This is a genomic window from Streptomyces tibetensis (assembly GCF_007655005.1).
In the GTDB taxonomy this organism is placed as follows: Bacteria; Actinomycetota; Actinomycetes; order Streptomycetales; family Streptomycetaceae; genus Streptomyces; species Streptomyces tibetensis.
Genome location: NZ_SZVW01000015.1, coordinates 1 through 115343, shown reverse-complemented (window position 1 = coordinate 115343; position 115343 = coordinate 1). Strand labels below are relative to the sequence as shown.

At 69.8% G+C, this 115343-nt stretch carries 98 protein-coding genes and 5 pseudogenes (1 of these 103 running past the window's edge); 55 read left to right on the top strand and 48 right to left on the bottom strand.

Annotation, left to right across the window (positions count from 1 at the left end; translation table 11 throughout):
• The 3 genes in view from paaC to paaA are tightly spaced (at most 10 nt apart) and all read right to left on the bottom strand, a layout consistent with a single transcriptional unit that may run on beyond the window.
• Positions 1-242, bottom strand: partial view of a 1,2-phenylacetyl-CoA epoxidase subunit PaaC gene (gene paaC / locus FDO69_RS25485; protein ID WP_104782183.1) — the start only. Its footprint begins 586 nt before the window's first position; the window shows 242 of its 828 coding nt (coding positions 1-242); it begins with the start codon at positions 240-242; its stop codon lies off the left edge, out of view.
• 10 nt (positions 243-252) lie between these two features.
• The gene (gene paaB / locus FDO69_RS25480; RefSeq protein ID WP_104782182.1) at positions 253-546 is read right to left on the bottom strand and encodes a 1,2-phenylacetyl-CoA epoxidase subunit PaaB; all 294 of its coding nucleotides are present in this window, start codon (positions 544-546) and stop codon (positions 253-255) included.
• Entirely contained in the window at positions 543-1529 is a 987-nt protein-coding gene (gene paaA / locus FDO69_RS25475; protein WP_104782181.1) for a 1,2-phenylacetyl-CoA epoxidase subunit PaaA, read from the bottom strand. Before paaA ends, paaB begins: the two co-directional genes overlap by 4 nt.
• Before the next feature lie 214 nt (positions 1530-1743).
• Here paaA and paaI point away from each other — a divergent pair, with 214 nt between their 5' ends.
• A complete protein-coding gene (gene paaI, locus FDO69_RS25470) occupies positions 1744-2130 on the top strand; it encodes a hydroxyphenylacetyl-CoA thioesterase PaaI (protein ID WP_104782180.1) in 387 nt (128 codons plus the stop codon).
• Positions 2131-3486, top strand: a complete 1356-nt coding sequence (gene paaK, locus FDO69_RS25465) for a phenylacetate--CoA ligase PaaK (protein ID WP_104782179.1) — start codon at positions 2131-2133, stop codon at positions 3484-3486.
• 89 nt (positions 3487-3575) lie between these two features.
• Here paaK and FDO69_RS25460 read toward each other — a convergent pair whose 3' ends face one another.
• The 3 genes from FDO69_RS25460 to FDO69_RS25450 all read right to left on the bottom strand — a co-directional run bounded on the left by FDO69_RS25460 (position 3576) and on the right by FDO69_RS25450 (position 6799).
• A complete protein-coding gene (locus tag FDO69_RS25460; RefSeq protein ID WP_104782178.1) occupies positions 3576-4799 on the bottom strand; it encodes a PP2C family protein-serine/threonine phosphatase in 1224 nt (407 codons plus the stop codon).
• 101 nt (positions 4800-4900) lie between these two features.
• On the bottom strand, positions 4901-5659 hold the full coding sequence (locus tag FDO69_RS25455) for an IclR family transcriptional regulator (RefSeq protein WP_104782177.1): 759 nt from the start codon (positions 5657-5659) through the stop codon (positions 4901-4903).
• A gap of 51 nt (positions 5660-5710) precedes the next feature.
• The gene (locus tag FDO69_RS25450; protein ID WP_104782176.1) at positions 5711-6799 is read right to left on the bottom strand and encodes a LacI family DNA-binding transcriptional regulator; all 1089 of its coding nucleotides are present in this window, start codon (positions 6797-6799) and stop codon (positions 5711-5713) included.
• A gap of 275 nt (positions 6800-7074) precedes the next feature.
• Between FDO69_RS25450 and FDO69_RS25445 the strand changes: the two genes are divergently transcribed.
• From FDO69_RS25445 to hypE, 7 genes are all read left to right on the top strand, one after another.
• Positions 7075-8820, top strand: coding sequence for an enoyl-CoA hydratase-related protein (locus FDO69_RS25445; RefSeq protein WP_104782175.1), 1746 nt, complete (start codon positions 7075-7077; stop codon positions 8818-8820).
• Complete coding sequence (locus tag FDO69_RS25440) at positions 8817-9404, top strand: hydrogenase maturation protease (protein WP_104782174.1); 588 nt, start codon at positions 8817-8819, stop codon at positions 9402-9404. The genes FDO69_RS25445 and FDO69_RS25440 overlap by 4 nt, the downstream gene beginning before the upstream one ends.
• Before the next feature lie 39 nt (positions 9405-9443).
• Positions 9444-10187 (top strand): hydrogenase nickel incorporation protein HypB, encoded by a 744-nt coding sequence (gene hypB, locus FDO69_RS25435; protein ID WP_104782173.1) that lies wholly within the window; start codon positions 9444-9446, stop codon positions 10185-10187.
• Positions 10184-12496, top strand: coding sequence for a carbamoyltransferase HypF (gene hypF, locus FDO69_RS25430; RefSeq protein WP_104782172.1), 2313 nt, complete (start codon positions 10184-10186; stop codon positions 12494-12496). Before hypB ends, hypF begins: the two co-directional genes overlap by 4 nt.
• Before the next feature lie 3 nt (positions 12497-12499).
• A complete protein-coding gene (locus FDO69_RS25425) occupies positions 12500-12820 on the top strand; it encodes a HypC/HybG/HupF family hydrogenase formation chaperone (protein ID WP_104782171.1) in 321 nt (106 codons plus the stop codon).
• Complete coding sequence (hypD, locus tag FDO69_RS25420) at positions 12817-13962, top strand: hydrogenase formation protein HypD (RefSeq protein ID WP_104782170.1); 1146 nt, start codon at positions 12817-12819, stop codon at positions 13960-13962. Before FDO69_RS25425 ends, hypD begins: the two co-directional genes overlap by 4 nt.
• Before the next feature lie 73 nt (positions 13963-14035).
• Entirely contained in the window at positions 14036-15025 is a 990-nt protein-coding gene (hypE, locus tag FDO69_RS25415; protein WP_234388106.1) for a hydrogenase expression/formation protein HypE, read from the top strand.
• 57 nt (positions 15026-15082) lie between these two features.
• Here hypE and hypA read toward each other — a convergent pair whose 3' ends face one another.
• The 8 genes from hypA to FDO69_RS25375 form a co-directional block, all read right to left on the bottom strand.
• Positions 15083-15433 (bottom strand): hydrogenase maturation nickel metallochaperone HypA, encoded by a 351-nt coding sequence (gene hypA, locus FDO69_RS25410; protein ID WP_104782168.1) that lies wholly within the window; start codon positions 15431-15433, stop codon positions 15083-15085.
• Positions 15434-15440: 7 nt separating this feature from the next.
• Positions 15441-15632 carry a hypothetical protein gene (locus FDO69_RS25405; protein WP_138430170.1) on the bottom strand — a complete coding sequence of 64 codons (192 nt, stop codon included), beginning with the start codon at positions 15630-15632 and terminating at the stop codon, positions 15441-15443.
• Between the two features lie 34 nt (positions 15633-15666).
• Positions 15667-15873, bottom strand: a complete 207-nt coding sequence (locus FDO69_RS25400) for a hypothetical protein (protein WP_104782167.1) — start codon at positions 15871-15873, stop codon at positions 15667-15669.
• A gap of 41 nt (positions 15874-15914) precedes the next feature.
• Positions 15915-16511: a DUF5947 family protein gene (locus FDO69_RS25395; RefSeq protein ID WP_104782166.1), complete on the bottom strand. Its 597-nt coding sequence runs from the start codon at positions 16509-16511 to the stop codon at positions 15915-15917.
• Positions 16508-17059: a NifU family protein gene (locus FDO69_RS25390; RefSeq protein ID WP_104782165.1), complete on the bottom strand. Its 552-nt coding sequence runs from the start codon at positions 17057-17059 to the stop codon at positions 16508-16510. The genes FDO69_RS25395 and FDO69_RS25390 overlap by 4 nt, the downstream gene beginning before the upstream one ends.
• Positions 17052-18845 carry a nickel-dependent hydrogenase large subunit gene (locus tag FDO69_RS25385; protein WP_104782164.1) on the bottom strand — a complete coding sequence of 598 codons (1794 nt, stop codon included), beginning with the start codon at positions 18843-18845 and terminating at the stop codon, positions 17052-17054. The genes FDO69_RS25390 and FDO69_RS25385 overlap by 8 nt, the downstream gene beginning before the upstream one ends.
• 64 nt (positions 18846-18909) lie before the next feature.
• Positions 18910-19998: an NADH-quinone oxidoreductase subunit B family protein gene (locus FDO69_RS25380; RefSeq protein ID WP_104782163.1), complete on the bottom strand. Its 1089-nt coding sequence runs from the start codon at positions 19996-19998 to the stop codon at positions 18910-18912.
• 1 nt (position 19999) lies between these two features.
• Positions 20000-21628: a hypothetical protein gene (locus FDO69_RS25375; protein ID WP_104782162.1), complete on the bottom strand. Its 1629-nt coding sequence runs from the start codon at positions 21626-21628 to the stop codon at positions 20000-20002.
• A gap of 251 nt (positions 21629-21879) precedes the next feature.
• Here FDO69_RS25375 and FDO69_RS25370 point away from each other — a divergent pair, with 251 nt between their 5' ends.
• Both FDO69_RS25370 and FDO69_RS25360 read left to right on the top strand, forming a co-directional pair.
• Positions 21880-23556: an NAD-dependent malic enzyme gene (locus tag FDO69_RS25370; protein ID WP_104782321.1), complete on the top strand. Its 1677-nt coding sequence runs from the start codon at positions 21880-21882 to the stop codon at positions 23554-23556.
• Positions 23557-24252: 696 nt separating this feature from the next.
• Positions 24253-24705: an MrpF/PhaF family protein gene (locus FDO69_RS25360; protein WP_234388092.1), complete on the top strand. Its 453-nt coding sequence runs from the start codon at positions 24253-24255 to the stop codon at positions 24703-24705.
• Between the two features lie 49 nt (positions 24706-24754).
• Here FDO69_RS25360 and FDO69_RS25355 read toward each other — a convergent pair whose 3' ends face one another.
• The 3 genes from FDO69_RS25355 to FDO69_RS25345 all read right to left on the bottom strand — a co-directional run bounded on the left by FDO69_RS25355 (position 24755) and on the right by FDO69_RS25345 (position 32640).
• Complete coding sequence (locus tag FDO69_RS25355; RefSeq protein ID WP_420878539.1) at positions 24755-27322, bottom strand: SpoIIE family protein phosphatase; 2568 nt, start codon at positions 27320-27322, stop codon at positions 24755-24757.
• A gap of 97 nt (positions 27323-27419) precedes the next feature.
• Positions 27420-31967 carry a HAMP domain-containing protein gene (locus tag FDO69_RS25350; protein WP_104782160.1) on the bottom strand — a complete coding sequence of 1516 codons (4548 nt, stop codon included), beginning with the start codon at positions 31965-31967 and terminating at the stop codon, positions 27420-27422.
• Positions 31968-32235: 268 nt separating this feature from the next.
• A complete protein-coding gene (locus FDO69_RS25345; protein ID WP_104782159.1) occupies positions 32236-32640 on the bottom strand; it encodes an STAS domain-containing protein in 405 nt (134 codons plus the stop codon).
• Positions 32641-32746: 106 nt separating this feature from the next.
• On the opposite strand from FDO69_RS25345, the gene FDO69_RS25340 reads away from it, so the two are divergent.
• On the top strand, positions 32747-33076 hold the full coding sequence (locus tag FDO69_RS25340) for a helix-turn-helix transcriptional regulator (RefSeq protein WP_104782319.1): 330 nt from the start codon (positions 32747-32749) through the stop codon (positions 33074-33076).
• Between the two features lie 118 nt (positions 33077-33194).
• Here FDO69_RS25340 and FDO69_RS25335 read toward each other — a convergent pair whose 3' ends face one another.
• The 4 genes from FDO69_RS25335 to FDO69_RS25320 all read right to left on the bottom strand — a co-directional run bounded on the left by FDO69_RS25335 (position 33195) and on the right by FDO69_RS25320 (position 37033).
• Positions 33195-33572, bottom strand: coding sequence for a peptidase inhibitor family I36 protein (locus tag FDO69_RS25335; RefSeq protein ID WP_104782158.1), 378 nt, complete (start codon positions 33570-33572; stop codon positions 33195-33197).
• Positions 33569-34216: a hypothetical protein gene (locus FDO69_RS25330; RefSeq protein ID WP_104782157.1), complete on the bottom strand. Its 648-nt coding sequence runs from the start codon at positions 34214-34216 to the stop codon at positions 33569-33571. The genes FDO69_RS25335 and FDO69_RS25330 overlap by 4 nt, the downstream gene beginning before the upstream one ends.
• A gap of 338 nt (positions 34217-34554) precedes the next feature.
• Positions 34555-35790 carry a glucuronoarabinoxylan endo-1,4-beta-xylanase XynC gene (gene xynC / locus FDO69_RS25325; RefSeq protein ID WP_234388091.1) on the bottom strand — a complete coding sequence of 412 codons (1236 nt, stop codon included), beginning with the start codon at positions 35788-35790 and terminating at the stop codon, positions 34555-34557.
• A 289-nt stretch (positions 35791-36079) separates the two neighbouring features.
• Positions 36080-37033, bottom strand: a complete 954-nt coding sequence (locus FDO69_RS25320; protein ID WP_104782155.1) for a LysR family transcriptional regulator — start codon at positions 37031-37033, stop codon at positions 36080-36082.
• 168 nt (positions 37034-37201) lie between these two features.
• On the opposite strand from FDO69_RS25320, the gene FDO69_RS25315 reads away from it, so the two are divergent.
• From FDO69_RS25315 to FDO69_RS25305, 3 genes are all read left to right on the top strand, one after another.
• Complete coding sequence (locus FDO69_RS25315) at positions 37202-38350, top strand: PrpF domain-containing protein (RefSeq protein WP_104782154.1); 1149 nt, start codon at positions 37202-37204, stop codon at positions 38348-38350.
• Between the two features lie 103 nt (positions 38351-38453).
• Positions 38454-39707, top strand: a complete 1254-nt coding sequence (locus FDO69_RS25310; RefSeq protein ID WP_234388090.1) for an SLC13 family permease — start codon at positions 38454-38456, stop codon at positions 39705-39707.
• A 187-nt stretch (positions 39708-39894) separates the two neighbouring features.
• Positions 39895-42348, top strand: coding sequence for a SpoIIE family protein phosphatase (locus FDO69_RS25305; protein ID WP_104782318.1), 2454 nt, complete (start codon positions 39895-39897; stop codon positions 42346-42348).
• A 132-nt stretch (positions 42349-42480) separates the two neighbouring features.
• On the opposite strand, the gene FDO69_RS25300 is transcribed toward FDO69_RS25305, so the two are convergent.
• Positions 42481-44238, bottom strand: a complete 1758-nt coding sequence (locus tag FDO69_RS25300) for a lysyl oxidase family protein (RefSeq protein ID WP_104782152.1) — start codon at positions 44236-44238, stop codon at positions 42481-42483.
• A gap of 445 nt (positions 44239-44683) precedes the next feature.
• Here FDO69_RS25300 and FDO69_RS25295 point away from each other — a divergent pair, with 445 nt between their 5' ends.
• From FDO69_RS25295 to FDO69_RS25285, 3 genes and pseudogenes are all read left to right on the top strand, one after another.
• Positions 44684-45256 carry a PadR family transcriptional regulator gene (locus tag FDO69_RS25295; protein WP_104782151.1) on the top strand — a complete coding sequence of 191 codons (573 nt, stop codon included), beginning with the start codon at positions 44684-44686 and terminating at the stop codon, positions 45254-45256.
• A gap of 94 nt (positions 45257-45350) precedes the next feature.
• Positions 45351-47075, top strand: a complete 1725-nt coding sequence (locus FDO69_RS25290; RefSeq protein WP_104782150.1) for an acyl-CoA dehydrogenase family protein — start codon at positions 45351-45353, stop codon at positions 47073-47075.
• Between the two features lie 119 nt (positions 47076-47194).
• Positions 47195-47518 (top strand): annotated as a pseudogene (locus FDO69_RS25285) (substrate-binding domain-containing protein); the annotation flags it as partial.
• Between the two features lie 115 nt (positions 47519-47633).
• Here the strand turns inward: FDO69_RS25285 and FDO69_RS25280 are convergent.
• On the bottom strand, positions 47634-48014 hold the full coding sequence (locus FDO69_RS25280) for a winged helix-turn-helix transcriptional regulator (RefSeq protein WP_104782148.1): 381 nt from the start codon (positions 48012-48014) through the stop codon (positions 47634-47636).
• A 73-nt stretch (positions 48015-48087) separates the two neighbouring features.
• Between FDO69_RS25280 and FDO69_RS25275 the strand changes: the two genes are divergently transcribed.
• The 3 genes and pseudogenes from FDO69_RS25275 (at position 48088) to FDO69_RS25265 (ending at position 50957) form a co-directional block, all read left to right on the top strand.
• Positions 48088-48771 (top strand): NADPH-dependent F420 reductase, encoded by a 684-nt coding sequence (locus FDO69_RS25275; protein ID WP_170320939.1) that lies wholly within the window; start codon positions 48088-48090, stop codon positions 48769-48771.
• 264 nt (positions 48772-49035) lie between these two features.
• Positions 49036-49178: pseudogene (locus tag FDO69_RS42910) on the top strand (NF041680 family putative transposase); the annotation flags it as partial.
• 225 nt (positions 49179-49403) lie between these two features.
• Entirely contained in the window at positions 49404-50957 is a 1554-nt protein-coding gene (locus FDO69_RS25265) for a serine/threonine-protein kinase (protein ID WP_159030648.1), read from the top strand.
• Between the two features lie 105 nt (positions 50958-51062).
• Here the strand turns inward: FDO69_RS25265 and FDO69_RS25260 are convergent, their stop codons facing one another.
• Positions 51063-51998, bottom strand: a complete 936-nt coding sequence (locus tag FDO69_RS25260; RefSeq protein ID WP_104782144.1) for a LysR family transcriptional regulator — start codon at positions 51996-51998, stop codon at positions 51063-51065.
• A gap of 128 nt (positions 51999-52126) precedes the next feature.
• On the opposite strand from FDO69_RS25260, the gene FDO69_RS25255 reads away from it, so the two are divergent.
• The 7 genes from FDO69_RS25255 (at position 52127) to FDO69_RS25225 (ending at position 59759) form a co-directional block, all read left to right on the top strand.
• Entirely contained in the window at positions 52127-53131 is a 1005-nt protein-coding gene (locus tag FDO69_RS25255; protein ID WP_104782143.1) for a fumarylacetoacetate hydrolase family protein, read from the top strand.
• A gap of 5 nt (positions 53132-53136) precedes the next feature.
• The gene (locus tag FDO69_RS25250) at positions 53137-54108 is read left to right on the top strand and encodes a cyclase family protein (RefSeq protein WP_104782317.1); all 972 of its coding nucleotides are present in this window, start codon (positions 53137-53139) and stop codon (positions 54106-54108) included.
• 114 nt (positions 54109-54222) lie between these two features.
• The gene (locus FDO69_RS25245; RefSeq protein ID WP_104782142.1) at positions 54223-55362 is read left to right on the top strand and encodes an FAD-dependent oxidoreductase; all 1140 of its coding nucleotides are present in this window, start codon (positions 54223-54225) and stop codon (positions 55360-55362) included.
• Positions 55359-56387, top strand: a complete 1029-nt coding sequence (locus FDO69_RS25240) for an amidohydrolase family protein (protein ID WP_420878538.1) — start codon at positions 55359-55361, stop codon at positions 56385-56387. Before FDO69_RS25245 ends, FDO69_RS25240 begins: the two co-directional genes overlap by 4 nt.
• Positions 56388-56397: 10 nt before the next feature.
• Positions 56398-57336: a VOC family protein gene (locus FDO69_RS25235; RefSeq protein ID WP_104782141.1), complete on the top strand. Its 939-nt coding sequence runs from the start codon at positions 56398-56400 to the stop codon at positions 57334-57336.
• A gap of 92 nt (positions 57337-57428) precedes the next feature.
• Entirely contained in the window at positions 57429-58394 is a 966-nt protein-coding gene (locus FDO69_RS25230) for a fumarylacetoacetate hydrolase family protein (RefSeq protein WP_104782140.1), read from the top strand.
• Positions 58395-58499: 105 nt separating this feature from the next.
• On the top strand, positions 58500-59759 hold the full coding sequence (locus FDO69_RS25225) for an FAD-dependent oxidoreductase (RefSeq protein ID WP_104782139.1): 1260 nt from the start codon (positions 58500-58502) through the stop codon (positions 59757-59759).
• 204 nt (positions 59760-59963) lie between these two features.
• Here FDO69_RS25225 and FDO69_RS25220 read toward each other — a convergent pair whose 3' ends face one another.
• Both FDO69_RS25220 and FDO69_RS25215 read right to left on the bottom strand, forming a co-directional pair.
• The gene (locus FDO69_RS25220) at positions 59964-60587 is read right to left on the bottom strand and encodes a TetR/AcrR family transcriptional regulator (RefSeq protein ID WP_234388089.1); all 624 of its coding nucleotides are present in this window, start codon (positions 60585-60587) and stop codon (positions 59964-59966) included.
• Positions 60588-61054: 467 nt separating this feature from the next.
• Positions 61055-61879, bottom strand: a complete 825-nt coding sequence (locus FDO69_RS25215) for an SDR family oxidoreductase (protein ID WP_104782138.1) — start codon at positions 61877-61879, stop codon at positions 61055-61057.
• A gap of 603 nt (positions 61880-62482) precedes the next feature.
• Between FDO69_RS25215 and FDO69_RS42235 the strand changes: the two genes are divergently transcribed.
• On the top strand, positions 62483-62728 hold the full coding sequence (locus FDO69_RS42235; protein ID WP_234388088.1) for a hypothetical protein: 246 nt from the start codon (positions 62483-62485) through the stop codon (positions 62726-62728).
• A gap of 153 nt (positions 62729-62881) precedes the next feature.
• Here the strand turns inward: FDO69_RS42235 and FDO69_RS25205 are convergent, their stop codons facing one another.
• Positions 62882-63889: a LacI family DNA-binding transcriptional regulator gene (locus FDO69_RS25205; RefSeq protein ID WP_199838311.1), complete on the bottom strand. Its 1008-nt coding sequence runs from the start codon at positions 63887-63889 to the stop codon at positions 62882-62884.
• Between the two features lie 321 nt (positions 63890-64210).
• Between FDO69_RS25205 and FDO69_RS25200 the strand changes: the two genes are divergently transcribed.
• From FDO69_RS25200 to FDO69_RS25190, 3 genes are all read left to right on the top strand, one after another.
• Positions 64211-65245, top strand: a complete 1035-nt coding sequence (locus FDO69_RS25200; protein WP_159030647.1) for a LacI family DNA-binding transcriptional regulator — start codon at positions 64211-64213, stop codon at positions 65243-65245.
• Positions 65246-65512: 267 nt separating this feature from the next.
• Entirely contained in the window at positions 65513-67990 is a 2478-nt protein-coding gene (locus FDO69_RS25195; protein ID WP_234388087.1) for an RICIN domain-containing protein, read from the top strand.
• Between the two features lie 335 nt (positions 67991-68325).
• Complete coding sequence (locus FDO69_RS25190) at positions 68326-70599, top strand: right-handed parallel beta-helix repeat-containing protein (protein ID WP_104782136.1); 2274 nt, start codon at positions 68326-68328, stop codon at positions 70597-70599.
• A 64-nt stretch (positions 70600-70663) separates the two neighbouring features.
• Here the strand turns inward: FDO69_RS25190 and FDO69_RS25185 are convergent, their stop codons facing one another.
• Complete coding sequence (locus FDO69_RS25185; protein WP_159030646.1) at positions 70664-71305, bottom strand: SGNH/GDSL hydrolase family protein; 642 nt, start codon at positions 71303-71305, stop codon at positions 70664-70666.
• 127 nt (positions 71306-71432) lie between these two features.
• On the opposite strand from FDO69_RS25185, the gene FDO69_RS25180 reads away from it, so the two are divergent.
• A complete protein-coding gene (locus FDO69_RS25180; protein WP_104782134.1) occupies positions 71433-72143 on the top strand; it encodes a cupin domain-containing protein in 711 nt (236 codons plus the stop codon).
• A gap of 142 nt (positions 72144-72285) precedes the next feature.
• Here the strand turns inward: FDO69_RS25180 and FDO69_RS25175 are convergent, their stop codons facing one another.
• Complete coding sequence (locus FDO69_RS25175; protein WP_104782133.1) at positions 72286-73320, bottom strand: LacI family DNA-binding transcriptional regulator; 1035 nt, start codon at positions 73318-73320, stop codon at positions 72286-72288.
• Positions 73321-73502: 182 nt separating this feature from the next.
• Here FDO69_RS25175 and FDO69_RS25170 point away from each other — a divergent pair, with 182 nt between their 5' ends.
• The 16 genes from FDO69_RS25170 to FDO69_RS43105 all read left to right on the top strand — a co-directional run bounded on the left by FDO69_RS25170 (position 73503) and on the right by FDO69_RS43105 (position 95133).
• Positions 73503-74423: a carbohydrate ABC transporter permease gene (locus tag FDO69_RS25170; RefSeq protein ID WP_167526677.1), complete on the top strand. Its 921-nt coding sequence runs from the start codon at positions 73503-73505 to the stop codon at positions 74421-74423.
• Positions 74416-75312: a carbohydrate ABC transporter permease gene (locus tag FDO69_RS25165; RefSeq protein ID WP_104782132.1), complete on the top strand. Its 897-nt coding sequence runs from the start codon at positions 74416-74418 to the stop codon at positions 75310-75312. The genes FDO69_RS25170 and FDO69_RS25165 overlap by 8 nt, the downstream gene beginning before the upstream one ends.
• 98 nt (positions 75313-75410) lie before the next feature.
• Positions 75411-76715 carry an ABC transporter substrate-binding protein gene (locus FDO69_RS25160; RefSeq protein ID WP_159030645.1) on the top strand — a complete coding sequence of 435 codons (1305 nt, stop codon included), beginning with the start codon at positions 75411-75413 and terminating at the stop codon, positions 76713-76715.
• An 88-nt stretch (positions 76716-76803) separates the two neighbouring features.
• Positions 76804-77919, top strand: coding sequence for a Gfo/Idh/MocA family protein (locus FDO69_RS25155; protein WP_104782130.1), 1116 nt, complete (start codon positions 76804-76806; stop codon positions 77917-77919).
• Positions 77916-78878 (top strand): DUF6807 domain-containing protein, encoded by a 963-nt coding sequence (locus FDO69_RS25150; RefSeq protein WP_104782129.1) that lies wholly within the window; start codon positions 77916-77918, stop codon positions 78876-78878. The genes FDO69_RS25155 and FDO69_RS25150 overlap by 4 nt, the downstream gene beginning before the upstream one ends.
• A 544-nt stretch (positions 78879-79422) precedes the next feature.
• Positions 79423-80424: a PaaX family transcriptional regulator gene (locus tag FDO69_RS25140; protein ID WP_104782128.1), complete on the top strand. Its 1002-nt coding sequence runs from the start codon at positions 79423-79425 to the stop codon at positions 80422-80424.
• A gap of 520 nt (positions 80425-80944) precedes the next feature.
• Entirely contained in the window at positions 80945-81823 is an 879-nt protein-coding gene (locus tag FDO69_RS25135; protein WP_234388086.1) for an alpha/beta hydrolase, read from the top strand.
• A gap of 141 nt (positions 81824-81964) precedes the next feature.
• Positions 81965-83203 carry a glycoside hydrolase family 5 protein gene (locus FDO69_RS25130; RefSeq protein ID WP_104782127.1) on the top strand — a complete coding sequence of 413 codons (1239 nt, stop codon included), beginning with the start codon at positions 81965-81967 and terminating at the stop codon, positions 83201-83203.
• Positions 83204-83937: 734 nt separating this feature from the next.
• Positions 83938-84996, top strand: a complete 1059-nt coding sequence (locus FDO69_RS25125) for a glycosyl hydrolase 53 family protein (RefSeq protein WP_104782126.1) — start codon at positions 83938-83940, stop codon at positions 84994-84996.
• 69 nt (positions 84997-85065) lie between these two features.
• The gene (locus FDO69_RS25120) at positions 85066-86136 is read left to right on the top strand and encodes a rhamnogalacturonan acetylesterase (protein ID WP_234388085.1); all 1071 of its coding nucleotides are present in this window, start codon (positions 85066-85068) and stop codon (positions 86134-86136) included.
• A gap of 34 nt (positions 86137-86170) precedes the next feature.
• Entirely contained in the window at positions 86171-87040 is an 870-nt protein-coding gene (locus tag FDO69_RS25115) for a GDSL-type esterase/lipase family protein (RefSeq protein ID WP_104782124.1), read from the top strand.
• 502 nt (positions 87041-87542) lie between these two features.
• Positions 87543-88892, top strand: coding sequence for a right-handed parallel beta-helix repeat-containing protein (locus FDO69_RS25110; RefSeq protein WP_104782123.1), 1350 nt, complete (start codon positions 87543-87545; stop codon positions 88890-88892).
• Positions 88893-88896: 4 nt separating this feature from the next.
• A complete protein-coding gene (locus FDO69_RS25105; protein WP_234388084.1) occupies positions 88897-91089 on the top strand; it encodes a family 43 glycosylhydrolase in 2193 nt (730 codons plus the stop codon).
• Between the two features lie 86 nt (positions 91090-91175).
• Positions 91176-93107 (top strand): glycosyl hydrolase 53 family protein, encoded by a 1932-nt coding sequence (locus tag FDO69_RS25100; protein ID WP_104782121.1) that lies wholly within the window; start codon positions 91176-91178, stop codon positions 93105-93107.
• Between the two features lie 240 nt (positions 93108-93347).
• Complete coding sequence (locus tag FDO69_RS25095) at positions 93348-94661, top strand: RICIN domain-containing protein (RefSeq protein WP_104782120.1); 1314 nt, start codon at positions 93348-93350, stop codon at positions 94659-94661.
• 232 nt (positions 94662-94893) lie between these two features.
• Positions 94894-95133 carry a CGNR zinc finger domain-containing protein gene (locus FDO69_RS43105; RefSeq protein WP_199838310.1) on the top strand — a complete coding sequence of 80 codons (240 nt, stop codon included), beginning with the start codon at positions 94894-94896 and terminating at the stop codon, positions 95131-95133.
• Positions 95134-95159: 26 nt separating this feature from the next.
• On the opposite strand, the gene FDO69_RS25085 is transcribed toward FDO69_RS43105, so the two are convergent.
• The 3 genes and pseudogenes from FDO69_RS25085 to FDO69_RS25075 all read right to left on the bottom strand — a co-directional run bounded on the left by FDO69_RS25085 (position 95160) and on the right by FDO69_RS25075 (position 96831).
• Positions 95160-95816, bottom strand: coding sequence for an AEC family transporter (locus tag FDO69_RS25085; RefSeq protein ID WP_104782119.1), 657 nt, complete (start codon positions 95814-95816; stop codon positions 95160-95162).
• Between the two features lie 18 nt (positions 95817-95834).
• A pseudogene (locus FDO69_RS25080) lies at positions 95835-96227 on the bottom strand (2-keto-4-pentenoate hydratase); the annotation flags it as partial.
• A gap of 34 nt (positions 96228-96261) precedes the next feature.
• Positions 96262-96831 (bottom strand): PadR family transcriptional regulator, encoded by a 570-nt coding sequence (locus FDO69_RS25075; RefSeq protein ID WP_104782118.1) that lies wholly within the window; start codon positions 96829-96831, stop codon positions 96262-96264.
• Positions 96832-97045: 214 nt separating this feature from the next.
• Here FDO69_RS25075 and FDO69_RS25070 point away from each other — a divergent pair, with 214 nt between their 5' ends.
• Positions 97046-98419: a carotenoid oxygenase family protein gene (locus tag FDO69_RS25070; protein WP_104782117.1), complete on the top strand. Its 1374-nt coding sequence runs from the start codon at positions 97046-97048 to the stop codon at positions 98417-98419.
• Positions 98420-98562: 143 nt separating this feature from the next.
• Entirely contained in the window at positions 98563-98847 is a 285-nt protein-coding gene (locus FDO69_RS25065) for a hypothetical protein (RefSeq protein ID WP_138430164.1), read from the top strand.
• Positions 98848-98920: 73 nt separating this feature from the next.
• Here the strand turns inward: FDO69_RS25065 and FDO69_RS25060 are convergent, their stop codons facing one another.
• Genes FDO69_RS25060 through FDO69_RS25045 form a run of 4 tightly spaced genes read right to left on the bottom strand, consistent with a single transcriptional unit; the run spans position 98921 to position 101672 of the window.
• Positions 98921-99721: an SGNH/GDSL hydrolase family protein gene (locus tag FDO69_RS25060; RefSeq protein ID WP_104782115.1), complete on the bottom strand. Its 801-nt coding sequence runs from the start codon at positions 99719-99721 to the stop codon at positions 98921-98923.
• 48 nt (positions 99722-99769) lie between these two features.
• The gene (locus FDO69_RS25055; RefSeq protein ID WP_104782114.1) at positions 99770-100708 is read right to left on the bottom strand and encodes an ACP S-malonyltransferase; all 939 of its coding nucleotides are present in this window, start codon (positions 100706-100708) and stop codon (positions 99770-99772) included.
• Positions 100705-101337: a malonate decarboxylase holo-ACP synthase gene (locus FDO69_RS25050; protein WP_138430162.1), complete on the bottom strand. Its 633-nt coding sequence runs from the start codon at positions 101335-101337 to the stop codon at positions 100705-100707. The genes FDO69_RS25055 and FDO69_RS25050 overlap by 4 nt, the downstream gene beginning before the upstream one ends.
• Positions 101334-101672 (bottom strand): biotin-independent malonate decarboxylase subunit gamma, encoded by a 339-nt coding sequence (locus FDO69_RS25045; RefSeq protein ID WP_234388083.1) that lies wholly within the window; start codon positions 101670-101672, stop codon positions 101334-101336. Before FDO69_RS25045 ends, FDO69_RS25050 begins: the two co-directional genes overlap by 4 nt.
• On the opposite strand from FDO69_RS25045, the gene FDO69_RS25040 reads away from it, so the two are divergent.
• Positions 101661-102563 (top strand): LysR family transcriptional regulator, encoded by a 903-nt coding sequence (locus FDO69_RS25040; protein WP_234388082.1) that lies wholly within the window; start codon positions 101661-101663, stop codon positions 102561-102563. The two genes, FDO69_RS25045 and FDO69_RS25040, sit on opposite strands and share 12 nt — an antisense overlap.
• Positions 102564-102738: 175 nt before the next feature.
• Here FDO69_RS25040 and FDO69_RS42220 read toward each other — a convergent pair.
• The 3 genes and pseudogenes from FDO69_RS42220 to FDO69_RS25025 all read right to left on the bottom strand — a co-directional run.
• A pseudogene (locus FDO69_RS42220) lies at positions 102739-102879 on the bottom strand (fumarylacetoacetate hydrolase family protein); the annotation flags it as partial.
• 29 nt (positions 102880-102908) lie between these two features.
• A pseudogene (locus FDO69_RS42215) lies at positions 102909-103221 on the bottom strand (VOC family protein); the annotation flags it as partial.
• 84 nt (positions 103222-103305) lie between these two features.
• Positions 103306-104145 carry a helix-turn-helix transcriptional regulator gene (locus FDO69_RS25025; protein ID WP_104782311.1) on the bottom strand — a complete coding sequence of 280 codons (840 nt, stop codon included), beginning with the start codon at positions 104143-104145 and terminating at the stop codon, positions 103306-103308.
• Positions 104146-104247: 102 nt separating this feature from the next.
• Between FDO69_RS25025 and FDO69_RS25020 the strand changes: the two genes are divergently transcribed.
• Positions 104248-104955: an SDR family oxidoreductase gene (locus FDO69_RS25020; RefSeq protein WP_104782110.1), complete on the top strand. Its 708-nt coding sequence runs from the start codon at positions 104248-104250 to the stop codon at positions 104953-104955.
• Between the two features lie 346 nt (positions 104956-105301).
• On the opposite strand, the gene FDO69_RS25010 is transcribed toward FDO69_RS25020, so the two are convergent.
• The 7 genes from FDO69_RS25010 to FDO69_RS24980 all read right to left on the bottom strand — a co-directional run bounded on the left by FDO69_RS25010 (position 105302) and on the right by FDO69_RS24980 (position 109880).
• On the bottom strand, positions 105302-105688 hold the full coding sequence (locus tag FDO69_RS25010) for a nuclear transport factor 2 family protein (RefSeq protein WP_104782109.1): 387 nt from the start codon (positions 105686-105688) through the stop codon (positions 105302-105304).
• 184 nt (positions 105689-105872) lie between these two features.
• Complete coding sequence (locus tag FDO69_RS25005; RefSeq protein ID WP_104782108.1) at positions 105873-106307, bottom strand: VOC family protein; 435 nt, start codon at positions 106305-106307, stop codon at positions 105873-105875.
• Between the two features lie 41 nt (positions 106308-106348).
• Positions 106349-107092, bottom strand: coding sequence for an SDR family oxidoreductase (locus FDO69_RS25000; protein WP_104782107.1), 744 nt, complete (start codon positions 107090-107092; stop codon positions 106349-106351).
• A 78-nt stretch (positions 107093-107170) separates the two neighbouring features.
• Positions 107171-108280: an NADH:flavin oxidoreductase/NADH oxidase gene (locus tag FDO69_RS24995; protein WP_104782106.1), complete on the bottom strand. Its 1110-nt coding sequence runs from the start codon at positions 108278-108280 to the stop codon at positions 107171-107173.
• A gap of 64 nt (positions 108281-108344) precedes the next feature.
• A complete protein-coding gene (locus FDO69_RS24990) occupies positions 108345-108779 on the bottom strand; it encodes an SRPBCC family protein (protein WP_104782105.1) in 435 nt (144 codons plus the stop codon).
• Positions 108779-109180 carry a RidA family protein gene (locus tag FDO69_RS24985; protein WP_104782104.1) on the bottom strand — a complete coding sequence of 134 codons (402 nt, stop codon included), beginning with the start codon at positions 109178-109180 and terminating at the stop codon, positions 108779-108781. Before FDO69_RS24985 ends, FDO69_RS24990 begins: the two co-directional genes overlap by 1 nt.
• Before the next feature lie 52 nt (positions 109181-109232).
• Positions 109233-109880 (bottom strand): NAD(P)H-binding protein, encoded by a 648-nt coding sequence (locus FDO69_RS24980; RefSeq protein ID WP_104782103.1) that lies wholly within the window; start codon positions 109878-109880, stop codon positions 109233-109235.
• 90 nt (positions 109881-109970) lie between these two features.
• Between FDO69_RS24980 and FDO69_RS24975 the strand changes: the two genes are divergently transcribed.
• A complete protein-coding gene (locus FDO69_RS24975; protein ID WP_104782102.1) occupies positions 109971-110657 on the top strand; it encodes a GntR family transcriptional regulator in 687 nt (228 codons plus the stop codon).
• A gap of 347 nt (positions 110658-111004) precedes the next feature.
• Here FDO69_RS24975 and FDO69_RS24970 read toward each other — a convergent pair whose 3' ends face one another.
• Positions 111005-111436, bottom strand: coding sequence for a MerR family transcriptional regulator (locus FDO69_RS24970; RefSeq protein ID WP_104782310.1), 432 nt, complete (start codon positions 111434-111436; stop codon positions 111005-111007).
• On the opposite strand from FDO69_RS24970, the gene FDO69_RS24965 reads away from it, so the two are divergent.
• Positions 111435-113093, top strand: coding sequence for an FAD-dependent oxidoreductase (locus tag FDO69_RS24965; RefSeq protein ID WP_234388081.1), 1659 nt, complete (start codon positions 111435-111437; stop codon positions 113091-113093). The genes FDO69_RS24970 and FDO69_RS24965 overlap by 2 nt on opposite strands.
• A 155-nt stretch (positions 113094-113248) precedes the next feature.
• Here FDO69_RS24965 and FDO69_RS24960 read toward each other — a convergent pair whose 3' ends face one another.
• Positions 113249-113827: a transposase family protein gene (locus FDO69_RS24960; protein WP_234388104.1), complete on the bottom strand. Its 579-nt coding sequence runs from the start codon at positions 113825-113827 to the stop codon at positions 113249-113251.
• Positions 113828-115343 lie beyond the last annotated feature (1516 nt).

Genomic DNA, 115343 nt, shown 5'->3' with positions numbered 1-115343 from the left:
GCCAGCGCCACCTCCTCCTCCAGCTCGGGGGCGCGGGTGGTCCACTCGGCCAGCCGCTGGGCGCAGACCAGGGCGTCGTCGGCCAGGGTGACGCACAGGGCGGCGAGTTCACCGGCGTCCACGTCGTCGGGCACGGCGGTGTCCACGCCGTGCAGGGGGTCCTCGAAGCCGGTGCCGTAGGCCCAGCGGGTGTCGTCCTCGTGTCCCTCGGCGAGGGTCAGGTAGACGTGGTCGTCGCTCATGCCCTCTCCTTCAGATGTGCGGGACGTCTTCGGGGATGTCGTAGAACGTCGGGTGCCGGTAGACCTTGTCGGCGCTGGGATCGAAGAAGGGGTCCTTCTCGTCGCGGGTGGAGGCGGCGATGTGCTCGGAGCGCACGACCCAGATGGACACGCCCTCGTTGCGCCGGGTGTACAGGTCGCGGGCGTGGGTGAGGGCCATGCGATCGTCGGCGGCGTGCAGCGATCCCACGTGGACGTGGTTCAGGCCGCGCTTGCCCCGTACGAACACCTCGTACAGCGGCCAGTCCTGCCGGTCGGCGGTCATGCCACCGCTCCCTTCTCCGCGCGGGCGGCCTGTTTGGCGGCGTGGGCGGTGGCCGCCTCGCGCACCCAGGCGCCCTCCTCGTGGGCCGTGCGGCGCCGTTCCATCCGCTGGTCGTTGCACGGGCCGTCGCCCTTGATGACCCGCATCAGCTCGTCCCAGTCGGGCGTGCCGAAGTCGTGGTGTCCCCGCTCCTCGTTCCAGCGCAGCTCCGGGTCGGGGAGCGTCACGCCGAGCTTCTCGGCCTGGGGGACGGTCATGTCGACGAAGCGTTGGCGCAGTTCGTCGTTGCTGTGCCGCTTGATCTTCCAGGCCATGGACTGCGCGGAGTTGGGTGAGGCGTCGTCGGGCGGGCCGAACATCATCAGCGACGGCCACCACCAGCGGTTCACCGCGTCCTGCACCATCTCGCGCTGCTCCGGGGTGCCGCGCATCATCGTCATCAGCAGCTCGTAGCCCTGCCGCTGGTGGAAGGACTCCTCCTTGCAGATCCGCACCATGGCGCGCGCGTAGGGCCCGTAGGAGGAGCGGCACAGCGGCACCTGGTTGCAGATCGCGGCGCCGTCCACGAACCAGCCGATCACCCCGACGTCCGCGAAGCTCAGCGTCGGGTAGTTGAAGATCGACGAGTACTTCTGGCGGCCCTCGATCAGCCGCTCGGTGAGGTCCGCGCGGTCGGCGCCCAGCGTCTCCGCCGCGGAGTACAGATACAGCCCGTGCCCGGCCTCGTCCTGGACCTTGGCGAACAGAATGGCCTTGCGGCGCAGCGACGGCGCGCGGGTGATCCACTCGCCCTCCGGCTGCATGCCGATGATCTCCGAGTGCGCGTGCTGCGCGATCTGCCGGATCAGTGTCTTCCGGTACCCCTCCGGCATCCAGTCGCGCGGCTCGATCCGCTGGTCCCGCGCGATCGTGGCGTCGAAGTGCTGCTGGAGAGCCGGCTCGGCGCCGTCCGCCCCCGGGGGGCTGGAGTGTGTCGTGTCCATCCGTCCCACTTCCCAACCGACCATTCGTTCGGTCCATCGTAGGACAAGCCGGCGCGCCTTGGTAAGACCCCTTGAGCAAGTCCTGGACCCTTGACAGGCGTCGAGACGGCTGGATTACATGACAACGCCAGGCTAACCGAATGTTCGGTCGGGCTACGAGGTGGTGCGAAGAGTGACCCATACCGCTGACGCGACGACGCCACCCGCGGAGGCGATGTTCGCCGCGGACGAGGCCTCCCGCGGGCTCGGGATCGAGCTGCTGGAGCAGGGCGAGGGGACCGCCGTGCTGCGCATGACCGTGACCGCGGCGATGGTGAACGGGCACGGGATCGCCCACGGCGGCTACGTCTTCCTGCTCGCCGACAGCGCCTTCGCCTGCGCCTGCAACAGCCACGGCCCGGTGACCGTCGCGGCCGGCGCGGACATCACCTTCGTCGCCCCGGCGCACCAGGACGACGAGCTCGTGGCGCGGGCCGAGGAACGCACCCGGTACGGGCGCAGCGGCCTCTACGACGTGACGGTCCGGCGGGGCGACGAGGTGATCGCGGAGTTCCGGGGCCGCAGCCGTAGCATCAGGAGCACGAGGCCGGAGGAATCCTGAATGACCAGCGAGACGACGGCCCCCAGGGCCTCGGAGCCGACGGGACGGCGACGCGGCGAGCCCCTCCCCCACGACCTGCTCGACGACGGGGAGCGGCTGACCCGAGAGCAGCTGCGCGAGCTTCAGCTCGACCGTCTGCGCAGGAGCCTGCGGCACGCCTACGACAACGTGGAGGCGTACCGCAAGAAGTTCGACGCGGCCGGGGTCTCCCCCGACGACTGCCGCTCACTGGCGGACCTGTCCCGCTTCCCCTTCACCACCAAGGCCGACCTGCGGGACACCTACCCGTTCGGGATGTTCGCCGTCCCCATGGACCGGGTGCGGCGGGTGCACGCCTCCAGCGGCACCACCGGCCGCCCCACGGTGGTCGGCTACACGGAGAACGACCTGTCGATGTGGGCGGATCTCGTCGCCCGCTCGATCCGCGCCGCGGGCGGGCGTCCGGGCCACAAGGTGCACGTCTCCTACGGCTACGGGCTGTTCACCGGCGGTCTCGGCGCGCACTACGGCGCGGAGCGCGCCGGCTGTCTGGTGATTCCGGCCTCCGGGGGCATGACCGCGCGCCAGGTGCAGATCATCCAGGACTTCCGGCCCGAGATCATCATGGTCACGCCGTCCTACATGCTCACGCTGCTCGACGAGTTCGAACGGCAGGGCATCGATCCGCGCACGAGCAGTCTGCGGGTGGGCATCTTCGGCGCCGAGCCGTGGACGGAGGAGATGCGCCGAGAGATCGAGGAGCGGACGGACATCCACGCCGTCGACATATACGGCCTGTCCGAGGTGATCGGGCCGGGTGTCGCCCAGGAGTGCGTGGAGACCAAGGACGGACTGCACGTATGGGAGGACCACTTCTACCCCGAGGTCGTCGACCCGGTCACGGGTGAGGTGCTGCCCGAGGGCGAGGAGGGCGAGCTGGTCTTCACGTCCCTGACCAAGGAGGCCCTGCCGGTCGTCCGCTACCGCACCCGCGATCTGACGCGGCTGCTGCCCGGCACGGCCCGGCCCGCGTTCCGCCGCATCCAGAAGATCACCGGCCGCTGCGACGACATGATCATCCTGCGTGGGGTGAACGTCTTCCCCAGCCAGATCGAGGAGATCGTGCTGCGCACGCCCGGCGTCGCCCCGCACTTCCAGATCCGGCTGACCCGGCGCGGCCGCCTGGACCACATGACCGTCCGTGTCGAGGCCCGCCCCGGCACCGGCCCCGAGCAGCGCGAGGCCGCGGCCGGAACGATCGCCCGGGCCGTCAAGGACGGCATCGGCATCACCGCCGACGTGACGATCGTCGAACCGGAGACCCTGGAGCGCTCCGTCGGCAAGATCCGCCGGGTGAAGGATCTGCGCGAGGCGTGAGCCACTGCGGCCGCGGCGACCGCTCATGAGCGGCACTCCGCCCCGGGCGCCAGGGCAGGAGGTCCCGGCCCGTGTGACCGCCGCGGCCCTCAGGACCGGCACTCCGCCTCGGGCACCGGGGCAGGAGCGTGCGGGCCGGGGCCGCTCGCGACGTGAGCCTCTGCTTCTGTCGCGCGCACGGCCGGCTTACGGATGAGGAGCAGGGCCGCGTCGTCGTGCAGCCTGCCGCCCACATGGGCCAGCAGTTCCTCGTGGAGCGCGCCGAGGGTCTGCGCGGGCTCCTGGGAGACGTGCCGCTTCAGGCCCTCGGCCAGGGGGTAGAAGGCGCGGCCGCCGTCGCGGGCCTCGGTGACCCCGTCGGTATAGAGCAGCAGCTGGTCGCCGTCGCTGAAGGGGAGCGTGTGGAGTCCCGGGGTGTGCCCCGCGAGGTCGCGCAGTCCGAGGGGCGGCGCCGGGAGCTCGGGCTCCACGGGACTGATGGCCCCGGAGGCGCGCACCAGGAGCGGGGGCGCGTGTCCGCAGTTCACCACCTCCAGATGCCCCTCCCGCGGGTACCCGGCGACCACGGCGGTCACGAAGTCGTCGCGGCCGAGGTTGCGTGCGAGGCTCCGCTCGATCCGGTCGACGACGGCGAGGAGATCGGGTTCGTCATGGGCGGCCTCCCGGAAGACGCCGAGCACCAGCGCGGCGGTCCCGACGGCGGGCAGCCCCTTGCCGCGCACGTCGCCGACGATCAGCCGCACCCCGTGCGGGGTGGGTATCAGGGCGTAGAGGTCACCGCCGATACGGGCCTCGGCCGCCGCGGCGCTGTAGCGGACGGCCACCTGGAACGGCCCGACGGTCGACGGCACGGGTTTGAGCAGGGCGTGCTGGGCGGTCTCCGCGACCGATCGGACGGCGGCGAGCACCCGCTCCCGGCGTCCGCGCAGCACGCCGGCCAGGCCGCTCGCGAGCGTGACGGCGACCAGGGCCGACAGCACGGCGGCCAGTTCGCGGCCCGGCACTGCGTCCCGGATCCCGAGCGTCGCACCGACCATCACGGCGAGGACGCCGACACAGAGGACCCCGCGCGGTCCGTTGGTCGTGGCCGCCAGGGCCGGCCCGGCCGCGAGCAGGGGCAGCCAGACCATCCCCGCCCCGCCCACGACGTCGGCGGACACGACGGCGGCGACGACCAGGACGGGCAGGACAGGTGCACCGACGCCCAGCCGCGCGACGGCGCGCCTGCGGGCCGAGGCCCCGGCACCGGCCACCCGGTTGCGGAACGGCCGTACGGGCGGGTGGTCGTCGCCATGGTTGCGGGCTTGGCTCATGTCTGTGTCCGCAGTCCTCACCTGTGCACGGGGCACGTCCCGGAAATGTCTGACTTATCCAGAAAACGGGGTGGAGGCGACCCCCGGCAAGAAGCGGATTTTCAGATAGTGAGCGAGAGGCTCCTGGTCACGCGGCTCGCGGTCGGAAGCAGCCGCTCCCGGATCTCCGGCAGCCGGGAGAGCCGGTTCGACGGCAGTGACACGCCGAGGGAACCGAGCGTGTCCCCGCTGTAGACCGGGACGGCGACGCAGACCGTGCCGAGGGAGTACTCCTCCAGGTCCGTGATGGCCGGGGCCATGGGCGGGGTCTCGAGCCTCCGCAGGAGTTCGGGGAGGCTGGTGATCGTCCGCGGGGTGAGGTCGGCGAGATGATGCCGGGAGAGGTAGTCCTGGCGGGCCTCCTCGTCCATCTCGCGCAGGACGGACTTGCCCAGTGCGGTGGCGTGCCCGGCGTCCTCGAAGCCCACCCACAGATCGACGCGGGGTGTCCCGGGGCCGTCGACGATCTCGGCGACCCGGATCTCGCCGTCCTCGTAGAAGGTGAGATAGGCGGCCGTGGCGAGCTCGTCCCGCAGCGCGGCGAGGGTGGGCCGGACGCGGCTGAGCAGCGCCTGTGCACGGCCCGTGGACTGCAGCGTCTGCAGTTTGTCGCCGAGGACGAAGCCGCCGTCGTCCAGCTTCCGCACGTACCCGTCGTGGACCAGGGTCCGCAGCAGGTGATAGGCGGTGGCCAGGGGCAGGCCCGTCTCACGCGCCAGCTGCTTGGCCGGCGCGCCGTTCTCGTGCGCGCTCACCGCCTCCAGCAGACGCATGGCCCGCTGGACGGAGTTGATGAGCGTAGGGCCGTCTTGCCCACCCATACGAACAGCGTGCGGCAGGCCCGGGCCGCGGGCAAGGGGAAGGCTGGTGGATCAGTCGGCTGCCGTCTCCCCTCGCGGCTGCGCGAGGGGAGGCGCCGGCGGGCGGGCGCCCCGGGGCGGCGGTGCCGTGGACGCGCGGACGACGAGGTCGACCGGCGGGTCGTACGCGGGCGGCAGGTCCGCCTCCGGGTCCTCGATCGCCCGCACCAGGAGCCGGAGCCCCTCCCGCGCCACGGCGTCGAACGGCTGCCGCACGGTGGTCAGCGGCGGGGTCACGTAGGCGGCCACGGGGATGTCGTCGAAGCCCACCACGCTGATGTCGTCCGGCACGCGCAGCCCGGCCTCCGTCAGGGCGCGGACGACGCCGATGGCCATGTCGTCGTTGGCGGCGAACACGGCGGTGCAGTCACGGTGCGCGGCGAGCTCGCGGCCCACCGCGTATCCGGACGCGGCCGACCAGTCGCCGTGCAGCACGGCGGGCGGTGCGATGCCGCGTGCGGCGAGGGCACCGCGCCAGCCTTCCAGCCGGTCCCGGGCGGCGAACCACCGTTGCGGGCCGGCGAGATGGTGGACCGTCGCGTGGCCGAGGTCCAGCAGGTGCTCGGTGGCCGTCCGGGCGAGGCGTTCGGCGCCGACTCCCCTGGTCATGGTGCGGGCACCGCCGAACGCCGCCGGTGCGCCGAGCACGAGGACCGGCACGTCGACGCTGAGGGAGACCGGCCCTTCGTCGATCGGCTCGGAGACGACGATGCCGTCCACGCCCTGCTCCAGCAGCGACTCCACGGCGCCGGCCACCCCTCCCGGGTCGCCTTCGAGGGTGTTGACGACGCGGAGCGCGTAGCCGGCGTCCCGCGCGGCCCGCTCGATGCCGATCAGCAGCGAGGCGGGGCCGTAGAGGGCGGTTCCGAGGGTGATCACGCCGATGGAGCGGGTCCGCCCGGAGGCCAGGGCCCGGGCCGCGCTGTTCAGCCGGTAGCCGAGCTCCCCGGCCGCCTCGAGCACTCTTCGGCGTACGTCCTCGGAGACATAGCGCTCCCCGTTGAGGACCCGCGACACCGTCTTCTGCGAGACCCCGGCCAGCCGGGCCACGTCCACCCCGCGCGGCGCGCCGCCACCGGCCCGTCCTCCCACTCGCGTCATCGCTCACTCCCCCGTGTCCGGCGGCCGCACCACGGCCCCTCACGCCCAGCGTTCCACACCCCCGAACGCCCCGGACCCGTGCCTGGTGCCCGCTCGGTGTGCCACGTCCTCGACGTCGGCGTGGACGCTCCCGGCGGCACACCGGTCGGAGTGACCGCAGGCCCGGGACCACGGCGGCGGCCGCCGCGTATCCGTTCCGCCGGAAGCGGATGAGCACCGCGAAACGCCGCCGTGGTCCTTCGCGGCCCTCCCGAGACGGGCGACCATGCCGTGTCATGGACATCTTGCTCGTCGCCAGCGCGTTCAACAGCCTGTCCCAGCGTGTGTTCGCCGAACTGTCGGACGAGGGGCACCACGTGGACGTCGTGCTCGCCTCGCACGGCCCCGACGCCGTCCGGGACGCCGTACGCGAGACAAGCCCGGAGCTGATCGTCGCCCCGATGCTGAAGTCGGCCCTGCCGGAGGACGTGTGGCGGGACCACACCTGCCTGATCGTGCACCCCGGACCGCCCGGCGACCGGGGCCCGTCGGCGCTGGACTGGGCGATCGCCCAGGAAGCGTCGGAGTGGGGCGTCACGGTGCTGCAGGCCGAGGCGGCCATGGACGCGGGGGACGTGTGGGCGGACGGCTCCTTCCCCGTGCCGCCGGCGGGCAAGAGCGACGTGTACCGCAACGAGCTGGCGGACGCCGCCACGGCCGCCGTGCTGCTGGCCGTGCGGCGCTACGCCGACGGATCGTACAAACCGCGTCCGCAGAGCGAACCCGGGATCCACGTGGTGTGGCGGGACTTCTTCCGCCAGGAGCAACGGCGGATCGACTGGGAGAACGACGACAGGGCGACGGTGCTGCGCAAGCTCCGCGGGGCCGACTCGCAGCCCGGCGTGCGGGACGAGATCTGCGGCCGGGAGGTGTTCCTGCACGGCGGGTACCCCGAGGACCGGCTGCGCGGGGAGCCCGGTGAGCTGCTTGCGACCCGGGCCGGTGCGGTCTGCCGGGCCACCCGGGACGGCGCGGTGTGGATCCCTGAACTGCGCCCCCGCAAGAGCTCCGGTGACCCGGCGCCGTTCCGTCGCCCCGCGGCCTCGGTGCTCTCCGGCTTCCCGGCCCCGCCCGGCAGCGGCCCGGGCATGCCGGGTGCGTACGACCGCCCGTACTGGCTGCCCGAGATCGCGGCCCCGCTCGAACTGCCGCCGGACCGCACCACCTGGACCGACATCCGCTACCGGCAGCGCGGTCCCATCGGCTTTCTGACCTTCTCGTTCCCCGGCGGGGCCATGAGCACCACCCACTGCCGCAGGCTGCTCGCCGCCTGGCGCTACGCCCTCACCCGCCCCACCTCGGTGCTGGTGCTCGGCGGCGCCCGGGACTTCTTCTCCAACGGCATCCACCTCAACGTCATCGAGGCGGCGGGCGACCCGGCGGCAGAGTCCTGGTCCAACCTCAACGCCATGAACGACCTGGTCGAGGCGGTGCTGCGCACCACCGACCGGCTGGTGGTGGCGGCCCTCTCAGGCAACGCGGCGGCCGGCGGGGTCATGCTCGCCCTGGCCGCCGACGAAGTCTGGTGTCGCGCGGGCGCCGTCCTCAATCCGCACTACCGGAACATGGGCCTGTACGGGTCGGAGTTCTGGACGTACTCGCTGCCCCGCCGGGCGGGCGTCGAGACGGCCGAGCGGCTGACGAGCGAGGCGCTGCCGGTGAGCGCCGCGACCGCCGAGCGGATCGGACTGGTGGACCGTCTGGTGCCGGTCGCGGCCCAGGACTTCGCCGCCGAGGTCGAGCGGCTGGCCGCCGACCTGGCCGGCGATCCGGATCTCCCCGGCCGGATCACCGCCAAGGCCACGGCACGTCACGCGGACGAGCTCCAGCGCCCCCTCGCCGAATACCGGAGGGACGAACTCGCCCGGATGCGCGCCGTCTTCTTCGACCCCGAGGCGCCGTACCACGCGCTGCGGTCCGCGTTCGTCCGCAAGCTCCCGGGCGGCTCCGCCCGGCCGCTTGCCACCTCAGGCGCGCAGTGAGCGCCCGGCTGCTCGTGGCGGGCGTCGGCAACATCTTCCTCGCGGACGACGCCTTCGGCCCCGAGGTGATCCGCGCCCTGGACCTGCGCCCGCTGCCGCCGGAGGTCCGGGTGCGGGACTTCGGCATCCGCGGCATGGACCTGGCGTACGAGCTGCTCGACGGCTACGACACGGCCGTGCTGGTCGACGCGGCCGTGCGGGGGCACGAGCCGGGCACGCTGTCGCTGATCGAGCCGGACCTGCCCGGCCGATCCACCGCGGGCGCCCCGCCCGAGGCGCACGGCATGGACCCGGCGACGGTTCTCGCCCTGGCCGCCCACCTGGGCGACGAGCCGCTCCCCCGCGTCCTGGTGCTGGCCTGTGAGCCGGAGCTGCGGGCGCCGGCCGACGAGGACATCGCCCCGGGCATCAGCGCGACGGTGCGGGAGGCGGTGGGGCGGGCCGTCGCGGCACTGCACGCGATGGTGCCGGTACTGCTCGCCGACCCCGGGGCCACGCCCCCGTTGAGCCGCCCGGACGAATCCGCCGCCCTGTCGTCGGCCGGGCTGCCGGGCACGGTGAGCGGTGGCGCGGAGGATCGGTAGCGGAACGATTTCCCTACCGACCCGCGAGGAGCGGCGCCCATGTGCGATTCCGTGGACGAGGTCACCCAGGCCGTCCTGGCGAAGAACGACTCTCTGGCCGCGGGCCTGCGTGAGGAGCTGGCCCGGCGCGGAGTGAGCGTGGTCAACCTGCTGTCCAGCCCGGGCAGCGGCAAGACGGAGCTGCTCGGCCGGGTGCTGGCCAGAGCGGTGGAGCGGGGCCTTCCGGTGGCCGCGCTCACCGCCGACCTGGCGACCGAGAACGACGCCGACCGGCTGGCCCGCTCGGGAGCCCCGGTGAAGCAGCTCCTGACGGACGGGCTGTGCCATCTGGAGGCGCGGCAACTGCGCGGCCACGTCGAGAGCTGGCTGCCCGAGGGGGCCTCGCTGCTGTTCGTGGAGAACGTCGGCAACCTCGTCTGCCCCGCGTCCTACGACCTCGGCGAGAGTCTGCGGATCGTGCTCATGGCGGTGACGGAGGGCGAGGACAAGCCCCTGAAGTACCCCACCGCCTTCGGGTCCGCCCAGCTGGTGGTGCTGACGAAGACCGACCTGTCCGGGCCGGCCGGGTTCGACGAGGGCGCCTTCGAGGAGAACGTCCGGCGGGTCAACCCGGGGGTGGAGGTGGTGCGGTCCTGCGCCCGCACCGGCGCCGGCGTCGACACCCTGCTGGAGCGGGTGCTCGCCGTCCGGGACGGGGGCCCTGTCCACCGGCCGCCCCTGGCGCCCCGCCCGCACACCCACACCCACACCCACGAGGGCACCGAAGCCGGCCTCGTCTCGTGACAGCGCCCGTCACCCGGGCGGTACGCCGTCGCGTCACCGTGCGCGGCACCGTGCAGGGCGTGGGTTTCCGCCCGTTCGTGCACCGCCTCGCCTCCGAGCTCGCGCTGGCGGGCTTCGTGAGCAACACGGCGAGCGGCGTCCTGATCGAGGTGGAGGGCCCGCCGGAGGGTGTCGCCGACTTCTGCGACCGGCTGGCGAAGGAGCCTCCGCCGCTCGCCACCGTCACGGGCGTGGGGTTCGAGGACCTGCCCGCGACGGGCGCCGACGGCACCTTCGACATCCGCTCCACCGACCGCTCCCCCGGCAGCACCCTCCTCCCGCCCGACACGGCGACCTGCCGGGACTGCCTGCGGGAGCTGGGCGATCCGGCCGACCGCCGGCACCGGCACCCGTTCGTCACCTGCACCCACTGCGGCCCCCGCTTCACCATCGCCACCGGCATGCCGTACGACCGGGCGGTCACGACCATGGCCGGCTTCCCGATGTGCGCCGCGTGCGCCCGCGAGTACGGCGATCCGCTCGACCGCCGCTTCCACGCCCAGCCCGTGGCCTGCCCCGACTGCGGTCCCCGGCTGCGCCTGGTGCCCGCCCCCGGGAGCGGGGTCCGCCCGGCCCGGGACGCCGGGGCCCTGGCATCGGCACGCGCGCTGCTGGCGGCGGGGCGGATCGTCGCCGTCAAGGGGCTCGGCGGCTACCACCTGGCCTGCGACGCCGGCGACGCACGCGCCGTCGACGCCCTGCGCACCCGCAAGGCACGCGGCGGCAAGCCGTTCGCGGTGATGTGCGCGGACCTCGACGAGGTACGGCGCCTCGCCGCACTCTCCCCCTCCGAGCTGGCCGCGCTGACCGGCCCTCGCCGCCCCATCGTCCTGCTGCGCCGGCGCCCGGAGGCCAACGGTCTCGCACCCGGCGTCTGCCCCGGCAGCCCGCACCTCGGCGTGATGCTGCCCTACACGCCCGTGCACACCCTGCTGTTCGGCCTGCTCGGTGATCCGCCCGGCCCACGCGTGCTGGTCATGACCAGCGGCAACCGCTCCGGAGAGCCGATCGTCACGGACGACGACGAGGCACTGACCCGGCTCGCCGGGCTGGCCGACGCCTGGCTCGCCCACGACCGGCCCATCGCCTCCCCCTGCGACGACTCCCTGCTGCGCGTACGCCCCGACGGCACCGAGCAGGTGCTGCGCCGCTCCCGCGGGTACGTGCCCCGGCCGCTGCGGCTGCCGGTGCCCGTGCGGCCCGCTCTCGCCGTGGGGGGTGACCTGAAGAACGCCCTGTGCCTCGGTGCGGGCGACCAGGCCTGGTTCGGCCCGCACATCGGCGACATGGGCGACCTGACCACCCTGGAGGCGGCCCGGCGGGCGGACGCGCACCTGCGGGCCCTCACCGGCGTGAGCCCCGAGCTGGTCGCCGCCGACCGGCACCCCGGGTACCACTCCACACGGTGGGCCGCCCGGCTGGCCGGGCACGCCCCCGTGCCGGTCCAGCACCACCACGCACACATCGCCTCCGCCATGGCCGGGCACGGCCTGGACGGCACCAGCCCCGTGATCGGCGTCGCCTTCGACGGCACCGGCTACGGCGACGACGGCACCGTCTGGGGCGGCGAGATCCTGCTCGCCGACTACACCGGCTTCCGCCGCTACGCCCGCCTCTCCCCCGCCCCGCTGCCCGGCGGTGACGCCGGCGTCGCGAACCCGTGCCGTCTGGCCCTGGCCCGGCTGTGGGCGGCGGGACTGCCGTGGGACGCGGACCTGCCGTGCGTGACCGCCTGCGCACCTCAGGAACTGGCCGTGCTCCAGAGGCAGTTGCCCGGCGGTCTGGCCTGTGTGCCGACCTCCAGCATGGGCCGCCTCTTCGACGCCGTGTCGTCGCTGGTGGGCGTGTGTCACCGCGCGGGGTACGAGGCGCAGGCCGCGCTGGAGCTGGAGGCCGCCGCCGCTTCGGCGTGGGACGCGGAAGCGGCGGCGTACGCCTTCGCCGGGGGTCTCGACCCGGCGCCCGTGCTCGGCGGGCTGATCGCCGATCTGCGGCGCGGCACCCCGGCCGCCGTGCTCGCGGCCCGTTTCCACCGGGCCGTGGCGCGCGCGGTGGCGGGGATCTGCCGGCGGGCGCGTCAGGACACCGGCCTGGCCACCGTCGCGCTCAGCGGCGGGGTGTTCGCCAACGCGCTGCTGGAGGAGGAGTGCGCGCGACTGCTGTCCGAGGACGGCTTCGCGGTGCTCCGCCACGGCGAAGTCCCGCCGAACGACGGCGGGCTGGCCCTCGGCCAGCTGGTGGTCGCGGCGCACCTACGACAAGAGGAGTGACCCATGTGTTTGGCAGTGCCCGGAAAGGTCGTGTCCATCGACGACAGTGCCGACCCGCTCACCGGGCTGGTCGACTTCGGCGGCGTGCAGAAACAGGCGTGCCTGGAGTACGTGTCCGACGTGAAGGTCGGTGAGTACGTCATCGTGCACGTCGGTTTCGCGCTCCAGCGTCTGGACGAGGAGTCGGCCCTGGCCTCCCTGAAGCTGTTCGAGGAACTGGGGCTGCTGGAGGAGGAGTTCGGGGACGCCTGGGAGCAGGCGGCCAAGGAGGCGGGCGCCGCCGCGGTGACGGAGCCCCAGGACAGCGGGAGTGAGGCCCGGTGAAGTACATCGACGAGTTCAACGACCCCCAGCTGGCCCGGCGCCTGCTGGACGAGATCCGCGCCACCGCCACCCGGCCCTGGGCCCTGATGGAGGTGTGCGGCGGCCAGACCCACTCGATCATCCGGCACGGCATCGACCAACTGCTGCCCGAGCAGGTCGAGTTGATCCACGGGCCCGGCTGCCCGGTCTGTGTCACGCCGCTGGAGGTCATCGACAAGGCACTGGAGATCGCCGCGCGGCCCGGGGTGATCTTCTGCTCCTTCGGCGACATGCTGCGGGTGCCGGGCACCGACCGCGACCTGTTCCGGGTCAAGGGCGAGGGCGGCGACGTGCGCGTGGTGTACTCGCCGCTCGACGCCCTGGAGCTGGCCCGCACCAACCCCGACCGTGAGGTGGTGTTCTTCGCGATCGGCTTCGAGACCACCGCCCCGGCCAACGCGATGGCCGTGCACCAGGCGCGCCGGCTGGGCCTGGCCAACTTCAGCCTGCTGGTGTCGCATGTGCGGGTGCCCCCGGCCGTCGAGGCGATCATGACGGCACCGGAGTGCCGGGTGCAGGGCTTCCTCGCCGCCGGGCACGTGTGCAGCGTGATGGGGATGGCCGAGTACCCGCAGCTGGCCGAGCGGTTCAAGGTACCCATGGTGGTGACCGGCTTCGAGCCGCTGGACATCCTGGAGGGCATCCGCCGAGCGGTACGCCAGCTGGAGCGCGGCGAGCACCGGGTGGAGAACGCCTACCCGCGCGCGGTGCGCGAGGACGGCAACCCGGCCGCCGTGCGCATGATCGAGGAGGTGTTCGAGGTCACCGACCGGAACTGGCGCGGCATCGGGCGGATCCCGGCCAGCGGCTGGCGGCTGACCGACGCCTTCCGTGATTACGACGCGGAGCACCGCTTCGACGTCAGTGGGATCCGTACCGAGGAACCCGCCGAGTGCCGGGCCGGCGAGGTGCTCCAGGGCCTGATCAAGCCGACCGAGTGCGCCGCGTTCGGCACCACCTGCACCCCGCGCACCCCGCTCGGCGCCACCATGGTCTCCAGCGAGGGCGCCTGCGCGGCCTACTACCTCTACCGCCGCATGACCGCCCCGGCCCCGCAGGCCGCCGGAGCCGCTCCGCAGCAGGAGGTGACTCCCGTTGCCTGAGCACGTCACCGAGGTGGTCGACCCGGCCAACTGGACCTGCCCCGCCCCGCTGCGTGACCAGGGGGTCGTGGTCATGGGGCACGGCGGCGGCGGTGCGCTGTCGGCGGAGCTGATGGAGCAGATCTTCACCCCTGCCTACGGCAACGCCACCCTGTCCGCTCTGGCCGACTCCGCGGTCCTCGAACTGGGCGGCGCGCGGCTTGCCTTCTCCACCGACTCCTACGTGGTCCGGCCGCTGTTCTTCCCCGGCGGCTGCCTCGGCGACCTCGCGGTCAACGGCACCGTCAACGACCTCGCGATGAGCGGTGCGCGGCCCGCCTGTCTCTCCGCCGCCTTCGTCCTGGAGGAGGGTGTGGAGCTGACGGTCGTCGAGCGGATCGCGCGCTCGATGGGGTCGGCCGCCGAGGCCGCCGGGGTCACGATCGTCACGGGTGACACCAAGGTGGTGGAGTCCGGGCACGGCGACGGGGTGTACGTCACCACCGCCGGGGTGGGTCTCGTGCCCGACGGGGTGGACATCCGGCCCCAGCGTGCCCGGCCCGGGGACGCAGTCGTCGTCAGCGGGCCGATCGGGCTGCACGGCGTGGCGATCATGAGCGTGCGGGAGGGCCTGGAGTTCGGGGTGGAGGTCGCCAGCGACACCGCACCACTGGGGGATCTGGTGGCGGCCATGCTGGCCGTCACGCCGGACATCCATGTGCTGCGCGACCCCACCCGGGGCGGCCTGGGCGCGTCCCTCAACGAGATCGCCCGCGCCTCGGGGACCGGGGTCCGGTTGCGGGAGCGGGCGATCCCGGTGCCGGACGCCGTGGCGAACGCCTGCGGGTTCCTCGGGCTCGATCCGCTGTACGTCGCCAACGAGGGCCGGCTGGTCGCGTTCGTGCCCCCGTCGCGGGCGGAGGAGGTGCTGGCGGCCATGCGGGCCCATCCGCAGGGAACCGGGGCGACACTGATCGGCGAGTGCGTCGCCGAGCATCCCGGGATGGTGGTGGTCGCCACCGGGCTCGGCGGGACACGGGTGCTCGACCTGCCCCTCGGGGAGCAGCTGCCGCGCATCTGCTGAGCACAGGAGCGGACCGAGGGCCCCGCCGACGCGTCGGCGGGGCCCTCGGTCCGTTCGCTAGGCCGGTGCCGGCTCGATCCCGGCGATCTCCAGCTCACGGCCGCTGCGCAGGTCGCTGGAGGGCTGGTCGCAGCGCGGGCACCAGAAGAACGGGGGCATGCCCACCGCGAACTCCTCGGCGCACGCGCCGCACCAGGCCTGCGCGGGGATCTGCTCGACGACGAGCCGTGCTCCCGCGAGGGACGTGCCGTCGCGGGCCACCTCGAAGGCGAAGTCCAGGGCGTCGGGGACGACGCCCGCCAGCTCGCCCACCCGGACGGTCACCTTCGAGACGGTCTCCGTCCCGTCCGCCCGGGCCAGCTCGTCGGCCCGCTCGATGATCGCGGTCGCGATCGACAGTTCGTGCACGGCCCGCTCACGGGTAGCGGTGGCCGGCGCGGAACCCGCCCGCCATCCGCCAGATCCGCGCCTCGCGCCTCAGGCTGGGCCACTCCCAGCACAGCAGGGCCAGGGCCGCGCCGCCCACCAGGACGGCCTCGGTCTTCAGCACCCGCTGCCCGCTCATCCCGCCACGCCTGCGCATGACGGTTCTGCGTACTCGTTTCATCGCGGTGACTCCCTGCTCGTTCGCGTCACGGTGTTCATCCCGGCGAGATGTTCGGCATGGTCTCGGCGAGGGTGTCATGCCGCTTCCAGTGGATTCCGGTGGAGCGGCGCGCGTCGGCGGTGCCGTCCGCGTGGTGCCCCTTCTGCTGCTGGCGCGGTCCCTTGTTGCCCTGGTGCATACCTGCGACGTGCCGGGGCGTGTCGGGCTTCGCCTGGGCCCGGCCCACTCTGATGCTGCCCATGGGTGCTCTCCTTCCTCGCCTCCGACCTGCGGAGTGCGTGGCTATGGCCGCTCGGTGAGGTCCTCGAAGAACTGCCGGACGGCCGGCCAGACCCGGCCGCCGCCGGACAGACCTCGCCACTCCCGGCGTACGACGGCGACCATCCGGTAGCAGTCGTCGATCGGCACGATCCAGTGGTGGTCGAGGCCGTGGACGGTGTTCACCAGCAGGGCCTCCACATCGGGTTCCACGGTCGCGAGCGGTGGACACGTGCCGGACGCTTTCCGCCAGGCCGCCGCGTCCACCTCCCAGCGCATGGCTCCCGCGGGGCTCGGGCCCTCGGCGGTGACGGTGCCGTCGGCCCGGGGCACGAAGAAGACCAGGCCGACGGGTACGCCCAGCGCGGCCGTGTCGACCTCGGGCAGCCGGACCCGGCGCCGGGGCACGAGACGGTAGTGGCCGTCCCCCGCCGCCGCGTCGGCGAACAGCACCGAGCAGGGGCCGCAGGCGCAGCGCACCTCCTCCTGTCCGGTGTCGTACAGGTGGGCGTGCTCGTCGGCGACCGGCGCGGCGCACAGGTCGCACACCTCCTTCTCGGCCGCCGCCGTGCGGTCGGCCGAGGAGCGGATGAGGCGGGCCAGTGCCCCGTCGGTGGTCACGGTGCGCCCCGGTGCGTCAGCGTGGTCAGCGGGACGAAGGCGGGGGCCGTCTCGGTCAGGGGTTCCACCGCCGTCAGCTCGGGAGCCGCGGCGAGCACCGCCGCGCGGACCGCGTCGGTGACCTCCGATCCTCCGCCGCCGCAGCCGGACCCGCATCCGCCGCCGCCCTTCGTCAGACGGACCCGGCCGACCTGCCCTTCGACCCCGGCCCACTCCACGTCGCCGCCCCGCTCCTGTACGGCGGGCCGCAGCCGTTCGACCGCACGGGCCGCCCGGCGTTCGGCGGGCTCGGGGTGGATGTCGTGGAGCACCATGAGGTGCCCGAGCAGCTCGTCGTCGGCCAGGCGCTCGGCCAGTTGCTCGTCCGCGGCGTCCAGGACGCGGGCCAGGGCCTCCCCGTAGACCTCGGTCAGCAGGGCCACCGCCTCGGTCGCGGAGCGGGTCGTGGGCCCGGGGGCGGACTCGAGAGTTTCGAGCGCCTGGTCGAGCCGGGCGAGCCGGGCCTCGACGTCCGGGTCGGCCAGCCGTGCGCCGGCGGCCTCAGCCATGGTTCGCCCCGTACGTCGGCGAGTGCAGGGTGGTCAGCGTCTTGCCCTTGCCGACGTACATGTGCACACCGCACGGCAGACAGGGGTCGAAGCTGCGGACCGTGCGCATGATGTCGACGCCCTTGAAGTCGTCCGGCCCGTTCTCCTCGAAGATGGGCTGGCCCTGGACGGCGTCCTCGTACGGGCCGGGGGTGCCGTACATGTCGCGGGGGCTGGCGTTCCACGGGGTGGGCGGGTACGGGTGGTAGTTGGCGATCTTCTTGTCCTTGATCACCAGGTGGTGGGAGAGGACGCCGCGCACCGCCTCGTGGAAGCCGCAGCCGATCGCCTCGTCGGGCACCTCGTAGTTCTCGAACACCTTCGTCTCGCCCGCGCGCACCATCCCCATGGCCTCTTCGAGGAACTGCAGGGCCATGGCGGCCGCGTAGGCGATGAAGTAGGGCCGGGCGCGGTCGCGTTCGATGGTGTTGCTCCACTGCGGGATGCGCCATTCCAGGGTGGTCTCCGGCAGCGACTCGCCCTTGGGCAGGGAGATGCGCACGCTGTGGCCGGTGGCCTTGACGTACGGGGTGTCGACCAGGCCGCTCAGCGCCGTCGACCACAGGCGCGCCAGGGGGCCGCCGCCGGTGTCGAGGGCGAGGTGGTCGCCGGTGCGCTGGTCGAACCAGCGGGGGCTCATCACCCAGCTGTACTTGTCGTCGAAGTTGCGCTTCTGCGGCACCGGGACGGTGGTCTGGTTCCACGGGTGGCGCATGTCGACGGGGTTGCCGAGCGGGTCGTGGGTGACGAACGGCTGCTCGTTGACCCAGTCCTCGTAGTAGGAGCTGCCCAGCATGATGCGCAGGCCGAGGTTGATGTCGACGAGGTTGTTGGTGACCAGCTCGCCGTCGACGATGATGCCCGGGGTGACGTACATGTCCTTGCCCCAGGAGTTCATGTTCTCGTAGCGGTAGTCGACGGTCTGGGGGTTCTGGAAGGCGCCCCAGCAGCCCAGCAGGACGCGGCGGCGGCCGACCTCCTCGTAGCCGGGCAGCGCCTCGTAGAAGAAGTCGAAGACGTCGTCGTTCATGGCGACGGCCTTCTTCACGAAGTCGATGACCCGCATGAGGCGCGCGAGGTAGTCGGTGAAGACGGTGGGCTGCGGCATCGTGCCGACGCCGCCCGGGTACAGCGTGGAGGGGTGGACGTGCCGTCCCTCCATCAGGCAGAACATCTCGCGGGTGACCCGGCTGACCTTCAGGGCCTCCTTGTAGACCTCGCCCTCGAAGGGGTTGAAGGCCTTCATGATGTCGGCGATCGTCCGGTAGCCGTGGATCTCGCCGCGGGGGGCCTCGGTGCGTTCGGCGCGGGCCAGGACACCGGGGTTGGTGGCCTTGACCATCGCCTCGCAGAAGTCCACGAAGACCAGGTTGTCCTGGAAGATCGTGTGGTCGAACATGTACTCGGCGGCCTCGCCGAGGTTGACGATGTGCTCGGCCAGCGGGGGCGGCTTGACGCCGTAGGCCATCTGCTGGGCGTAGTCGGAGCAGGTGGTGTGGTTGTCGCCGCAGATGCCGCAGATCCGGGACGTGATGAAGCCCGCGTCGCGCGGGTCCTTGCCCTTCATGAACACCGAGTAGCCGCGGAACAGCGACGAGGTGCTGTGGCATTCGACGACTTCCCGGTTGGCGAAGTCGATCTTCGTGTAGATGCCCAGGTTCCCGATGATCCGTGTGATCGGATCCCAGGACATGTCCACGAGCTGGGGTGGCTTGCGGTCCGTGGGCCTGGCCTCGGTGGTGGTCATCTGCGGTACTGCCCCTCGCTGTCGGTGGTGTGTGGGGTGGTGGGCTTGCTGCGGGGATGCCTCATCAGGCGCGCCAGTGGGGGTCGTAACCGCTGGTCAGCTTGCGCTTGTTGTGGCGCCATCTGGGCTCGTGGTTGACCAGCTCGTTGGTCATGCCGCGCAGCCGGCGGACGACGGCCCCGTACGGCTTGATGACCAGCGACGACAGGGTGCTGCCCGGGGGCTCGTCCATGAACGGCATGAACGCGTCGGGGAAGCCGGGCATCGTGCAGCCGATGCAGATGCCGCCGACGTTGGGGCAGCCTCCGATGCCGCCCATCCAGCCGCGCTTGGGCACGTTGCAGTTGACGACCGGACCCCAGCAGCCCGTCTTCACGAGGCACTTGGGTGAGTTGTAGTCGGCGGCGAAGTTGGCCTGCTCGTAGTACGAGCCGCGGTCGCAGCCCTCGTGGACCGTCTTCCCGAACAGCCACTGCGGGCGCAGCATGTGGTCCAGCGGCGGCGGGGGCGCGGAGCCGGCCGCGTGGTAGAGGACCCAGAGCAGGGTCTCCATGAAGTTCTCGGGCTGGATCGGGCAGCCGGGCACGTTGACGACGGGCAGGCCGGCCTGGGAGGTGTAGTCCCAGCCCAGGTAGTCGGCGAGGCCCATGCAGCCCGTCGGGTTGCCGGCCATGGCGTGGATGCCGCCGAAGGTGGCGCAGGTGCCGGCGGCGACCACCGCCCAGGCCTTGGGGGCCAGTTGGTCGATCCACCAGTTGAGGGTCTGCGGCTCGCCGGTCTCCGGGTCGTTGCCGAAGGACGTCCAGTAGCCGTCGCCCTCGATGATGTTCTGGTTGGGGATCGAGCCCTCGATGACGAGGATGAACGGTCCCAGCTCGCCGCGTACGGCCGCCCGGTAGGGCGCGAGGAAGTCCTCGCCGCCCAGGCTGGGCGAGAGCACCTTGTTGATCAGGTTCACCTTCGGCAGGCCAGGGATCAGCCCGAGCACCAGGTCCTCGATGGAGGGCTGGTCGGCGGCGGTGAGCGAGACGGTGTCGCCGTCACAGCTCATGCCCTCGGAGATCCAGAGGATGTGGATCTCGTCGATGCCCTGCCGGACCTCGGACCGTTCGGGTTCCTTGCTGACTTCTTCGGTGCTGCTGTGGATGGTCATGTCACTCGGCCTCCGCTGCGGGGGTCTCGGAGTCGGACGTGTGCCGCGCAGGAGCTGCGGCGGGAGCCGGTGCCGACGGCTCGTCCGGGGATCCGGCGGGCTCGAGGGGTTCGAGCTCGTCGGGCCGGAAGTAGTGGAAGCGGCCGTACCAGTTGTTCAGTTCGGCGGCCGGGTCGTCGTCGAGGGTGACGGCGAGGTGCACGCTGCCGTCCACGTCGTGGAAGACGGCGGCGACCTCGGCGGTCCGCCCGGCCAGGAACATGTCCTGGGCGTCGGCGCCGCGTCCCCGGGGGCGCAGCCGTACCCGGCTGCCGCCGCCGAGCCGGACGCCGTCGACGAGCACGGTGTCGGTGGTCGGGGACAGACCGTCGTCGGCCCCCTCCTGCCACCAGGCGGGGCGGCCGGCGGACGCCGTGGGGGTGAGGGGTGTCAGGGGCTGACCGGCGGACGCCGTCGGAGTGACGGGCGTCAGAGGGTGGTCGGCCGGCGCCGTAGAGGTGACGGGCGTCAGCAGGTGGCCGGCCGGCGCCGTGGGGGCGGCCGGTGTCAGGGAGCGGACGGCGCCGTGCAGCCGTTCGAAGACCTCCTGCGGCATGGTGTCGACACGGTCGAGGATCGCCGCCGCCCGCGGGTCGGTGGCTCGCGCCTCGCGCTTCTCCTCGTCGGTCAGCAGCATCGTGCGCAACGTGAGGATCTCGTCGATCTCCGCGGCGTCGTGCAGGTCACCCGGGCTTTCGGGGGCGACCTGGGGGTGGTCGGGCAGGATGATCGGCGCGGACAGCAGAACGCGTCCGGCGTCCCCGGCCTCGCCCCCGAGTACGGGGAAGGTGAACTCGTTGCGGCACGCCCGCACGAGTGCGTGCAGGTCCGCCGGTGGATCGATCAGCGAGACGAACTCCACCCCGTCGCCGCCGACGAGGGTGTGGGTGGCGATGAGGGCCCGGCGCAGTGCCTCGTCGCGCGCGATGCCCGGCCGCGGTGCGGGCGCGGTGTTCGCGGTGCGTACGCGGATCCGGCAGAGGTCTTCGGAGAGCCGCTCGGCGGTGAGGGTGGTCTCGGCCCGGATCTCCTCCCGGCTGCGCACCACCCGCCCGGAGCCCTCGGGCAGCGGCTCGACGTCCTCACCCGCCGCGGCGCCCACCTCGACGGTGCGTGCGCCCTGGAGGAGTTCGTCGAGCGGGGCCTCCACCTCGCACTCGCGCGGCAGGGCTTCGTCGAAGGTCAGATGCACCGTGCCGTCGTCGCTGTGCAGCGACTCGACGGGGCGGCCCGCCTCCTCCACCTGCTTGCGCTGCATCTGGAGGTAGCGGACCCGCACGCGTACGCGGGCGCTGTCCGGCTGACAGATCCGCAGCAGGCACTCGGTCTGCTGGTACCAGGAGTCGGCGGAGCCGGAGACACCGGGGACGACGGGGCCGTCCGCCTCCACCCAGTCCCGGGGGAACAGCACGCCGAACTGCCAGCGGACCCGGTTCTTGGTGGACGAGCGGCGGTAGGGGTACAGAAGGTAGCCCTCGTAGAGGACGGCGTCGGCGACGGCGCTGAGCTGCTCGAAGACGCCCGGGGACGGGCGTGTGCCGACCGTCGTGGCAGCGCCCTTCGTGCCGCCTTCGGCCAGTGCCTCCGCCATCGCGCCTCCTCGTCCCTGTGTGCAAGCGGTCCCTGTCTGCACGCGCATCCCTTCCACCACGGTCACACCGCTCATCCACGTTCGCCTCCTCCGGCGCAGCGCGATTGGGCTGTTCGGGGTGGTCGCGGTGCCGCCGCCGGGCGGCAGGGCGGAACTCGTCGGTGGCCGGGGACGTTCCCCCGGAGCCGGTGGTCGTCCGGATGGCACACGTCACCCGCACACACCGGCGCGTCGCGGGAAGGCGTCACCTCATGGACCAGCCGACACATCACCCCCGCCCCACCACCGGCCCCGCCGTCACGACCCTGGCCGACCCCCTGGCCAACAAGGGCACCGCCTTCAGCCGGCGCGAACGCGTGGAGCTGGGCATCGACGGACTGCTGCCACCCGCCGTGGAGACCCTGGACGAGCAGGTCGCCCGCGCCTACGAGGCGTTCCGCGGCTACGACAAACCCCTCAACCGGCACATCTACCTGCGGCAGCTCCAGGACACCAACGAGGTGCTCTTCTACCGTCTGGTCACGGAGTACCTGCAGGAGCTGCTGCCCGTCGTCTACACGCCGACGGTGGGCGAGGCCTGCCAGAGGTTCAGCGAGATCTACCGGCGGCCCCGCGGTCTGTTCCTGACCTGGGAGGACCGGCACCGCTTCCGGGACATCCTGCGCAACCGCCCGCACCGCGACCACGACGTGGACGTCATCGTCGTCACCGACGGCCAGCGCATCCTGGGCCTGGGCGACCAGGGGGTCGGCGGCATGGGCATCCCCATCGGCAAGCTGAGCCTCTACACGGCGATCGGCGGCATCCACCCGGCCCGCACGCTGCCGATCCTGCTGGACGTCGGCACCGACAACGAGGCCCTGCTCGACAATCCCCGCTACCTGGGCCGTCGCGACCGGCGGCTGACCGGCGCCGAGTACGACGAGATGATCGAGGCGTTCGTCTCGGCGGTCGAGGCGGAACTTCCCGGGACGCTGCTGCAGTGGGAGGACTTCGCCACCGCCCACGCCCACCCGATCCTCGCCCGCTACCGCGACCGGCTGCTCACCTTCAACGACGACATCCAGGGCACCGCGGCCGTCACGCTCGGCGCCCTGTCCACCGCGGCGGACGTGGCCGGCACCCCGCTGCCCGAGCAGCGCGTGGTGATCCTGGGTGCGGGGTCGGCCGCGATCGGCGTCGCCGACATGATCCGTACGGCGATGGTCGACGAGGGGCTGCCGAAGGACGAGGCGACGGCCCGGTTCTGGATCCTCGACGTCGACGGGCTGCTGGTGTCCTCACGTTCCGAACTGACCCCGCAGCAGCGGGAGTTCGCGCGCGACGACAACGAGGTGGCCGACTGGGACGGCACCGGCCTGGAGGAGGTGGTGCGCCGCGTGGAGCCGACGGCGCTCATCGGGCTGTCGACGGCGCACGGCGCGTTCACCGAGGAGATCGTGCGGCAGATGGCGTCGACCTGCGAACGGCCCGTCGTCTTCCCGCTGTCCAACCCCACTTCGCACTCCGAGGCCGACCCGGCGGACCTCACCCGCTGGACCGACGGGCGGGCGCTGATCGCCACCGGTTCGCCGTTCCCGCCGCTCACGGTCGACGGGCGCGAGGTGCCCGTGGCGCAGTCGAACAACGTGTACGTCTTCCCGGCCATGGGCCTCGCGGTGACCGCGAGCGGGGTCACCCGGGTCACGGACCGCATGCTCGTGGCCGCCGCCCGGGCCGTCGCACGGTGCGCGGTGCGGGCGGCGGACGGCGAGGACCTCCCCGTGCCGCTGCTGCCGCCGCTGACCGGGATGCGGGAGTCCGCTCGTGAGATCGCCCTGGCCGCGGCCCTCGCCGCCGTCGAGGACGGGGTGGCCCCGCAGGCGACGGAGGAGGAGTTGCGCAAGGCCGTCGCCCGGGCGCAGTGGACGCCCCGGTACGAGGACTAGGAGCCGTGTGCCGGGTCCTCCGGGCCTGCGGTCGATGCCGGCGCCCCAGGCCACGCCGGCCGTCGGGCCGCTTGACGAGCCGCCGGGCGACGACCCACGGGCCTTGTGCCCGGCGGCGGAACAGGTCCACAGAACCGCGGTCCGACCGGCCCCGTGCCGGTCGGACCGTGGAGAGGTCGATCGGCCCCCTGCCGGTCGGACCGTGGAGAGGTCGATCGGCCCCCTGCCGGTCAGACCACGGAGAGGTCGATCGCCCGGTCGACGTCCTGCGGCCGCAAGTTCGCGCAGGATGCTTTCCAGCAGGTGGTAGTCGGCCTACGGGAGGGAGATCTCGATGCCGTCCTCGGCCGGGCGGTGGCGGGTGCAGCGGGCCACCACCGCCTCCGCCCGGGCGGAGTTCCGTCAGAAGCAGAGACGGCCGCGGCACCGGCCGCCGTGGCCGGCGCAGCACGCCGGGAAACACTCTCGCTGATTCCTCCAACGGGTCACGTTGGGAACGGAGTCGGCAGAGCCTTGCACGAGCGGCGTGACGCTGCACACCCACGTGTGCGATGTTCGCCAACGTGAACTCGGTGCACCTATAAGCTGATCATCATGGAGTACGCGGGGGCCGGAGGGCCGGTCGGAGTGGTGTGTCCGAGGTGCGGCGGTAGCCGGGTCCGGACGGTTGAGCAGGCGCGCGGCGGCAAGGGTGCGATGCGGGAGGACTTGTCCGGCCGGCTCGCGCCGGGGCCGGACACGAGCGGCGACGGCTGCGTGCACGTCGCGGAGGGCATGGTGCTGACCGGCATGGGCATCGCCTTCGCCTACGTCGGCGTGCACCAGGACAAGCCGCTGTACCTGGTCGGCGGGGCGGCGTTCGCTCTGCTCTGCTTCGTCGGGACCATCGTGGTCGCGCGGAGCGACGGTCGGGAGAAGGCCGCGGCCGAGGCCGGCGCTCAGCGCGCCGAGCGCTTGTGGCGGCCTGCGCACTACTGCTCCGACTGTTCCTCGGTGTTCTGCCCGGGCGGCGCCCCGTGGCAGGGAGCGCTCACCCCGGAGCAGTTCAAGAAGCTGGTGTGGACCGAGGCCGGCTACGCCGACCAACTCCCCACGGGCGACAAGGCCAAGGACGCGGTGCTTCCGCCGGGCGTCCTGCCGCACCGGTGAGGCACGGGGGGCGGCAGAGCCACTCCCCCTACCTCCTCGTGTTCGCCCCTCACCCGACCCGGATGCCCACGATGCACGTGTCGTCGTCGGTGTCCGACTTGCTGTAGGTCAACAGGCGGTCCAGCTGCTGGTCGAGGGTGCTGGGCGCCGTACGGGCCGTGGTCAGGAGGTGGGTCAGGGACTCCTCCACGGGCCGGTCCCGGCGTTCGACCAGGCCGTCCGTGTACATCAACAGGGTGTCCCCGGGGGCCAGTCGCAGCTCCGTCTCCTCGTACACGGCCTCCGGGACGGCCCCCAGCAGCAGTCCCTTGACCAGGGGCAGCGGGGCCGCTTCGGCGTCCCGGACGAGGACGGGCGGGAGGTGTCCGGCCCGGGCCCAGCGCAGCGTCCGCGTGACCGGGTCGTACAGGCCGCACACCGCCGTCGCGGTGACGGCACCCGTCAGGTGGTGCGCCACGATGTTGAGCCACGACAGCAACTGCCCCGGGCCGGCACCGGTCACCGCCAGGCCGCGCAGCGCGTTGCGCAGGACGACCATGCTGGTGGCGGCCTCGATGCCGTGCCCGGCCACGTCCCCGACGCACAGCAGCACCTTCCGGGACGGCAGCACGACGGCGTCGTACCAGTCGCCGCCGACCAGCTGCTCGGTCTCCGCCGGCCGGTAGCGCACGGCCACCTGCAAACCCGACACCTGCAACGGTGCCTGGGTGGGGGGCATGATGGCGTGCTGCAACTGCAGGGTCAGCCGGTTGCGTTCGGTCGCCTGCTGCTCGGTGTGCGCCAGCTGGTCGCGGGTGGCGGCGAGCGCCACCTCGGTCCAGTGCTGGGCCGAGATGTCCTGGCAGGCGCCGCGCACCAGGAGCAGCCGGTCGTCCGTGTCGAGGACCGGTTCGGCGACGATCCGGATGTGCCGCGTCACCCCGTCCGGCCGCTGCAGCCGGAAGGCGGCGGCCGCCGGACGCTGGTGGTGCAGCAGCGTGCGCAGGAAACGGCGGATGGAGACGCCGTCGTCCGGGTGCGCATGGGCCGGCAGTTCTTCCAGAGGCACCGGGGTGCTCGTCTGCGGACGCCCGTACAGGTCGAAGAGCTGCCCGTTCCACGTGATCTCGCCGGTGAGGACGTTCTCCTCGAACCCGCCGATGCGGCCCAGCCGTTGGGCGTGCTGAAGCAGGCTCGCCAGTCGGGCCATCTCGTCCTCGATGCGCCAGATGAGGAGGACGCACATGCCGTGGCGGCTGATGCTGATGTCCGCGACCGCCGAGAGGGGCACCTGGTCCACGAGGGCGGTGAGGTTCATCCGGCGGGCCCGGAAGGGCTCCCCGGTGGCGTAGACCCGCTCGACGCGCTGGAACAACTCGCTGTCCCCGGCGGCCATCGGGTAGGCCTCGAGGAGCAGCGCGCCGTTCACGACCGCCCGCGGCCGCCCCGCCGGGTCGAGGAACCGGCTGTTCACGTGCTGGATGCGGAAGTCCACCAGGTGCCCGTCGCCGTCCAGATGCGGCACCAGCACGAGGGCGGGGTCGTACAGCCCGTCCGCCAGATCCATCAGCTCGGCGGCGTCCGGCAGCACGCGCGGCTCCTGGGCCGCTCCCTGTGGCGGCGTGTACATCTCCAGGGTGTGGGCGCACAGTTCGGCCAGCGCCTCCGTCTGCCGGACGATCTGCGGGGGCTGCGGCGCCAGTGGGGTCGGCCAGGCGATCTCCAGCACACCGTGGATGCGGCCTCCGGTGCCGGCGGGCAGGGCGGCCCGGCCGCCGTCCGGATGGTGGTGCAGGCCGATGGTGGGCAGTCCGGTCGTGCCGAGGGTGGTGATCCACTGCCCCTCGCGCTCGATGAGTCCCCGTCGCGCCACGGTCACCACGTCCGGCGGGACGTAACGCCAGCGCTCCGCCTCGGCCGGTGAGAAACCGGCGCTGCCCGCCAGGGTGAGCGAGCCGTCGGCGCCCGCGGCCCAGATGGCCACGGCCACCGCACCGAGCGGGCGCAGCGCCTGCTCCAGCAGGGCGTCCGCCACGGCCTGGGCGTCGTCCGCCGCCAGTACCCCGCTCTCGGCCGCGCGCAGGCGCACGGCGGCCGACTCGGTCTCCGCCTCGTCCGCGGCCCGGGTAGCGGCGAGGAAGGCGTCCGTCACCTCGGACATCCGGTCCCGGGCCGCCTGGTTGATGACGTCGACGGCGAGTTCCAGGGGGGTGACCTGGGCCTGCTCGGCCAACTGGGTGAGCTGGCGGGCGGCCTGGGCCGGGCCGCACTGCAGCCGCTCGACCAGGACGCCCTTGGCGAGCTCGATCAGGGCACGCCCTTCGGCCTCGGCCTGGGCGGCCCGCACCTCCCGGCTGAGCCGTTCCACGGTGGCGGCGAGCCGGCCCACCGGGGAGGCGGGTGAGAGGTCCTCGAGGTCGGCGGGCGGTTCGTCGCGGGACTCCGACGGGCCGTCGACGTCGCGCGACGGCCCGTCGGGGGCCACCGCCTGTTCGCCGGAGGACTTGGACTCCCCGTCCCCGGCCGGGGACGACGCGTCGGAGGTCACCGACGGCAGCGAAGACCCCGGATCTGCGGCCGAGCCGCGCTTCGGCTCATCACCCCGACCCGGCTCGCGTGGCTGCTCGGACATGCTCACGGTGTGGAAGCTCCTCGGCTGGAGTGCCCTGGGGCGCGGAACGACAGGCGCTGCGGGGTGCCCGGCCCGCCGGTGCGGGGGCCGGGTGCCGGTGTGCTCATGCGGGCAGCCAGCGGCGGACGCAGGCCATGAGGTCGCGCGTGTCGACGGGCTTGGTGACGTAGTCGCTGGCCCCCGAGGCGAGGCTCTTGTCCCTGTCACCCGGCATCGCCTTCGCCGTGACGGCGATGATGGGCAGTTCGGCGTACTGCGGCATCCGGCGGATCTCGGCCGTCGCGGTGTAGCCGTCCATCTCGGGCATCATCACGTCCATCAGCACGATGGCGACGTCCGGGTTGTTCACCAGCGTCTCGATGCCTCTGCGCCCGTTCTCCGCGTGCAGGACGCGGAAGCCGTGCATCTCCAGGATCCCGCTCAGCGCGAAGAGGTTCCGCGCGTCGTCGTCGACGACGAGGACGGTACGGCCCGCCGTCTCGTCGTCGACGGAGGGCGGCGTCAGATGCTGTGGCCCTTCGGTCCTGACGAGGGAGAGCACGTCCCCGGGTTCCTCCGCGGACAGGTGCAGGGCGATGCGCTCGCGCAGTTCGTCGAGGCTGGACAGCAATTCCAGTGCGCCGCCCGCGGAGCGGGAGCGCAGCGTCTCGTCCAGGGACACGTCCCCGGGGTGACTGCTGTGCACCAGCACCGGCACGCTCGTCAGCGCCGAGTCGCCCTCCAGGGCCTGGAGGAAGCGGGACGCCTCGTCGTCGGGCATGCCCAGTTCCAGGACGACGCAGTGGCACGGCTCGGAAGCGAGGGCGCCGGCCGCCTCCTGCGCCCCGACGGCGGTGATGATGTCGACCGCGGGACGCTGGGCACCGTCGGCGCGGCCGTGCGTCAGGTCGGCGACCACGCTCTCCGCGACGAGGGTCAGCAGACCGCGCGAGCGCTCCTCCACGACGAGCAGACGCCGGGGCCGGGGGCCGGGCCCGATCTGGGGCACCGGCACCGAGCCGGCCAGTCCCTCCGGCACGGGTTCCGCCAGGACCCGCTCCAGGGTTCTGCCGTGGCTGAGCAGTTCCTCGAAGTCGGAGCGGGCCACGGGCAGGAACAGCGTGAACGTACTGCCCTGACCGGGCGTGCTGTGCACCGAGACGGCGCCGCCGAGCAGTTGGGCGATCTCCCGTGTGATGGACAGGCCCAGGCCGGTGCCGCCGTACTTCCGGCTGGTCGTGCCGTCCGCCTGCTGGAAGGCGCCGAAGATCGTCTCCAGGTGCTGCTCCGGGATGCCGATGCCGGTGTCCTTGACGCGGAAGGCCACCACGGCGGCGCCGCGCACCACGCCCTCGGGCACCTCGTCGTCCGAGGCGGGCTCGATGCTCAGTTCCACGCCGCCCTGCTCGGTGAACTTCACGGCGTTCGACAGGAGGTTGCGCAGCACCTGGCGCAGCCGGGAGTCGTCGGTGAGCACGTCGGCGGGTGCGCCGGGCGCGGTCGTCACTGTGAAGTCCAGGCTCTTCTGCGTCGTCATGGGCCGGAAGGTGGCCTCGACGTACTCGATGAGCTGCCGCAGCGTCACCCGCTCGGGCGTGACGTCCATCTTTCCGGCCTCGACCTTCGACAGGTCGAGGATGTCGTTGATCAGCTGCAGCAGGTCCGACCCGGCGGAGTGGATGATCTGCGCGTACTCGACCTGCTTGGGCGTGAGGTTGCGGGACGGGTTCTGCGCGAGCAACTGGGCGAGGATGAGCAGGCTGTTGAGCGGGGTGCGCAGTTCGTGGCTCATGTTGGCCAGGAACTCCGACTTGTACTTCGAGGCCAGCGACAGCTGCTGGGCACGGGTCTCCAGCTCCTGACGCGCCTGCTCGATCTGCAGGTTCTTCGCCTCGATGTCCCGGTTCTGCGCCACCAGCAGCGAGGCCTTCTCCTCCAGTTCCGCGTTGGAGCGCTGCAGTTCCTCCTGCTGCACCTGCAACTCGGTGGACCGCGCCTGGAGTTCGACGGTGAGGCGCTGCGACTCGACGAGCAGCTCGTCGGTGCGGGCGTTGGCCACGATGGTGTTGACGTTGACGCCGATGGTCTCCATCAGCTGTGCGAGGAAGTCACGGTGGATCTGGGTGAAGGGTGTGACCGACGCCAGCTCGATGACGCCGAGGACCTGGCCCTCCACCACGATGGGCAGCAGCACCAGCGCGGACGGCACCACCTGGCCGAGGCCCGAGGAGATGGTGACGTAGCCGTCCGGCAGCTCCTCGACCATGATGGTGCGCCGGCTGCGCGCGGCCTGGCCGACCAGGGTGCGGCCGAAGGCGATGCGGGCGGGCCTGGTGCTCTCCTCCGGGTAGCCGTAGGAGCCCACGAGCCGCAGTTCGGGCCCGTCGTCGCCGTCCTCGGCGAGGTAGAAGGCTCCGTACTGGGCCGACACCAGCGGGACCAGCTCGTCCATGATCAGCTCGGCGACCACGGGGAGGTCGCGGTGACCCTGCATCAGCCCCGAGATGCGGGCGAGGTTCGTCTTGAGCCAGTCCTGCTCCTGGTTGGCCCGGGTGGTCTCGCGCAGGGACTCCACCATCGAGTTGATGTTGTCCTTGAGCTCGGCGACCTCGCCGGACGCCTCCACGGTGATGGATCGCGTCAGGTCACCCTCGGCCACGGCGCTCGCGACCTCGGCGATCGCGCGGACCTGCCGGGTCAGGTTGCCCGCCAGTTCGTTGACGTTCTCCGTCAGGCGCTTCCAGGTGCCGGAGACGCCCTCGACCTCGGCCTGTCCGCCGAGCCGTCCTTCGGTGCCGACCTCACGGGCGACTCGCGTGACCTCGTCGGCGAACGCGGACAGCTGGTCGACCATCGTGTTGATCGTCGTCTTGAGTTCGAGGATCTCCCCGCGGGCGTCCACGTCGATCTTCTTCGACAGGTCGCCCTTGGCCACCGCGGTCGTCACGAGCGCGATGTTGCGCACCTGGCCGGTGAGGTTGTTGGCCATCGAGTTGACGTTGTCGGTGAGGTCCTTCCAGGTGCCGGCGACGTTCGGCACGTGCGCCTGGCCCCCGAGGCGTCCCTCGGTGCCGACCTCGCGGGCGACACGCGTGACCTCATCGGCGAACGCCGACAGCGTGTCGACCATCGTGTTGATGACCTCGGCCAGCGCGGCCACCTCGCCTGCCGCCTCCACGGTGATCCGCTGCGACAGGTCGCCGCGCGCCACGGCGGTGGCGACCTGGGCGATGGAGCGGACCTGGCCGGTGAGGTTGGAGGCCATCACGTTGACGTTGTCGGTGAGGTCCTTCCAGGTGCCGGCGACGTTCGGCACGTGCGCCTGGCCCCCGAGGCGTCCCTCGGTGCCGACCTCGCGGGCGACACGCGTGACCTCATCGGCGAACGCCGACAGCGTGTCGACCATCGTGTTGATGACCTCGGCCAGCGCGGCCACCTCGCCTGCCGCCTCCACGGTGATCCGCTGCGACAGGTCGCCGCGCGCCACGGCGGTGGCGACCTGGGCGATGGAGCGGACCTGGCCGGTGAGGTTGGAGGCCATCACGTTGACGTTGTCGGTGAGGTCCTTCCAGGTGCCCGACACCCCGCGCACCTGGGCCTGTCCGCCGAGGCGCCCCTCGGTGCCCACCTCGCGGGCGACACGCGTGACCTCGTCGGCGAACGCCGACAACTGATCCACCATCGTGTTGATGGTGCTCTTCAGCTCCAGGATCTCGCCCCGCGCGTCCACGGTGATCTTCTGCGACAGGTCGCCCTTGGCGACCGCCGTGGCCACCAGCGCGATGTTGCGGACCTGGCCGGTGAGGTTGCCGGCCATGAAGTTCACGGAGTCGGTGAGGTCGCGCCAGGTGCCCTTGACGCCCTTGACGTCCGCCTGGCCGCCGAGGCGCCCTTCGGTGCCCACCTCGCGGGCGACGCGCGTGACCTCGTCGGCGAACGCGGACAACTGATCCACCATCGTGTTGATGGTGCTCTTCAGCTCCAGGATCTCCCCGCGCGCGTCCACGGTGATCTTCTGCGAGAGGTCTCCCTCGGCGACCGCCGTGGTCACCTGGGCGATGGAGCGGACCTGACTGGTGAGGTTGCCCGCCATGTGGTTCACGGAGTCGGTGAGGTCACGCCAGACGCCCGCCACGCCGGGCACCTGCGCCTGGCCGCCGAGCCGTCCCTCGCTGCCGACCTCGCGGGCCACGCGCGTGACCTCGTCGGCGAACGCGGACAGTTGGTCGACCATCGTGTTGACGGTCTCCTTCAGCTGAAGGATCTCGCCCCGGGCGGGTACGTCGATCTTCTGCGAGAGGTCGCCCTTGGCAACCGCCGTGGCCACCTGGGCGATGTCGCGGACCTGGGTGGTCAGGTTGCCGGCCATCGCGTTCACCGAGTCGGTCAGGTCGGCCCAGGTGCCCGAGACCCCCGGCACCTCCGCCTGCCCGCCGAGCGTGCCCTCGGTGCCGACCTCACGGGCCACCCGGGTGACTTCGGAGGTGAACACGGACAGCTGGTCGACCATGCCGTTGAAGACCGTGGCGATGTCGCCCATGAGGCCGTCCGCGTCGTCCGGCAGCCGCGTACCGAAGTCTCCGTCGCGGACGGCTGTCAGGCCGGCCAGCAGCCGACGCAGCTCCTGGTCACCCGGCACCGCATCGACGACCCCAGTGCTGTCGCTGGTCATGCGCACCCTCGTTCCGCTCCCCAAGAGCCCTCGAACCCGAGGACTCGGAACCCCCCGGACCGATGTGCGGCCCGGTTGTCGTGCAAGCGTGTTCCACGGTCACAGATGTGTATGCGATGTGGAAATACGCCGCAGGTTAACCCACGTTTCAAGCCCCGAACAAAGCAGGAGCCACCATCCTCGGCCGAACTGCGTCACCGCGCCGCGAACCGGCGGCGGCGCCGGCAGGTGGACCGGCGGAAGTGGCACGAGAGCTTGGCGGACCCGGTCAGCAGACGGCGGCGTCGTCGACGGACTCCCGGGTCTCCAGGATGGTGTCGACTCCGGTGATCTCGCAGAGCCGCTGCAGCTGCGCCGACGGCGACACGACCCGCAGGGTGCCCGCCTGGTGGGTGAGGATCAGCAGATTCAGCAAGGTCGAGTCGGCGAAGGTGATGCCTGAGGCGTCCAGGATCACCTTCGGATACTTCCTGGCCGCGACCGCCAGCGCGTCCGCCAATGGCGTGATCGAGTCCACGTCGTAGGAGCCGCGGGCGATGACGACCCCGGCCCCGCGCCATTCGTACTGCAGCACCGCGGCCCCTTCCGAGGCGGGCGCGGCCTGCTGTTCCGGCTGCGTCCCGGCGCCGGTGTCGCGCGTGAGCGCCGGCACGCCGGCCTCGTCCCAGGGCATGGTCGGGCTCCTTCAGTGGGTCCCCCGAGGGGAGCACGTCATATGTTGCATGAAAAGTATGTCACGTATCTACGTTCCGGCAACGCGTTCCTCTAAAATGCTCGGCATGGTCGGAGTGCCCGAGTCCCACAGCGGATGGACGTTCATCACGAGCCACGCGCGCGTACTGGCGGTCATCGCCGACAACCCGAACGTCCGCATCCGTGACATCGCTGCCCGCTGCCGTCTCACGGAACGTGCCGTCTCGCGGATCATCGCCGATCTGGAGCAGGACGGTTATCTCTCCCACACCCGCGACGGACGCACGAACACCTACCGCATCGAGCCGGACAAGGTGCTGCGCCACCCGGCCGAAGCCGGCCTGTCCGTGGCTTCCCTGCTCTCCCTGCTCCTGCATGACGAGTCCGCCCGCGTGAGGAAGCCCGTCGCCCGATAGCCGACCGGGCGGGGGCTGCGAGATCTCGCTCGATCACGGCTCACGCGTCCAGGTCCCGGGCGAAGCGCGGAGCCCCTGCGTGACGTGCGTCGGGCAGGGGCTCCGGTTGTGCCTCGTGTCAGCAGCTCATGGCCCAGGTGTGGGAGTCGCCCTTGTCGTTGGCCGCGCCGTTGTAGCCGACCTCCTGGCCGGGGGTGAGACAGATCGTCATGTGGCCGCCCAGGCTGGCGCTGGAGTAGACCCTGACATGGTCCTTGATACCGGGCCCGGAGATCCCGTGGTTGGCCCAGGAGGAGTCCGTGTCCGCGATCCAGCTCTCCCACCAGCGGTCGTCGCCGGACCAGTTGGCACGCTGGCCGGCGAAGTCGGCGTTCTGCCAGACGCAGAACTCACCGCGCGGGCAATCGGCGGCGCCTGCCGTGCCGGCCGTGGTGAGAGCACCGACGAGGAGGAGGAACGCCGCTGCGACGGCGGTGAACAGCCTGCTTTTCGTCATGACGGGGCGGGACCTTTCTGGTGGGGGGTGGGGCGGCCGGCCAGCAGCCGGGCCGCGCGGTGCAGTGCGCGGTCGCGCAACCGCTCGTACGTGGCGATGTCCTCGCGGTGCGCGGCGCGGGCGGCGTCGAGCCGGGCCGGCTCCAGCCGGGCCCGCAGGTCGTCCAGCCCGCTCTCTCGCGCACAACGGGTGTCTCCCTCGGAGCAGGCGGCTCGGCGCGCGAGCGCTGCCCGGTACCGGGGGTCCTGCTTGAGGCGGGCCTGCGCCTCCGGGCGCAGGTTGTTGACGGTGACCTCGGCGCGGAACCAGCGGGCTTGGTCGCCGTAGAGATAGCGGTGCGCCTGCGCCAGGCAGCCGTCCGTGTGCGTGCGGACGGTGTGACCGGTGGCGAGGGTGACCTCCAGTTCGGCCGGGTCCGTCCCGAAGAGCGCGTCCTCCTGCGAGGCGGCCGGATCCGCGGTGCCGCGGGCGGTCATACAGCGGTCCACCAGGACCTGCTGCGCGGCCTTGATCAGGTCGCTGCGCGCTTGCGCCGACGCCGGCAGCGCCGGTTGCTGCGGCCCGGCGCAGCCCCCGGCCAGCAGCACCGTGAGTACGGCGGCCGCAACCGTCCTGCCCGCACCCCGGGCCCGAGCAGCGCTCATCTCCACGTCACTTGGAACGATCAAGAACCGGACAGGACACGGCACTTGAACCGGATCGGAAGGCGCTCGGCGTGCGGAGCACCGCTCGCCCGCCGGTGAGGGGGGCGTGCGCGCGTCGCAACGGCCCCGAGGGGCGCGTGGAGGGGGCCATGAGAAGCGGTGGGGCCATGTGCCCGCCCTCGTCGCCTTCGAGGGCGGTGACACGGTGGTGTCCTCGCCGATGCGCCGCGGGCCCGTGGCACCGGCCCGGCGCGCCGGGCGGCGGCCGGGTCGTGCGCGCGGTCGCTCCCGGCTCCCTCGCGTCCCTCACCTCGGGATGCGGGAAAGACGGGGAATCCTCACCCGGTGACGAAGGTCGTCACGCTCTGAGCGGGAAGCTGACCGGTGAAGGAGGCGTTCGACACGGTGATCCTGCTCTGGGACGCGAGATCCCTGCTTGCGTCCGTCAGCCAGGACGACACGCCGGACGAGGTGTTGTTCTGCAGGACGAACTGCTGGCTCACGTGTGCGGTTCCCTTGTTGACGGCGACGATGACCAAGCGGGAGCCGCTCCCCTTGTACGCCGAGAGGTAGACGTTCGGCGCGGGATTCGGCGTCACTGCGATGCGCACATGCCCTGGGCGGACGAACTTGGAGAAGTGCGCCATGCCGGCACCGCGTTTGCTGATCCGGCCGTCCTCCCGCATGGGCCCGTAGCCGCGCCGGATGTACCACCACACGTAGGCCTGGAACTCGGCGTCCACCATCGCGCGGTGGACGTGCTCCGCGACGCCGAGTGCCTGGGGCCAGAGATCGGCCGAGTCGCTGCTGTTGGGGTAGTAGACCTCCGTCATCCACAGTTCCTTGCCCCCGCCCTTCTGCTTGAAGAGGGGGTAGGGGAAGTTCTGGAACGGCGTGCCGTAGAGGTGGGCCCCGAGGATGTCCACGTTGGCGAGTGCTCTGGAGTCGTTGAGGATCGGGTCGGAGAAGCTCTTCACATACTGGAAGGACTCAGGAGCGATGACCTTGGTACTGATCGAGCCGGCGTTCTCCCGCAGGAACCTGGTCATCTCGCCCGGAGTCCACCACGTCCAGTCATGAGCGTAGTCGGGCTCGTTCTGCACGGAGATGGCATACAGGTTCACTCCGTTGTTCCGCATGAAGCCGACGAAGTCGTTCAGGTGCTGCGCGTAGGCGCCGTACATGGTGGACCGGAGCCGCTTCGCGTTGGTCTGCTGGCCGTGGACGAACGTCTCGACCATGTTCGCGGGGGGATTCCAGGGCGATGCGAAGACGGTCGCCCCGAGTTCGATCGCACGCTTGGCGGTGGCGACTTCGCGGTTCCAGTTGGCCCGGTCCTCGGAGACGAAGATTCTCAGCACCGAGAAACCGAGCTGCCCTTCGCCGTTGCCGAAGGCCGTGTCCCGCTGAGCGGGTGTCAGATCACCGATCCAGAGCGGGTGGTTCATGCCGCCGAACCCCCGGATCGTCTGCCGCGTCGCCGACGGGTCGACGGTCACCGCCGCCGCGACGGACGGTGTGCGAGGTGCTCCGACGGCGGGTGTCGCGGCCGCGAGGACGGGCAGAGCGCCCATCGTCGCCAGAAGGGCACGACGACTTGGAGATTCCGGCCCGGTGGTGCTGGATCCATTGCGGTGTAACGACATGGTTCCTCCTTCACAGAGGGGCGTCGCTTGTCTCGGCGTCTGCTCTCTTCGCCTGGACGGGGCGTGGGAGCGCTCCCTTCGCAACGAAAGTTTCGGGAGATCGACCGATCGGGAGCGGTGTAGGGACCGTAGGTGCGCGCCCTTTCATCGTCAAGACTTCGGGGAACCAGCTGCCTGACGGCTGCGCGTGCTCCGTGGGCTCAGCCGCCGCGTGCCCTCAGCCGCGCCGTACCGCGCCGAGTTGGGCCCGGTCCAGGCCGGGGGCCGTGAACCGCTGCGCCACCGTGCGCAGGACACGGGCCATCGCCTGGGCGGGTGGAGTGGCGGGTCGGGCCGTGGCGCGGGCGAGCAGGATGCGGCGGGTGGGGGCCGGTACGTCGGAGGCGAAGGGCAGGAGGCGTACGTCGCTGCGCCGGCTGGTGAGGGCCAGTCGGGGGGCGAGGGCGATGCCGAGCCCGGCGGCGACCATGGCCTGTGCCTCCTGGTAGTCGTGCGAGGAGTAGGCGATGTGCGGCTCGAAGCCCGCCCGGCGGCAGCTTCGGCGCAGGACGTCGGCGACGGGGTGGTTGTCGGCGCGGATGATCCACTCCTGGTCGGCGAGGTCGCCGAGGCGCACGGAGGGATGGCTGCGAAGGGGTGAGTCGGCGGGGACGACCAGCACCGTGGGATCGTCCAGGAGGTGGGTGAGGGAGAGCGCCGGATCGTCGAGGCGGTTCCACTCGTAGTCCCAGAGCAGCCCCTGCTCCACCTCGCCGGTGTGCAGCATTTCCCGGAGCTCGGCGAGGACCCCGGCACGTACCTCGATGCGGATGCCGGTGTGACGACGCCGGAAGCGGGTGAGCGCGAGCGGCAGCAGGGACGCGCTGGCCGTGGGGAAGGAACCCAGCCGCAAAGTGCCCTGGTCGAGGGCCGTGAAGGAGTCCAAGTCGGCTTGCGCTGCGCGCAGTTCACGGCGGATCGCCCGACCGCGCCCGGCCAGCGCGGCGCCCGCCGGTGTGGGGCGGATCCCGCGTGGCAGTCGCTCGATCAGGGGCTGTCCGGCCTCCTGCTCCAGCAGGGACATCTGCTGGGAGGCGGCGGACGTGGTCATGCCCAGGGCTTCCGCCGCGGCGGTGAGCGACCCGCGTTCGGTGGCCTCGGTGAGCAGCAGCAGTCGGCGCACGTTCAGCATGCGTACGACTTTAGCTGAGCTAAACCCACCTGAAGCGAACTGCGATTGTTCCGAAGTCACGCCTCTGCGAAGGTCTCCGCAATCGCCGAGCGGTTCGCCGGCCGCAATGCGCCCGTCACCGCCGCCTCGGCCATCCCCTCCCCTCGTTGATCAAGGAAGAGCTCAGACGTGCACACTCCCGCGACCCTGGTGCGTGGCGGCACCAGCAAGTGCTGGCTGTTCAACCAGGTCGACGTCCCCGCCGGCCGTGGCGACCTGGAGAAGCTGCTGGTCTCCGCGTACGGCGCCACCGACCCCGTGGAACTCGACGGTGTGGGCGGGGCGACCCCCACCACCTCGAAAGCGGCGGTGGTCGGCGCCGCCCCCCAGCCCGGCGTGGACGTGGACTATCTCTTCGCCCAGGTGGGCATCGGCACGGGCTCGGTCGAGTGGACGAGCAACTGCGGCAACTGTGCCACGGGGGTCGCGCTGTACGTCGTCGCGAAGGGCATGGTGGCGATCACCGGCGACCGGACTCGTGTGGTGATGCGCAACACCAACACCGGTGCGGTCCTCGAAGGGGTCGTGGACACCACCGGTGGCGTCGTACACCACTTCGGCCACCAGACCGTACCCGGCACCCGTGCCGGCGGGGTCGCCGTCGGCCTCACCTTCCGCGATCCGGCCGGCGGCACCACCGGTTCACTGCTCCCCACCGGGCAGGCCGCGCAGGACCTGCCGGTCGCTGCCGCCGAGCCGGTACGGGTGAGCATGGTGGACGCCGGAGCACCCGTCGTCCTCATCGACGCCCTCGGCGCCGGACGCACCGGCGCCGAGTCACTGGAGCGGATGGGCGCGGACGTGCCCTGGCTGCGCACCGTCCGTCATGCCGCCGCACCGCTCATGGGGCTGCTGCTCGAGCCGGGCGAAGAGCCCGGCGACGCGGTGCCCAAGGTGGGCCTGGTGGGCCCGCCGGTGCCCTACACCACCACCCTCGGGGAGCAGATCGCGGCCGCGGACTACGACGTCTCGGTGCGCATGCTCAGCATGAACACCCCGCACCCCGCGATCGGCCTGACCTCCGCCGTCGCCGTCGCGGCGGCCGGGCTCGTCGAGGACTCCGTGGTCTGCCGGACCGCGGGCGGCCCGACCGACGAATGGCTGCGTCTGGGCACACCCGCCGGCATCGTCGCGGTCCGCTGCACCGACCTACGGGACGGCCTGCCGCGGCGGGTCACCGTGCAACGCGCGGCACGGCTGCTCGCCGACGCCCGTATCTACGTCCCGGAAACCGGCCGCATCCACGCCCCGGCAACGGGCCGCACGCAAGCCGCCTGAACCGGGACGGACATCACCCCGGTCGGCCGGTCCCCCAGCCGTCCGCACCGGGAGACCCTCGCGCCCCCCGGGGCGCCCCTCCCCCCTCGCACCAAGGACAAAGATGTCTGCTGAAGTGATCTCCATAGGCGCGCTGCTGGTGATGTTCGTGGTCGGCACGGTGCTGCCGATCAACCTGGGCATCCTCGCCTTCGTCTCCACCTTCGCGGTCGGCACCGCCTCGCTCGGCCTCACCGAGGACGAGATCTTCGAGGGGTTTCCGGCGGAGCTCTTCGTGACCATCGTCGGAGTCACCTACCTGTTCTCCGTCGCCCGCCGCAACGGCACCATCGACCGGCTGGTCGCGGCCGGGGTGCGGCTGGTGCGCGGCAGGGTCGCGCTCATCCCCTGGGTGTTGTTCCTGGTGGCCGCGCTGCTGACGGCGTTCGGCACGTTCACTCCTGCCGCGGTCGCGATCCTCGCCCCGATCGGCATGAATTTCGCCTACCGCTACAAGCTCAACCCGCTGGTCGTGGGCATGATGGTGATCAGCGGCGGACACGCGGGCGCGTTCTCCCCGCTCGCGGTGTCCGGTGCGCTGGTGCTCGGCCTGGTCGACAAGACCGAACTGCACATCTCCGCGGTGACGCTGTTCAGCGCCAGCTTCCTGATCAACCTGGTGCTCTCGGCACTCACCTACGTGCTGCTCGCCAAGCGCCCCGTCCCGCTGGCCGAGGGCTCCGAGGAAGCCGCCGAGGACCAGGACCTCGCCGTGTCCGGCAGGCCCGACTGGCGGCAGTGGCTCACCCTCGCCTGCCTGGCCGCTCTCGTCATCGGCGCCCTCGGCTTCCATCTGGAGATCGGCTTCCTCGCCCTCGCGGCCGGTGCCCTGCTGGCCCTGGTGGACATGAAGCGCCAGGAGAAGGCGGTGGACGGCGTCAGCTGGTCCACCCTGCTGCTGGTCGCGGGCATGATGACCTACATCGCCATGCTGGAGAAGGCCGGCATCATCGAGAACATCTCCGAGCACGCGGCCGGCCTGGGCGCACCGGTCGCCGTCGCCCTGCTGCTGTGCTTCACCGTGGCCATCACGTCCGCCTTCGCCTCCTCCACCGCGATCCTCACCGCGATCATCCCGATCGCCGTACCGCTGCTGCTGTCCAGCCACCTCAGCGCCGCCGGGCTGATCGCCGCTCTCGCCGTCTCCACGACGATCGTCGACACCTCGCCCTTCTCCACCAACGGCGCACTCGTCCTCAGCAACGCCCGCGGGGTCGACCCCCGCCGCTTCTACCGCCAGGTCATCGGCTACACCGGCGGAATCGTCGCCCTCGGTCCCGTCGTCGCCTGGGGCGCGCTGGTCCTGCCCTGGTCGTAGCCGCGGGCAGTCCGTCCTTGGTCTGGTGGTAGGCGCCGCCGAAACGGCAGGAACCAGTCGGTGCCGTCGTGGAAGGGCACCGGGCCCTGGAGCGCCGTGCGACGGGGGCCGATCTAGGCTGGAAAGCAACCGCTGGAGACCAGCCCCGACGGGCACGGCAATCCGGACGGAGGCGTGGTACGTGGAGATGGCCGGCAAGCAGGACGCCCCCACTGCCGTTGTCGTGGTGGACCCGGACGGCATGGTGAGCGGCTGGAGCGAGGGGGGCCGGCTGCTGCTGGGCTGGACGGCGCAGGACACCGTCGGGCGCCCCGTGACCGATCTGCTGGTCGATCCCCCGCCACCCGGCTTCCCCGAGGGCTACGGCGCCGGTCCCGACCCGACGGGGTTCGTCCTGCTGCGCCACCGGGACGGCTCCACCGTGGACGCCGTGGTGACGGCCCAGCCGTTGCACGGCCCCGACGAGCGGGCGCTGGGCCACGTGGTGGCCATCCAGCGTTGGGGACGCCGTCCGGTGGTCGCCGACCGGGCATTCGAGCAGTCTCCCTTCGCGCTGGGGGTCTACGATCCTGAGCTGCGGTTCCTGTGGATCAACGCCTCCTCGGGCCGGGTGATCGCGCACTCCGAGGAGCAGGTACTCGGCAGCAAGTACCGCGAGGTGCTTCCCGAATTCGACCGCACGCTGTTTCCCGAGAGGGACGACAAGCCCTACACCGACGCGCTCGCCCAAGTGGCGAGGACGGGCGAGCCCACGCGTCTCATCACCGTCTTCCGCCCGCGCGGCAGCGACTACGCCAACGCCTGGGCCACCAGCATCTGGCCCGTCCGGGATGCCGAGGGCAGGGTCCGCGCGATCGCCAACTGGGGATTCGACATGAGTGCCGAGTACTGGGCTCGGCAACGCCTGCTCATCCTCAACGAGGCCAGCGGCGGCATCGGCCGGACACTCGACGTGATCGGCACCGCCCAGGAACTGGCCAGGACTCCGGTGCCGGGATTCGTCGACCTCGTCAGCGTGGACCTCTTCGACGAGGTGCTGCGCGGAGAGGAACCGCCCTCAGGATCCGCGTTCGCCCCCGGCGAGACCATCAGGCTCAGCCGGGCCGCCGAGCACAGCACGAAGGTGGACGCCGTCCAGGATTCGGGGGCCACGACACCGGTCACGCACGCGCCCGGCTCTGTCGCCGCCCGCTGCATGGCCGCCGGAAGGTCCACGGTCGAGCTCGCCGTTGAGCCCGGCCAGGGCGGCGAGTGGGCCTTCGGGCCCGGACTCGCCGCCGACCCGGCCCACTGGCCACCGGGCAACCCGGTGATCGACGCGTCCATCGCCGCGGACGGGCTGACCGGCCGGATCACCGTGCCGCTCCGGGCGCGCGGCGTGCTGCTCGGCGTTGTCGCCTTCTCCCGCGTCGACCGGCCCGAAGCCTTCACCGCCGACGACTTGATCCTCGCCGAGGAGCTGACCGCCAAGGCCGCCGTCGCCATCGACAACGCCCGCCGGTACTCGCGCGAGCGCACCACCGCGCTGACCCTGCAACGCACCCTGCTGCCACAAGGGCTGCCGAAGCAGGAGGCGGTCGAAGTGGCCTCCCGCTACCTGCCCGGCGGGACCGGTACGGAAGTGGGCGGTGACTGGTTCGACGTCATTCCGCTGTCCGGCGCCCGGGTCGCCCTGGTGGTCGGCGACGTCGTCGGTCACGGTCTGCACGCCTCGGCCAGCATGGGCAGGCTGCGCACGGCGGTACGTACCCTCGCCGACGTCGACCTGCCACCGGACGAACTGCTGACCCACCTGGACGACCTGGTCCTCCACCTCGCCAGCGACCTCCGGCCCACCGGCCACTTCCAGCCGACCGGCGAGTCCGGGGCCACCTGCCTCTACACCGTCTACGACCCGGTCTCCCGGCACCTCACGCTGGCGAGCGCCGGCCATCCCCCGCCGCTCGTCATGTCCCAGGACGGCGCCCGGACCCCGGTACCCGTCCATCCGGGACCGCCGCTCGGCATCGGTGGGCTGCCGTTCGAGACCACCGAGCTCGAACTGCCGGAGGGCAGCCTGCTCGCCCTCTACACCGACGGACTGGTGGAAAGCCGCGAGCGCGATGTCGACGAGCGGACCGCCGAACTGCAGCGAGCCCTGAATCACTCGACCACCTCGCTGGACGCCCTGTGCGACACGGTGATGGACGCCATGCTTCCCCAACGCCGCACCGATGACGCGGCCCTGCTGCTCGTTCGCACCCACGCGCTGGATCCCCACCACGTCGCCGACTGGGACGTCGAGCCCGACACCGCGCAGGTGCCGCGCGCCAGGAAGCTCGCCGTCGACCAAGTGGACGCCTGGGGTCTGGAGGAGGCGGCGTTCGTCACCGAACTGGTCGTCAGCGAGCTGGTCACCAACGCCATCAGATACGGCGAGCCGCCCATCAGACTGCGGCTGATTCGCGACACCTCCCTGATCTGCGAGGTCTCCGACGCCAGCAACACCGCCCCGCACCTGCGCCGGGCCCGCGCCTTCGACGAGGGCGGCCGCGGTCTGTTGCTCGTCGCCCAGCTCACCCAAGGGTGGGGCACCCGGCACACCGCCGACGGCAAGACGATCTGGTGCGCGCAGACGCTCCCCCAGCCTGAGCGGCACTGAGATCCAGCCCGCGGGCGATCTCCCGGACCAGCCACTCGTCCCCGAAACGAACTCCCGCTCGGAGAATGCCGCCGATGGCCGTGTCCCCGCCCTGATCTCGGGCGGGGACGCTCTACCCGTCGCGCGTCAGGGTCAGTTGGCGTTCACCAGGTCGTGCGCCGGCACGGTGACCGTCCGCTTGCCCGGCTCGCCGCCGAGCACGATCTTCCGAAGGGCACTGTTGTTGTCGAGGTCGGTTTCCTTCAGCCGCTTCTCGGGGTTGGCCAGCACCTGGATGTAGTACGTGCCGTTGGGCACTCCGGTGATGTCGAACGACTGGCCAGGCAGGTCCTGGGTGTACGTGTCACCGGATCCGACGTCCAGCACCTCGCGGACGGAGATCGAGTTCTCCTCGCCGCAGGCGGTGGCCAGGTCCGTGTTGTACGGGTGCCAGTTGGCGTTCTTCACCGTGTAGTCGATCGCGTCGGTGTTGGCCAGGCAGAACGCTTCCTTGCCGCTGCGCACGGCCTCCTTCTTGTCGGCCTTCAGCAGCCGGTAACTGGCGAAGTCGGTGAAGTGCCAGTGCACGTGCCCCGGACGCGGGTCCCACTCCATGGTGCCGGTCGGGGTGTAGCCGACCTGCTTGCCCTTGGCGTCGTAGAAGTACTGGTAGGCGTCCATCTTGGCCTTGCCGGGCGAGCGGAACCCGTCCACCACGAGTTGCGCCGGGCCGGCGTTCCAGACGTTGGCACTGAACGCGAGGTAGTCCTTGCCCGGGATGTCCTTGTCGCCGTCGCTGATGGTGATGCCGTAGGCCGGCAGCGAGCGCAGGTCCGGCTTGGGGACGTCCGGGACGGAGGGCGTGCCGGCGGGCCGCTTCGACAGCGGCTTGAGGGCGGGCGCCTGACGCGAGCCGTCGGTCTGGCCGCCGGCGTCCCTGGCCTGCTGAGACAGTGCGGACTGCTGCTTCTTCTTCAGCGCCCACGGCAGGGCCGGTGGCGCGGCCTTCAGCGGACCGTGGCCCACGTTGTACGAGGGGCCCGCACCGCTCGTCACCGGCGCGGCCGCCTCGGCGCGGCTCGGGGCATGCCCCGGCCCGTGACCGGTGTGCGCGGTCGGTGCCTGGTGACCGGCACCGTGCCCGGCGTGCTCGCCGGACTTGGCGGAACGGGGCGCCGCCCCGGTGGAGCCCTCTTCGTCCTCTTCGCTTCGTTCCACCACGGTCACCTTGACCGTGGCCGGCTTGTCGGCGATGCCGAAGAGGTCGCGGTACTTCTTGGCGACACCGACCTTGGCCGTGTAGGTACCGGCCGGCAGCTGGGCCGGTTCGCCGTAGGAGCCCGCGTAAGTGTTGGACGCCCACCCCTTCTCGACGCCCCACACGGAGCCGAGGGTGAAGGGGTTGGTGGGGCAGCTCTCCGGATACTTCGAGGTGGAGGGCGCGTCGGGCCGCACCCGGCCGCTGGCGTTGTTCGGGCAGAAGCTCTCGCTGCGGGTGAGGACCTTCTTGCCGGCCTTGTCGGTGAGGGTGATCTCCGAGAAGCCGGGCAGCCCGGAAAAGTCCTTCACGGTGCCCGTGGGCAGCTTCTTCGCCTTGGGCTTGCCGCCCTCGTACACGGTCTGGGTGACGGCCACCGGGTCCTTGTACGACTTCCGGGTCACCTTGAGCTCCAGCGGCGTCCCCTCGGAGATGAGGTAGGTGCCGAGGTCCAGGTACACACCCGGCTCCTCCTTCCAGGAGGTGAGCGTCACCGAACCGGTCGCGGCGACCAGGCTCAGCTCGGGGCCCGTCGCGGCCTTCGCAGGTTCCTGCGCTGCGGCCACGATGCCGGCCGTGACGGCCGTCACGGCGACGGCCGTGGTGCCGGCGAGCAGCGTACGCCGCAGCCGAGCGGTGCGCTTTCTGGTCATGGTTACCTCGCCCTTCGGTGCTGTGAGAAGGAAGCAGGCGGCACGGCGCGTCCGCGAGGTCCGGGCCGGGGCCGTCACATGAGAGGCGTCTTGCTCCGCCCGCGCTGTGAGAGGAACGGACCGGTCACGCGGTTGTCCGAGGATGGAAAGCGGGTGGAGTGTTGGCCGAAATGTCGCCGTAGTGACGAGATCCGGCCCTCGGCGCGGGCACTCCTCCCAGAGAGCCGCCTTCTTCTCCCTGCTCATGCTGCCGCGCGCCGAGATCCCCCCTCGCGCTGCGGACCGTCCACCATCTCCTGGTGCCGGACGGGATGTTCGTGCTGCCGATGGCGGGACCGACGCGGACGACTTCTCGAGAGGCAGGGAGCAAGAACGTACGTGAGCCGCGTCGCATCGACATCTACGTGACTTGCTATGCAACGAGTTGCATAGCACGATCGTCGTCATGGCGCTCGAACACGCGATCCTGGTGTCGCTCCTGGAGAAGCCGGGGTCCGGCTATGAGCTGGCCCGGCGTTTCGAACGGTCCATCGGCTACTTCTGGACCGCGACCCACCAGCAGATCTATCGCGTGCTGAAGCGCATGGAGAGCGACGGCTGGGTCGAGGCCCGGGACGTCCCGCAGCAGGGACGGCCGGACAAGAAGGAGTACTCCGTCGCCGACCTCGGCCGGGCCGCGCTGTCCTCGTGGTTGCACGATCCGATCGAGCCGGAGAGTGTCCGCCACGACCTGGCGGTGAAGATCCGGGGCGCGGCCTTCGACGACCCGGCCGCCCTGATCCGCGAGGTGGAGCGGCACCGGCAGGCGCACCGGGACCGGCTGGAGCACTATCTGGCAGGCGAGGAGCGGGACTTCACGGGACCCGAAGCGGGCGCGACCGCTCCAGGAGCGCCGCCGGACGCGGAGCGGGAGCTTCAGCACGTCGTCCTGCGCGGCGGCATCGCCTACGAGCGGATGATGATCGGCTGGCTGGACGACGTGCTCGCCACGCTGGCCCGGTTCGGCCCGGGCCGGTGACCGCACTCCACCGCACTGGCCGCGACCGCTCTGTCTCTCCGGCCGCCATACCTCTCGATCCCCATCCGTCCACCAGCCGAAAGGCGTCCTCACCATGGCTGACCAACTGCTCTTCAACCCGCGCACCTACGACCCCGCGCACTTCGACCCCGAGACGCGCCGTTTGCTGCGTGCCACCGTCGACTGGTTCGAGGAGCGCGGGAAGCGGCAGCTGATCGAGGACTACCGGACCCGCGCATGGCTCGGTGACTTCCTCGCCTTCGCCGCGAAGGAGAGCCTGTTCGCCACCTTCCTGACGCCGTCGTCCACCGCAGGGGAAGGGGAGCCCGACAAGCGGTGGGACACCGCCCGTATCGCCGCGCTCAACGAGATCCTCGGCTTCTACGGCCTGGACTACTGGTACGCCTGGCAGGTCACCATCCTCGGCCTCGGCCCGGTCTGGCAGAGCGACAACGCCGCCGCCCGCGCCCGCGCCGCGGAACTCCTCTCGCAGGGGGAGGTGTTCGCGTTCGGCTTGTCCGAGAAGGCCCACGGCGCCGACATCTACTCCACCGACATGCTGCTGGAGCCCGACGGCGACGGCGGCTTCCGCGCCACCGGCTCCAAGTACTACATCGGCAACGGCAACGCCGCCGGACTCGTCTCCGTCTTCGGCCGCCGTACCGACGTCGAGGGCCCCGACGGCTATGTGTTCTTCGCCGCCGACAGCCGTCACCCGGCCTACCACCTGGTCAAGAACGTCGTCGACTCGTCCAAGTTCGTCAGCGAGTTCCGCCTGGAGGACTATCCCGTAACGTCCGGTGACGTCCTGCACACCGGACGTGCGGCCTTCGACGCCGCCCTCAACACGATCAACGTAGGCAAGTTCAACCTGTGCACCGCCTCGATCGGCATCTGCGAGCACGCGATGTACGAGGCCGTCACCCACGCGAGCAATCGCGTCCTCTACGGCCGGCCCGTCACCGCCTTCCCGCACGTGCGGCGGGAGCTGACCGACGCATACGTCAGGCTCGTCGGCATGAAGCTGTTCAGCGACCGCGCTGTCGACTACTTCCGCTCCGCCGGCCCGGACGACCGCCGCTACCTGCTCTTCAACCCGATGACGAAGATGAAGGTGACCACCGAGGGCGAGAAGGTCATCGACCTGATGTGGGACGTCATCGCCGCCAAGGGCTTCGAGAAGGACAACTACTTCAGCCAGGCGGCCGTGGAGATCCGCAGCCTGCCGAAGCTGGAGGGCACGGTCCACGTCAACCTGGCGTTGATCTTGAAGTTCATGCGCAACCATCTCCTCGACCCGGCCGATTACCCCAGTGTGCCGACCCGCCTCGACGCGGCCGACGACGACTTCCTGTTCCGGCAGGGCCCGGCCCGGGGCCTGGGCTCGGTGCGCTTCCACGACTGGCGCCCGGCCTTCGAGGCGTACGCGCACCTGCCCAACGTCACTCGCCTGCGCGAACAGGCCGACGCGCTCAGCGAGTTCGTCGCCACGGCCGCCCTCGACGCGGAGCAGAGCCGGGACCTCGACCTCGTCCTCTCGATCGGCCAGCTCTTCGCGCTCGTCGTGCACGGGCAGCTCGTCCTGGAGCAGGCCGGCCTGACCGGACTCGACGAGGACGTACTCGACGAGCTTTTCGCCGTCCTCGTACGGGACTTCTCCGGGCACGCCGTCGAACTGCACGGCAAGGATTCGGCGACCGACCAGCAGCAGGAGTGGGCACTGGCCTCGGTCCGGCGGCCGGTCGTCGACGAGGCGCGCACGAAGCGAGTCTGGCAGCGGGTCGAGGCGCTGTCCGGCACGTACGAGATGGCCCAGTAGGCGCGCCGTATCCCTCACCGGTGGCCGGGCCTCGGCCCGGCCACCGGCCGCGGCATGGGTCGCCCACCACGGCCCGGGCAACCGCGCCGACCGTGGCCTCAGAGGGCTGACTCACCCCACGCGCACGGCTCTCCAGCGCTGCGGGGCGGCGTAGTTCGGCGTCCACTGAACGCAAGCGTGCGCCGTCGGCGGCGCCGCTTGCGTTGTCCCTGCGCGAGGCCGGTCTCGACGTCCCGGGAAAGGTCTCGCTCGTCGGCTTCGACGACGTGCCCTTCGCGGCCGACCTCTCTCCCGCGCTCACCACGGTCCGGGTGCCCTACGAGGACCTGGGCCGCACCGCGGTCAGACTGGCGCTGGAGCGCGAGCAGCGCCTGGCGGCCGACAACCACGTGGTGCTCAGCACCCAACCGGTCATCCGGCAGTCGGTACGACCGCTGCGGTGACCGCCGGACGGGAACCGCGCAACCCGAACGGCCTGCGCAAGCCGCCTCCTCCACCACCACGTGCCGAAGCGCCTGCTTCGGCCTGCCCCCCCTCGTTGCCCCTCGCGGGTGAGGTCTAGCAAGTTGGACGGGAGGACTGCGGGCCGGGAGTGCATGCTGCTTCCTGAGCTGCCATGACCTCATCGCCGTACTCGAAGACCCATGCGCCGACGGCGTCGATGGGTCCGAGCAAAGTCCGGCCCAGGGCGGTGAGTCGGTACTCGACCCGTGACGGTGCGTCGGGGTGTGCCTGCCGGTCGACCAGTCCGTTGAACTGCAGGCGGCGCAGAGTCTCGGTGAGGACTTTGGAACTGATGCCCCCGATCCGCTCCCGTAGTTCGACCGGGCGCGTCGGGCCGTCGCGCAGTGCCCAGAGCACCACGGCGTTCCAGGTGTTGGAGAGCAGGTCGAAGGCGAGGCGGGCGCGGCAGTCGGCGAGGAAGGCGTCGGTCGTCACCTACCAAATGGTGCCCGAACCACCTTCTAGCGTCGGGGGAACAGCCGAAGCAGGCACGGAGAGGGGCCACGGGATGAGAATCGGCGTACTGGGCACGGGCAACATGGCCGACGCGCTCGCCACCCACTGGGTACGGGCCGGGCACGAGGTGATCATCGGGGGGCGGGACGCGCACAAGGCGGAGCGGCTCGCGACGCGCATCGGCGGCAGCGCGAAGCCTGCCGGTCTGCGCGCGGCGGCCGAGTCCGGTCATGTGGTGTTGGCCGCGCTGCCCTTCGGAGCGGGGGCAGACGTGGCACGGGACCTGCATGTCGCCCTGGAGGGCAAGGTGCTGCTCGACTGCTCCAACCCGGTCGGGCCGGGCTTCCGGCTGCTGACAGAAGGGAGACCCTCAGCTGCGCAGCAACTCGCCGCGGCGGCACCGGGAGCCCGCGTGGTCAAGGCTTTCAACCTCTGCCACGAGGACGTGTGGCGCATGCGGCCGCCCGTCTTCGACGGGCGCCCACTGGCCGTGCCCATCTGCGGGGACGACGAGACGGCCCTGGTGCGTGTACGCGAGTTGGTGCGGGACGTGGGCTGCGAACCCGTGGCCGGCGGCGGTCTCGAACGTGCGGGACTCCTGGAAGCGACCGCCGCGCTGTTCATCGCCCTATGGGTCGGCGAAGGAGCGGATGCGCAAGCAATCGCACCTCCGCTGGCATACGCGGCCGGACCGAGCCACCAAGAAGCGGAAGGCGGCACGGGGGCCTTCCGTTAGGGGTTCCCCAGGGAGGGCGGGAGGCGAGTCGCGGCGACACGTCGCCCACCCGGCTCCCATCGCCTGGCCATTTACCCAGTCCAGCGAACCCCTTCCGCGCGGTTTGAGAGGCGTCGCCGGCAGCTCGGGGGCACGCAGCGGGGCGCCGTCGTAGCCTCCCGGTCCATATCCAAAAATGGCCCAGAACAGTTCGCCGGTGGTGCCGTAGTGGGAGACAAGCGCCGGATCGGCGTCCGCCGCGGGCGGTGATCTTGCGGATCGTGACTCACCCCTGCCCGCGTCCGCCGTGACTTCCGGCACATCTGCCGGAAGGCCGCCCACCCGGCCGGAGCACCGAAACCTTCACTGCCCCGACCCCTGGACGACCGCGAGGCCGCAGGAACACCGCCCCAACCCGATGCCATGACGGGAACATAACTGAACAAATCGGGATCTATGCCCATGTGTGCCCTCCCGACCGCCCACGTTGGCTCTCGCCCAGTGACCTGTTCTCGGGCTGCCGGACGTTGTGGCTGAGAATGGTGCATCACGGGGGTGACAGGTGATGCTTGGTGCCGATGTCACGGATGCGGCGCTTGGTTGGTCCGGGGCTGAACTTGATCGGCAGTGCAAATCTGAGAGGGCGGCGGGGCGTGGAGTTGCTGGACGGGTCGGATCCGGAAGCTCTCGGTGGCTATCCACTGCTGGCGCGGCTCGGTGAGGGCGGAATGGGGCGGGTGTATCTGTCCCGGACGGTGTCGGGGCGGCCGCTGGCGCTCAAGACGGTGCGTGCCGAGGTCGGACGGGGACCGGGGTTCGAGGAGCGGTTCGCGCGGGAAATCCGTAACAGCGACCGGGTGCGCTCGCCCTGGACGCCTGCGGTGGTGGACTACAGCCCTCCAGGGCAGCGCCCGCAGTGGCTCGCAACCGAGTACGTGGCGGCGCCGTCCCTGGCGGAGTGGGTGCAGCGGTACGGCCGGCTGTCCGAGCCGTGCGTCCTGGCACTGGCGGCCGAGCTTTTCGGGGCGCTGGCAGCGGTGCACGGGGCGGGACTGGCCCACCGGGATGTCAAGCCGTCCAATGTGCTGTTGGGCCGCCGTAGTCCTCTGCTCATCGATTTCGGGATCGCGCGCGCGAGGGAGGACACCCGTCACACGAGGACGGGCGGTGTGATCGGTTCTCCCGGCTATCTGGCGCCGGAGCAGGTGAGTGCCGGGGAATCGGGTGCACCGGGCGACGTCTTCTCGCTGGCTGCGGTACTGGTGTACGCGGCGACGGGACGGGGCCCGTTTTCCAACCCCAACGACGAGTTCTCGCCCGCGGTGCTGCTCTACCGCATCGTGCACCAGGAGCCGAACCTCGACGGCGTCCCGGCGGCTCTGGTCCCGCTCCTGCGGTCCTGTCTGGCCAAGGACCCCGAGCAGCGGGCCACGCCCGACACCGTCAGCGTGCTGCTGGAACGCCTGGGCGGGCGGTGCGGTACCTGGCCGCAGTTGCTGCCCGAAGGGCTGGAGAAAGATCTCGCCGTGCGGGAGGAGGAGGCGCACGCGTTGATCTCCGCAACAGTGCAACCGCCGTCTGTGGCGGCTGTGTCACGTGAGCCCGAAGACGGCCCGGCTTCCGCCGACGCACGGACCGCCGTCCTGCCGCGTGTCGACGCCGTGCGACGGTGGGTGTCCGGCCGTACCGGCCGGGCGGTCGCCGGGACTGTGACCGTGGCCTTGATGGCCGCGACGGGCACGTTCCTGGTGCGGCATTTCTCCGGCGATGACGCCTCCGACGGGACGCCTTCGTCGTCATCGGCTGCCACTTCGCTTCCCGAGGCCTGGGCAGGTACATGGGTCGGCACCGGGCCGGGCAATCCCACTCCTGACGGCTTCACTGAGCCCCACACCAACCGGTTCAGCGTCACTTTGACTCTCCACCCGGCACAACGAGGTGAGCGGGTGGGCAAGCAGGTCAGCAGAGTGACCGAAGTGAACACCAAGCTCGAGCTGGGATGCACCGAGACCCTGCGGCTGCAGGAGATACGCAAGGACCAATTGGTCCTCAAGGCGGACACCAGCGAGCCCACCGATCCGACGGCCGAGCTCGGCTGCCCCAACGGCAGTATCTACGTCGTGACGATGACCGGCCGAGACACCTTGGGCCTGCGCGACGAAGATCACCCGACCGCCGGGGCGCCGTCCACCCTCACCCGGCGCTGACGGCTGAGCCTGCCGACCCGGCGGTGCCGGGCCCTTCCGGTCCGGCGCCGGGTCGCTGAGGTCGTGACGCTCCGTGACAGCGATGCAAGGGCCCCCAACCCGTCCTCAATTCGGCGGACTGCAGATCGTGGGCCGCCGTGCCTCCACGGCCTCGGCGACCCGGGCCGCCGTCTCCCGCAGCCACATGTGCGCCGCGTCGTGCGTGTGTACCGGATGCCACCACAAGGCCTGCTGGATCGGCACGGCCTCATAGGGCGGTTCCATGATGCGGACGTGTGCGAGTCCGTCCAGCTCGTCGGCGAGACGCCTCTGAAGGAGAGCTACCCGGCGGGTGCCCGCGACCAGGAGTGGCATCAGCTGGAAACTGTCGACGGAGACCGCCACGCGCGGCTCGATGCCGAGCGCGGCGATCTGGCGGGCGGCGGGGGCGTCGTAGGCTCGTTGGTAGGTCACCCACGGCAGTCGGGCCAGGTCGTCGAGGGTGAGCTGCTCACCGACCTCGGGGTTGTCGTCGGCGACGAGGAAGACCCAGCTGTCCTGGTAGAGCTCGACCGTGGGGAAGCCGCGAATGATGCCGTGGGGCAGCAGTAGCCCGTCCACGGTGCTGAGCAGGGACCCGGTGCTGTCGATGAATTCGTTGGGTACCTGTTTGAACCTGAGCCGGATGCCTGGTGCCTCGGCTTGGAGGGTCCGGGCGAGTTCGGCGCCGAAGACGGCAACCGCGTAGTCCGAGGCGATCAGCGTGAACTCGTGTTCCTCGCGGGAGGGGTCGAATTCGGCCTGACTGGCGAAGACGCGCTCCAGCAGGTCGCAGGCGGTGGTGGTTCGGTCGAGGAGGGCCTGCCCGAGAGCGGTCAGTTCGTAGCCTCCGCCCACCCGGGCGAGCAGGTCGTCGTCGAAGTGGCGGCGCAGCCGGGCCAGGGCCGCGCTCATCGCGGGTTGGCTGAGCCCGATGCGCCGGCCGGCCCTGGTGACGTTGCGCTCCTGCAGGAGGGCGCGCAGGGCAACGACCAGGTTGAGGTCCAGGCTGGCCAAGTTCACGATGCATCCCAATTCCGGAGCCGGCCCCATCGGTATTCACCGGCTGGATTCTTATATAGAGGGAATCGATTTCCCTGATTGCAATTTACGGGCCAGATTGGTGGGACCGCAATCGGGAGGACGTCTCCGTGAAATCCGCAGCCGCGTCGGCACCCTTCGCACCCTTCTCGGGCCCTTTCGCCATCGGCACTCTCTCCGCCTCGGGCGGAGCCGCGTTCTGCGGCCTCGTGGAGCCGGACGGCCGGGTGCTCGACCTGCGCGCGGCACTGGGTGAACCCGCGCTGACGACCCTTACGCTCCTGGAGCGCTGGGACGCGACTCTGCCCCGCCTGCACGCCCTCGCGGCGGCTCCGGCCGGCGCATGGCTGTCGCTCGATGACCTGCGGGTGCACGCGCCCGTCGAGCCCCGGCAGATCTTCCAGTCCGGCGCCAACTACCGGCAGCACGTGATCGACCTGGCGGTCGCACACCGCGCCCCGGATGCCCCGGGCACCGTCGAGGAGGCCCGCGCCGAGGTCGCGGCGGTCATGGACAAGCGGGCCGCCGAGGATCTGCCGTACGTCTTCATCGGCCTGCCGACCACGATCAGCGGCCCCTACGACGACGTGGTGCTGCCCTCCTGGGCCCAGAAGCCCGACTGGGAGCTGGAGCTGGCCGCGGTGATCTCCCGCCCCGCCTACCGGGTCACCGTGGAGGAGGCGCTGGAGTACGTCGCGGGCTACACCATCGCCAACGACCTGACCGACCGCGCGACTGTCTTCCGCCGGGACATGCCCCCGATCGGCACCGACTGGCTGCGCAGCAAGAACGCCCCCGGCTTCACTCCGCTCGGCCCGTGGATCGTCCCGGCCGGCTCCATCGCCGACCCCTCCGACCTGCAGGTCACCCTGAAGCTCAACGGCGAGATCATGCAGGACGAGTCCACCAAGGACATGATCTTCGGTGTCGCACGGCTGATCTCGTACATCTCCCAGACCGCCCGGCTGCTCCCCGGCGACCTCGTCCTCACCGGCAGCCCGGCCGGCAACGGCATCCACTGGGGCCGGCTGCTGCGCGACGGCGACGTGATGGACGGCTCGGTCACCGGGCTCGGCGCCCAGCGCACCCGCTGCGTCGCGGAGGAGGACCGATGAGCCGGATGAGCGGCGATCGTATCGACCGTACCGATCCCGAGGCGGCGATCGCCGAGGCCGCCAAGGCGTACTCGAACTGGGGCCGCTGGGGTGAGGACGACGTGCTCGGCACGCTCAACTTCCTCGACGAGGCCAAGCGCCGCGAGGGCGCGGCCCTGATCCGCGACGGCGTCAGCTTCTCCTTGTCACAGGCCTTCGACATGGACGGCCCGCAGAAGGGCTGGCGGCGGCGTACCAACCCGGTGCACACGATGCTCGCCACCGGCACCGACGCGGCTCTGGGCGGTCAGGGCTTTCCGCACGGTTTCGGTGGCGCCGACGACGTGATCGCCATGCCCTTGCAGTGCTCCACCCAGTGGGACGGGCTCGGGCACATCTTCGATCACGGCAAGGCGTGGAACGGCCGCCCGGCGGAGAAGGTCGTCACCTGCGAAGGCGACCTGGTCACCGGCATCGAGCACATGGCTCCGCACGTCGCCGGGCGGGGCGTTCTCCTCGACGTGGGCCTGGTCATCGGCCGGGGCGGCGAACTGCCCGACGGATTCGCCATCACCGAGGAGCACCTGACCGCGACAGCCGAGGCGCACGGCGTGACCGTCGGTCGTGGTGACCTGGTCCTCGTGCGCACCGGACGGCTGGCCCGCGCCCGTCACGAGGGCTGGGGCGACTACGCGGGCGGGCCGGCGCCGGGGCTGAGCTTCAGCACGGCCGGCTGGCTGCATCGGAGCGAGATCGCCGGGATCGCCACCGACACCTGGGGCTTCGAGGTGCGGCCCAACGAGTTCGACCACGCCTTCCAGCCGCTGCACCAGGTCGCCATCCCCCACATCGGTCTGCTCATCGGTGAGATGTGGGACCTCGACGCCCTCGCCGCACACTGCGCCGCCGACGGCCGGTACGAGTTCTGGCTCACCGCCGCGCCACTGCCCATCACCGGGTCCGTCGGCTCACCGGTGAATCCCATCGCCGTCAAGTAACGCCCTGAACTGCCGGGCGGGCCGCGCCCGGACGGCAACGCCACACTCACCCGCCCGGCCCGCAACACCCCCTCTGCCGCTCGAAGTCACACGGCGCAATCTCAGGGAGAACCCATGAACGAACCCCGTCCCCGCACCGTCCTCGTCATCGGCGGCGGCGCCTCCGGCAACGCCGTGACCGTGCTGCTGCGGCGGGCGGGCGTCGCCGTGGAACTGATCGAGGCCGAACCCGACTGGAACGTGCTCGGCTCCGGCATCACCCTCCAGGGCAACGCGCTGCGCGTGCTGCGCGAAGTCGGCGTGTGGGACAAGGTCCGCGAGAGCGGCTACGCCGTCGACGCCGTCGGCCTGGCCGCACCCGACGGGACCGTGTTCCATGTCCAGCAGGACATCCGCACCGGTGGGGACGACCTGCCCCCGATCTTCGGCATGCAGCGGCCCCGGCTCCAGGAGATTCTGTGTGAGGCCGTTCTCGAGAGCGGCGCGGCGGTACGCCTCGGCACCACCGCCGAGGAACTGGTCCAGGACGCGTCCGGCGTCACCGCCCGGTTCAGCGACGGCACCGAGGGTCGGTACGACCTTGTCATCGCCGCCGACGGCGTCGGCTCCCGCACGCGCGCCATGATCGGCATCAGCGACAAGCCCGAACCGACCGGCATGGCCATCTGGCGCGTTCCCGCGCCCCGCCCCGAGAGCGTACAGCGCAAGGACCTGTCCTACGGCGGACCGTGCTTCATCGCCGGCTACTGCCCCACCAGCGAGAACACCATCTACGCCTACCTCGTCGAGGCCAACCGCGACCGCGCCTCCATCGATCCGGCCTCGTACGCGGACGAGATGCGGCGGCTGGCAGCGCCCTACGGGGGTGCGTGGCCGGAGATCGCCGCGAGCATCACCGACCCCGCCGAGGTCAACTACACCTGGTTCGAGCGGCTGCTCGTCGAGGGCTCCTGGCACCGCGGGCGAGTCGTCCTGATCGGTGACGCGGCCCACGTCTGTCCTCCCACGCTCGCCCAGGGCGCGGCCATGTCGCTGGAGGACGCCTCCGTACTGGCCGAGATGCTGACCGCGGAGCAGGACTGGAGTTCCCTGGACGCCCTCCTGACCGGCTTCTACGAACGCCGGATCGGCCGTGTCCGCATGGTGGTCGAGGCATCCGTGCAACTCGGGCAGTGGCAGATGGACGGCGCCCGTGACGCCGACGCACCCGGGCTGATGGGCCGCACGATGTCCGTCCTGAAGGAGACCCCGTGAGCGCCGTGCACCCCGTGGGATCCCAGCACAGCGCACCCACGATCGACGTCCACGCGCACGTCCTGCTCCCTCCGGTCGAGGACGCCGTCGCCGGACACCCCGGGCTGGCCGCGGCCCGCGATCTCGAGGCCCGCCGCAACGGCCCCGAGGCCATCGCCGTCAGCGGCCCGATGTTCCGCGACCGCTTCCCGAAACTGACCGACGTCAAGGCCCGGCTCGCCGCGATGGACGCCTCCGGGGTAGACGTCCAGTTGGTCTCGCCGTCTCCGTCGCACTACCACTACTGGGCCGACGAGGACCTGGCCCGTGCAGTGTGGGAACTGGCCAACGAGGGCACCGCCGCGCACGTCGCCCAGGCCCCGCAGCGGCTGCACGGCCTCGGCCTCGTCCCCCTCCAGCACCCGGACCTCGCCGTCGAAGCCCTCGAGCACGCCCTCGGCCTGGGCCTGCGCGGTGTCGAGATCTCGAGCCACGCACCGGGACGCGAACTGTCGGACCCCGCGTACGAACCGTTCTGGACGCGGGCCGAGGAAACCGGCGCGATCCTCTTCCTGCACCCCTTCGGCTGCACGCTCGACGAGCGCCTCAACCGGTGGTACCTGTCCAACACCGTCGGCCAGCCGACCGAGAACGCCGTCGCCCTGTCCCATCTGATCTTCTCCGGAGTCCTGGACCGGCACCCGGGGTTGCGCATCGTCGCCGCCCACGGCGGCGGCTATCTGCCCACCCACATCGGCCGCTCCGACCACGCCTGGCGCGCCCGCACCGACACCCGCGGCTGCGCGCACCCGCCCAGCAGCTACCTCAAGCAGCTGTACTTCGACTCCCTCGTCCACGACCCGGACGTCCTGCGCGAGCTGATCCGGGTGGCCGGCCCGGACCGGGTGCTGCTCGGCTCCGACTTTCCCTTCGACATGGGCACCGACGACCCACTCAGTGCTCTGCGCGACGTCATCGACCTGCCCGCCCCCCACTTCCACGCCGTACGCGGCGGCAACGCGGCAGCGCTGCTGCGTCTCACCTGAGGAGCCCGACATGACCAACCGCCTGCTCACCCACCTGCGACACGTCGACCTGGCCGTGCCGGACTACGACAAGCAGCTCGACTTCTACGCCGGTGTCTGGGGCCTGACCAAGGTCGCCGAGGACTCCGGCATCTCCTTCCTGGCCGCCGAGGGCTCCCCCGAGCAGTACATCGTCCGGCTCCGCAAGGCCGAGGAGAAGCGCCTCGACCTCATCTCCTACGGCGCGGCGAACCCCGCCGACGTGGACACACTCGCCGAGCAACTCCTCGCGGGTGGAGTGCGGTTGATCTCCCAGCCGGGCAAGGTCGACACCCCCGGCGGCGGCTACGGCCTCCGCTTCTTCGACATCGACGGCCGCACCATCGAGGTCTCGGCCGACGTCGAGGCGCGCCGGCACCGTCGTGTCGAGGAGAAGGAGTCCATCCCCGTCCGTCTCTCGCACGTCGTCCTGAACTCCCCCGACATCGACGCCACCCGTGCCTGGTACGAGCAGCACCTCGACTTCCGGCTGTCCGACACGATGACCTTGCCGCACATGGGCGACGTCATGCACTTCATGCGGATCAGCAACCAGCACCACTCCATGGCAATCGCCAGCGGTCCGCACACCTCCCTGCAGCACCTCTCCTTCGAGATGCGCGGCATCGACGAGTACATGCGCGGCTCGGGCCGCGTGATGCGTTCCGGCGCCCGCAAGATCTGGGGCCCCGGGCGGCACATGGCGGGCGACAACACCTTCACGTACTTCCTCGACCCGCACGGCAACACCGTGGAGTACACCACCGAGCTCGAAAAACTGGACGAGGACACCTGGCACCCGCACATCTACGACCTGACGAAGCCCGAGAACGCCGACCAGTGGGGCACGTCCAACCCGATGAACGAGATGGTCGCCAAGGAGATGCTCAACGACGTCGACCGCGGCGTCTTCGTCGCTCCGCCGGTCTGACCCTTTGCCCCCTGGGGCCCGGCGCACTCCCCCGCCTGCCATGCCGCCGGGCCCCAGGCCTGTGTCAACTCACCCAGTTCCCTAGGAATGCCATGCGTTTCGCCACGTACGAACAGCACGGCCGCAGCCGTCTCGCCACCGTCGAGGACGACGGCGTCCTCCACCCCTGCCCCGGTGCGGGGACGCTTCTCGACCTGATCCAGGCCGGTCCCGAGGCATTGCGCGAGGCGGGCAAGGCAAGCCTGGACGTGCCGTGCGGCCCGCACGTCTCCCAGGTGCGATTGTTGCCGCCGCTCCAACCGCCGTCCGTACGCGACTTCGTCACGTTCGAGGAGCACGTCGAGGGGGTACGGCGCAGCATCGACGGAGTCCCGGGCGCCCCGGACGCCTGGTACGACGCGCCCACCTTCTACTTCACCAACCCCTACGCGGTCATCGGCGCTCACGACGACGTCCCCGTGCCGCCCGGCAGCCAGGCACTGGACTTCGAACTCGAAGTAGCGGCCGTCATCGGCCGCGAGGGCCGCGACCTCACCCCCGAGCAGGCCCGCGACCACATCATCGGCTACACCATCTTCAACGACTGGTCCGCGCGTGACCTCCAGTCCCGCGAGATGCAGGTCCGCCTCGGCCCCTGCAAGGGCAAGGACACCGCCACCACCCTCGGGCCCCACCTCGTCACCGCGGAAGAACTGGAGCCCTACCGCGACAGCGACGGATTCCTGCGCCTGGCACTGACCGCCGAGATCAACGGCGAGGTCGTCGGCAAGGACCTGCTGTCCAACATGAGCTGGACCTTCGAGGAGATGACCGCATACGCCTCCAGGGGCACTTACGTACGCCCCGGCGACGTACTCGGCTCCGGCACCTGCGGCAACGGCGGCTGCCTCGCCGAACTCTGGGGGGTACGCGGCCGCCAGCACCCGCCACCGCTCAAGCCAGGCGACACCGTCACCCTCACCGTCGAGGGCATCGGCACCGTCTGCAACACCGTGGTACCCGGTGCCGAACCGGTGGCCGTCCCTCGCGCCCGTAGGCGCCCGCGAACGCGCCCGTGAACCGCGCACACCCCAAAGCTTCCTGGCCGGGCACCGACCCTGTGTGGGAGAAGCCCGCCCTCACCGACTACCAGGTCAACGACGACCAAGGCTGAGGAATCCACCATGAAGAAGCTTCCCGTCCAGCGCGGCCGCGTCGCCGTCATCGGCGCCGGGCCCGGTGGCATGGCCGCCTCGCTCTCCGTCCACCAGGCCGGCCACGAGGTCGTGCTGTTCGAGCGCTACCCGCATGCCAGACCCGCCGGCAACATCCTCAACCTGTGGCCGCCACCCATCAAGGCACTCGGGCTGCTCGGAGTGAACACCGAGGACCTGGGTGCGCCCTGTACGTCCGAGTTCCGCAACTCCCGCGGGCGCCGCCGGGTCCGCGCGGCCCTTCCGGAGCAGGTTGTCCGCGACTACGGCGGCGGCTTCGTCGGCCTGCTGCGCCCCGAGCTGTACGAGCGGCTGCTCGACGCGCTGCCCAAGGGAGTCCTGCGGGTCAACCACACGGTGGAGCGCGTCGAGCAGGACGAGAGCGGTGTTCGACTGCACCTCGCGGACGGACGAGTCCACGAGGCGGACCTCGTGATCGGCGCGGACGGCATCGATTCCCTGGTCCGCCGCACGCTGTGGGGCGACAGCCCCAAGCGCGAGCACAACCTGCACATCTTCGGCGGCTACACCTTCGACGAGAACGTCGAGACCGAGCCCGGGATGTGCGTCCTGTCCCACACCCGCACCGTGCAGGGCAGTTGGACCGCCATCCGCGACAAGGGACGTGACGGCCACCAGTGGTGGGTACTCGAAGCGTTCGACGCAAGCCGGGAATTCACCGGGGACCCGCACTCGACCGCGACCAGCCTCGGTCAGGCCTTCGCCCGTCCGCTCCCCCAGCTGATCGCCGCGACCGACCCCGCGCACGTTCAGCGCTGGGTGATCCGCGACCGCAAGCCGCTGAAGCAGTGGTCCAAGGGCCGCGCCACCCTCGTCGGCGACGCCGCTCATCCCACCTCCCCGTACGCCGGGTACGGCGCCGGCATGGCCACCGAGGACGGCTATTTCATCGGCCGCCGCCTGGCAGGGGTGGACCTGAGCGACTACGCCGCTGTCCGCCACGCACTCGACGCCTTCGAGGCCCCCCGCAAACCGCACACCACCCGGCAGTCCCGGCACGCCTACGTCCTCGGGCAGGTCTTCCATCACGCGCCGCGCGCTCTGCAACCGGTCCGGGACGCGATCCTGGACCGCACCCCACTGATGCAGAAGGTGGTCGGTGACTCCACCCCCAGCTCGATCCTCGCTCAGCTCGGTGAGATCGACCGGGCCGAAGCCCGCTTCATCACACTCCTCGGCCTCGGCGGGACACACGACACCGCTTCCTGAACCACGTGGCTGGGGCCGCGCCCGGCGGGGCCGGCGCTGCCCCAGAACAGCAGGCCGCCCGACGCACGCCCCGGCGCAGAACGCCAAGCGTTCATCACCGCTGCTGCGGCGTTTCCTGAAGGCGTTTTCCGAAGGCACCACCTTCAGGCCCTCAGAGCCCTTGCCTACCCCCGTGGCTCCACGGATGCGGGGGCCTTGGTGAAGCTATTCCGTCAGCGTGCCCATCGCACGGTCGAGCAGCACGGCCAGGGGAACGGCGCCCCCACAGGCCACCCAGCCCGTCGCGGCCGCATCCAGACAGGCGAGCGCGGCCCCGGAAAGCGCGTTCGGCCCGACCTCCTCCGGCTGGTCGGCGCTGACGCCCAGCCGCCGGGCGATCTCCGGCTCCAGCATCGCCTGCCAGCTCAGCTGCTTCTCGAAGTGCCGTGCGCGCAGTGACGGAGTCTCCTGGAGCATGCGCAGATAGCTGAGCGCCTGCTCGGGTGCCTGCTCGTTCGCCTGCGTGAGGACGTCGAACGCCCTGCGCAGCGCCTCCCAGGGACGCTCAGTGTCGGGGCGGGCGGCGAACGCCTCCGCGATCTGACGGCCGGTCTCCTCCAAGCCCTGCAGGACCATGTCTTCTTTGGTGCCGAAGTACCGGAACAGGCTGGCACGCGACAGCCCGACCTCACCGGCGATCTGGTCGACGGTCGTCCCGTCGAATCCCTGCTCGCTGAAGAGCCGGAGCGCGACCTCGACGACTTCCTTCCGGACCGTCGCGCGCATACGCTCCCGCAGGCCGGGCGGTTTGGTTGCGGACTGGGCGGAGGTGCGGGCGGCGTCGGTCATGAGTAAAGAATACAACAGCGACTCAATCTGATACTGAGCATCAGAAACCTGGGCTCCCCGCCGCCGCAATGTCCACGCCGGCCGTTCAGGTCACTCCCACGGAGGACGTCAGCGGATGCGCGGTGAGGGTCCACTTGACTTGGAGGACATGCCCGGCCGCACCCAGTCCGCCCTCGGGGGACGGCAGCGCTGACGACGAATCCCCGGGCCGCCAGCAGGGAACGTGACGGCGGCAGGCCTGCTCACCGTTCCCGGCCAGGCGGACCGGCCGCGCCCCGCCCCGTGCCCGCCCGGCCCTCCCCGTCACCCCGACAGGAAGGGCCTACAGTGCGCCGGGGACGCCCGGACACCTCGGGAGCCGCGAGTGGATCCTGACCACCGAGCCCGTCTTCCTGTCTGCGGGCTGCCGCCCGAACCGTCCACCTCGTCACGGATCGGCCCGCGGCGTCTGGCTGCCGCGCGCGGCTTCAGGCCGCGGCGCCCTCGGCCTCGGCGGAGACCGCCGCCCACTCCTCCCAGGTCTTCAGCCGCTCGGCATAGACCTGGGGGACGAGGTGGAGGGGGGCCGTGCCGAAGAAGACACGCAGCGGAGGGTTGTCCGCGTCGACGATCTCCAGCAGGGCCGGGCCGGTTGCGGCGGGGTCGCCGGACTTGACGTCGCTCCAGGCGGCGGCGACGGCGGCGCGCAGGTCGTCGTAGGCGGGCAGCTGTTCGGCGAAGGTGGCGGAGGAGCCGGCCCAGTCCGTTTCGAAGCCGCCGGGCTCGACGAGGGTGACCTTGACACCGAATCCGGCGACCTCCTGGGCGAGGGCCTCGGTCAGGCCCTCCAGGGCCCACTTGGAGGCGTTGTAACCGCCCAGATTGGGGAAGGAGACGACGCCGCCGACGGTGGAGATCTGCACGATGTGGCCGCTGCCCTGGGCCCGCAGGAGGGGCAGGGCGGCCTGAGTGACCCACAGGGCGCCGTAGAAGTTGGTCTCCATCTGACCGCGGACCTGTTGTTCCGTCAGCTCCTCGACCGCGCCGAACAAACCGTGTCCGGCGTTGTTGACGATCACGTCCAGGCGGCCGAAGTGCTCGTGCGCCTGCTTGACGGCCTCGAATGCGGCGGCCTTGTCGGTGACGTCCAGCTTCAGCGGCAGGACCGCCTCACCGTGGACGGCCACCAGATCCGCCAGGGAGTCGGTGTTGCGGGCGGTGGCCGCGACCTTGTCACCACGCTCCAGGGCCGCCTGGACGAACTGACGACCGAAGCCACGCGAGGAACCGGTGACGAACCAGATCTTGCTCATGAGGACACTCCCGTTCGAAACGAACTTGCAATACGAGACTCTAGACTCGATTGATACTCAGTATCAAGTAGTTCCTCTGTAGATTCTTGAGCATGAGTAGCTCCGCACACCTTGGACACAGCTCCCGGCCAAGCCGTCGAGCCGGCGTGGCACAAGCGAGCGACGGTTCAGGCAGAGGCGACCCAAGCAGCGATCCGGCTCTCGACCACCCCGCTGGCTGCCCCGCATCGGCACCCTGCACGACCTGCGACGCGCCCACTCGCCGGGCATCCGCTCCGTGCGCATGGGCCCGCACTGCCGAGGCCGACATCTCCCGCCCACCGCAGCGCCGCGGCCCGCGGGCTGGGCATGGGTGTGGCGGGCTCCCCGATGTTGTCCCCCTGGCCAACCCGCCGGAGGAAGCACGGCTGCGACCTGTCCCACTCATGGATGCCGCCGACGTACGGGACGTCCTCACCGGCCACGTGGCGTACTCGTCCGTCGACAGTTTCGCCATGGAAAGCGGTGGCACGACGGCCGACCTGCCAGCGGTGATGATCAGCACGTCGGCCCCGCCCGACCACACGGCCCTGCGCTCGTCTCAGGCGCTGGTTCGCTCCCGCCGTGCTCCGCGAGCAGGAAGCACGCGCCCGCGACATCGTGACCGACGTCCTCGACGTACAGGCCACTGCCATGGCCTCCACACCTGCCTGCCCCTGCGCACCACTGGCCCGGTTGGAGTCCCGCGTCGTCCTGGAACAGTTGCTGGAGCGCTTCCCCGAACTGCGGCTTGCTCCCGGCTATCGCCGTGAGGCCGCTGCGGGCCTGGTCATGGTCCGCCGCCCGGCCCGGCTCGACGGCTTGCTCTGATCTGAGCGGGGCTTCTCCGAAGGACGCCGTGCTCATCGACCACGGCGCGCTCGGCAGGCCGGAAGACCGTCGCCCGCCACGAGGGCGTCGGCCGGGCCGCGGAGCAGCTCAGGGCCGGACAGCCGACGCTCATCACACGATCAGCCGGCACGGTCATCGAGGGGGTGTGCTTGCCCGCAGGACGACGTTCGGGTCGACCGGTACGATCCGCGGGGCGTCATCGTCGGAGAGCGCGAGCTCCATCGCGAGGAGCCCGACCCGCTGCAGAGGAACGGTCACGGACGTCAACTCCGGGACGACGTCCACCGCCGGGCCGATGTCGTCGAAGCCGGCGACGGCGATGTCCCGGCCGGGGACAAGCCCGGCGTCGCGGAATGCGGTCATCACACCGATCGCCATGACGTCGCTGACCGCGAAGACGAGTTCCGTGCCGTCCAGTCCCCGCCGGACGAGCTCCCGGGCCGCCGCACAACCCCCTCGGCGGCTGAACTCGGCTTCCACCACCAACCGTTCGTCGACGCCGATGCCGAACTCGCGCAGGCCCTCCACGAAACCGCTGCACCGGTCACGGGACGTCCTGAGTGCGGATCCTGCGCGGACCACCGCGAACCGCCGGTAGCCGAGCCCTACCAGCGCGCGGGCAAGCTGCCGCGCTCCACCGTAGTTGTCGATGCTGACGGTGTGGAACGGCAGGTCGTGCTGGCTGATCAGGACGACGCTGCCGCCCGCTTCCCGGTAGGCGTGGAGCTCCTCGACGAGTGCGTCGCGGGCATCGGCGCCGTCGACGCGGCTGCCGGTCATGACGATGACGCGGGGGCGCATGCCGCGCAGCGTCCCGACGATCTGGAGTTCGCGCTCCGGGGAGCGGTCCGCGACCGCCATGGTCACGATGAGTCCGGCGGCCTCGGCTGCCTGCGTCACACCTGCCGCGATGGAGGAGAAGTACGGGTCGTCGACACCGCTGACGACCAGCGCGGCGATGTTCGTCGAACCCCGCGCGATGGCCTGGGCGGACAGGTGCGGTGCGTAGTGCAGTTCCGCGGCCGCGGTGAGCACACGGTCGACGTTTTCCTGCCGGACGTTGCGGACGCTGCCGTTGAGCACCCGCGACGCCGTGGCCTGTGAGACGCCCGCAGCCCGCGCCACATCATGCAAGGTCACCTGGCGCCCCTCGGATACGGCCTCCCCGCGACGCCGTACAGGCGCTGCCGCTCCCTCGTCCATGCCGCACATTGTGCACCGAGCCGCCCAGCGCCTGGAAGTCGCGCAACACCACCGAGGGTCACTCCGCAGTCCGGTGCGCTTACTGCGCCGCACCTGCCTTGCGAAACCCGACCGGGCCGACCCGACCACCTTCCAGCCGGGCGACCATATCCCGAGTCGGTCACCGGCACTTCCGTCCACACCTCGGCGGCCTGGCCGGGGATATCCTCGGGTAGCGTCGACGGCGGCTCGTTTTCGTGGTGCGGGAGGGACGGCGCGATGCCCCATTCAGCCAGGCCGACCGTCACCCTGCGTGACGTGGCGGCGGCCGCAGGTGTGTCGGTTTCGACCGCGTCGCGAGTGCTGGGCGGCAGTTCCCGGACAGTCGCGGAGGAGTATCGGCAGCGGGTCGTCTCCGCCGCGGCCGCGTTGCGCTACACCGCGGACGCCGCGGCCCGGGCGATGCGGCGCGCGAACGACTCGATCGCGGTCGTCGGCGACGACCTCACGACCCCGTCGATGGGAATGGTCGCCGCGGCGATGGAACGACGGGCGCGCGACGCAGGTGCGTTCGTGACCGTCTCGTCGACCCACGGCACCGCCGAGCGGCAGCTCGCAACCGTCCGGTTGCAGCGTGCTCTGCGGCCGCGTGCGCTCATTCTGACCTCGAGCCGCCTCTACACGAACGCCCTCGGCGGGCGCCTGCTGGACGAGTTGCTCGGCTACGAACGCGAGGGCGGCCGGGTAGTGATCGTCGGTGACACCGACATGCCGTTCGACTCCATCAGCTTCGACAATCACGGCCCTGCCAAGGAATTGGCCACCTACGTCGCCGGGGCGGGGCACCGGCACGTGACGATCCTCGCCGGCGCGCGTGGGCAGGGGAACGTCTCGGCCCGTACCGCGGGCTTCATAGCCGGTCTCCGCGACGGCGGCGTCGAGGAGCAGCACGTCCGGATCTCGCACTGCACGGTGAGTCGCCAGGGAGGGTTCGACGCGGCGCGACGGCTGGTCGCCGAGGGGCTGGAGCCGCCACACGCGGTCCTCGCCGCCAACGACACCATCGCCATCGGCGCGATGTCCGCCTTCCGGACTGCCGGGGTGGCGGTGCCGGACCAGGTCTCGGTGACCGGTTTCGACGACATCGAGCTCGCGATCGACGTGACACCGCGGCTGACGACCGTGTCGTTGCCGCTGGCGCAGGCAGGTGCCGAGGCGGCCCGCCTCGCGCTCGCGGACCGTACGGAAGCAGAGCATCTGATGTTGCGCGGGCAGGTCGTGGTGCGCGACAGCACGGTGATCCACGTCGTCTGAACCGCCCCTGAGCCGGTCACTCCCACCGACGCGCACAGCGCCTTCCGGTCACCAGACCTGCCACGTCAAAGCCGCATTTTTTACCCGCTGACCGACGCTTGACGCCTTCGAACACGGACGGGCACACTGCGCGGAATACGATTTCCCACTGAGAAAAAGACTCCTCCATCGGGCGGGCCCCGCCTCTGCGATCCACGCGACAGGCCCCGCACCGGGTCTCAGTGCAAGCCACACCCACACCCGCACTCCCTCCTAGGAGGATCTCCCGTGCACCACGTCATCGGACTGCCTGACAGGCACGTCAGACGGTTGGCGGCCCTGGCCGCCCTGCTCATGGGACTGGCCCTGCTGACCGGCCGAGCGCTGGCGCCCGCGTACGCCGCCACCGACACGGCGATCACCGTCGACGGCACCAGCGCAGGACGCACCTTCGACGGCGTCGGCGCGATCAGCGGTGGCGGCGGCAACACCCGCCTCCTGGTCGATTACCCGGCCACCCAGCGCAACCAGATCCTGGACTACCTGTTCAAGCCCGGTTACGGCGCCGCCCTGCAGATCCTCAAGGTCGAAGTCGGCGGCGACGTCAATTCCACCGACGGCTCCGAGGTCAGCTTCGAGCACACCAAGGGCGACATCGACTGCAACGCCGGCTACGAGTGGTGGGTGATGGAGCAGGCCAAGGCCCGCAACCCCGGCATCAAGCTCTTCGCCCTGGCCTGGGGCGCCCCCGGCTGGGTCGGCAACGGCAACTTCTACACGCAGGACGGCATCGACTACATGATCGACTGGCTGGGCTGCGCCAAGCAGCACGGCCTGTCCATCGACTACATCGGCGGCCTCAACGAGAAGACGTACAGCGCCTGGTTCTACCAGAACCTGAAGTCGGCCATGGCGGCGAACGGCTACGCCTCGACCAAGCTGGTCGGTGGCGACGAGACCGTCTGGAACATCGCCACCGGCATGAAGAACAGCACCGCCCTGTACAGCGCCGTGGACATCGCCGGCGCCCACTATCCCTGCACGTACCAGTCCGCGATGACCACCTGTTCCTCCTCCGCCGACGCCCGGTCGCTGGGCAAGCCGATCTGGGCCAGCGAGAACGGCTCGGAGAACGCCGAGACCGGGGCGGCTCCGGTCGCCCGCGCCATCAACCGCGGCTATCTCGACGCCAAGATGAGCGCGTACATCAACTGGCCCATGGTGGCCTCCGACTACCAGAACCTCTTCTTCCACGACCAGGGCCTGATCACCGCGAACCAGCCCTGGTCCGGCGCCTACAGCGTGTCCCGCACCGCCTGGTCCATCGCCCAGACCACGCAGTTCACCTCACCCGGCTGGAAGTACCTCGACAGCGCCTCCGGCTACCTCGGCGGCGACCGCGCCAACGGCAGCTACGTCAGCTACGCCGCGCCCGACAAGAGCGCCTGGAGCACCGTCTACGAGACCCTGGACGCCACCGCGTCCCAGACGGTCACCTTCGACGTCGCCGGCGGCCTGCCCGGCGGCGCCCTGCACGTGTGGTCCACCGACCTGTCGCAGCCCGGCGGCGCCACCCCGCACATGGTGCGGAACAGCGACCTGACCGCCTCCGGCGGCACGTACACCCTCACCCTGGACCCCGGTCACGTCTACACCGTGACCACCACCACCGGTCAGGGCGCCGGAACGACCACCACGCCCACCCGCAACCGCCTCTCCATGCCGTACTCGGACTCCTTCGCCGGCTACGGCACCGGGCAGGAGGCGAAGTACTTCGCCTCGATGAACGGCGCCTTCCAGGCCGCCCCCTGCACCGGGGGCCGCAGCGGCCAGTGCCTGCGCCAGACCGCACCGATGAAGCCGATCATCTGGTGGGCGCCGGCCTCGAACGACGTCCAGCCCTACACCCTCATGGGAGACGTCGGCTGGAGCAACTACACGGTCAGCTCCGACGTGCTGCTGGAGAAGAGCGGCAGCTCCGCGGAGATTCTCGGCCGGGTGGGCACTCAGTCGAAGTTCAGCACCGGGCTGAACGCCTACCACCTGCGCCTTTCCGACACCGGAGCCTGGTCGCTGCTGAAGACCGGCACCACCGGCACCAACTCGTGGAGCTGGACCACCCTCGTCAGCGGCACCGTCACCGCACCCGGCACCGGCACCTGGCACAAGCTGGCCCTGACCTTCCAGGACAGCACCATCACCGCCAAGATCGACGGGAGCACCGTCGGCACGGTCACCGACACGAGCTACGGTGCGGGCCTGGTCGGCCTGGGCACGGCAGGCTACTACCCCGTCGAGTACTCCAACCTGTCCGTCACCCACGAAACCGTCCCGGACCTCTCCGGCACCTACAAGATCATCAGCGTCGGGACCGGCAAGGCGCTCACCGCCTCCAACGGTGGAACCGGCGACGGCACGCCCATCGTCCAGAAGACCGACCAGAACAGCGGCAGCCAGCAGTGGAAGCTGGCCTACACCAGCAGCGGCTACCTCACCGTCACAGGTGTCACCAGCGGCAAGGCACTCGACATCAACGCTGCTTCCACCTGGCCCGGCACCCAGTTGCAGCTGGGGACTTCCAGCGGGAGCGTCAGTCAGCAGTGGCTGATCGCGCCGGCCGGCAGCGGCACCTACACCATCGAGTCCCGGTCGAACGGGTACAAGGCCGACGTGTACAAGGCGCAGACCACCGACGGCACGCCGATCGACCAGTGGTACACCAACGGCAGCAACAACCAGCGATGGAAGCTGGTCAAGGTCTCGTGACCAGCTGAGGATCCGGCCGATCCCATGGGCGGGGCGGGCCCGAACCGCCGGCCTGCCCCGCCCATGTGCCGGGAGCCTTGAGCGAAGGACCCCTGCATCACGTCGACGCGTTCATCTACCCGAAACCTTGACGCATTCGATCGCCGCTGGGCACACTGCGCGGAATACGTTTTCCCCATGTCAGGCCGGACGCGCGCCCGCGTCCTCGGGCACCCTCGGTGCGTCCCCCCGCGCAGCCCCGACTGCCCGCGCCCCGAGCCGTCACGCGACCTCTCGACCGGACGCGTCACGACAGGAACCAGTACCTCACCACCACGGATGACAAGAAGAGGACCATGACCGGCAACCGAAGACTTGTGTCACGAGCGACAGCCGCCGCACTGTGCGCGCTGGCCGTCGTGCTCGCGTCGATCGTGCTCATTCCGGCGCAGCGGGCCTTCGCCGCGGGCACCACGTACTACGTGAGCGCGACCGGCAACGACAGCAACGCCGGAACCAGCACCAGCGCGCCCTGGCGCTCGCTGAGCAAGGTGAACTCGAAGACGTTCCAGCCAGGCGACACCATTCGCTTCGAGTCCGGTGACAGCTGGACCGGGCAGCTGTGGCCGAAGGGGTCCGGCACCGACGGCGCCCCGATCGCCATCGACAGCTACGGAACGGGCGCCAAGCCGAAGATCGCCGGCCAGGGCACCGTCGCCGACGCGGTGCGGCTGAACAACCAGCAGTACTGGGAGATCCGCAACCTCGACGTGTCGAACGCGGTACCCACGGGGACGACAGACGGTTCGAAGCTCGGCGACCTCCGCGGCATCGGCGTGCACGGTGACAACGGCCAGACCCTGCACCACTTCGTGATCGACTCGGTGGACGTGCACGACGTCACCGGCGAGGTCAAGTGGGTCGGCGGCAGCACCGCCGACAACAAGCCGGGCATCACCTTCGCGCAAGGCTGGGACCGCTCGAAGGACACCGGCGGCATCGCCTTCCTCACCGGCGTCCAGGACATCACCGCGCCCGGCGCCCCCACGGTCCTCGACGGCATCACCGTGGAGAACTCCACCATCAAGAACACCTCGTTCAGCGGGATCGTCACGAAGCAGTACGCCGGTGACGCGCCCGGTGCCGTCTTCACCGGCTGGGGCAAGCGCGCCACGGCCACCGACCCCGCCTACACCCCGTACACCGACGTCACGTTCCGCGGCAACTACATCACGCAGGCGAACACCCCCTACGGCTGCAACGGCATCTACCTCACCGGCGTCCGCGGCGGACTCGTCGAGGGCAACGTGATCGACCGGGTCGGTGTCTCCGGCGTCGAGACCAACATGGCCGACAGCGTCACCGTCCAGCACAACGAGATCATGGGCACCCACCTCTCCTCGGGCGGTGCCGACCAGAACGCCCTGGACCCCGACATCGGCACCACCAACCAGGTGTTCCAGTACAACTACCTCCACGACAACGGCGACGGCATCCTGCTGTGCGCGTGCAACTCCGCGGTCAAGTTCGGCAGCGTGGTGCTCCGCTACAACGTCATCACCGGCAGCACGCGGTGGAACATCCACATGTCGCAGCAGAGCGGCACGGTGGCGAACATCTACAACAACACCATCGCCAACACCAATTCGCAGAACATGGTGACCGGCGGTGTCTCCGGCAAGGCGACGTTCACCAACAACCTGTTCGTCTCCGGTCAGTCCGCCCCCCAGTTCATACAACCGTCGAGCATCACCTACAACAACAACGGATACTCGTCCAACCTGACTACTCGGCCGACGTCGGACGCGAACGCCGTGGTCGGCGCTCCGCAGTTCGTGAATGCCTCCGTCACGGGGCCCTACGGCGACGAGAACGGCCCGAGGCTCGACACGGCGGCGAACTTCGCGCTCCAGTCGGGATCGGCGTTCATCGACGCCGGAGCCACGGTCACCGGCAACGGAGGCCTCGACAACGCCGGGTCTCCTGTGCCGATCGGGAACGGTCCGGAGATCGGTGCCTTCGAACGCGGCGCGCCCGACATCGCGTTCACGGACACCTTCGACGGCCTGGCCACGGGCGCGCTCGCCAACGGAACCAACGGATGGCGAGTCATCTCGACCAACAACGACGTCTCCGTGGTGGAGACGCCGTCCGCCACCGACAAGAGCGTCCGGCTGACCCGCACCATCGAAGGCGGCGGCACCGACGGGACCAACCTCGCCCGCCTCTTCAGCACCCCGCTGCAGGGCGTGGTGACCATCGACACGCAGGTGATGCGCAACGACACGCAGGCCGGCTGGTTCGGGCTGCCCTACGTGTACAACGCCAGCGGTGCCCCAGCCGTCAGCGTCGCCTTCGCCCGCGGCCAGATCCACGCGTACAAGGGCACCACGGACACGGTCATCGGTACGTACACCAATGGCAAGTGGTACCGGGTCACGCTCACCGTGGACACCGTGAACCAGCGCTTCGACCTCGACATCGACGGCCACCGCGTGCTGACCGATGCCGCGTTCCGCACCTCGATGCCGGGAATCGCGAAGGTCGCGTGGTACTCGAACGGGGGCGAGCGCGGGGCGGTGCACGTGGACGACGTCCGGATCTCGCGCGGTACCGGATTCGGCCAGTGAAGTAATGAGAAATCAGCTCTGCCGGGCCGATACCGGCCCGGCAGAGCTGTAATTTCAGTCCTGATCAACTGGACGATATCTGTTCCAGTCCGGCGGTGACCACCGGCACATAGAATATGGTGATCCCCGCCATATTGGGGTGCGTTCCAGACCCCTCCGCACCTGGCAATCCGTCGACCAGGTCATCGAAGGTGTACTTGGCCCGGTGGATGTCATCGCGCGTGTCGAACGGAGTGTCCCCGAAGACGTCGGCGATGGCGACATTCCCATTCCGGCAGACCCGCAAGGTTTCCTCGCGGAGTGCCACCTGGGTGTCCCAGTCCCTCGAACCGAGCTTGTGGGCGGACACGTACACGACGTGGCTGGCAGGCCACCTGCGCTTCATCGTGCACAGCGTCTTCTCGAGTTCGGCGGAGTAAGTCCCCACGTCATAGCGGCCGTTGAAGACCGACTCGGCGTCGTTGGTACCGCCGTCGAAGAGGATGAAGTCCGGCGCGGCTGCCGGGGCCTCCTCGACCTGCGCGAGGATTTGCCCCCCGGAAGCATGCGGGTCGGCACCGATGGTCGCGCCGTTCCGGGCGAATTTCGAAAGGGTCATTCCAGTACGCTCGGCAACGACGTCCACAAAACTGCGCGGATACACGTGACCATGCACGATACTGTCACCGAAGGCGTAGACACTCCTGCCCGCCAACCCCGTTCCCACATCAATCTCCTCATTACTCGACTCTTCAGCGGTCTGATTTTAATCAGAGCATTGACCCGTTGGTCCAGGGGCGCGTAAATTGCACTTAAGAAAGCGCTTACTATCGCGAAAACGGAGTTCTCACACCATGACTACAACGCATGCCGGTCTGCCCGGGGGCGTCGCCATCTCACATCTGTCGGTGTACGACTGGCCTGCCGCCGACGGGGCGTGCGGCGGCACCCCTCACATGCACCTGGCCTGTTCGGAGGCTTACGTCGTCACCGGCGGACGTGGGGTCGTGCAGACGCTGACCGCATCCGGGTACGAGGTCACTCCGCTCCAGGCCGGCACGGTCGCCTGGTTCACGCCCGGCACCATCCACCGGCTGGTCAACGAGGGTGATCTGCGGATCACCGTACTGATGCAGAACAGCGGGCTGCCGGAGGCAGGGGACGCGGTCCTCACGCTGCCACCGGAGTACCTGACCGATCCGGAGACGTACGCACGAGCCACCGCCATCCCCGTCGACGCGCCCAGGGAGGAGCAGGAGCGCGTCGCCCGGGCCCGGCGGGACCTCGCCCTGGAGGGTTACCAGGCACTGCGCGCGGCCGAGGGACCTCAGGCCCTGGCCGCCTTCCACCGTGCCGCCGCCGCGCTCGTACAGCCGCGCATCGCCGAGTGGCGCGAGCGGTGGCGCCAGGGGGCCGAGGCTTCCGCCGCAGCAACCGGGGCGCAGCTCGACTGGCTGGAGCAGGCGGAGGCCCCGCACCTCGCGCATGCTGCCGTGAGGGCCGAACAGCCCGTTGCCCGTGGGAAGTTCGGGATGTGCGGTCGGCTTGACGTATACGAGAACTGACGGCGATGTGCGCCTGAGGCCGCGCGGCGTTCACGGCCGATTCGGCCCGCATCGCGACGCCGGACCGGACGGGTCGTGCGGACAGAGCGGACGGACCTGGTCCGCCTGCCCCGCGCCCACTCCGGCAGCGGCGCCCCCTCGGTCACCGCTTGCGGCCGGCACGACCTGTCGCAGGCGGCTCGGCCGTCGACTCCCGCCAGATGATCCGGAACAGGGAGCCCTCACTCGTCTCGGGCGCGCTGTCCCTCAGACCCGCGATCAGCTTGGCCATGGCCGTGCTGCCGAGCTGTTCGAGCTCCACGTCGACGGTGGTCAGGGACGGAGTCATGAACTGCCCGACCCCCGCGTTGTCCCAACCGGTCACGCTGAGGTCGCCCGGCACGTCCCAGCCGCGCTCCCGGGCGCCCCGGACGACGCCGGCGGCGACGAGGTCGTTGGCCGCGATCACCGCGGTCGGCCGCGCATGGCTAGGGAGCGACCGTATCGCCTCGATGCCGGACTCCCCCGACCAGTCCCCGTCGAAGACCCCGACGGACTCGACCCCGAGGCGTTCGACGGCGTCCAGATAGCTCTGCTTGCGCGCCCTCGCGGAAGCGAACTGCGCGTCGCCCGCAACATGAAGGAACCGGGAGTGACCGAGCGCCGCCAAGTGCTCGATCATCTGCACCACGGGCGTGGCGTCGGCCAGCTGCCCGATGCCACGCATCTCGTCGTCGAAGTCGGCCGAGATCACCACGGTCGTCCTCTGGTGGAGTTTGCTCTCCACCGCGGGAAGCACGGGCGCGAGGGAGAGGATGCCCTCGAACTGTCCCGAATCCGCCAGCTCCAGCAGGCGCTCGCTCCTGGCTCGGACGCCGCCCCCGGCACTCACGACGTCCACGAAGAACCCCCCGGCCTGCGCCGTCGCGCTGGCGCCCGCCAGCATGCGGGACGGGTTGAACGCCATGGCGGGCATGATGATCGCCAGCCGGCCGGTCTTGCGGGTCCGCATCGACCGCGCCACCAGGTTGGGACGGTAGTCCAGTTCGCGGATCGCGTTCTCCACTCGTTCCAGGGTCGCGGGCTTCAGCCCGCCGTTGAATCGCAGGTACCGCGACACCGTCTGGGGCGACACACCGGCGAGTCGCGCCACATCGGTGATCGTCGGCCGTCGTCGCGCCGTGTCAGCGCCGTCCATCCGCTTCTCCCACCCGTCCGCCAACGTTCCGAAGTCAGAGAGTACACACTCTTGACGCAAAAAGTGATCGTTCACTATGGTCCTCCCAACCCAAAGAGTGAACGATCACTTTTTGATCAAGCGGGGCCCGGGACGGGTCCCCACCACTGTGTGCCGATGCCGCCGCTCAAGGGAGCAGTGCCGTGAGCTCCATCAACGAACTACGCCGGCTGCGCGGGTCCCAACGGGGCGCGCGCCAGCAGAACAAGGCGGCGTTCTTCTTCCTACTGCCATGGTTCATCGGGCTCTTCGGGATCACTCTCGGTCCGATGCTGGCCTCGCTGTACCTCAGCTTCACCAAGTACAACCTGCTGCAACCGCCGCAGTTCAGCGGACTCGACAACTGGACGCGCATGCTCTCCGACGAGCGCCTGCACAAGTCGCTCCAGGTGACGTTCAGCTACGTGCTGGTCTCCGTCCCGTTGCAACTGGCGATGGCACTGGGGCTCGCCCTGCTGCTGGACAGGGGAGTGCGTGGCCTTGCCTTCTACCGCTCCGTCTTCTACCTGCCGTCACTGATCGGCGGCAGCGTGGCGATCGCCGTGCTGTGGCGCGCGATGTTCGGGACCAACGGCCTGGTCAACGAGGCCCTGGCCTTCGTCGGTGTCCAGGGGCAGGGCTGGATCTCGGAGCCGGGAACGGCGCTGTCGACCCTCGTCGTCCTGAACGTCTGGACCTTCGGCTCACCCATGGTGATCTTCCTCGCCGGGCTGCGGCAGATTCCTACCTCCCTCTACGAGGCGGCCTCCGTCGACGGCGCGAAGCACTGGCGCCAGTTCCGCAGCATCACCATTCCGCTGCTGACACCCATCATCTTCTTCAACCTGGTGCTGCAGATCATCCACGCCTTCCAGACCTTCACCCAGGCCTTCGTGGTCTCCGGCGGTACCGGAGGGCCCGCCGACTCCACCCTCTTCTTCTCGCTGTACCTGTACCAGCGCGGGTTCGGCCACTTCGACATGGGTTACGCATCCGCACTCGCGTGGGTCCTGCTCCTCATCGTCGCGGCCTTCACCGCCGTCAACTTCTGGGCCTCAAAGTACTGGGTGTTCTACGATGACTGACCGCACCGCAGCCGTACCTCGCTCGCTGCCCGCCCACCGCCCCCACGCGACGCGCCGGATCAGGCGTGCGGTGCGCGCCCCTCTCAAGCACTGCCTGCTGGCTCTCTGTGCCCTGACGATGCTGTACCCCGTCCTGTGGATGGTGGCCAGTTCGCTGCGGCCCAACAACCAGATCTTCCGCAGCGCGGGACTCGCGGTGACGCACCCGCACCTCCAGAACTACAGCAACGGCTGGAACGCCTTCTCCCAACCGTTCAGCCACTACATGATCAACTCGGCGATCGTCGTGACCGGCGCGATCCTCGGCAATCTCCTCGCCTGCTCCCTGGCCGCGTACGCCTTCGCCAGGCTGGAATTCCGGGCGAAGCGCGTGTTGTTCGCGACCATGCTCGTCACCATCATGCTGCCGATCCACGTGATCATCGTGCCCCAGTACGTCCTGTACTCGGAGCTCGGCTGGGTCAACACGTTCCTGCCCCTGATCGTGCCGAAGTTCCTGGCGACCGACGCCTTCTTCATCTTCCTCATGGTGCAGTTCATCCGTGGCATCCCGCGCGAGATCGACGAGGCGGCGCGGATCGACGGCGCCGGGCACGCGCGGATCTTCTTCCACGTCATCCTGCCGCTGATGATCCCGGCCCTGGCGACCACCGCGATCTTCACCTTCATCTGGACCTGGAACGACTTCTACACCCAGCTCATTTATCTGACCGACCCGGACATGTACACCACGCCCCTCGCGCTGCGCACGTTCGTCGACCAGCAGACAGCGACGGACTGGGGCTCGGTGTTCGCCATGAGTGTCGTGTCGCTCGTTCCCGTCTTCCTCGTCTTCCTCGCCGGACAGCGCTTCCTGCTGCGCGGCATCGCGACCACCGGCGGCAAGTAACCGCGGGGGTACTGCCGGACATGCGGAGGCGACCGATTGGCCGCTCGGGAGCACCGCAGACATCAACCCGACCCACCCATCAGAGTCAGGACAAGCCCATGAACTCCAGCCCCTTCAGACGCGTCACGGTCGGAGCGATCGCCTCACTCTCGCTCGTACTGACCGCCTGCTCCGGCGGCAGCACCGAATCCGCTTCCGACCTCAGCGACAAGCCGGTCACCATCCGCGCCACCTGGTGGGGTGCGGACGCCCGCGCCCAGCTCACCGACGAGGTCATCAAGGCGTTCGAGAAGAAGTACCCCAACATCACCGTCAAGGGCCAGTACAAGGACTGGAACGGCTACTGGGACGCACTCGCCACGACGACCGCGGCGAAGGACTCCCCCGACGTCGTCCAGATGGACGAGCTGTACCTCGCGTCGTACGCCGACCGCGGAGCGCTGTACGACCTGGGCAAGGCCAAGAAGCTCCTCAGCACGTCACAGTTCGACGACCAGGCCCTGGCCACCGGGCAGGTCGACGGGACGCAGTACGCGCTTCCCGTCGGTGTCGGCGTCATGTCCGTCCTCGTGAACACCGACATGTTCAAGAAGTACGGCGTGAAGGTTCCCGACGACAAGACATGGACGTGGGACGACTACGCCAAGATCGCGAAGGAGCTGACGGACAAGAGCGGCGGCAAGATCCATGGTGCGGCCGGCGCGCCCGGATTCTCCGCCGGCGACGTCAAGTACTGGGCCCGTCAGCACGGTGAAAACCTCTTCGACAAGGACGGCAACGTCTCGTTGAAGCCCGAGACGCTCGCCGGGATGTGGAAGTACGGTCTGGACCTGACCTCCTCGGGGGCCAGCGTCAAGGCGTCGACGATGGTCGAGGACCTGACCGCGGGTGTCACCGCCGGCAGCTTCGCCACCGGCAAGGCGGCCATGATGGGGGCGTACAACACGCAGATCACCGCAATCCAGCAGGCCGCGGGCGCCCATGTGAAGCTGCTGCAGATGCCTCGTGTCGGCGACACCAAGGCCAACTTCTTCAAGCCCTCCATGTACTGGGCGGTCTCCAGCCAGAGCAAGCACCCGGCCGAGGCGGCCGCGTTCATCAACTTCATGCTCAACGACCAGAAGGCCGCCGACATCCTCAAGACGGAGCGCGGTATCCCGGCCAACAAGGAGATGCTGAAGCACCTCCAGCCGACTCTGGCCGGGACCGACAAGGCGGCGGCCGACTACCAGAAGGCCGTGACCCCGGGTGAGTCGCCGGTCGTGACCCCCAACGGCGGTAGCGGCATCGAGCCGGAGCTGCAGCGCTACAGCCAGGAGGTCTACTTCAAGAAGACCTCGCCCGAAGCCGCCGCGAAGGCCTTCATCAAGGAGCTCCAGGGCGAGATCGACGCGGCCAAGTGACCTCCTTCCCGGGGGCCGGCGCCGCTGCCCACGGCCCCCGGGAGGCCCCACGAGAAGTGGGGCAGGAACCAAGAGAGAGAAAACACCCATGCCAAGCCCCCGGCCGCCGTACCGCGTGGCCATCATCGGCACCGGCGGTATCGCCCACGCTCATGCCGAAGCCCTCACCGAACTCTCCGAACGCGCCCGGCTGGTCGCCGTCGCCGACGTCGACCCCACCCGTGCCGCCGAGTTCGCCGACCGATTCTCCGTGCCGCAACACTTCGACGACCCGCAAGCTCTGCTGGAGAGCGGAGACCTCGATCTCGTACACATCTGTACGCCTCCGCAGACCCACGCCCCCCTGGCGTCCATGGTGATGCAGGCCGGCGTCACCGCGCTGGTGGAGAAGCCGACGGCGCTGAGCCTGCGCGAGATGGACCAGCTGGCCACCGTGCAGGAACAGACCGGCTCCAAGGTCCTGACCGTCTTCCAGCACCGCTACGGCGCGGCGGCCGTACGCCTGCGACGGCTGGCCCGGTCCGGCGCCCTGGGCCGGCCACTGGTCGCCACCTGCGAGACCCTCTGGTACCGGCCCGACGCGTACTTCGAGGTGCCGTGGCGGGGGCGCTGGGACGTCGAGGGAGGTGGCCCGACCATGGGACACGGCATCCATCAGTTCGACCTGATGCTGTCGGTTCTCGGCCCCTGGTCGCAGATCACCGCACTCGCCGACCGCCAGACCCGGCCCACGGACACCGAGGACGTCTCGATCGCCGCCGTCCGGTTCGACAACGGAGCCCTCGCCACGGTGGTCAACTCCCTGCTGTCCCCCCGGGAGACCTCGCGCCTGCGCTTCGACTTCGAACACGCCACGGTCGAACTCGAGCACCTCTACGGCTACCGCGAGGAACACTGGCGGTTCACGCCGGCTCCCGGCCACGAGGAGCTCTCCGACCTCTGGACCAATGGTGACGAGCCGGACATCACGAGCGGCCACAGGCTCCAGATCGAGGCCGTGTTCGATGCCTGGGAGGCCGGTGAGGAACCCGGCGTCTGCCTGCTGGACGCGCGTCGCACGCTGGAGTTCGCGGCGGCGACGTACGCCTCGGCCTTCCGCGGTGTCCGCATCGCCGCGGGCGAACTGACCGACGACGACCCGTTCGCGGAAAGCATGGACGGTGGCGCCGTGCCGTGGGAACCGGTCAAGGAGGCCCTCGTATGAACACTCTTGAGATCCGCCACGACCTCGGCGCCTCGGTCACCGTACGCGACGGCGGCACCGAGCTGTTCCGCTACGTGTACCAGCCGGACACCGTCCAGCTGGAATCCCCCAAGCCCTACATCCATCCCCTGCGCACCCGGGCCGGCAAGGTCGTCAGTCTGTTCCGTCCCCACGACCACGTCTGGCACAAGGGCATCGCCTGGTCCCTGCCCCACGTCGGCGAGGAGAACTTCTGGGGCGGTCCCACGTACATCCACGGACGCTTCTACGTCCAGCTGGAGAACAACGGAACCCAGGCCCACCGCCGGATGGTCGACCTGGACAGGACCGACGGAGCGGCGACGTTCGCTCACGACCTGGACTGGACCACCCAGTCCGGCGCGCTCTTCTTCACCGAACGCAGGACGCTGCGAGCGAGCCTGATCTCCCCGCACGCCTGGGCGTTGACGTTCGAGACGCGGATGACGAACGTCTCCGGAAGGGACGTCGCCATGGGATCGCCGACCACCAAGGGCCGGGAGAACGCCGGCTACGGCGGCCTGTTCTGGCGTGGCCCGCGGTCCTTCACCGGCGGACAGTTCGTGACCGAGGAAGGCATGGGTGGCGACGAGGTTCGTGGGCGGCGCATGGAGTGGATGGGCTTCGCGGGCCGCCACGACGAGACGGACGCGCAGTCGCTCGTACTCATGCTCGACGACACGGCCAACCCGAGTCACCCGCCGCAGTGGTTCGCCCGGACCGAGGAGTTCGCCTGCCTCAATCCGGCACCGTTCTTCAGCGAGGAGCTGACCGTCGAGGACGGCGCGACCGTGCGGTTCCGCTACGGCGTCGGGATCGCCGATGCCGAGGCGAGCGCGGCTCCCGCACTCGCCGACGCGGTACGCCGGGTGCTCACACCGTCGGATACGCCGTCCGCACGTGCCGCGGAATCGTCTTCAGGGCGCTTCGCGACGGAGTGATCCGACCCTGCTGCTGCTATGCATGCCCCCGGCGTGCACTCCCCGCTCACCAGGGAGTGCACGCCTTCCTCGCCCCCCCCGGCTGCTGTGATCGCCGTAGAAGCAGGTGCCTGCGAACGGCAGCGAGGAAGTACCAGACACGTACGGGCATGATGGCGGCCCTGAATGTCCGCTCGAACGCAGGACGGCCCCGTCTGCGTCACCTTGCGCCCGTGGTGCCACAGGCACCGGCTCGTCGAGGGCTGCCGCCACATCACCCGCCGGTGCGAGGCCGACTTGCTCGACTGTGGGACCGCGGTAGTGCGGGTTCACACCCGCTGATGGCCGGCGCACGACGTTCAGCCCAGCGCGGGAAGTCCGACCCGATCGATGCCGAGGCGGTGTCCCGGGTCGCTCCGCGCGAGCCCGACCTTCCCAAGGCGTGCCTGGCACTTCGTCGCAGTGACGAGTCGTCACGAAGAGGGAGGGACCCGCGCGCGGAGATCCCGCCTGGTGGAGCAATCGCGGAGGAGCCACACCCGGCGATTTCACAACCGTTACAGTGATGCCGACCCTGTCCACCGCGCCGGAGCCCACCTTGCCGAACCTGTCCCACCTCGAGGAGATCTTCTCCGACGAGGGTGACGGCGCCGTCGGCCCCGTGCGATCGCCCGGCTGGCAAAGCAACGTCTCGCCGCAGGGACTCACGGTGACATTGATCGCCGACTACACGTTCCCCGTCCGGGCGTGGTTGCCGTCGGCGGCGATCGTGGCATTGCTCGGCGAGTTCCACGTGACCGCGGGCGCCGCCCGTACGACGATCAGCAGGCTGATGCGCCGTGGAGTGCTGGAGAGCAGCCGGCAAGGGCGGTACAGCTCCTACCGGCTGACGTCGCAGGCCGCCGTCGACCTGTGGAGCGGCGCCAGCTCGATCGCCACCTTCACCACCCAACCCGACTCATGGGACGGTCGGTGGACACTGATCGCCTTCTCCGTCCCGGAACAGGAGAGCACGCGGCGGCGCGCACTGCGCACCGCGCTGCGCTGGCGCGGATTCGCGCCGCTGTACGACGCGCTCTGGGTGTCGCCGCACCCCCTGACCCCCAAGGGGCGGATCGAGGTGGCCGACCTGGCGCGGGGTGCGGTGACCGTGTTCCGCGCGCGGCAGGAGGAACTGGACACGGAGGTCGACCGCAATCCGGTCCAGGCGTGGGACCTGCCCGGCATCGCCGAGCACTACCGGGCTTTCATCGACCGTTGGAGCGGCTTGCTTGCGCACATCAGCACCGACGGCGTCACCGGTGCCGACGCGGTGCGCGCACGGACCGAGGTCATGCACGCCTACCGGCACTTCCCCATTCTGGACCCGCTGCTCCCCATCGGGCTGCTGCCGCCCGGCTGGCCCCGGTCGCGGGCGCGGGAAGTCTGCGTCGCGGTGTACGACGGTCTGCTCCAGCCCGCCCAGGACCACGTCCGCTCCGTGGTGACCCGATTCGCGGAGGGACCACACCCCGACATCAGGGCCCATACGATCGCCGGCATGAGTGCGGGTATCGGCCACGGCTGACGCCAGGCCGCCGCGAGGATGATCGTGCGGGCTCGAAGACGTCACACCTTGCCTCCCGCGCCTGCGATCTGTCGAATGCGCGTCGAAGACAACAGAGTTGAGCGCCAATGATTGACAGATCGGCACCCGATCGGGAATGTACCTGTTGCAAGACATGTGGGAACGCTCCCAGAGGTGCGGCACACGCCGAGTGGAAGGAGAGGCACCCCTGCGCCGTTTCCGCAGAATCAACACCTCCCCGTCAGAGAAGCGGACGGTCGGGCGCGAAGGACTGCTCCCTCGATAAGTCACGATTCGGCCGGTGTTCAGCAGCTCGCCACGTCTCTGCCGGCAAGGCCACACCACGCCCATGACCACCACGGGCAGGACCGGAACGTCCTCCACCGTGCGCGATTCGCCGACCCGACCACCCCCACCACCACTCCCCCCACCACCTAGGTCAGTCTCACCGCCGCGGCATCACCCACGCCTCTTCCCGGCACCTGACCGAACAGCGCTCCGCCCCCCACCAGGAGTCGTCATGACCATGCAACGGCGTAGTCTCGTGACGCTGAGCGCAGCCGGAGCCGCGGGCGTGGGCATGTCCCTGCTCGGCACGGGACACGCAAGTGCCACCGCGAGTGCCGGCGCTCCTACCCAGCGGTTCGCGGTCGGCGTGCGCCAGTACGCCTGGAGCCGCGGCAGCCGCCGGTGGACCACCTACGTCTACTACCCCTCCACCGGCGCCCCCGGTGGCTCCCCGGTCACCAACGCGCCCGTCGCCCAAGGCGTCTTCCCGGTCTGCGAGTTCATGCACGGCTTCAGCAGCAGCCCGCAGAAGTCACTGGCGATCATCCGCCCCCTGGCCGAAGCCGGCTTCATCGTCCCCGCCCCCCACTTCGCCAACCTCAGTGGCCAGGACGTCTACAACGGCACCCAGCCCAAGGACGTCTCCGAGGTCATCACCCGGACCCTCGCCCTCAACACGGCCGGCGACCCGCTGGCCGGCCACATCGACACAGCGGTCGGGGTCGGTGTCTCCGGCCACTCCATGGGCGGCATGACCACCCACGGCCTGCTCACGTCCTGGCCCGACGCGCGGATCACCGCCGCGATCCCCATGTCCCGTGTGGACATGGGCAACCCGAGCCCGTCGGCCCGCGCCAAGGTCCTGTTCACGCACGGCGACCGGGACGGAACGTGCCCGATCTCTCCGCCCGCCAGGCGTACCGGGAACTGCCCGCCGCAAAGGCGTTCCTCACCTTCCGCGGCGCCGGCCACAGCAACTGCTTCGGCGACTCCCGCACCGTCAACACCTTCGTGGACTGGATGCGGTGGAGTCTGTACGGCGACACCTCGGCCCGCGACCGCCTTCGCGCCGACGCCGCCTCCAGCACGACCACCTGGGAATCCGCCCTGAGCTGAGGAGCGACCACGCACGGCCCGGGTGCGCGCGTCTGCCGTGCTCGCCGGGCATCCGGGCCGTGCAGGGTGCGTGGCCACCCCAGACAGATCCACTTGAGGGTTTCGACGCCCTCAAGGACGCAAGAGAGGAAAGCTCATGGTTTCACTAGCAGGGAAGATCAGGGTCATCTTCCTTGCCGTCATGTTGGCGGTTGCCGCATCGGTGTACGGCGCGGCGCATCAGGCATCGGCCGATACCGCGGCAGAGTCCAGCGCTTCACAGATCGTGGCCGACATGGGCGCGGGATGGAATCTGGGGAACCAACTCGAAGCCACCACCAACGGATACCCCAGCGAAACAGCGTGGGGCCAGCCGATGGTGACACAGACTCTCATCGACAAAGTGAAGGCGGCAGGGTTCAAGACGATCAGGATCCCGGTCTCCTACCTGGGATACATAGGGCCCGGCCCGAATTACACGATCAACGCCTCCTGGCTGAACAGAGTCCAAGAAGTCGTCAACTATGCCTACAACAGGGGCCTGCATGTGCTGATCAACATGCACGGCGACGGGTACAAGAACGTCAACGGCTCCTGGCTGATCTGCGATTCACCTTCCCAGGCGACGATCAAAGCCAAGTACGAGAAAGCCTGGCAGCAGATCGCGAACAGGTTCAGGAACTACGACCAGCGCCTGATCCTGGAGTCCATGAACGAGGAGTTCGACGGGCAGTACGGCCGCCCGACCCAACCGTGCTACTCGAACATCAACAGCTACAACCAGATCTTCGTGGACACCGTGCGGAAAACGGGCGGCAACAACAGTTCGAGGTGGCTGCTAGTGGCCGGCTGGAACACGAACATCGATTACACCGCGGGGAACTACGGCTTCGTGCTGCCGTCCGACCAGTACCGCTCCCCCTCCATTCCCGCAAATGAGCGGCGGATCATGATCTCCGTTCATCACTACAGCCCCTGGGACTTCGCCGGAGAGGAAAACGGCACCATCACGCAATGGGGCCGAGCGGCGACCAATCCGTCAAGGACGTCGACCTGGGGACAGGAGGACTATCTGGACGCGCAGCTCAAGCTGATGCGCGATGTGTTCGTCGCGAAGGGGTATCCGGTGGTGGTGGGCGAATACGGTGCCATCGACAAGTCATCGTTCGATTCGTCGAACAACAGGTACCGCGCGGACTTCGCACGGGCCGTCGTGGCCACGGCCAAGAAATACGGCGCGGCCGCCATCTACTGGGACAACGGTGCAACCGATCGGTACGGGTTCGGGCTGTTCAACCGGCGCTCCCTCACGGTCACCCAGCAGGGCATCATCAACGCCATCATGACCGGCGTCAGCGGCAGTGTTGCCGGCTCCGGCCTTCCGTCCGGCACGTAGCAGGACCCGAATCTCGACGACGGGTACGTACATACCTCGTGGGCGCGCAGTTGGGCAGGGTGGCGATGCGACACGGTGCGCCATCTCGTCAACTGCGCGCCGACCAGCCGGAGAAGTCCCGCTGCTCCACGTCTGGGAGCACGTTCGGCAAACGGACGACAGCGATGTCTTCATCCTGTTGGCTCTTTCTGTTCGAGTGTGTGTGGGCGTGAGCCGACGAGAGGTCGCGGGCGCAGCCCTGCCCTCCTCGCCACATTCCTTCTGAAAGAGCACTTGAACTGGCCTGACTCCCGCCGTATCAAACAGCTCACGGCCGAGGCACGGCGAGCCCCCGCCCCACAGGATCGCACTTCTTCTTCCGTGGATTGGTGAGCAATGGTTGACAGCTTCGCGCCCGATCGAGAAGCTGCGTGATGCACCTCAAGTTCGTCGTGATGTGACTGCGCACTTCCGTCGCAACACCTCTGGGATCGCTCACAGTCCCGACCTGGAGGAGCGCCCTGGCACGCCAAGGCCGCCCCCTCGACACGTGCCACTCGTAAGCACTCCAACCTCAGTTGTTGCCACTCCGAGGGAGGCGCATCGGCTGGGATCGCACGCTGTCACACGAACTCCGAGAATCTGAACGTCAGTTGCGCCAAGCACCCACCCCGCTCCTGGAGGTCTCTCTCACTGACCCGCTCTCCGCCGCCCGCGACGTCTCACCCGCGGCCGACGGAAGGAAAGGACCGACCATGTTCCCGCAACCCCCCACACCAGTTGCCGGGCGCATCACCCGGCGAACCCTGCTCAAGGCCACCACCGCCACCGCCGGGGCGCTCGCCACCGCCGTCGCGTTCGCCGAACTCGAGACACCCGCCGAGGCCGCGGCGAGCTTCGTCAAGGGCGTCGACATCAGCTGGGCACCTCAGATGGAGGCCGGCGGCTACTCCTGGAAGAACGCCGGCGGGCAGACCCAGGACCTGCTGACCATCCTCAAGGGATACGGCATCACCGCCGTACGCCTGCGTACGTTCGTCAACCCTTCCAACGACCCGGCCAACGGCCACTGCGGCATCAACGAGGTGGCCGCCTTCGCCAAGCGGGTCAAGGCCGCCGGCATGTCGATCATGCTCGACTACATGTTCGGCGACACCTGGAACTCCGTCGGCGTGCAGAACCCGCCCGCGGCCTGGCGGAACATGAGCTACAGCCAGATGCGCACCGCGATGGGCACGTACGTGAACCAGACCATGACGGTCATGAGGAACAACGACGTGCTCCCCACCTGGGTGCAGATCGGCAACGAGATCAACAGCGGGATCTGCCGCCCGGCCGGCAGCGTCTCCAACGGGGCGCAGATGACCGGGCTGCTCAACGCCGCATACGACCAGGTCAAGGCAGTGTCGCCGAACTCGACGGTGTGCATCCACCTGGCCCAACCGCAGAAGTACGACGTGATGACGACGTTCTTCAGCCGCTTCGCGGCGAGCGACGGCAAGTGGGACATGTCGGTGTTCTCGTCCTACGGCAGTGCCGACCTCGCCCCCGGGATCGTGGCGAACATGAAGAAGATCTCCGCCGCCTACGGCAAACCGTTCCTGCAGAGCGAGTTCGGTGGCCGGGTGGACCGGGTCTCCGCCACCCAGGCCTCGCTGGTCGCCTACATCAAGGCCCTCAAAGCCAACGGCGGGCAGGGCATCTTCTACTGGGAGCCGGAGTGCATGTCCCCGTTCACCGGCTACAACATGGGCGCCTGGGACTCCGCCGGCAAGCGACCCACCGCGATCATGAACGGCTTCACCCAGGCCTGAGCGACCGGCCATGGACCTCAATCCGGGCAACTCTCCGGCCGAGAACTGGGATTGGTGATTGTAATGCGCATGACATCGAGTCTCGAAGGGCACGGGGTCAGGCTGGGAGCAGTGGGTCTGCTGACCCTTGCGACGCTGGTCGGCACCGGTGCGGCACATGCCGATGCCGCCACGCGGGCACTGCCGGCCGGTTGTTCCGGCACTGCGCCGATCAAGTGTCACTACGCGGTCTCACCCGGCAACTACGACGTGACGGTCTCCATCGGTGGTGCCACTGCCGCCGCGACCGACATGTGGGTGGAGGCCCGGCGCCTGATGCTTCCGGCGACGAATACGGCGGCCGGTGCCGCCGCCACGTACTCGTTCACGGTCAACGTGCGGCAGCCGGAGGGGCAGCCGACCGGCCAGGGCGGCACCGGAAACCCCGGTCTGGACATCCGGTTCGCGGGGACCAACCCGCAGGTGTCGGCCGTCTCCGTGAAACCGGCGACCCAGCCGCTCGTCGCCTACCTGGCCGGTGACTCGACCGTGTGCGACCAGCCCGTGGCCCCGTACACGGGATGGGGCCAGATGATCACGTCGGCGGTGGGGCCCGGAGCGTCAGTCGCCAACTACGCGGACTCGGGCGAGAGTTCAGGCAGCTTCCTGAGGAACTCGGCGCTCTTCCCGGCGCTGCTGCCGAAGCTCAAGGCAAACGACGCGGTCTTCATACAGTTCGGCCACAACGACAAGCAGACCAGCGCGTCGGCCTTCCGGAGCAACCTCACCTCCATGATCACGCAGGTCCGTGCGAAGGGCGGCGTCCCCGTTCTGGTGACCCCGCCGGTGCGCCGGCAGTTCAACGGCAACCGGCTCACGGCAACGGCGCTGCATGTCAACGGCGTGGGCGTGAACCTGCCCGCCGAGATGCGCTCGCTCGGCGCGGCGCAGAACGTGCCGGTGATCGATCTGACCACCAAGAGCAAGACACTGGTTGAGTCCCTCGGCCCGTCCGCCTCCGCACAGCTCTTCCTGCGCTCATCCGTCGACGGTGTCACGGACAACACCCACTTCTCGCAGTACGGCGCGAGCCAGATGGGCGGGCTGGTGCTCCAGAGCATCCGCGAGCAGCGCCTGCCTCTGGCCGCGTACCTGCGCTGACCCACGCCCGGCGCCAGTCCCAAGGAGGGACCCGTTGAGGAACTTACGGATTCTCATCACGACCGCGCTCGTGATCGCCTTGTCGAGCCTCGGTGTCAGCGCCGCATCCGCGGCGGACCGCGTCGCCACGAACTGTGCCAGTGCCTCCCGCGCCCAGGCCCCGGCCGCACGGGCGGTCGCCGCACCGGTCACCGTGTGGCTGGCCGGCGACTCCACCATGGCCAACCCGAGTTCCGGCCGTTGTCCGGTCGGCTGGGGCAGCCAGTTCGACGCCCTGTTCAACAGCGACGTGACGGTCAAGAACCAGGCCGTCGGAGGCCGCAGCATCCAGACCTGGCTGTACGAGGGGAACGTGAGCGGCACCAAGGGCTCGGACGGTGAGTGCCGCCTCACGTCCACCTCGTACTCGTCCCGCTGGCAGGCGATGCTGAACTCGAGCACCGGAATGAAGGCCGGTGACTACCTGTTCATCCAGTTCGGCATCAACGACTCCTCCTCGACCTGCCCCCGGCATGTCGGCCCCGCCCGCTACCGGCAGTTGATGACCACGATGGTGCAGGCCGCCCTGGCCCGGGGAGCGCATCCGGTGCTGCTTACCCCGGTTGCGGCCATCACCTGTTCCGGCGGCACCGCGACGAAGAACCGCGGCTTCGTGAACGAGACCTTCGCCGTCGGATCCGCCACCAGGGCGCCGGTCGTCGACCTGCAGTCGCTGAGCGTCTCGCTCTACAACAGTCTGCGCTTCTGCCCGAACAACGGCGACTACGGAGGCAGCGGTCCCCTGGGCACCTTCTTCTGCAACGACCACACCCACTTCGACACCTACGGCGCCCAGCGGGTCGCAGGGCTCGTCGCCGGTGACGTGCGCCGCCAGAACCTCCCGCTCGCCGCGTATCTCACGTAGCACGCGGCGGTGGGCGCGAACCGAGGCGGGTCGGTTCGCGGGTGGCCTTAATGACGGCGGTGCAGCAGACCCAGGACTCAGTCGTCCCTACCAACCTGACGGTGGCGTACGGAAACGGCTCGGCTCCGACCGGGCCGCGGGGCGTGCGACGAAGACGGAGGCCGGGGCGAGGGTACGACCGTCGAAGCAAGCTCCGCATCGGTGGTGACAGGAGGCCTGTCCATGGCCGGAGGTCCCCCCGGCTTACGGACATGGACTGCGCGGCCACTTCGTCCCGTGGGTTATGAGGTCCGCACCGCCGCTCGTGATCAGCGATGTGTGCGGCGTGTCGGCGGCACTGCTGAGCCGCCTCAAGCACGCCGCCCCCGTTCAACCAGAGCAGCCGGTTCGCGATGTCTGTTCGGCCCCCGCCCGAGCGATCAGGGAGTGGGCCGCTCACTCGGAAGGTGGTACACGCATCCATGGCAGTGACACGAAGACGGTCCACTCGGGAGATGACGCCGTGAGAACTGCGAAGTTCAGCACCCCTGTCCTCCTGCTCTCGGTGGTCACGGTGAGTTCCGTCGCCATGCACCCCGGCTCGGCGTCCGCGAGCGCCGCGGCGGCCGGAAGCACCTACTACGTCGCCCCGAACGGGAACGACGGAGCAGCAGGTACGCAGGCCGCCCCGTGGGCGTCGATCGCCCGTGCACAGGCCGTCGCCAAGGCGGGCGACACGGTTTACTTCCGGGGTGGCACCTACGTCTACACCCGCGCGAACAGCGCCTGTTCGAGCCAGACCGCCAAGGTCGACGCGATCACCCTCAACAAGAGCGGCAGTTCGGGCAACCCGATCCGGTACTGGGCCCGGCCGGGCGAGAAACCGGTCTTCGACTTCTCGCGGATGACGGACAACTGCCGCATCAAGGGCTTCAACGTCACCGGCAGCTGGATCCACCTCAAAGGACTGGAAGTCAAAGGCGTTCCCCAGAACAACAACCGCAACGCCGAGTCCTGGGGGATCTGGGTTTCCGGCAGCAACGACGTCTTCGAGCAGATCGACACCCACCACCACATGGGTACCGGCCTGTTCATCAGCGGCGGGGGCGGCAACCTCGTCCTCAACTCGGACGCGCATGACAACTACGACCTGCGCAGCAACGACGGGCCCGGGGAGAACGCCGACGGGTTCGGTTCGCACTACACGCCGGCCGGCCGGCCCGCGAACGTGTTCCAGGGTTGCCGTGCGTGGTGGAACGCCGATGACGGGTTCGACCTCATCTCCACCTACTCGCCCGTGACCATCGAGAACTCGTGGGCCTGGCGCAACGGGTACGTGCCGGGGACGACGACGCCCTCCGGCAACGGAGCCGGCTTCAAGTCCGGCGGCTACGGGGGCGACTACGAGGCCGACGCGCCGAAGCACACCGTCCGCTCCTCGGTGGCGTTCCTCAACAAGGCGGCCGGCTTCTACGCCAACCACCACCCGGTGGCCAACGACTTCTTCAACAACACCGGCTATGGAAACCACCCCAACTTCAACATGCTGGGGATCGACTCGCGCGGCGCCGCCGTCGGCCGGGGCAACCTGCGCAACAACATCGCCTACACCGGAACGGCGACGTCGAACATGAGCGGCACGAACGCCGCGTACAACTCCTGGAACCTCGGCGTCCCCCTGTCGGACTCCCAGTTCCGCAGTGTGTCGACGTCCGGCTGGGACGCGCCCCGCCAGACCGACGGGAACCTGCCCGTGCTGCCCCACCTCCGTCTCGCGGCGAACAGTGCCCTGATCGACAAGGGCACCGACGTGGGACTGCCCTTCAGCGGAAGCGCGCCGGATCTCGGCGCCTTTGAGAGTGACGGAAGGTGACCTCTTGAGGCAACGATCGCGTGTCGTCTCGAAGTACTGGAAGTTGGCCGCCGCCACCCTGTTGTCCGTGGCGTTGGCGGCGCCGCTCTCGGCGGGCACCGCCGCGGCGGAGACACCTGCAACGCAGAGACAGGCAACGGAGCTCCAGGACCAGGGGGCGGCTGCTGGACCGGTGGTGGATCGCGGTCTCAAGCACCTGGTGTCCGACTACCAGACACGTACTCCGTCGAAGTGCACGGCTGACTCCTGGAAGCCCTTCGCCAAGGCGTTGACCGCCGCGGCCGATGTCGCCGGCGACACGTCGGCCACTACGTCGGAGGTCGCCGACGCGAAGACGGCCCTGATGACCGCCGCCGCCGATCTGAAGGCCGCCGACGAGGGCACGTTCCAGACCATCACGAACAACACCTTCTGGAACGACACCAGCGGCAACCCCATCTATTCGCAGGGCGGTGGGGTCTTCAAGTTCGGCGACACCTACTACTGGTACGGCGTGCACTACACCGGCGCCGAGCTCTACCGGGCCGATCCGACGAGGAAGTACGACGGGAACGTCAGCTTCGTCTCGATCCCCGTGTACTCGTCCAAGGACCTGGTGAACTGGAAGTTCGAGAACCGGGTCGCGACGCGCTCCACCGGCGTGGGCAGCGGCGCCAACCTGGGTGGTGCGGGCTGGGTCGGGCGGCTCGGCGTCTCGTACAACGAGAACACCGGCAAGTACGTGCTCGCCGTGCAGATGTGGCACACGGGCAGGGGCGGGCACGGCGTTCTGCTGCTGCAGGGCGACTCACCCACCGACACCTTCGACTACGGCTACTTCCAGACCCAGATCACCAACTCGCCCACGACCGGCACCGGGGATCAGACCGTCTTCACCGACGACGACGGCAAGGACTACCTGATCTTCTCCAACCGCGAAGGACGGTCGCGCGGCTTCGTGGCCAAGTTCCGGGAGTCCGACTCGCTGCGGATCGAGCCAGGCGTGGAGATCCGCCGCGGCGCCGGTCGCGAGGGCAACGCCATGTTCAAACTCGACGGCAAGTACTACCACGCGGCGTCGGACCTGCACGGCTGGAACACCTCGGTCAACTACGTCAATGAGTCGACGAGCAGCAACGTTCAGGGCTCGTACAGCAGCGAGTACGTCCTTGCCGGCACCGAGATGGACTACAGCCATGTGACCCAGACCGGGTTCTTCGTGACGGTCAAGGGCACCAAGCAGAACACGGTGATCTACGCCGGCGACCGCTGGGCCGACTTCGCCTGGAACGGCATCGGGTACAACCAGTGGGTGCCGATCACCAAGACCGGCGCGAGGCCGCAGTTCCACTCGGTGAGCCAGTGGCAGTTCAACGCCACGACCGGAGAGTGGCGTGTCGGGCCGGCGAACAACTACATCCTCAACCCGGACATCCAGGCTGACCGCGTCATCGTCTCCAGTGTGCGGGGATGGCGGAACCTCGGCGGTTCGGTGACCAACGTCAACGGTGGTGTGAACGGGTCTCGCTTCGCCCTCCAGGTGAGCAACAGCGGCGGCGTCGAGCAGCGGATCGAGTCGGTGCCCGCAGGCACCTACACCCTGTCCCTGCACGCTCGGGGTAGCGCCGGACAGGTCGTGATCACCGGCGCCAACGGCAGCCGCGCCCTCAGCATCCCGGCGTCGAGCGGCTGGGCCAAGCGCGAGCTCACCGGCATCGAGCTGCCCGGCGGGGCCGCCACCGTCACCGTGCGGGCGTCGGGTTCGGGCGGCGTCACCGTCGACCAGCTGTCACTGGTAAGGACCTCTGCCGACGCGCCATCGGGACAGCGTTACGAGGCGGAGACCGCGCCGGCGGTGTGCCAGGGCACGATCGACTCGAACCAAGCGGGCTATTCCGGTACCGGGTTCTGCAACGGCACCGCCGCCGCGGGGGCCTACGCGCAGTTCACGGTGACCTCGGCGACCGCTGGTACGGCGACGGTGGCGGTCAGGTTCGCCAACGGCTCCAGCAGCGGTGTGCGGCCGGCGAACCTCGTCGTCAACGGAGCCATGGCAGGGGCGCTTTCGTTCGAGTCCACCGGTGCGTGGACGACGTGGACGACCAAGACCGTGACGGTCTCGCTGAACGCCGACAGCAACACCATCCGGTTGGATCCGACCACGGCAGCCGGGCTGCCCAACGTCGACTACCTCGATGTCGGTGCCGCGGCGGGCTGACATCCCGTGCTCCGCCGGTCTCCTCGACCGGCAGAGCGTACGGAACAGCCCATGCCGCACGTACGTCACATCGTCAGGAGAAGGACATGAGCAGCAAGCGTCCACCCCGCGCCGTCGCGGTCACGACGACGTTGGTCACCATGGTGTCCGCACATCTACTCATGGTGCCCGAGCCGGCCCACGCGACCTTCGGAACCGCGGACATCAAGCCGATCGAGAGCAATATCGCTGCCAAGCCCTGGGCCTCGGCGACAGCTGCCACCGGCTCGTCCAACGCCCGTCTGTCCATCGACGGCGACCCGGCGACGTCCTGGCAACCCGGTCGTGCCGGCGCCCGGCTGTGGCTCACCGTCGACCTCGGTGGCACCTACGACAACCTGCGTAAGGTCAAGGTGCTGTTCCCGGACCGTGGCGTGGCCCACCGGTACCTCGTCGAGGCTTCATCCGACGGTCGCCGGTGGAAGACCATCGCCGACAGGTCCCACAACCGGGCCGTGTCGCGCGGGGAGGTGCACCTGTTCACCCGGCCGGCAACGCGCTTCGTCCGGCTGACCTTCACAGGTGGGTCGGGCCGGGCCCGGGCAGGTGTCAGCGAGCTCCAGGTCTTCAACTACCTGCGGGACGACCTCACCCTCGGCGCCGATCTGTCCTGGATGGACGACGTCCAGGACCAGCAGTACTGGGTCGACCCCCTGGCCGAAGACCGCGGCGCCGGGCCACACCTGCTCGACGTGGCCAAGGATCGTGGCATGCAGCACACCCGGCTGCGGATATGGAACGAGCCGCGCAGCGAGAGCACCGGCCAACCGACGCCGATACCGCGCCAGGGCCCGGAGCGCTCACTGGCCTCAGCCAAGCGGATCAAGCAGCGGGGCATGGGCCTGGGGATCGACTTCCACTACGCGGACTCCTGGGCGGACCCGAGCAAGCAACCCAAACCACGCGCCTGGGCCGAGCTGGAGTTCGCGGACCTGTCCCAGACCGTGTACGACTTCACCGCCGACTATCTGAAGCGGTTGATCCGGCAGGGCACCACGCCGGAGAAGGTGGCCGTCGGCAACGAGATCATCAATGGCTTCATGTACGGCAGCGAGGCGGCCCACATCGGCACGACGAATCCGCCGTACTTCGTCGACCAGGCCGATGTGTACCAGTCTCAGCCCGGCGGTGGCCTGCTGTGGAAGTACTGGCGGTCGACCGACCCGGCGGAGCAGCAGCTCTACGACCAGTCGTGGGACCGGTTCACCACCCTGGCCGCGGCCGGGATCAAGGCCGTCCGAGACGCGTCACCGACATCCAAGGTCGAGATACACGTGATCGTCGACAAGGACAAGCTCGCCAAAACCATGGAGTTCTGGCGCCAGTTCCTCACCCGGGTGAAGGCGAAGGGCCAGAACCCTGATGTGCTGGCCATCTCGTACTACCCGGAATGGCACGGTACGCCCGAGGCGCTGGATCTCAACCTCAACACCATGGCCACCACCCACCCCGGCTACGAAATCGACATCGCGGAAACCGCCTACCCCGCGTCGGGCGGCGATGGGGCGCCGTTGCCCAACTCGCCGTACCCGCGAACCATTCAGGGGCAGGCGGACGCGATCCGGAGGGTGTTCCAGGCCGCCAACGACGTGGTCGACAACCGAGGTTCAGGAGTCCTGGTGTGGGAGCCGGCCGGCTACCAGCCCATGTTCAGGGCCGTGCCCGGACTGGCGAACACATGGGAGCCGCACGCGTCCATCAACGTCTTCAACGCCAGCCGCGCCAAGCACATCCTCCAGGACACCGTCCACACCGCCACCATGGTGGGAGCCGTCCCGAAGCTGCCCTCCTCCCTCCGCATGCTCACCACCGCCACCAACAAGATCACCACTGTCCCCGTCCGCTGGCAGCCGTTGCCACCTGGCGCGACCGACAGGCCGGGTGAGGTCACAGTCACCGGGACGACCGGCACAGGGCCGGTCACGGCGGTCATCGACGTCATGCCCAGCCACGGCGAACAGGACGTGACCACCTCATAGCCTGCCTGGGAGAACCACGCCGCGTTCGATCAGAACGGCCGCACTCCCCCCGACATCCGGTGCGCCCGACCAACCGCGCGCCGCTCCTGCCCCCCCCTCGCGGGTGGCAGGAGCACCCACAGCGGCTGCTGCGCCGTGCGCCCCGTCGGCCTGTCGGCCTCTGCGCCGACGGGGCGCACCCGGCAACGGGACCAGCCGAACGCCAAACCCCCCACCCATCCCCGCACCCAAGGAGTCACCATGACCTTGCGACGACGGACCTTCCTCAGCATGAGCGCGGCCGGAGCGACGGGCGTGGGCCTGTCCCTGCTCGGCGCAGGACAGGCACCGGCCGCCGCCGGGCCACTGGACACGGCGCCGACCACGCCGTTCGCGGTCGGCGTGCGCCGGTACAACTGGACCCGCGGCAGCCGCCCGTGCACCACTTACGTCTACTACCCGGCCACCGGCACCGCCGGCGGCAACCCGGTGACGGACGCCCCGGTCGCGGGCGGGATCTTCCCCGTCTACAACATGACCCACGGCTTCGGAAGCAGCCCGCAGAACTCCCTGTTCATCATCCGGGCCCTGGCCTCGGCGGGCTTCATCGTCCCCGCGCCGCACTTCAACCACAACTTCGACGACGTCAAGAACGGCAACACCTCCAAGGACGTCTCGCAGATCCTCACCAACACCCTCGCGCTCAACGCGAGCGGACCGCTGGCCGGGCACATCAACACCGGCATCGGCGTCGGCGTCTCGGGCCACTCCCTGGGCGGCATGGTCACCCACGGTCTGCTGACCTCCTGGCCCGACAGCCGGATCGTCTCCGCCAACCCCCAGTCCTGCACGGACATGGGCAACCCGTCCAGCTCGGTCTCGGCCAAGGTCCTGTTCGTGCACGGCGACCGGGACTCCACCACGCAGTACTCCTCGGCCCGGCAGGCGTACTCGGAGATCACCTGGCCCAAGGCGTTCCTCACCTTCGTCGGCGGCAGCCACACCAGCTTCTGGAGCGACCAGCGCTTCCCGAGGACCGTCGTCGACTGGGCTCGCTGGACCATGTACGGCGACACCGCCGCCCGGGACCGCCTCCCGGCTGACGCGTCCGGGTCCAACACCAGGTGGGAAGCCCAGCTGGGCGACTCGCCCGGCGGCCCGGGCCTCTACACCCTGCTGGCTCAGCACAGCGGCAAGGCCGCCGAGATCAACGCGGCCTCCACCGCCGCCGGCGCACAACTCGTCCAGCGGACCACCAACAGTCGCCCCAACCAGCAGTTCGAGTTCGTCGACGCCGGCGACGGCCACGTCCGCGTCAAGGCACTGCACAGTGGCCTGTTCCTCCAGCCCACCGGCACCGCGACCGGAGCGGACGTCGTCCAACAGGCCGACACCGGCGCCACCAGCCAGCAGTGGCGCGTGGTCGATCACGGTGGTGGCGTGATCAGCCTCGTCAACCGGGAGTCCGGCCTGGCGATGGATGTCTGGGAGTACTCGACCGCCGACGGCGCCCGCATCGCCCAGTACACCTACAGCGGCAACCCCAACCAGCGCTTCACCCGCCGCCGCGTCTGACCGGGACCTGTCGGGGCACCGCTCGGGCGACAGGGCGGGCGGTGTCCCGACATGGCGGCGGCAATCCTTCGCGCAGCCGTCTGAACCGCCTCCCCTGTATCCGGGGAGGCCATCAGGCAGATCTGCCGCGTCGGTGAGGAGCAAAGCGCCGGTGACGACGAACGGTTTGATCTTTCCGGTGCGGCGCCCCCACTGAAGGCCACCGAGACTCTCGTCCGGGCGCGGCCGACCCGTGTGCCCGCGGACCGGCGAGACCGGGATCCGGCTCGTCGCCGGCGATGAGCGAGCCACGAGCGTGCGCCTGGTCCGCCGACCGTCTCGATCGCTCGACTCCCGACAGCGGTTCCCCCGGCGAGCATGTGACCTGAATGCCGGACAGCCCTTCGTCGACACCAGCCGCAACGGCCGACGTGCCTACTGCTCCGCACGCTGCGCCAACACCGATGCCGTACGCCGTCACCGCAGGAAGTAGCACCTGGCGGTCGGCTCGCGGCAGGACTACGCAGGGACCAGTGCCACGACGATCGGGACGGCGGCGATCCCGAGAAGCGTCTGCGTCGCGGTGATCCCGGCCATCAGCGGTGCGTCGCCACCCAGTTGCCTCGCCAGGATGTACGAGGACGACGCCGTCGGCAGGGCCTGGAACAGGACGGCGATGATCAGTGCGTGGGAGCCCAGCCCGAAGATCTGAGCCGCGGCGAACGTGGCGGCCGGCATGAGCGCGAACTTGGCCACCGAGGACGTGAAGATCGGCGCCGCCCACGACCGTGCCGCGTCGAAGCGCAGAGCGGCACCGATGCAGAGCAGGCCCAGCGGCATGGAGGCGGCTCCCAGTGCCCCGAGTGCCGGTTCGATGCCCGGCGGCAGGTGCAGGCCGACTGCCTGCAGGAGGATGCCGCCCACGCAGGCGAGGATGAGCGGATTGGTCACGAGTTGCCGTCCGATGGCGGACAGGCTCAGGCGCGCGCTTCCGAACCACGCGAAGACCAGCACACACAGCACGTTGACAGTGGGCACGATTGCGGCGTTGCAGACCGCGGCGAACGCCACGCCCTTGGTGCCGAGCAGGCCGGCTGCGATGGTCACGCCGATGTAGTTGTTGAAGCGCACACTGCCTTGAAAGACCGAGGTGAAGGCGTCGCCCCGCAGCCGCATCAGGTCGGAGGCGAGTCAGACGGCCGCGTTGAGCGGGCTGCCGAGACAGTCGGCACCGCTGCCCTCTGAGACGGTTTCGCCGTTCCGCGTCATGCTCATCGTCACGGCGCGCAGATCGACGCCGGTGAGCGGCAACGGGACGCCGCCGAGGACATACAGGCCGCAGGAGGCGTTGTCGGCGACCGTGTCGACGAGGGAGACGTCCCACCCCCGTACCCGGCTGTCCACGATCTCCAGAGCGGGCAGTGCGAAGTCGACCGCGCGCAGCACGTCCACCACGGTGCACTCGCGGTGCGGCAGATCGCGGCCGAGCACCAGCGCGACCTCGGCCTCCACCTTGGGCTGCAGCAACCGTCCGGGCGGCACCCGGCCGCCGTCGGCCACCGCCATGTCGGCGAACAGCACCCCGAAACCGCACCATCGCCGTGGGGCGCCAGCACCATGGTCACGTGTCGGCGTTGGCCGCGCATCGTTCGCGGAGGATTTGGGCGGTCTGTCGGCACCAGTCGGCCGTCTCCTGCTCGTAGCGGAGGCCGCGCAGACAGGTCAGGTATGGCCCGATCCGGTCGCCGGAGTTCAGGAATGCCTGCTCATCGGCGTCGCCGCGCTGGCGTTCCATGTACCTCTCGAAAATGTCGATCTTGGCTGCGGCGATGAGTGCCCGCTCTTCGAGCTGTTCGATCACGGCCTTCGCGGACGCGCTGTCCACGGCCCGCACCTTGATCAGAAGATCGTCGCGGATGAAGGCAGGCTTGGCGCTGGATTCGGCGAACCGCTCCAGCTCAGCGAGGCCGGCATTGGTGACCGAGAAGAGCCGCTTGGTCGGACGGGTCTCCTGGATCACGGCGCGCCCCTGGATCAGGCCGTCCTTCTCCAGCTTGGTCAGCTCCAGATACAGCTGCTGGGGCAGTGCGTGCCAGAAGTTGGCCATGCCCGCGTCGAACGTCTTGGCCAGTTCGTAGCCGCTGGACTCGCCGTCCAGTAGCGCGGCCAGTACCGCGTGTCGCAGCGCCATGATCGTCGGCCTCCTGTCCGTGTCGCGCCACTGGGCCCCTGTGGGGCCGTCGGCGGGTGTCGACGCTCACACTCTACTCTGCTTCGCTATTACTCATATTCTTGAGTATTGTGATTGTTGTATGGCGACCCCGGGAGCTCATCGCTACCGGACCCGCCGTAGAGAGCCCGGCTCGCCAGCGCCGGACGGCACGTCATCTCGTGAGAGGACTGCAATGAACCTCAAGAACGCCTTCCAGGGCGCCTATACGCCGGTCGCCGAAGAGGTCACCTCCTTCGACCTGCCGGTCACCGGCACCATCCCCGCCGAACTCAACGGCCGCTACCTGCGCAACGGCCCCAACCCCATGAACCTCGACGAGCCCCGGCTCCACCTGTTCACCGGAACCGGCATGGTGCACGGCGTACGACTGCGTGAGGGCAAGGCCGAGTGGTACCGCAACCGCTGGGTGCGCTCGGCGCGCGTCGCCGAGGCACTCGGCGAACAGCCCCGCCCCGGCGCCTCCATGCGCCGCGTGGACGCCGGCCCCAATACCCACGTCATCGGCCACGCCAACCGCACCTTCGCCCTGGTCGAAGGCGGCTCCCGGCCCTACGAACTCACCTACGACCTGGACACCGTGGGAGCCTGCGACTTCGACGGGACCCTGCGCGACGGCTTCGTCGCTCATCCCAAGCTGGACCCCGCCACCGGAGAACTGCACGCCGTTACCTACGTCATCGGCGGCGACACGCTGACCTACCTGGTCGTCTCCCCCCTCGGCAAGGTCGTGCGCAGCGTGGCCATCCCCGCTCCGCACGCGCCGTTGATGCACGACTTCGCTCTGACCCGGAAGTACGCCGTGCTGTACGACCTCCCGGTCACCTTCAGCCAAGCTGCCGCAGATTCTGGCAAAGCGTTCCCGATGAACTGGAACGAAGACCGCGGCGGTCGCATCGGCCTGCTGCCTCGCAGCGGCACCGAGGTGCGCTGGTTCGATGTCAATCCGTGCTGGGTCTTCCACACCCTCAACGCCTACGACCAGGGCGACACCGTCGTGGTCGACGTCGTGCGCTACCCACAGATGTTCGTGGGGGCCGAGCTGAGGGGCAACAGCCTTCCCACGCTCGACCGCTGGGTCATCGACACGGTCACCGGGAAGGTCACCGAGACGCGCCTGGACGACCACCCACAGGAGTTCCCCGTGGTCAGTCCGGCCGTCGTCACCGGCGCCTACCGCTATGGATACTCTGCCGTCACACTGGACCTGATCCGCTACATGGGTCCGGCCAGCCCCACCCTGGACGGCCTGCCCGTCGACGCGTTCAGCGACTCGCTGATCAAGCACGACCTCGACCGGCAGACCGCCACGGTCCGCGGCTTCGGCACCGGTCACTACACCAGTGAGGCGTACTTCGTGCCCGCGCAGAACGCACGGACTGAGGATGACGGCTACGTCCTCGCCTACGTCTTCGACCCCGAGCGGGGTGCCACCGATCTGGTGATTCTCTCCGGACAGGACTTCACCGGCGCCCCGATCGCCACAGTGCACCTGCCGACGCGCGTACCGCTCGGCTTCCACGGCAGCTGGATACCCGACCCCGCCTGACAGGGCAGATGTTCAGGAGCGTCACCCACCCGGCGGGGTCTGACCCACCGCCTGACGGACCCTGGGTCCTCAGGGGGATCTGTCGGCCCCGCCCGGCCGGCAATCGCAAGCTCCTGGCGTGGCTCCGCTCGTTCGGCACCCTGGTGTCGGTCGGAGACGAGCGCACCAGCGCCTACGAGGCCGGACTCGCCCGCCACCTGCGCGAGCAGGACGTCGCGGTGGTCGAGACTGACCGCCTGGACCGCAAGGCCCGTCGCTGGCAGGGCAAGTCCGACCCGGTCGACGCCGAGGCGGCAGCCCGCCCCGACCTCGCCCAGCGCGCCCCACCGGCATACCCAAGCAGCGCGACGGCCGGGTGGAGGCCCTGCGGAGCCTGCGCGTCATCCGCCTCAGCGCGATCCGCCGACGCGCTGACATGCCAACGCTGATGAAACACTCATCATCACGGCGTCGAAGGAACTACGCGGCGTTCTGCGGGAATTGGGCGAACGGCAGCCCCAGTCATTGCAGGTGCTCGGCAATCGCGTCTGCCACGGCGCGCATTCCGGCGCCGTTGGGGTGGAATGCGCCCGTAAGGGCGGAGCCGCGCAGGCGTTCCGGGAGCCCGGTCACCCATGGTTCGGCCGATCCGAGGGCGTGCTCGCGACTGAGCTCCCCCACGGTGACGAGTTCCGCGCCAGTGCGGGTCGCCGTGCGGGCGAAGACCTCGGCGACCTGGTCGCCCAGTCGGCGGAACTCCTCCAAGGTGGCTTCGTCGAAGGGCGCCTCCCGGCTGGACCGGGTGGCGGGGCCGATCACCGTGAGGTAGTCGACCAGGAGCACCCGCGCGCGCTTCGCCCGACCTCGTGTCTCCTCGACGACGCGGGAGAGGTTCGCCGCCGCCCGATCGATGTCGTCCTCCGACGGACGCGGAACCCCGCGCCGTTTCAGCGCGGTGGCCAGTGGCCGGGAGAGGGCGCGGGACGAAAGTCGGCCCGCCGTGCCCATGAGGACCATGCCGCCGATGTAGCCGAGGTCGTTGCCTCCGGCGGTGATGGTCACCAGGTCGGCGTCTGCCGGCAGCCCGTCCAACTGGGGCGGGAAGGTGTGGAGCAGAAGTCGTTGAGGTCTGTCGATGATCGTGTCCGTGGTGGCTCCGCTCACGGTGAGATCCGTGAGTGTGGCACCGAGCCGTTCGGCGAGCAGATGCGGATAGTTCCGTGCCGAACGGTACGCTCTGCGATCAGCGACAGGCTTGATGCCGGGGCCGGCAGCGTAGGAGCTGCCCAGTGCAGCAATGTTCCGAATGTGCGTATATGGCATCGGGTCTTGCTCCTTGGTAGTTGCTTGATCTTTGGGTACTCGCCCGGGTCACCGTCTGTATGCCTGCACGACTCGCCCGAATCCGGACCCGTCCAGGGCGATCGGACGGGTCGCCGGTGCCGCGTCCGGAAGGAGGCGGGCCAGTACCTGCCCCGGGGGCATCTGGATGGCATGGGTTGCGCCCAGTTCACCGATCACACTCATCACGTCGTACCACTGCACGGGATGAGCGACGGACCAGGCGAGATCGTCGAGTACGGCCTCGCCGTTCCCGCGGATGCGACGGCCCCGTAGGTTGCTGAGGTAGGCAACTTGCTGCGGACGACGCGGGACACCGGCGAGGTACTCGGCCAGGCGTGCGGCGACGGGCTCCTGCAGCGGGCAGTGCGAGGCGACCGCCAGGTCCAGACGCTGCCAGCGGCGCGCACCCAGGCAAGATGCCGCCGACTCCGCCCGCTGCAGCGCGACCACGGTACCGGACAGGACGATCTGGTCCGGGGCATTGATGTTGGCGATCCACAAGGCATCGTCCGTGGTGCTCACCTGCTGGGCGAGAGTGCGTACATCGCGCACACCCAGTCCGAGGGCGGCTCCCATTCCCCATCCACCGCCGGCACAGACCCGTTGCATAAGTTCGCCGCGCAGGTGGACAACCTCAAGCGCCTCGTCGAAGCTCAGGACGCCCGCTGTGACGGCGGCGGGGAACGCGCCGACCGAGTGACCGGCAACGAAGTCCGGGCGCGCACCGTAGTCCTGGGTGAGGGAGCGGGCGGCGGCCACCCCGGCGATGACCAGGGCGAGCTGGGTGTTCGTGGTGGCGTGCAGCACCTCGGAAGTGTCCAGCGCATCGAGGTCGGTCGCCCCTATCCGGCTCAGTATGCCCGCCGCTTCGTCAAGAGTTGCGGTGATCGCGGGGGAGGCCGGCAGGGTGTGAAGCATGCCCGGGCGTTGGGATCCCTGTCCGGGGTAGAGGAAGGCCACAGTCATCCCGTCTCCTGCCAGGGCACAGGAACGAGGCGCGGTCCGGCGGGCGTTCGCAACAGGACGGCGTCCGCCGAGGAGACCAGTTCGCCGAGCGCGACCGCGCCCTCGTCGGTTTCGATCAGACAGTCGACGCGCGCGGGCAGTCGCCCGAGGACCTGATGCACGCGTTCTGCCACGGCGCGTGGTGGCAGTGTTGCGCTCCGGATCATCAGGTCCAGGTCACTCGTGGCCGTCACGACAGGCACGCCGGCGGCCAGCTCGAACCCCACGCTGCCGGTCGGTCCCCAGGGCAAGTGAGTGGCCTCCTCAATGACCGAGGCCACGGCGTGCAGCCTCCGAAACGCCGAGAGGGTCCGGATCACCATGCTTCGACGCGTGGCGAGTTTTTCGGGGGTGAGCGCCTCGGCCACCGAGTCGGCGGGGATCTCCGAAGCGAAACGATGTGCCCGCGTGGGGCCGCGGACGCCGACGGGGATACGGCCGTCCCGCATGCCGTTCCGCCCGCCGCCTCGCCTGACAACGATCCAGGCGGCGCCTTTCAGTACTGGGGCCACCCAGCCCGGGGCGTCTGCGGGCACGATTCCTCGTGTCCGGGTCAGACGCAGCAGGTCGCGGGGGCGCACCGCGGTCATGCTCGCCACTGTTCGGCCATCGTGTCCCTGACCCGGCGTGACGCCGCACGCGTGGGGGTCGCGGTCGGCGAGTCCAGACGGTTGGACAGATCCCGCGGCCCCGAGCGGGCGTCCTCGATCGCCTGTGCCAACGCCCGGCGAACGGTCACCACGTCCTCTGGCGTCGGGCTGTCGCCGTCGTCGACCGGCAGCAGTCCGTCGCAGAAGCCCAGTCGCGCCCAGTCGCGGACGTGGTAACTGAGCGGGAGCACCGTTTCAGCGAGTTCGTCGAGCTGGTCGACGGTGCGCAGGGTGACGCGCGCGGCGGCGGCCTGGTGCATGGCGTGGATCTGCACACCCGGATCGTCCAGGGCGAGGATCTGCTGGGCCTGCAGACCATGTGCGAGGACGTCAGCCGGGCGGCGGAGCTGCTGGGGGTGGGCCAGCCGACGCTCAGCCGTGCAATCAGCCAGTTGGAGGCAGACCTCGGTCTGACGCTGTTCAGCCACCGTGCCCGTCGGCTGACGTTGACTCCCGCCGGGCGCGAGCTCGCCACGATGCTGGAACCCGTGGTGCGCCACATCGACCGGGCAGTGGTCGAACTGGGCGGATCCGTGGATCCGCGGCACGGCCATGTGCGCTTCGGCTTCCTGAGGTCCATGGGCGACGAGGTCGTCCCCACGATGATCAGCGCCTTCGGCGCGCGGGAGCCGGAAATCGCGTTCACCGTCCTGAAAGAGGGCAGCAACGCGGACCTGGTGGCCGCACTGCGGGCCGCGGAGATCGATCTCGCTCTGCTCGCGCCCGCCCCGCAAGAGCCGGACATCACCAGCGAGCTGCTGGAGACACAACGTCTCCATCTCGAAGTGCCCGCGGACCATCCGCTCGCCGCCTTCGGCAGCGCCCGTTTCGAGGATCTCGCCGGGTGGACCTTCGTCGCGCTGACCTATGGCTACGGTCTCCGGCAGATCCTGGACGCCATGTGCGAGACCGCTGGTTTCCACCCGAAAATCGTGTTCCAGGGCAATGACATACGCACCCTGCGCGCTCTGGTCGCGTCCGGTGCGGGTATCGCGCTCCTGCCCCCCGCCGCCCATCCTCAGCCCGGCACAACGGCCGTACCCGTCATCGACCCGGTCGTCACCCGCGAGGTGTGCCTTGCCTGGAGTTCCACGAGCCACCTCAGCGCCCCGGCCGAGACCTTCCGAGACTTCATGATCGCTCAGCGGGGGCACGTGTTTCCCTGAGACCGATCAGCCCCATCAACAGCGGCCACGACACCGCCCCCTCCGGCACCACCCGGGACCCGCCCGCCCCATCGGCCGGCTGAACGGGCTCAGCACTCCAGGACCAGGGCTTCGCGTGCTGCCTGCTCAGCACAGAGAAGGCATCCGCGGAACGCAGCTTCAGCCCGGCACCGTGCGTCATAGTGTCGCCGGGCTTCAGCGAGGGCGGGGACTGCTCACTGCTGCGGACGCCCCACAGATCGGCCAGGCAACCGCCGTTGCCGCAGATGCCCGAGCCGAGGACGTCACCGAGGCGGACGACTGTGCCCCCCGAGGCGCGCCGGCTCGGAGCGGTGCGCCGCCGACGTCGTTGAACGACTCCTTGGTGACCACTTCGTTCATGGGGTTCGTGGTGCCCCAGTGGTTGGAGACCTCTGGTTTCGAAAGGTCGTAGGCGTGCGGGTGCCAGGTGTCCTCGTCCAGCAGCGCCAAGTCCGTAGGTGAAGGAGTTGTCGCCCGCCATGTGGCGTCCCGGGCACCAGATCATCTGGAAGCCGGCCCGGACCACGCGGCCGGAGCCGCGAATGTACTCGCCGATGCCACGCAGCTCGAAGGAGACGTGGTGCAGGGAGGTATGCGGGCCCTTGGCGATGGCTACGGAGTCGTGCTGGTTGCTGATCCACCAGACCGGGCGCGGCAACGCGTTCAGCGGATGCCCGATTTTCGGGAAGCTGACGAGATGAAGGGGAAGCTCAAGTAGGCACTATGCGACCAGGTTCTGGGTGCCGACCACCGAGATCAGGTCCAGCTTGGCGGCGGCCCCGGTGCCCGGCTCGGCCGAGTAGACGAGGATGTACAGGTCACTCTCCTCCAGCCGCAGCAGGTCGCAGTCCAGCGTCAGCAAGCCCACCTGCGGATGCTCGACCGTCTTGTGCCAGGCCTCGAGCCGTCCCACGACACCCGCGTCCCACAGCTCGGCGAACCGCTCGCTGTTGGTATGCAACTTCACGATCAGGCGCCCTAGTTGGCGGTCCGCCGGGTACCGGCAGGCAGTCCTTCGCAGCTGGGAGACCATGCCGACCTCGCAGGCACTCCGTTCCTCGGGCGTATGCCGCACCCGGGTCGGCACACCCATGAAGTTGCGCCACGCGTCGTTGCGTTCCAGGCCGCGCAGGCCGGACGGGTCGCCCATCAGCGCCGCGTACATCGAGTTGGCCAGCAGCAGCGTCATGGCCGCGTCGCAGACCGCGACAGGCGCGTCGACGAGCCGATCCAGCAGCCGCTGGACGCTGGGCGTGATGTGCCCGGGCACCATGTCAGGACCGGGCGGAATCATCCCCGCCAGCCCGAACAGGTATGCCCGCTCGTCCCCCGACAGCCGCAGCGCACGGGCAAGTGCCTCCACGACCTGCCCGGAGGGATTGGCCGCCCGGCCCTGTTCGAGGCGCGTGACGTAGTCGACCGAGATCCCGGCCAGCAGGGCCAGTTCCTCGCGCCGCAGACCGGCCGCGCGCCGGTGTCCACCGGAGGGCAGCCCCACCGCCTCCGGGGCAACCCGGTCGCGCCAGCGCCGCAGCGCCTGTCCGAGTTCCGTCGCCGTCATGTTCCCCAGTGAACACCGCCGGCCCCGCATGTGCCTGGTACTCGCAGTCCCAGGAAGAAGGGTCTCCTGGCTGATCGTGCCGCCGCGCCGCAGGCTGGACTCATGACGACAACACTGATCACCGGAGCCAACAAAGGCATCGGCCACGAGACCGCCCGCCAACTCATCGCCGCAGGCCACACGGTCTATGTGGGTGCCCGCGACGCCGAGCGCGGCCGCCGGGCCGCCGAGCAGCTGGGGGCACGGTTCGTCCTCCTCGACGTCACCGACGACGCCACGGTCGAGGCCGCAGCCAAGACCATCGGGGCCGACGGCGGCCTAGACGTCCTGATCAACAACGCCGGAATCGCGAGCAGGGCCGACGCCCACAGTGTGCCCACCGCCGCGACCCTGACCGCCGACCAGATGCGGAACACCTTCGAGACGAACGTCTTCGGCGTCGTCCGCGTCACCCACGCCTTCCTGCCCCTGCTGCAGCGCTCGGCCGCACCGGTCGTGGTCAACGTCACCGGCGGCCTCGCCTCGCTGACCAACCTCTCCGACCCCGAGCACCCCACGCACTTCTACCCGGGCGTCGCCTACCCGGCGTCCAAGACCGCGGTCAACATGCTCACCGTGCAGTACGCGAAGGCGTTCCCGGACATGCGGATCAACTCCGTCGAGCCCGGCTTCATCAAGACGGACCTCAACGACAACACGGGCACGCAGACCGTCGAACAGGGCGCCGCGATCATCGTCCGCATGGCGCAGATCGGTCCCGACGGCCCGACCGGGGGCTACTTCGACGCCGACGGTCCGCTGCCCTGGTGAGCTGAGGGTCAACTCCCGGGCACTGGCCAGCAGTCCGTCCAGGACGACGGCCCGGCGCAGGTGCCGGTTCCGCAGGTGTTCGGCGGTGAACCCGATCCCGCCCAGCACATGCCTCGCAGTGCCAGGCCGCGGTCAGCGCCGTCTGACCGGCCGCCGCTTACGCCAGCAGCAACGATCTACACCACGGGGCCCGCATTCTCTCATCGGCGAGCGCGAGGTTGGTCCTGCCTGCGCTGATCGGCCCGGAGATGGCGATGACGGCTCCTTTCCAGCAACCTCAGCGTCAACTCACGCCACGTGTCCACCGAGAGGGGGATAATTCATGCACGCCCGGCCGTGTTCGCATCTAGGATTTCGGCGCGTCGTTGGTGTGGTAGATCTTGCTGACAATGGTCCACGTGCCATCGACCTTCAAAAGATTGAAGTAGTCGGTGAAGCACAGGCCGGAGACATCGTTGGTGTCAACACGCGCGTTGGCCGCAGTGCCGGTCACGTTGATGTAGGCGATCACGGCGCGGCCTTCCGGCGAGGGACGGAAATCCGTGTCGATCCCCTGGTAGAGGCCCGTGATCGCACCGCCGGAGAGCTTGCCGTTCTCGACGCCGAAGATCGTCGCCTCTTCGGCGAACGCGGGTTTCATGATCGAGCTGTCGGCTTTGGCGACGCCTTGATTGTACTTTTCCAGTACTTCGGTGATGGCGATGTGGTCAGCGACATAGGTCGGTTTCGACATGTTGTGTCTCCAGTCTGAGGTTGCGGTGCACTTACGCCGAGTGGGTTGAGACGTGGGTCAGGTTGTGTCGGCGGCCACGCGGTCGCGACCCGCGCTACGCCTGTCCCGGTTGTTGAGCCACCAGCCCATCGACAGCTGGGGTACCTGCCAGTTCACGGCCGGGCGGCGCCGCAGGGTCCTGGCGTCATGGCGTGGCGAACACTTGGGAGTCGTCGGCGAACGCCTTGAACTCCAGGGCGTTGCCGGCCGGGTCGAGCAGGAACATCGTCCACTGCTCGCCGGTTTCGCCTGCGAAGCGCACGTAGGGCTCGATGACGAAGTCGGTGTCCGCGGCGCGCAGCCGGTCGGCGAGGGTGTGGAAGGCGTCGATGGTCAGGATCAGCCCGAAGTGCGGTACGGGGACGTCGTGGCCGTCGACCGGGTTGTGTATCTGTTCGGTGCGGGTCGGGGCGAGGTGGGTGACGAACTGGTGGCCGTGCAGGTTCCAGTCCACCCAGGTGTCGGCGCTGCGGCCCTGTGCCAGGCCGAGCGTCTCGCCGTAGAAGCGGCGGGCGGCGTCCAGGTTGTCGACCGGGACGGCGAGGTGGAAGCGGGGGATGGGGGAGGCGAGACCGGACATGGGCCTGGTGTTCCTTCCGTGCGGCGTGGGGTGCCTGGCGCTTACCAGTTCTGACGGGTGGGGGAAATGATCAGGTCGTTGACGGTGACGTCGGCGGGCTGGTCGAGGGCGTAGACCACGGCATCGGCGACGCTTTGCGGGCTGATGGCGATGGCGTTCAGTTCCTGGGCCGCCTTTCGGCCGGCGGGGTCGGTGACCTTGTCGGCCCAGCCGGTGTCGATGACGCCGGGGCTGATGGTGGAGGCCTTGATGCCTTCGCGGACGCCGAGTTCCCTGCGCATGGATTCGGTCATGGCCTGGACGAAGAACTTGGTGGAGCTGTAGACACCGGCGCCGTCTCCGACCTGGTGGCCGGCGATCGAGTCCATGTTGAGGATGTGGCCGGACTTCTGGCGGAGCATCACGGGCAGTGCGGCGTGGACGCCGTTGAGGTAGCCGCGGATGTTCACGTCGATCATCCGGTTCCAGTCGTCGATCGCGCCGTCCTTCCAGAAGGAGAACAGCATCAGGCCGGCGTTGTTGACCAGGACGTCGATCCTGCCGAACCGCTCGACAGCGAAGTCGGCCAGTGCCTGCATGTCGGCGGCGTCGGTGACGTCGGTGAGCCGTGCGGTGGCGGTGCCGCCGGCCTTCTCGATGTCGGTGACCAGCTGGTCGAGGTCTTCCTGGCCGCGGGCGGCGGCGACGATCGTGGCGCCGCGGGCGGCGAGGGCCTTGGCGCTGACGGCGCCGATGCCGGAAGAGGCGCCGGTGATGACGACGACCTGGTCCTGAAGGTGGTTCATGGGGATCTCCCGGTGCGGTGGTTCAGCGCGCCTTTCCTGGTGGGGGCAGGGCGGCGGAGGCTGTACGGGGTGGGGAGGTCAGCGTTTGCGGCGCTTGACGACGTAGGCGTACTGGTCGGGCCAGGTCGGCTCGGCGCCGAGCGCGAGCGCGGCGTGCTGGGCCCAGTAGGGGTTGCGGAGCAGTTCGCGGCCGAGGAAGACGGCGTCGGCCTGCCCGCCTGTGATGATGTCCTCGGCCTGCTGCGGCTCGGTGATGATGCCGACGGCGGCGGTGGGGATGCCGGCCTGGTTGCGGGCCTGGTCCGCGAAGGGCACCTGGTAGTTCGGCCCGGCGACGATCTTCGCGTCGCGGACCATGCCGCCGGTGGACACGTCCACCAGGTCAACGCCGTGGGCGTGGAGTTCCTTGGCGAGGCGGACGGTGTCCTCCCCAGTCCAGCCCTCGCGCTCGTCCTCCGGGTTCTCGGTCAGCCAGTCGGTGGCCGAGGTGCGGAAGAACACCGGCAGGTCCTCGGGCCACACCGCGCGGACCGCGTCGACAATCTCCAGGGCGAAGCGGATCCGGTTCTCGAAGCTGCCACCGTAGGCGTCGGTGCGGTGGTTGGAGGCCGGAGAGAGGAAGGAGTTGATCAGGTAGCCGTGGGCGCCGTGCACCTCGACCACCTGGAACCCGGCGGCCAGCGCGCGCCGCGCGGCGTCCGCGAAGTCACGTACGAGCTGCCTGATCTCGTCCACGGTCAGCTCGTGCGGGACGGCCAGTCCGTCGTAGGCGATCGGGCTGGGGGCGACGGGCTGCCAGCCGTTCTCGTCCTCGTTCAGGTAGCGGTCGGACAGCCAGGGCTTGTCCACCGATGCCTTGCGGCCGGCGTGGGCCAGTTGGATGGCAGGGACGGCGCCGTGGGCCTTGATGGCCTCGGTGATGCGGGTGAACGCCTCCTGCTGGCGGTCGTTCCACAGGCCCAGGTCCCAGGGGCTGATGCGCCCGTCGGGCCGGACGCCGGTGGCCTCGGCCATCACCAGACCGGCGCCGCCGGCGGCACGGGAGGCCAGGTGGGTGAGGTGGAAGTCGGTCGGCACCCCGGTCTTCTCGCCTTCTGGGGCGGCGGAGTACATGCACATCGGGGACATCCACACCCGGTTGGGTATCGACAGGGAACGCAGGGTGAGGGGGGTGAACAGGGAACTCATGTGGGGGGTGCTTCTTTCGTGGTCGGTGATCGGTGTCGTCACACGGGGCGGCTGCCGCCCGGTGTCAGGCGATGATCGTGTGGAGGCCCGCGAGGGCGGCGGCGTAGGCCGCTTCGAGGACCGTGGTGGCTTGGTGGGCGGTGGTGCCCTCGGCCGGATCGAAGGTGGCGTACCAGCTGAGGAAGGCGCCGCCGGTGTCGGCGACGGGCTGGACGTGCAGCGTCGAGCGGTAGCCGCGGACCGGCAGCGGCGCCTCGACGATCTCGTAACTCAGCTTCCGGGCGGTGTCGTCCAGGTCCACGAGCCGTTCCCGGTAGACGCTGCCGTCCACCCCGGTGAGGACCCGGATCGCACCGGGGGTGAGACCGTCGCCGCCGCCGGTGATCTCGCTCGCCCGGATGGCCGGGTGCCAGTCGGGCAGGCCGTTGAACTGCCGGACGACGGCCCAGGTCTGGTCTGCGGAGCTGGTGAAGACTGAGCCCCAGTACGCCTGTGCCATCAGGCGGGCAGACGGGTGTCGAGGACGAAGTTGGTCTCGATGAGCTGGCCGGGGAAGAACAGCGACGCGACGCCGATGGTGCTGCTGGTGGGGCGGTGGTCGCCGAAGTAGGCCAGGTTGGCGGCCGCCATCGCGTTGTTGTACTTCGGCAGGTCCACGATGTACTGGGTCTCGGAGACAACCTGGTTGCGGGTGGCGCCGTAGTGGGCGAGGACCTTCTCGAAGTTGGCGAAGACCTGCGCGCTCTGGGCGTCGAAGTCGCCCGGGTGGAGGAAGTTGCCCTCGTCGTCGTGGGAGAGCTGGCCCGAGACGTAGATCGTGTGGTCGACCTTGATGGCCTGGGCGAAGCCGAACTCGCGCTCGCCGGAGACGCCGTGGCTGTAGGAATCGATCACGGTCATGGTGCTTGTCCTTCTCTGGTGGGTGATGCGGGGGTGGGTGGGAGCGCCGGGCTCAGGCGAGGCGGGCGACCGCGTCTGCGACGGGGGTGGCGCCGGAGGTCAGCTCGACGATGACGCGGCTGAGGGCGGGCTCGTGCAGGGCGGCGTCGATGAACGCGGCGACATCGTCGCGGTGCACGTCGCCGTACTCGACGGCGGGCCCCGCGGTGACCCGGCCCCTGCCGGGGGTGTCCAGCAGGGTTCCGGGACGCACGATCAGCCAGTCGAGATCGGTGCGCGCCAGGTACACGTCGGCGCTCTTCTTGACCTTGATGTAGTGCTCGAAGCCCTCACCGCCCTCGCCGCCACGCAGGGCGTCGGGGAAGACCGAGACCAGGACGAACCGTGTCACCCCGGCGGCGGCAGCCGCGTCGGCTGCCTTCTCCAGGCCCCTGCCGTCGATGAGCGTGGTCTTGTCCATGCCGGTTCCGTGGGCGCCGGCCGAGAACACCACCGCGTCGTGCCCGGCGAGCTTGCCCGCGAGCTCTTCCACGGAGTCGGCGATCAGGTCGCCGGTCACCGGCGTCGCACCGGTCGCGCGAATCGTGTCGGCCTGGGCCGGGCTGCGGTGCATGCCGGTCACCTCGTCACCGCGCTCGGACAGCAGGCCGGCGAGCCTCCTGCCGACACCTCCGGCGGCACCGATCTGGAACACCTTCATGGAAATCGCCTCTCTCCTGGCCGGACCATCATTCACCTCGATTGTCCCAATGTTGACATTGCGACAACGTCAAAATGTTAACATCGCTACATGGAGAAGATGCAACTCACAGGAGATCGCGTGGTGGCCCCCGCCCGCCGTCGCGGACTGGCCGACGAGGTCGCCGACCGGATCCGGGAGGCGATCTTCAGCGGTGCATACGCCCCCGGGGCACCGCTGCGTGAGGTCGAACTCTCCGGCGTGCTGCAGGTCAGCAGGGGTCCGGTGCGTGAGGCTCTGCGCGTACTGGAGCGCGAGGGGCTTGTGCACTGCGCCTGGCACCGCGGCACCGTGGTCACGACGCTGTCCGCCGAGGATGTCGCCGAGCTCGACAGCCTGCGCGGCGCGCTGGAGGACCTCGCCGTCCAGCAGGTCATCACGCACGCCTCGGAGGAGGACCTCGCCGCCATCGAGAAGGCGGCCGTCGTGATGGATCGCACGACGGACCCGCACGCCATGGTCCGCCTGGACATCGCCTTCCACGACGCCGTGTTCGCCGCCACCGGCCACCAGCGTCTCGGCGCGGCCTGGGAGACCATCCGCTGCCAGGTCCACCTGTTCCTGCTGACCCGCATCGGTCTCAGCACCGAGGGCTACCTCGGCTGCATCCCCCAGGAGCACCACGCACTGGCCGCCGCTCTACGCGCCCGCGACCCCCAGGCCGCCCTCCCTCTCTTCGCCGCCCACCGCCGCCACGCGGTGGACGTCGTCACCGGCACTTCGAGCCACCCGGCCTGACGACCGGTCGGCCGGAATCTACCGCGGTGGGCGGGGATACCGGACAGGGGCCGTGCCAGCCCTTGCTGACCTCCTGGCCCCGGGACAGGCGCCCTGTCGGCGGTCGCAGCCGACGCGGAAGTTGTCGCGATCGAAGTCGTCGTTCGTGCGGCGCCGGCGGATGAGGTTGCCCGGTCTGCCGCAACTCGGACGACCGGGGCATGGGCTTCATCCCGCAGCCCGAGCGATGGGTGGTCCAGCAGGGAGCTTCCAGGCCCTTCAGGTCGTACATGTTGGCAACAAATAGCGACCAAGCGCATTCAAACGGTCGGCGCGAACAAACATCACACGCCACCTCAGGGCCACGGTCATGGGGACCCGCCATCCACGGTGCCGATTGCGGTGTCGACCGTGTGCTCCAGTTGCGCCCGGAGGACAGGACAGTCCCGGATGGGGTCCTTGCGGGGGCAAGTGAGCAGGTGTTCGAGCACTTGTTCCGATTCGCGGAGCCGCTGTATCTGGTGTTGCATCTCGCGCATGGACTCGGCGATGACCAGCCTGCCGGCGGTCTGGTCGCCGGTCTGATTTCCGGAGATCGCGGTGGCGGTCTCCGCCAGGCTCATCATGCCGTCCTGGTGCAGCAACTGGATGAGTGCGAGCCGGTACAGCTCGTCGCGGCCGTAGGCACGGACGGTCCCGCGTCTACCGGCTGGACGTAGCAGGCCGATCTGGTCGTAGTAGCGCAACGCGGATACGGCGGTGCCGAAGTACCGCGCCACCTCGCTGATCGAGTAGCGCATGGCCACCATGATTGCAGGTTGCGCTCAAGCCGACTTGAGCGGGCACGCTGGTCGCAACATGATCGAAGAGGAGGACATCGTGGAACGGTACGAGGTAGTGGTCGTCGGCGCCGGGCCGGTGGGGCTGTCGACCGCGTTGTTCCTGGCGGATCGGGGCGTCCGGGTGCTGGTGCTGGACAAGAAGGACCCGCTCAGTGGTCCGCCGCGCGCCAACACGAGTATGCGTACGTTGGAGCTGTTCCGGGCGAACGGGTTGGGGCCGGTGCTGGATCGAGTGTGCTGGGATGGTCCGCTGCCGCTGCGGTCGATGTTCAAGGACAGCGCGGTGGGCGCCGTACAGAATCGGGCAGGCATGCCGGACCGCTACGCGGATCGGCTGGCCACGTGCAGTCCGGTCGGCAGCAGCCGCATGATGACGCAGTACGAGGTGCAGCGAATGGCGTTGGAGGAGTTGCGACGCCTTGGTGGGCAGATCCGGTTCGGCGTCGAGTTCGTCGGCCTCGCCGCCGATGCCGAAGAGGTGCGTGTCCAGGTGGTCGATGCCGACACCGGGCGCGAGCACCAGGTGGTCAGTAGCTACCTCGTCGGGGCAGACGGCTCCCACAGCCGCGTGCGGAATCTGCTCGGGATCGGCGTGCCCGACCGGCAGGTCGCCGCCCGGCTGAACACCGCCTTCTTCCGCGCCGACCTGCGCCGCCTGCTGCCGGAGTCCGCTACGGACTTCTGTTTCGTTCGCAACGAACAGGTCTACTGCACGCTGCTCGCGAAAAGCGCGGCAGGGGACCACTGGTCCTCTCACATCATGGATTACCCCGGTAAGCCCGCCGAGCTCGTCCAGTTGTCGCCGCAGAAGACCCTGAGCCTGCTGCGCGCCGCGATCGGCGACGACACAGTGCCGATCGACCTGATCGAGTGCAACGCGTGGGAGGCCGCTTTCGGCATCGCCTCGCAGCTGCGTCACGGTCGGGTTTTCCTGGCCGGTGACGCCGCCCATGTGCAGAGCTCCGCCGGCGGGCTGGGCATGAACACCGGCATCCAGGACGGGCACAACCTCGCCTGGAAACTCGCCGCGGTACTGCACGGACGAGCCGACGAGACCCTTCTTGACAGCTACGAGCCCGAACGCCGAGCCGCCGCCGAGGCGTCGCTGGCAGTCTCCCAGGGCATGCACCGCGGAGGCCAGGCCCAACAGGACACCACCCAGCTGTACGCGCGACTGGCCGCCGACTACCTGCGCGCGATGATGTTCTACCGCTATGACTCCGGCGCCGTACTCACCGATGCGACCGCGGAGGCCGACGTCCTTGACGACCAGGCGGTACCTGGCTGCCGCCTGCCGCATCGATGGCTCACCAACGGTGACCGCCAACGGTCCACACTCGACATCGTCGGTGCGCAATGGACTCTGCTGGCCGGGCCGAAGGGTGCCGGCTGGCTCACAGCAGATACAGATGGCCTGGACCTGCAAGTACGGCAGATCACGGCGGCCATGGTCGACGGTGACTCCGCCGTGTTCACCGAGATGGCGGGCACCGAGGCAGATGGCGCGTTGCTGGTTCGTCCCGACGGGTTCGTCGCATGGCGATCGTGCAGCCTCGCCGTAGATCCGAGCGACATCGTCCGCTCCGCCGTCCGCACGCTACTCGGATACACCTGAGTGTTCAGCCAGGTGCGTGGCGCGAACAGGATGCGCGGTCCCGGGGCGAGCGGCGAACGGCGAACGGCGAACGGCGAACGGGAACACGCTTGTTGGCAGCGGACCGAGGTGGCGCTTGTCGACGCCGTGGCTCCCGGCGCCCGGCGGATCGCCTCTCATGGTGGCGAAGGCGCCCGCTCCGGTCGCGGCAGATGATCTCCACTCCAGGATGGTTGGCGAGCCAGGCGGCGAAGGTGGCCGCCTCCCGATCCGGAAGGAGGTCGATCGGGGCGTGCGTCTCGCAATCCACCAGCACAGTCTCCAGTCCCGTACTTGTGCCCCTTGCGGGTGGCGAACTCGTCAACACCGAGCGCCCGGGGCATCCCGGCGGGCGGATCAGGCAGCGCCATGACCAGCCCCAACAGCGTGGTCCGGCTGACCGGTGCCGGCAGCCGGGCTGCGAGCCGCTCACCCGCCCGACCGGCCAAAGCCACCGAGATCGCATTCAACAAGCCCCTGATCTGCGGAGTTCGGCGCCCATAACGCACGGTCAGCCCCTCGACCTGTTCGGCGAAGGTCACCCGGACACTCTCCGGCGCATCGCAGAACAGCCGGCGGACGGTCAGCTCCATGGACACCTGCCGCCCGCCGACCGCGCCGTCCGCGAGACGGCGCTGGTACCCGCTGTGCCGTCGCCTCGACGGTACCCCGCAGTCCGGGCACGACGCCGAAGCCGACCCCGGGGTTCTCGCCACAATGCATAACACCCCGCCCTCGGGGCTCACTTCCTCCACCAGCACTCCGCCCAGGTGCGGCAATACCGTCTTCAGCAGCTCCTCACACGCGCCGAGTATCGCTCCACCAGTGACGGAGTGTCGCCGGCGCACGGAAGCATGACCGGCTTCACGGAAATCTTGACTGAGCCAGCGTTCGGCCGTCGTCGAGACAGTCACGATGGAACGCGAGGTCGACCGCGCCAAACTCGTCGATGGATGTCAGTGCGGAAGCTGATGCACTGACATCCATCGCACAGTCCTTTCAGCCAGTCCACGTCATCAGGAAGCGAGTGCAATGGCGCGTAGCCAGCTGCGTGCTCCTCCAAGAGCAAATGAAGAGGCAGGATGAACCGCTGTGAGTCCGGCGGAGGCTCAAAATCACCCCCGTGTCTATCGGGGGGTCGCCGAGCCGGCCGGCACCGGCGGGGGGAGCACCGACTTGGCCGGCACCGGCGGGTGCGCCGGGGCCGCCCCAGCGGTTGTGCCAGAGCCGGCGATGAGGACGAGGCCGACGCTGAGAGCGGCGGTCGCTAGCCCTGCGGCGACCGCGAGCTTCACGCGATGAGTGGTGTTGCGCATGGCATCCTTCCGTAATGTGTTCAGGTGTTCCGAACCGGCCCCAAGGGGACCGGGCCTGTGGTCGCGGTGTGACCGCGAGACCGTCGAACCGTCCTGGAGTGGCCCATCGGTGACGTGGGCCGGGCTCGGCGGTGGTGGGGGGCAAGGGGGTGGTACGTCATGATCGGCGTACCACCGAGTGACGTGGCGTTCCGCATGTCGACGTCGAGATCTGCGCCTTGTTTCAGTTGCCGAGCCGCAGGAGAGAGGCGGCTCGGGTGAATCGGAGGGCGCCGGAAAAGTAGGGTTCTAAATGTTGGACATTTGAACGTCTAGATTGAAGCATGGGAGTGGCCGGTCATGCCAGCGCTCTGTGATGCACCCCACTCCGGCCGCCGCTTCGAGAGATCGACGGCGAGCTGTGGAGTCTGACGCAGGGCGGCCGCGGGCGACCGGCTGCGGGGGGAGGTCCGTGAACGGGAGGGCCGTGAGGCCGAGCCCACGACGGAGATCATCGACGTACCGTCGGTACGGGCGGCCGCAATGGCGCCAGCCGCCTCACTCGGCTACGACGGCAGGAAGAAGGTGCCGGGCCGCAAGTGGCACAGTGACCGACTGCCTCAGCCTGCTCAACCTCGCCACGGTCGCGGCCGCGAACACCGGCGAACGGGACGCCGCTGTGGGCCTGCAATCGCCCAGCATGCCGCGCTCCCACGCCCGTAGGGCGATCTCGACCCGGTTGCCGACCTCGATCTCTTGCTGAGGCACGACGTGTGGTCCTCGGCATGACGACCGCACGACAGGGGCTGCCCGTGCCGAGGACAGCCTCCTAGGGTGTGTATCGAAAGTGGATCATGGGTGGGATGATCTTGGCTTGTGCCACGTGGAGATCTGACCGACGCACAGTGGGCAGTGCTGAAACCGCTGTTGCCCACGG

Excerpts from the sequence above, each read along its gene's own strand:
- FDO69_RS25100 (WP_104782121.1), top strand. The coding sequence starts at position 91,176 with ATGAGCAGCAAGCGTCCACCCCGCGCCGTCGCGGTCACGACGACGTTG.
- FDO69_RS25460 (WP_104782178.1), bottom strand. The coding sequence starts at position 4,799 with ATGAGCCAAGCCCGCAACCATGGCGACGACCACCCGCCCGTACGGCCG.
- FDO69_RS25120 (WP_234388085.1), top strand. The coding sequence starts at position 85,066 with ATGACATCGAGTCTCGAAGGGCACGGGGTCAGGCTGGGAGCAGTGGGT.
- FDO69_RS25000 (WP_104782107.1), bottom strand. The coding sequence starts at position 107,092 with ATGAACCACCTTCAGGACCAGGTCGTCGTCATCACCGGCGCCTCTTCC.
- FDO69_RS25295 (WP_104782151.1), top strand. The coding sequence starts at position 44,684 with ATGGCGCTCGAACACGCGATCCTGGTGTCGCTCCTGGAGAAGCCGGGG.
- hypE (WP_234388106.1), top strand. The coding sequence starts at position 14,036 with ATGGGGCACGGCGGCGGCGGTGCGCTGTCGGCGGAGCTGATGGAGCAG.
- FDO69_RS25150 (WP_104782129.1), top strand. The coding sequence starts at position 77,916 with ATGAACACTCTTGAGATCCGCCACGACCTCGGCGCCTCGGTCACCGTA.
- FDO69_RS24980 (WP_104782103.1), bottom strand. The coding sequence starts at position 109,880 with ATGAAGGTGTTCCAGATCGGTGCCGCCGGAGGTGTCGGCAGGAGGCTC.
- FDO69_RS25230 (WP_104782140.1), top strand. The coding sequence starts at position 57,429 with ATGCGTTTCGCCACGTACGAACAGCACGGCCGCAGCCGTCTCGCCACC.
- FDO69_RS25135 (WP_234388086.1), top strand. The coding sequence starts at position 80,945 with ATGACCATGCAACGGCGTAGTCTCGTGACGCTGAGCGCAGCCGGAGCC.
- FDO69_RS25390 (WP_104782165.1), bottom strand. The coding sequence starts at position 17,059 with ATGGCTGAGGCCGCCGGCGCACGGCTGGCCGACCCGGACGTCGAGGCC.
- paaA (WP_104782181.1), bottom strand. The coding sequence starts at position 1,529 with ATGGACACGACACACTCCAGCCCCCCGGGGGCGGACGGCGCCGAGCCG.
- FDO69_RS25300 (WP_104782152.1), bottom strand. The coding sequence starts at position 44,238 with ATGACCAGAAAGCGCACCGCTCGGCTGCGGCGTACGCTGCTCGCCGGC.
- FDO69_RS25275 (WP_170320939.1), top strand. The coding sequence starts at position 48,088 with ATGAGAATCGGCGTACTGGGCACGGGCAACATGGCCGACGCGCTCGCC.
- paaK (WP_104782179.1), top strand. The coding sequence starts at position 2,131 with ATGACCAGCGAGACGACGGCCCCCAGGGCCTCGGAGCCGACGGGACGG.
- FDO69_RS25075 (WP_104782118.1), bottom strand. The coding sequence starts at position 96,831 with ATGGCGCTGCGACACGCGGTACTGGCCGCGCTACTGGACGGCGAGTCC.
- FDO69_RS25380 (WP_104782163.1), bottom strand. The coding sequence starts at position 19,998 with ATGACCATCCACAGCAGCACCGAAGAAGTCAGCAAGGAACCCGAACGG.
- FDO69_RS24985 (WP_104782104.1), bottom strand. The coding sequence starts at position 109,180 with ATGACCGTGATCGATTCCTACAGCCACGGCGTCTCCGGCGAGCGCGAG.
- FDO69_RS25445 (WP_104782175.1), top strand. The coding sequence starts at position 7,075 with ATGGACATCTTGCTCGTCGCCAGCGCGTTCAACAGCCTGTCCCAGCGT.
- FDO69_RS25165 (WP_104782132.1), top strand. The coding sequence starts at position 74,416 with ATGACTGACCGCACCGCAGCCGTACCTCGCTCGCTGCCCGCCCACCGC.
- FDO69_RS25180 (WP_104782134.1), top strand. The coding sequence starts at position 71,433 with ATGACTACAACGCATGCCGGTCTGCCCGGGGGCGTCGCCATCTCACAT.
- FDO69_RS25310 (WP_234388090.1), top strand. The coding sequence starts at position 38,454 with ATGTCTGCTGAAGTGATCTCCATAGGCGCGCTGCTGGTGATGTTCGTG.
- FDO69_RS25450 (WP_104782176.1), bottom strand. The coding sequence starts at position 6,799 with ATGACGCGAGTGGGAGGACGGGCCGGTGGCGGCGCGCCGCGCGGGGTG.
- FDO69_RS25305 (WP_104782318.1), top strand. The coding sequence starts at position 39,895 with ATGGCCGGCAAGCAGGACGCCCCCACTGCCGTTGTCGTGGTGGACCCG.
- FDO69_RS25085 (WP_104782119.1), bottom strand. The coding sequence starts at position 95,816 with ATGCGGCTGCGGGGCGACGCCTTCACCTCGGTCTTTCAAGGCAGTGTG.
- FDO69_RS25335 (WP_104782158.1), bottom strand. The coding sequence starts at position 33,572 with ATGACGAAAAGCAGGCTGTTCACCGCCGTCGCAGCGGCGTTCCTCCTC.
- FDO69_RS24975 (WP_104782102.1), top strand. The coding sequence starts at position 109,971 with ATGGAGAAGATGCAACTCACAGGAGATCGCGTGGTGGCCCCCGCCCGC.
- FDO69_RS25455 (WP_104782177.1), bottom strand. The coding sequence starts at position 5,659 with ATGGGTGGGCAAGACGGCCCTACGCTCATCAACTCCGTCCAGCGGGCC.
- FDO69_RS24995 (WP_104782106.1), bottom strand. The coding sequence starts at position 108,280 with ATGAGTTCCCTGTTCACCCCCCTCACCCTGCGTTCCCTGTCGATACCC.
- FDO69_RS25350 (WP_104782160.1), bottom strand. The coding sequence starts at position 31,967 with ATGACCAGCGACAGCACTGGGGTCGTCGATGCGGTGCCGGGTGACCAG.
- FDO69_RS25405 (WP_138430170.1), bottom strand. The coding sequence starts at position 15,632 with ATGAAACGAGTACGCAGAACCGTCATGCGCAGGCGTGGCGGGATGAGC.
- FDO69_RS25010 (WP_104782109.1), bottom strand. The coding sequence starts at position 105,688 with ATGTCGAAACCGACCTATGTCGCTGACCACATCGCCATCACCGAAGTA.
- FDO69_RS25005 (WP_104782108.1), bottom strand. The coding sequence starts at position 106,307 with ATGTCCGGTCTCGCCTCCCCCATCCCCCGCTTCCACCTCGCCGTCCCG.
- FDO69_RS24990 (WP_104782105.1), bottom strand. The coding sequence starts at position 108,779 with ATGGCACAGGCGTACTGGGGCTCAGTCTTCACCAGCTCCGCAGACCAG.
- FDO69_RS25220 (WP_234388089.1), bottom strand. The coding sequence starts at position 60,587 with ATGACCGACGCCGCCCGCACCTCCGCCCAGTCCGCAACCAAACCGCCC.
- FDO69_RS25425 (WP_104782171.1), top strand. The coding sequence starts at position 12,500 with ATGTGTTTGGCAGTGCCCGGAAAGGTCGTGTCCATCGACGACAGTGCC.
- FDO69_RS25215 (WP_104782138.1), bottom strand. The coding sequence starts at position 61,879 with ATGAGCAAGATCTGGTTCGTCACCGGTTCCTCGCGTGGCTTCGGTCGT.
- FDO69_RS24965 (WP_234388081.1), top strand. The coding sequence starts at position 111,435 with ATGGCCACCATGATTGCAGGTTGCGCTCAAGCCGACTTGAGCGGGCAC.
- FDO69_RS25290 (WP_104782150.1), top strand. The coding sequence starts at position 45,351 with ATGGCTGACCAACTGCTCTTCAACCCGCGCACCTACGACCCCGCGCAC.
- FDO69_RS25095 (WP_104782120.1), top strand. The coding sequence starts at position 93,348 with ATGACCTTGCGACGACGGACCTTCCTCAGCATGAGCGCGGCCGGAGCG.
- FDO69_RS25160 (WP_159030645.1), top strand. The coding sequence starts at position 75,411 with ATGAACTCCAGCCCCTTCAGACGCGTCACGGTCGGAGCGATCGCCTCA.
- FDO69_RS25175 (WP_104782133.1), bottom strand. The coding sequence starts at position 73,320 with ATGGACGGCGCTGACACGGCGCGACGACGGCCGACGATCACCGATGTG.
- FDO69_RS25060 (WP_104782115.1), bottom strand. The coding sequence starts at position 99,721 with ATGCCATATACGCACATTCGGAACATTGCTGCACTGGGCAGCTCCTAC.
- FDO69_RS25345 (WP_104782159.1), bottom strand. The coding sequence starts at position 32,640 with ATGCCCTGGGACGAGGCCGGCGTGCCGGCGCTCACGCGCGACACCGGC.
- FDO69_RS25330 (WP_104782157.1), bottom strand. The coding sequence starts at position 34,216 with ATGAGCGCTGCTCGGGCCCGGGGTGCGGGCAGGACGGTTGCGGCCGCC.
- FDO69_RS25050 (WP_138430162.1), bottom strand. The coding sequence starts at position 101,337 with ATGACCGCGGTGCGCCCCCGCGACCTGCTGCGTCTGACCCGGACACGA.
- FDO69_RS25125 (WP_104782126.1), top strand. The coding sequence starts at position 83,938 with ATGTTCCCGCAACCCCCCACACCAGTTGCCGGGCGCATCACCCGGCGA.
- FDO69_RS25155 (WP_104782130.1), top strand. The coding sequence starts at position 76,804 with ATGCCAAGCCCCCGGCCGCCGTACCGCGTGGCCATCATCGGCACCGGC.
- FDO69_RS25360 (WP_234388092.1), top strand. The coding sequence starts at position 24,253 with ATGCGGGAGGACTTGTCCGGCCGGCTCGCGCCGGGGCCGGACACGAGC.
- paaB (WP_104782182.1), bottom strand. The coding sequence starts at position 546 with ATGACCGCCGACCGGCAGGACTGGCCGCTGTACGAGGTGTTCGTACGG.
- paaI (WP_104782180.1), top strand. The coding sequence starts at position 1,744 with ATGTTCGCCGCGGACGAGGCCTCCCGCGGGCTCGGGATCGAGCTGCTG.
- FDO69_RS25025 (WP_104782311.1), bottom strand. The coding sequence starts at position 104,145 with ATGACGGCGACGGAACTCGGACAGGCGCTGCGGCGCTGGCGCGACCGG.
- FDO69_RS25020 (WP_104782110.1), top strand. The coding sequence starts at position 104,248 with ATGACGACAACACTGATCACCGGAGCCAACAAAGGCATCGGCCACGAG.
- FDO69_RS25130 (WP_104782127.1), top strand. The coding sequence starts at position 81,965 with ATGGTTTCACTAGCAGGGAAGATCAGGGTCATCTTCCTTGCCGTCATG.
- xynC (WP_234388091.1), bottom strand. The coding sequence starts at position 35,790 with ATGGGCGCTCTGCCCGTCCTCGCGGCCGCGACACCCGCCGTCGGAGCA.
- FDO69_RS25055 (WP_104782114.1), bottom strand. The coding sequence starts at position 100,708 with ATGACTGTGGCCTTCCTCTACCCCGGACAGGGATCCCAACGCCCGGGC.
- FDO69_RS25375 (WP_104782162.1), bottom strand. The coding sequence starts at position 21,628 with ATGGCGGAGGCACTGGCCGAAGGCGGCACGAAGGGCGCTGCCACGACG.
- FDO69_RS25340 (WP_104782319.1), top strand. The coding sequence starts at position 32,747 with ATGGTCGGAGTGCCCGAGTCCCACAGCGGATGGACGTTCATCACGAGC.
- FDO69_RS25200 (WP_159030647.1), top strand. The coding sequence starts at position 64,211 with ATGCCCCATTCAGCCAGGCCGACCGTCACCCTGCGTGACGTGGCGGCG.
- FDO69_RS25070 (WP_104782117.1), top strand. The coding sequence starts at position 97,046 with ATGAACCTCAAGAACGCCTTCCAGGGCGCCTATACGCCGGTCGCCGAA.
- FDO69_RS25235 (WP_104782141.1), top strand. The coding sequence starts at position 56,398 with ATGACCAACCGCCTGCTCACCCACCTGCGACACGTCGACCTGGCCGTG.
- FDO69_RS25225 (WP_104782139.1), top strand. The coding sequence starts at position 58,500 with ATGAAGAAGCTTCCCGTCCAGCGCGGCCGCGTCGCCGTCATCGGCGCC.
- FDO69_RS25320 (WP_104782155.1), bottom strand. The coding sequence starts at position 37,033 with ATGCTGAACGTGCGCCGACTGCTGCTGCTCACCGAGGCCACCGAACGC.
- FDO69_RS25385 (WP_104782164.1), bottom strand. The coding sequence starts at position 18,845 with ATGACCACCACCGAGGCCAGGCCCACGGACCGCAAGCCACCCCAGCTC.
- hypB (WP_104782173.1), top strand. The coding sequence starts at position 9,444 with ATGTGCGATTCCGTGGACGAGGTCACCCAGGCCGTCCTGGCGAAGAAC.
- FDO69_RS25190 (WP_104782136.1), top strand. The coding sequence starts at position 68,326 with ATGACCGGCAACCGAAGACTTGTGTCACGAGCGACAGCCGCCGCACTG.
- FDO69_RS24970 (WP_104782310.1), bottom strand. The coding sequence starts at position 111,436 with ATGCGCTACTCGATCAGCGAGGTGGCGCGGTACTTCGGCACCGCCGTA.
- FDO69_RS25245 (WP_104782142.1), top strand. The coding sequence starts at position 54,223 with ATGAACGAACCCCGTCCCCGCACCGTCCTCGTCATCGGCGGCGGCGCC.
- FDO69_RS25370 (WP_104782321.1), top strand. The coding sequence starts at position 21,880 with ATGGACCAGCCGACACATCACCCCCGCCCCACCACCGGCCCCGCCGTC.
- FDO69_RS25400 (WP_104782167.1), bottom strand. The coding sequence starts at position 15,873 with ATGGGCAGCATCAGAGTGGGCCGGGCCCAGGCGAAGCCCGACACGCCC.
- FDO69_RS25140 (WP_104782128.1), top strand. The coding sequence starts at position 79,423 with ATGCCGACCCTGTCCACCGCGCCGGAGCCCACCTTGCCGAACCTGTCC.
- FDO69_RS25250 (WP_104782317.1), top strand. The coding sequence starts at position 53,137 with ATGAGCGGCGATCGTATCGACCGTACCGATCCCGAGGCGGCGATCGCC.